Source organism: Streptomyces sp. NPDC048254, from assembly GCF_043201895.1.
Classification (GTDB): domain Bacteria; phylum Actinomycetota; class Actinomycetes; order Streptomycetales; family Streptomycetaceae; genus Streptomyces.
Window position 1 is genome coordinate 285,375 of record NZ_JBICZJ010000011.1, and the last position, 84,030, is coordinate 369,404.

The 84,030-nt window shown below is 71.7% G+C and carries 78 protein-coding genes and 2 riboswitches (1 of these 80 cut by a window edge); of the genes, 52 read left to right on the forward strand and 26 right to left on the reverse strand.

Annotated elements, in window-relative coordinates; all coding sequences use genetic code 11:
- The 3 genes from trpD to ACGFZQ_RS30165 all read left to right on the forward strand — a co-directional run.
- On the forward strand, positions 1-271 hold the 3' portion of the coding sequence (gene trpD / locus ACGFZQ_RS30155; RefSeq protein ID WP_393842989.1) for an anthranilate phosphoribosyltransferase. 794 nt of this gene lie to the left of the window's left edge; only the last 271 of its 1,065 coding nucleotides appear in the window; its start codon lies off the left edge, out of view; the stop codon is at positions 269-271.
- A 99-nt stretch (positions 272-370) separates the two neighbouring features.
- Positions 371-487: riboswitch (SAM riboswitch) on the forward strand.
- A gap of 144 nt (positions 488-631) precedes the next feature.
- The gene (locus ACGFZQ_RS30160; RefSeq protein WP_393842990.1) at positions 632-2,020 is read left to right on the forward strand and encodes an aminotransferase class V-fold PLP-dependent enzyme; all 1,389 of its coding nucleotides are present in this window, start codon (positions 632-634) and stop codon (positions 2,018-2,020) included.
- Positions 2,021-2,088: 68 nt separating this feature from the next.
- Positions 2,089-4,236, forward strand: coding sequence for a PQQ-binding-like beta-propeller repeat protein (locus ACGFZQ_RS30165; RefSeq protein WP_393842991.1), 2,148 nt, complete (start codon positions 2,089-2,091; stop codon positions 4,234-4,236).
- On the opposite strand, the gene ACGFZQ_RS30170 is transcribed toward ACGFZQ_RS30165, so the two are convergent.
- Both ACGFZQ_RS30170 and ACGFZQ_RS30175 read right to left on the reverse strand, forming a co-directional pair.
- The gene (locus ACGFZQ_RS30170; RefSeq protein WP_024882613.1) at positions 4,237-4,518 is read right to left on the reverse strand and encodes an Lrp/AsnC family transcriptional regulator; all 282 of its coding nucleotides are present in this window, start codon (positions 4,516-4,518) and stop codon (positions 4,237-4,239) included. It abuts the gene before it with no gap.
- Positions 4,515-5,258, reverse strand: a complete 744-nt coding sequence (locus tag ACGFZQ_RS30175; RefSeq protein ID WP_351732339.1) for a rhomboid family intramembrane serine protease — start codon at positions 5,256-5,258, stop codon at positions 4,515-4,517. The genes ACGFZQ_RS30170 and ACGFZQ_RS30175 overlap by 4 nt, the downstream gene beginning before the upstream one ends.
- Before the next feature lie 152 nt (positions 5,259-5,410).
- On the opposite strand from ACGFZQ_RS30175, the gene ACGFZQ_RS30180 reads away from it, so the two are divergent.
- From ACGFZQ_RS30180 to ACGFZQ_RS30200, 5 genes are all read left to right on the forward strand, one after another.
- On the forward strand, positions 5,411-5,650 hold the full coding sequence (locus tag ACGFZQ_RS30180) for a hypothetical protein (RefSeq protein ID WP_266954405.1): 240 nt from the start codon (positions 5,411-5,413) through the stop codon (positions 5,648-5,650).
- A gap of 40 nt (positions 5,651-5,690) precedes the next feature.
- Positions 5,691-7,034 carry an NYN domain-containing protein gene (locus ACGFZQ_RS30185; protein ID WP_351732343.1) on the forward strand — a complete coding sequence of 448 codons (1,344 nt, stop codon included), beginning with the start codon at positions 5,691-5,693 and terminating at the stop codon, positions 7,032-7,034.
- 210 nt (positions 7,035-7,244) lie between these two features.
- Positions 7,245-8,279, forward strand: coding sequence for an NlpC/P60 family protein (locus ACGFZQ_RS30190; RefSeq protein WP_351732346.1), 1,035 nt, complete (start codon positions 7,245-7,247; stop codon positions 8,277-8,279).
- A 434-nt stretch (positions 8,280-8,713) separates the two neighbouring features.
- Positions 8,714-9,730, forward strand: a complete 1,017-nt coding sequence (locus ACGFZQ_RS30195) for an NlpC/P60 family protein (RefSeq protein WP_393842992.1) — start codon at positions 8,714-8,716, stop codon at positions 9,728-9,730.
- A 30-nt stretch (positions 9,731-9,760) separates the two neighbouring features.
- Complete coding sequence (locus tag ACGFZQ_RS30200; protein WP_393842993.1) at positions 9,761-10,957, forward strand: hypothetical protein; 1,197 nt, start codon at positions 9,761-9,763, stop codon at positions 10,955-10,957.
- Between the two features lie 12 nt (positions 10,958-10,969).
- Here ACGFZQ_RS30200 and ACGFZQ_RS30205 read toward each other — a convergent pair whose 3' ends face one another.
- Positions 10,970-12,205, reverse strand: coding sequence for a glycosyltransferase 87 family protein (locus tag ACGFZQ_RS30205; protein WP_393842994.1), 1,236 nt, complete (start codon positions 12,203-12,205; stop codon positions 10,970-10,972).
- A 111-nt stretch (positions 12,206-12,316) separates the two neighbouring features.
- On the opposite strand from ACGFZQ_RS30205, the gene ACGFZQ_RS30210 reads away from it, so the two are divergent.
- Positions 12,317-13,459, forward strand: a complete 1,143-nt coding sequence (locus ACGFZQ_RS30210; protein WP_393842995.1) for a glycosyltransferase family 4 protein — start codon at positions 12,317-12,319, stop codon at positions 13,457-13,459.
- 211 nt (positions 13,460-13,670) lie between these two features.
- A complete protein-coding gene (locus tag ACGFZQ_RS30215; protein WP_393843039.1) occupies positions 13,671-15,254 on the forward strand; it encodes a GMC oxidoreductase in 1,584 nt (527 codons plus the stop codon).
- Between the two features lie 4 nt (positions 15,255-15,258).
- On the opposite strand, the gene ACGFZQ_RS30220 is transcribed toward ACGFZQ_RS30215, so the two are convergent.
- Positions 15,259-17,055 (reverse strand): AMP-dependent synthetase/ligase, encoded by a 1,797-nt coding sequence (locus tag ACGFZQ_RS30220; protein ID WP_393842996.1) that lies wholly within the window; start codon positions 17,053-17,055, stop codon positions 15,259-15,261.
- A 316-nt stretch (positions 17,056-17,371) separates the two neighbouring features.
- Between ACGFZQ_RS30220 and ACGFZQ_RS30225 the strand changes: the two genes are divergently transcribed.
- The 6 genes from ACGFZQ_RS30225 (at position 17,372) to ACGFZQ_RS30250 (ending at position 22,692) form a co-directional block, all read left to right on the forward strand.
- Positions 17,372-18,169, forward strand: a complete 798-nt coding sequence (locus ACGFZQ_RS30225) for a metallophosphoesterase (RefSeq protein WP_351732360.1) — start codon at positions 17,372-17,374, stop codon at positions 18,167-18,169.
- 133 nt (positions 18,170-18,302) lie between these two features.
- The gene (locus ACGFZQ_RS30230; RefSeq protein ID WP_351732362.1) at positions 18,303-18,743 is read left to right on the forward strand and encodes an SRPBCC family protein; all 441 of its coding nucleotides are present in this window, start codon (positions 18,303-18,305) and stop codon (positions 18,741-18,743) included.
- 135 nt (positions 18,744-18,878) lie between these two features.
- Positions 18,879-20,033 (forward strand): ArsA family ATPase, encoded by a 1,155-nt coding sequence (locus ACGFZQ_RS30235; RefSeq protein ID WP_393842997.1) that lies wholly within the window; start codon positions 18,879-18,881, stop codon positions 20,031-20,033.
- 63 nt (positions 20,034-20,096) lie between these two features.
- The gene (locus tag ACGFZQ_RS30240; protein WP_393842998.1) at positions 20,097-20,567 is read left to right on the forward strand and encodes a DUF5304 domain-containing protein; all 471 of its coding nucleotides are present in this window, start codon (positions 20,097-20,099) and stop codon (positions 20,565-20,567) included.
- A gap of 301 nt (positions 20,568-20,868) precedes the next feature.
- Complete coding sequence (locus ACGFZQ_RS30245; protein WP_351732369.1) at positions 20,869-21,822, forward strand: ROK family glucokinase; 954 nt, start codon at positions 20,869-20,871, stop codon at positions 21,820-21,822.
- 120 nt (positions 21,823-21,942) lie between these two features.
- On the forward strand, positions 21,943-22,692 hold the full coding sequence (locus ACGFZQ_RS30250; protein ID WP_393842999.1) for an endonuclease/exonuclease/phosphatase family protein: 750 nt from the start codon (positions 21,943-21,945) through the stop codon (positions 22,690-22,692).
- A 4-nt stretch (positions 22,693-22,696) separates the two neighbouring features.
- Here ACGFZQ_RS30250 and ACGFZQ_RS30255 read toward each other — a convergent pair whose 3' ends face one another.
- From ACGFZQ_RS30255 to ACGFZQ_RS30270, 4 genes are all read right to left on the reverse strand, one after another.
- The gene (locus ACGFZQ_RS30255) at positions 22,697-23,701 is read right to left on the reverse strand and encodes a CU044_5270 family protein (RefSeq protein ID WP_393843000.1); all 1,005 of its coding nucleotides are present in this window, start codon (positions 23,699-23,701) and stop codon (positions 22,697-22,699) included.
- Positions 23,694-24,317: an RNA polymerase sigma factor gene (locus tag ACGFZQ_RS30260; RefSeq protein WP_382541316.1), complete on the reverse strand. Its 624-nt coding sequence runs from the start codon at positions 24,315-24,317 to the stop codon at positions 23,694-23,696. Before ACGFZQ_RS30260 ends, ACGFZQ_RS30255 begins: the two co-directional genes overlap by 8 nt.
- 171 nt (positions 24,318-24,488) lie before the next feature.
- Positions 24,489-25,052, reverse strand: a complete 564-nt coding sequence (locus ACGFZQ_RS30265; protein ID WP_393843001.1) for a hypothetical protein — start codon at positions 25,050-25,052, stop codon at positions 24,489-24,491.
- A complete protein-coding gene (locus ACGFZQ_RS30270; RefSeq protein WP_393843002.1) occupies positions 25,045-25,824 on the reverse strand; it encodes an alpha/beta hydrolase in 780 nt (259 codons plus the stop codon). Before ACGFZQ_RS30270 ends, ACGFZQ_RS30265 begins: the two co-directional genes overlap by 8 nt.
- A 180-nt stretch (positions 25,825-26,004) precedes the next feature.
- Between ACGFZQ_RS30270 and ACGFZQ_RS30275 the strand changes: the two genes are divergently transcribed.
- From ACGFZQ_RS30275 to ACGFZQ_RS30290, 4 genes are all read left to right on the forward strand, one after another.
- Positions 26,005-26,727 carry a lysophospholipid acyltransferase family protein gene (locus ACGFZQ_RS30275; protein ID WP_351732383.1) on the forward strand — a complete coding sequence of 241 codons (723 nt, stop codon included), beginning with the start codon at positions 26,005-26,007 and terminating at the stop codon, positions 26,725-26,727.
- Between the two features lie 79 nt (positions 26,728-26,806).
- The gene (gene macS / locus ACGFZQ_RS30280) at positions 26,807-28,021 is read left to right on the forward strand and encodes a MacS family sensor histidine kinase (protein ID WP_351732386.1); all 1,215 of its coding nucleotides are present in this window, start codon (positions 26,807-26,809) and stop codon (positions 28,019-28,021) included.
- An 11-nt stretch (positions 28,022-28,032) separates the two neighbouring features.
- Positions 28,033-28,692 carry a response regulator gene (locus tag ACGFZQ_RS30285; protein WP_382541439.1) on the forward strand — a complete coding sequence of 220 codons (660 nt, stop codon included), beginning with the start codon at positions 28,033-28,035 and terminating at the stop codon, positions 28,690-28,692.
- A gap of 135 nt (positions 28,693-28,827) precedes the next feature.
- The gene (locus ACGFZQ_RS30290; RefSeq protein WP_393843003.1) at positions 28,828-29,856 is read left to right on the forward strand and encodes a 6-phosphofructokinase; all 1,029 of its coding nucleotides are present in this window, start codon (positions 28,828-28,830) and stop codon (positions 29,854-29,856) included.
- A gap of 62 nt (positions 29,857-29,918) precedes the next feature.
- On the opposite strand, the gene ACGFZQ_RS30295 is transcribed toward ACGFZQ_RS30290, so the two are convergent.
- Both ACGFZQ_RS30295 and ACGFZQ_RS30300 read right to left on the reverse strand, forming a co-directional pair.
- A complete protein-coding gene (locus ACGFZQ_RS30295) occupies positions 29,919-31,799 on the reverse strand; it encodes an anthranilate synthase family protein (RefSeq protein ID WP_393843004.1) in 1,881 nt (626 codons plus the stop codon).
- Positions 31,800-31,896: 97 nt separating this feature from the next.
- The gene (locus tag ACGFZQ_RS30300) at positions 31,897-31,959 is read right to left on the reverse strand and encodes a trp operon leader peptide (protein ID WP_351733318.1); all 63 of its coding nucleotides are present in this window, start codon (positions 31,957-31,959) and stop codon (positions 31,897-31,899) included.
- Positions 31,960-32,058: 99 nt separating this feature from the next.
- Between ACGFZQ_RS30300 and ACGFZQ_RS30305 the strand changes: the two genes are divergently transcribed.
- The gene (locus ACGFZQ_RS30305; RefSeq protein ID WP_351732399.1) at positions 32,059-33,411 is read left to right on the forward strand and encodes a class II 3-deoxy-7-phosphoheptulonate synthase; all 1,353 of its coding nucleotides are present in this window, start codon (positions 32,059-32,061) and stop codon (positions 33,409-33,411) included.
- Positions 33,412-33,559: 148 nt separating this feature from the next.
- A complete protein-coding gene (locus ACGFZQ_RS30310) occupies positions 33,560-33,793 on the forward strand; it encodes a bacterioferritin-associated ferredoxin (RefSeq protein ID WP_393843005.1) in 234 nt (77 codons plus the stop codon).
- Position 33,794: 1 nt separating this feature from the next.
- Here the strand turns inward: ACGFZQ_RS30310 and bfr are convergent, their stop codons facing one another.
- Positions 33,795-34,277, reverse strand: a complete 483-nt coding sequence (gene bfr, locus ACGFZQ_RS30315) for a bacterioferritin (protein ID WP_351695347.1) — start codon at positions 34,275-34,277, stop codon at positions 33,795-33,797.
- 199 nt (positions 34,278-34,476) lie between these two features.
- Between bfr and ACGFZQ_RS30320 the strand changes: the two genes are divergently transcribed.
- The gene (locus tag ACGFZQ_RS30320; RefSeq protein WP_351732407.1) at positions 34,477-35,109 is read left to right on the forward strand and encodes a sulfite oxidase-like oxidoreductase; all 633 of its coding nucleotides are present in this window, start codon (positions 34,477-34,479) and stop codon (positions 35,107-35,109) included.
- Positions 35,110-35,113: 4 nt separating this feature from the next.
- Here ACGFZQ_RS30320 and ACGFZQ_RS30325 read toward each other — a convergent pair whose 3' ends face one another.
- Positions 35,114-35,659: a DUF4396 domain-containing protein gene (locus ACGFZQ_RS30325; RefSeq protein WP_393843006.1), complete on the reverse strand. Its 546-nt coding sequence runs from the start codon at positions 35,657-35,659 to the stop codon at positions 35,114-35,116.
- A gap of 265 nt (positions 35,660-35,924) precedes the next feature.
- On the opposite strand from ACGFZQ_RS30325, the gene ACGFZQ_RS30330 reads away from it, so the two are divergent.
- From ACGFZQ_RS30330 to ACGFZQ_RS30350, 5 genes are all read left to right on the forward strand, one after another.
- Positions 35,925-36,593 (forward strand): Crp/Fnr family transcriptional regulator, encoded by a 669-nt coding sequence (locus tag ACGFZQ_RS30330; RefSeq protein ID WP_393843007.1) that lies wholly within the window; start codon positions 35,925-35,927, stop codon positions 36,591-36,593.
- A gap of 111 nt (positions 36,594-36,704) precedes the next feature.
- Positions 36,705-37,499 carry a hypothetical protein gene (locus ACGFZQ_RS30335; protein WP_393843008.1) on the forward strand — a complete coding sequence of 265 codons (795 nt, stop codon included), beginning with the start codon at positions 36,705-36,707 and terminating at the stop codon, positions 37,497-37,499.
- Positions 37,496-39,709 carry a hypothetical protein gene (locus ACGFZQ_RS30340; RefSeq protein WP_351732412.1) on the forward strand — a complete coding sequence of 738 codons (2,214 nt, stop codon included), beginning with the start codon at positions 37,496-37,498 and terminating at the stop codon, positions 39,707-39,709. Before ACGFZQ_RS30335 ends, ACGFZQ_RS30340 begins: the two co-directional genes overlap by 4 nt.
- Positions 39,706-40,794 carry a hypothetical protein gene (locus tag ACGFZQ_RS30345; protein WP_393843009.1) on the forward strand — a complete coding sequence of 363 codons (1,089 nt, stop codon included), beginning with the start codon at positions 39,706-39,708 and terminating at the stop codon, positions 40,792-40,794. Before ACGFZQ_RS30340 ends, ACGFZQ_RS30345 begins: the two co-directional genes overlap by 4 nt.
- On the forward strand, positions 40,791-41,288 hold the full coding sequence (locus ACGFZQ_RS30350; protein ID WP_393843010.1) for a Pycsar system effector family protein: 498 nt from the start codon (positions 40,791-40,793) through the stop codon (positions 41,286-41,288). Before ACGFZQ_RS30345 ends, ACGFZQ_RS30350 begins: the two co-directional genes overlap by 4 nt.
- A gap of 10 nt (positions 41,289-41,298) precedes the next feature.
- Here the strand turns inward: ACGFZQ_RS30350 and ACGFZQ_RS30355 are convergent, their stop codons facing one another.
- The 5 genes from ACGFZQ_RS30355 to thiO form a co-directional block, all read right to left on the reverse strand.
- Positions 41,299-42,186: a deoxyribonuclease IV gene (locus tag ACGFZQ_RS30355; protein WP_393843011.1), complete on the reverse strand. Its 888-nt coding sequence runs from the start codon at positions 42,184-42,186 to the stop codon at positions 41,299-41,301.
- A gap of 34 nt (positions 42,187-42,220) precedes the next feature.
- Positions 42,221-44,146 carry a Stk1 family PASTA domain-containing Ser/Thr kinase gene (pknB, locus tag ACGFZQ_RS30360; protein WP_393843012.1) on the reverse strand — a complete coding sequence of 642 codons (1,926 nt, stop codon included), beginning with the start codon at positions 44,144-44,146 and terminating at the stop codon, positions 42,221-42,223.
- A gap of 120 nt (positions 44,147-44,266) precedes the next feature.
- Positions 44,267-45,061, reverse strand: coding sequence for a thiazole synthase (locus tag ACGFZQ_RS30365; RefSeq protein ID WP_393843013.1), 795 nt, complete (start codon positions 45,059-45,061; stop codon positions 44,267-44,269).
- 3 nt (positions 45,062-45,064) lie between these two features.
- Positions 45,065-45,265, reverse strand: coding sequence for a sulfur carrier protein ThiS (gene thiS / locus ACGFZQ_RS30370; RefSeq protein WP_382541376.1), 201 nt, complete (start codon positions 45,263-45,265; stop codon positions 45,065-45,067).
- Positions 45,262-46,431, reverse strand: a complete 1,170-nt coding sequence (gene thiO / locus ACGFZQ_RS30375) for a glycine oxidase ThiO (RefSeq protein WP_351732429.1) — start codon at positions 46,429-46,431, stop codon at positions 45,262-45,264. Before thiO ends, thiS begins: the two co-directional genes overlap by 4 nt.
- Positions 46,429-46,540: riboswitch (TPP riboswitch) on the reverse strand. It overlaps the preceding gene by 3 nt.
- A 129-nt stretch (positions 46,541-46,669) precedes the next feature.
- Between thiO and ACGFZQ_RS30380 the strand changes: the two genes are divergently transcribed.
- The 5 genes from ACGFZQ_RS30380 (at position 46,670) to ACGFZQ_RS30400 (ending at position 51,215) form a co-directional block, all read left to right on the forward strand.
- Positions 46,670-47,908: an FAD-dependent oxidoreductase gene (locus ACGFZQ_RS30380; protein WP_351732431.1), complete on the forward strand. Its 1,239-nt coding sequence runs from the start codon at positions 46,670-46,672 to the stop codon at positions 47,906-47,908.
- A 133-nt stretch (positions 47,909-48,041) separates the two neighbouring features.
- Positions 48,042-48,407 carry an Rv2175c family DNA-binding protein gene (locus ACGFZQ_RS30385; RefSeq protein ID WP_351695318.1) on the forward strand — a complete coding sequence of 122 codons (366 nt, stop codon included), beginning with the start codon at positions 48,042-48,044 and terminating at the stop codon, positions 48,405-48,407.
- A 34-nt stretch (positions 48,408-48,441) separates the two neighbouring features.
- Complete coding sequence (gene thiE / locus ACGFZQ_RS30390; RefSeq protein WP_393843014.1) at positions 48,442-49,089, forward strand: thiamine phosphate synthase; 648 nt, start codon at positions 48,442-48,444, stop codon at positions 49,087-49,089.
- Positions 49,090-49,245: 156 nt separating this feature from the next.
- On the forward strand, positions 49,246-50,169 hold the full coding sequence (metF, locus tag ACGFZQ_RS30395) for a methylenetetrahydrofolate reductase [NAD(P)H] (protein ID WP_393843015.1): 924 nt from the start codon (positions 49,246-49,248) through the stop codon (positions 50,167-50,169).
- 56 nt (positions 50,170-50,225) lie between these two features.
- Complete coding sequence (locus ACGFZQ_RS30400; protein WP_393843016.1) at positions 50,226-51,215, forward strand: hypothetical protein; 990 nt, start codon at positions 50,226-50,228, stop codon at positions 51,213-51,215.
- 31 nt (positions 51,216-51,246) lie between these two features.
- On the opposite strand, the gene ACGFZQ_RS30405 is transcribed toward ACGFZQ_RS30400, so the two are convergent.
- From ACGFZQ_RS30405 to ACGFZQ_RS30425, 5 genes are all read right to left on the reverse strand, one after another.
- The gene (locus tag ACGFZQ_RS30405; protein WP_393843017.1) at positions 51,247-52,761 is read right to left on the reverse strand and encodes a phytoene desaturase family protein; all 1,515 of its coding nucleotides are present in this window, start codon (positions 52,759-52,761) and stop codon (positions 51,247-51,249) included.
- 47 nt (positions 52,762-52,808) lie between these two features.
- Positions 52,809-53,423, reverse strand: coding sequence for a DUF4126 domain-containing protein (locus ACGFZQ_RS30410; RefSeq protein WP_393843018.1), 615 nt, complete (start codon positions 53,421-53,423; stop codon positions 52,809-52,811).
- Between the two features lie 453 nt (positions 53,424-53,876).
- A complete protein-coding gene (locus tag ACGFZQ_RS30415; protein WP_351732446.1) occupies positions 53,877-54,503 on the reverse strand; it encodes a helix-turn-helix domain-containing protein in 627 nt (208 codons plus the stop codon).
- Positions 54,504-54,565: 62 nt separating this feature from the next.
- Positions 54,566-56,650 (reverse strand): YhgE/Pip family protein, encoded by a 2,085-nt coding sequence (locus tag ACGFZQ_RS30420; protein ID WP_393843019.1) that lies wholly within the window; start codon positions 56,648-56,650, stop codon positions 54,566-54,568.
- Complete coding sequence (locus ACGFZQ_RS30425; protein WP_393843020.1) at positions 56,622-57,392, reverse strand: ATP-binding cassette domain-containing protein; 771 nt, start codon at positions 57,390-57,392, stop codon at positions 56,622-56,624. Before ACGFZQ_RS30425 ends, ACGFZQ_RS30420 begins: the two co-directional genes overlap by 29 nt.
- 195 nt (positions 57,393-57,587) lie before the next feature.
- On the opposite strand from ACGFZQ_RS30425, the gene ACGFZQ_RS30430 reads away from it, so the two are divergent.
- From ACGFZQ_RS30430 to ACGFZQ_RS30440, 3 genes are all read left to right on the forward strand, one after another.
- Entirely contained in the window at positions 57,588-58,151 is a 564-nt protein-coding gene (locus ACGFZQ_RS30430; RefSeq protein WP_382541413.1) for an SAV_6107 family HEPN domain-containing protein, read from the forward strand.
- 150 nt (positions 58,152-58,301) lie between these two features.
- Entirely contained in the window at positions 58,302-59,072 is a 771-nt protein-coding gene (locus ACGFZQ_RS30435; RefSeq protein WP_351732456.1) for a methyltransferase, read from the forward strand.
- Between the two features lie 277 nt (positions 59,073-59,349).
- The gene (locus tag ACGFZQ_RS30440; RefSeq protein ID WP_351695295.1) at positions 59,350-59,739 is read left to right on the forward strand and encodes a DUF3040 domain-containing protein; all 390 of its coding nucleotides are present in this window, start codon (positions 59,350-59,352) and stop codon (positions 59,737-59,739) included.
- Positions 59,740-59,837: 98 nt separating this feature from the next.
- On the opposite strand, the gene ACGFZQ_RS30445 is transcribed toward ACGFZQ_RS30440, so the two are convergent.
- The 4 genes from ACGFZQ_RS30445 to ACGFZQ_RS30460 all read right to left on the reverse strand — a co-directional run bounded on the left by ACGFZQ_RS30445 (position 59,838) and on the right by ACGFZQ_RS30460 (position 65,483).
- The gene (locus tag ACGFZQ_RS30445; RefSeq protein WP_393843021.1) at positions 59,838-62,222 is read right to left on the reverse strand and encodes a DUF3488 and DUF4129 domain-containing transglutaminase family protein; all 2,385 of its coding nucleotides are present in this window, start codon (positions 62,220-62,222) and stop codon (positions 59,838-59,840) included.
- On the reverse strand, positions 62,222-63,568 hold the full coding sequence (locus ACGFZQ_RS30450; protein ID WP_351732462.1) for a DUF58 domain-containing protein: 1,347 nt from the start codon (positions 63,566-63,568) through the stop codon (positions 62,222-62,224). Before ACGFZQ_RS30450 ends, ACGFZQ_RS30445 begins: the two co-directional genes overlap by 1 nt.
- Positions 63,568-64,608, reverse strand: coding sequence for a MoxR family ATPase (locus tag ACGFZQ_RS30455; protein WP_351732464.1), 1,041 nt, complete (start codon positions 64,606-64,608; stop codon positions 63,568-63,570). Before ACGFZQ_RS30455 ends, ACGFZQ_RS30450 begins: the two co-directional genes overlap by 1 nt.
- A gap of 263 nt (positions 64,609-64,871) precedes the next feature.
- Positions 64,872-65,483, reverse strand: a complete 612-nt coding sequence (locus tag ACGFZQ_RS30460; RefSeq protein ID WP_393843022.1) for a beta-class carbonic anhydrase — start codon at positions 65,481-65,483, stop codon at positions 64,872-64,874.
- Positions 65,484-65,780: 297 nt separating this feature from the next.
- On the opposite strand from ACGFZQ_RS30460, the gene rsmH reads away from it, so the two are divergent.
- The 16 genes from rsmH (at position 65,781) to ACGFZQ_RS30540 (ending at position 83,706) form a co-directional block, all read left to right on the forward strand.
- Positions 65,781-66,785, forward strand: a complete 1,005-nt coding sequence (gene rsmH / locus ACGFZQ_RS30465) for a 16S rRNA (cytosine(1402)-N(4))-methyltransferase RsmH (protein WP_351732470.1) — start codon at positions 65,781-65,783, stop codon at positions 66,783-66,785.
- A gap of 42 nt (positions 66,786-66,827) precedes the next feature.
- On the forward strand, positions 66,828-67,355 hold the full coding sequence (locus tag ACGFZQ_RS30470; RefSeq protein WP_393843023.1) for a hypothetical protein: 528 nt from the start codon (positions 66,828-66,830) through the stop codon (positions 67,353-67,355).
- 203 nt (positions 67,356-67,558) lie between these two features.
- Positions 67,559-69,346, forward strand: a complete 1,788-nt coding sequence (locus tag ACGFZQ_RS30475; RefSeq protein ID WP_393843024.1) for a peptidoglycan D,D-transpeptidase FtsI family protein — start codon at positions 67,559-67,561, stop codon at positions 69,344-69,346.
- Positions 69,347-69,388: 42 nt separating this feature from the next.
- The gene (locus tag ACGFZQ_RS30480) at positions 69,389-71,053 is read left to right on the forward strand and encodes a UDP-N-acetylmuramoyl-L-alanyl-D-glutamate--2,6-diaminopimelate ligase (protein WP_393843025.1); all 1,665 of its coding nucleotides are present in this window, start codon (positions 69,389-69,391) and stop codon (positions 71,051-71,053) included.
- 4 nt (positions 71,054-71,057) lie between these two features.
- Positions 71,058-72,485, forward strand: coding sequence for a UDP-N-acetylmuramoyl-tripeptide--D-alanyl-D-alanine ligase (gene murF / locus ACGFZQ_RS30485; RefSeq protein WP_351732478.1), 1,428 nt, complete (start codon positions 71,058-71,060; stop codon positions 72,483-72,485).
- Positions 72,482-73,555: a phospho-N-acetylmuramoyl-pentapeptide-transferase gene (gene mraY, locus ACGFZQ_RS30490; RefSeq protein WP_351695275.1), complete on the forward strand. Its 1,074-nt coding sequence runs from the start codon at positions 72,482-72,484 to the stop codon at positions 73,553-73,555. The genes murF and mraY overlap by 4 nt, the downstream gene beginning before the upstream one ends.
- Entirely contained in the window at positions 73,537-74,964 is a 1,428-nt protein-coding gene (murD, locus tag ACGFZQ_RS30495) for a UDP-N-acetylmuramoyl-L-alanine--D-glutamate ligase (RefSeq protein WP_351732481.1), read from the forward strand. Before mraY ends, murD begins: the two co-directional genes overlap by 19 nt.
- A gap of 66 nt (positions 74,965-75,030) precedes the next feature.
- Positions 75,031-76,386 (forward strand): putative lipid II flippase FtsW, encoded by a 1,356-nt coding sequence (gene ftsW / locus ACGFZQ_RS30500; RefSeq protein WP_351732484.1) that lies wholly within the window; start codon positions 75,031-75,033, stop codon positions 76,384-76,386.
- 6 nt (positions 76,387-76,392) lie between these two features.
- Complete coding sequence (gene murG, locus ACGFZQ_RS30505) at positions 76,393-77,481, forward strand: undecaprenyldiphospho-muramoylpentapeptide beta-N-acetylglucosaminyltransferase (protein ID WP_351732486.1); 1,089 nt, start codon at positions 76,393-76,395, stop codon at positions 77,479-77,481.
- A 28-nt stretch (positions 77,482-77,509) separates the two neighbouring features.
- Positions 77,510-78,304 (forward strand): cell division protein FtsQ/DivIB, encoded by a 795-nt coding sequence (locus ACGFZQ_RS30510; RefSeq protein WP_393843040.1) that lies wholly within the window; start codon positions 77,510-77,512, stop codon positions 78,302-78,304.
- 277 nt (positions 78,305-78,581) lie between these two features.
- On the forward strand, positions 78,582-79,787 hold the full coding sequence (gene ftsZ / locus ACGFZQ_RS30515) for a cell division protein FtsZ (protein ID WP_351732489.1): 1,206 nt from the start codon (positions 78,582-78,584) through the stop codon (positions 79,785-79,787).
- 10 nt (positions 79,788-79,797) lie between these two features.
- On the forward strand, positions 79,798-80,526 hold the full coding sequence (gene pgeF, locus ACGFZQ_RS30520) for a peptidoglycan editing factor PgeF (RefSeq protein ID WP_351732491.1): 729 nt from the start codon (positions 79,798-79,800) through the stop codon (positions 80,524-80,526).
- A 6-nt stretch (positions 80,527-80,532) separates the two neighbouring features.
- Positions 80,533-81,252 carry a YggS family pyridoxal phosphate-dependent enzyme gene (locus ACGFZQ_RS30525; RefSeq protein WP_393843026.1) on the forward strand — a complete coding sequence of 240 codons (720 nt, stop codon included), beginning with the start codon at positions 80,533-80,535 and terminating at the stop codon, positions 81,250-81,252.
- Between the two features lie 126 nt (positions 81,253-81,378).
- Positions 81,379-82,020 (forward strand): cell division protein SepF, encoded by a 642-nt coding sequence (locus ACGFZQ_RS30530; RefSeq protein ID WP_382546918.1) that lies wholly within the window; start codon positions 81,379-81,381, stop codon positions 82,018-82,020.
- A gap of 50 nt (positions 82,021-82,070) precedes the next feature.
- A complete protein-coding gene (locus ACGFZQ_RS30535) occupies positions 82,071-82,355 on the forward strand; it encodes a YggT family protein (RefSeq protein WP_351695260.1) in 285 nt (94 codons plus the stop codon).
- 55 nt (positions 82,356-82,410) lie between these two features.
- Positions 82,411-83,706, forward strand: a complete 1,296-nt coding sequence (locus tag ACGFZQ_RS30540; protein ID WP_351732498.1) for a DivIVA domain-containing protein — start codon at positions 82,411-82,413, stop codon at positions 83,704-83,706.
- The last annotated feature ends 324 nt before the right edge of the window (positions 83,707-84,030 follow it).

Below are 84,030 nucleotides of genomic sequence, written 5' to 3' on the forward strand. Positions count from 1 at the left end.
CGTCGGCATCGAGCTGGTCCCGGTGGAGGCGCTGCGCGGCGGCGACCCGTCGTACAACGCGGAGGTCGCCCGCCGGCTCCTGGACGGCGAGACGGGCCCGGTCCGCGACGCGGTCCTGCTGAACTCGGCGGCGGCGCTGGTGGCCCTGGACCCGGGCACCGGAACGCTGGCCGAGCAGATCCGGGCCGGCATGGACAGGGCGGCGGAGTCGATCGACTCGGGCGCGGCCAAGCGGGTGCTGGAGCGCTGGGCGGCGGCGACCAACCGGTAGGCGCCGAGCGGGAAGAGCACGTGGCGCCGGCGCCCTCGTCAGTCCGTCATCCGGACAGAAGTTGCGCGCCGGCGATCACTTCATCTACGTTCTCAGTCAGGTCATGAGTGACAGTCATGAGGCCCCGGCCGACTGTCCGGCAACCCTCCGTCCGTGGCGGGGTGCCCCGGGTGAAGACCAGGCCGTAGGCAGTGAGGTCTGCGGCAAGCGCGGATCCCTCACGCTCTTCTGAAAGAGCACAGCCCAGGGATCCTGGTCATCGAGGGAGTCTCCCGTGAGCAAGCGAATGCGCTAGGGCGTCGAGCCCCACTTCCGCGCACCCCTTTTCACTTTCTTCTTTCCTCTCACGGGAGTTCCGCCATGTCCGTCTCCACCGCTGCCTCCGCCCAGCCCGTTTGCAGCAACATTCCGGGGCCGCTGCCCGTTCTGGGGCGGGATGTCACCGTCCCGCTCGTCACCGGCGGCGAGGTCTCCTACGCCGCCCTCGACTACGCGGCCAGCGCCCCCGCGCTCCAGCGGGTCTGGGACGACGTGGCGGCCTACGCGCCCTACTACGGCAGCGTCCACCGCGGTGCCGGCTACCTCTCCCAGCTGTCGACCGACCTCTTCGAGAACGCCCGGAAGACCGTCGCCGAGTTCCTCGACTGCCGCCCCGACGACCAGCTGGTCTTCACCCGCTCCACGACGGACTCCCTGAACCTCCTGGCCCGCGCCCTGCCCGCCGACTGCCAGGTCTTCGTCTTCGAGACCGAGCACCACGCCTCCCTGCTGCCCTGGCAGGACGCCCGGGTCACCTACCTCAACGCCCCGCGCACCCCGCGGCAGGCGGTGGCGACCCTGGAGCGCGCCCTGGCCGACCGCACTGTGTCCATTGAAGGGGGCTACGGGCCGGCCCTGGTCTGCGTCACCGGCGCCTCGAACGTCACCGGCGAACTGTGGCCGGTCCGCGAGCTGGCCGCCGCCGCGCACGCGCACGGCGCCCGGATCGTCCTGGACGCGGCCCAGCTGGCCCCCCACCACCCGGTCTCCGTCCGTGACCTCGACGTCGACTGGGTCGCCTTCTCCGGCCACAAGCTGTACGCCCCCTTCGGCTCCGGCGTCCTCGCGGGCCGCGCCGACTGGCTCCAGGCCGCCGAGCCCTACCTCGCGGGCGGCGGCGCCAGCCGCAGGGTCACCCGGCGCGAGGACGGGGGAGTGGCCGTGGAGTGGCACGAGAGCGCCGCGCGGCACGAGGCCGGGTCGCCCAACGTCATCGGCGCCTACTCCATCGCGTCGGCCTGCAAGGCCCTCACCGAGGCCGGCTTCGACACGCTGGTCGCCCGCGAGCAGCACCTCATCGAGGAGGTGCGGGCGGGGTTGGCCGAGGTTCCCGAGGTCCGGATCCTCTCCCTCTTCGGCGACGACGCCCCCCGCGTCGGAGTGATCAGCTTCGTGGTGGACGGCTGGAACAGCTCCCACTTCGCCGCGGCCCTCTCGGCCGAGTACGGCATCGGCGTCCGCGACGGCCTCTTCTGCGCCCACCCGCTGGTCAGGACCCTGCTGGGCTCCGACCCCCAGACCCAGGGCGAATGCGGGGCGCCCGATGCGGCACCGGGCGAGAAGTCCCTGAACGCGATCCGGGTGAGCTTCGGCGCGGGGACGCCGGACGAGCATGTGGAGCGGTTCGTGAACGCCGTCAAGGAGCTGGTCCGGGATGGCGCGAAGTGGAACTACCGTACGGAGGACGGCCGTTGCGTACCGGCCGTCTGACGGACTGACGTCCAGCCGCGCGTATACGCTTCCTTCGGCAGCTGTACGGAGGGCAGGGGGAGCACGGGGTGGAGGAGCTGCGCGAGACGGACCCTCGGACCATCGGTCCCTACGAGGTCCGGGGCAGACTCGGATCCGGCGGCATGGGCGAGGTGTATCTCGCCGAGGCGCGCGGTGGTCTGCGGCTCGCCGTGAAAGTGGTGCGCGCCGAACACGCGGAGGACCGCACCTTCAGGGCCCGGTTCCGGCACGAGGTGCGGGCCGCGCAGACCGTCGGCGGCGCGGGGACGTACACCGCCCGCGTCGTGGACGCGGACACCGGGGCCGTACGGCCGTGGATGGCCACCGAGTACGTGGACGGGCCGAACCTGCGGGACGCGATCCTCGACGGCGGCCCCCTGGCCGGCGACGCGGTACGGCTGCTGGCGGCCGCGCTGGGCGAGGCGCTGGCCGCGATCCACGCCAAGGGGCTGGTGCACCGGGACCTCAAGCCCTCCAACATCCTGCTGGCGCCGGACGGCCCCCGGGTCATCGACTTCGGGATCGTCCGGGCCCTGGAAGGGACGGCCCTGACCCGGACCGGGGTGATCGTCGGGTCGGTCGGCTATGTCTCGCCCGAGCAGATCCGCAACGGCGCCCACGTGGGACCGGCCAGTGACGTCTTCTCGCTGGGCGCGGTCCTCGCGTACGCGGCGGGCGGACGGGAACCTTTCGGCGAGGGGCAGGACTCGGTCGTCCTGCTGCGGATCCTGACCGGGGACGTCGACCTGTCCGTCGTACCGAAGGACCATCTGGAGCTCGTGGAGTCCTGTCTGCGCGACGACCCCGGGGCGCGGCCGACGCCCGCGGACGTGGTCGCGGCGGTGGGGCATACCGGGCGTTCCCTCCGCGCAGGCCTCGGGGCGGGGTGGTACGCCGGCCGCGCCACGGCGGAATCGGGGACCGCGGACGGCGATGAGCGCTGGGTGCCGGAACACGGGTCGGGGGAGCGGGACAGCCGCGTCGAGTACGTGGCGCCCGCGACGGTCACGGACCTGCCCGTGACCTCGCCGGCTGCCGCCCCGGCCTCCCGGCGGCGGCTGCTGGCGGCTCTGACGGGCGGTGCGGCGGTCGTGGCGGGCGGCGGCGTCGGCGGGTGGCTGTGGCTGCGGGACTCCTCGGCGGGCCCGGGTCCGGCGGTGCGGGAGGGGCGGACCGGCACGGTCTCGTCGTCGGCGACCCAGGTGGGGTGGCAGTACCCGGTCCAGGGGCTCGGCGGACAGCGCGGCCCGTGTGCGGCGGTGTCGGCCGACGGGAACCTGGTGTACGTCGGCGGGGCGGACGGCTCGCTGCACGCGGTGGCGCCGAACGGCCGTCCCGTCTGGAGCACCGCGCTGGGCGGCCCGGTCATGCCCCCGCTCGCCACCGCCGACGGCGTGTACTGCCTGCTGTACGACAACGGGGAGGGCTCCACGAAGCTCTGCGCGCTCGGCCGGGGCGGCCGGGTGCGCTGGACCAGGCCGGTCGCCGGGAACAGCCAGGTCCCGGTGGCCGCGGGCGACCTGGTCCTGGTGTCCTACGGCCCCACGGACGCGGGCGGGGTGCGCGCGTACACCCCCGACGGCGGCGTCGCCTGGAGCACACCGACCGGGCCGGCGCCCACCAGCGAGCCCATGGTCGCGGACGGGGTGGTCTACGTCGGCACGTTCGGGGATCAGGTGCGGGCCCTGGACGCGAAGAGCGGGAAGCGGCTCTGGGCGACGGCGGCCGGCAGTGACACCGGCCGCCCGGCGCTGATCGGGGACGTCCTGGTGGTCGGGTCGGGCGGTGAGCAGATGCTGCACGGCATCAGCCGGACGGGCAAGGCGCTCTGGCACAAGTCCGGCAACGAGCTGCCGAGCGGCGGCCGCTACTTCACGAGCGTGTCGTTCGGCGGCCTGGCGGTCACCGCGAGCAGTTGGGAGCTGCTCGCCCTGGACCCCGCCGACGGATCGAAGGCGTGGGACCTCATGCTCACCGGCGAGGGCACCCAGTACAGCGATCCCACGGTCGCGGGCGACACCCTCTACGTACGCCAGGGCTCGACGCTCTTCGGCGTGAACCGCAAGGGCGGGCGCACCTGGCGCAAGCGCGTCGAGGGCGGGGCGTCGACAGGGACGCAGAGCCCGGTCGCCCACGACGGCCGGATCTACGTCGCGACCGCCGACGGCATCACCGTCCTCGCCCTCAAGGCCTGACTAGCTGTCCAGGCCGATCGCGAACGCCGCCTCCAGGTCGTGCTGGGAGTACGTGCGGAACGCGACGTGCGTGTCCGTGCCCTCCACGCCCTGGATCTTGCTGATCCGCCCCGGGATCACCTCGGCCAGGTCCTCGTGCTCCCGCACCCGGACCATGGCGATCAGGTCATACGTACCGGTGACGGAGAAGACCTCGCTGACGCTGTCCAGCGCGGCGATCTGTTCCGCGATCTCGGGGATCCGGTCCACGCTGGTCTTGATGAGGACGATCGCGGTGATCACGGCTGGTTCTCTCCCTCGGGAGCCGGAGCTGGGGCGGCCTTCACTTTAGTCCCACGGCCGTACCGCACCCACGCGTAGCCGAGGCCGAGTCCGAAGCCGACCAGATGGGCGAGGTAGGCCACGCCGGGGCCGGAGGGGGCCTGGCCCAGGGCGAGCCACTGCAGGGCCGCCCAGAAGGGGAGCACCACCCAGGCCGGGAACCGGAGCGGAAGGAAGAAGAGGAACGGCAGAAGACTGGTCACGCGGGCGCTGGGGAACAGGTACAGGAACGCTCCGAGGACCGCCGAGATCGCCCCGGACGCCCCCACCAGCGACTGCTGGGACGTGGCGTTGGCGGCCGCGTAGCCGAGCAGTGCGAGGTAGCCGCAGCCGATGTAGAAGAGGGTGAACTCCACGCGGCCCATCCGCTCCTCGGTCATCGCCCCGAAGACGAAGAGGAAGAGCATGTTGCCGAGCAGGTGCACCCAGCTGCCGTGGATGAACAGCGCCGTGGCCGGGGTGAGCGCCTCCCGCGCCGGACCGTCGAACAGGTCGGCGGGAACCACCCCCCAGTGCCGGAAGTACGCGCGCTGGGCGGCCGCCAGGGCGTCCCCGGTGCCGTAGGACGGGGTGAAGCCGGACGCCGGGCCGAGCACGAAGATCAGGCAGCACACGGCGATCAGGGTGTACGTCATGGGCGCCGAGGTGCTCCGCAGGCTCCGCAGGGTCCGGACGGCCTTCGGGTTCCAGTTGCCGATCATGGACATAGAGCATGGCGTAACGGGATGTACCGGTGCAGATCGCCTCGCCGCCGCGGACAGGGCGGCGTCGAGTACTCGCCAGGCCGTAGGGTAACGAGCCACACGCGTCGGGACGGCGCGTCACGGACACTAGAAGGAAGCGAACAGCCACGATGACGGTTCCCCTGCCGACCGCCACGACGCGGTGGCGCTGCACCCTCTGCGGCAACCTCACGCGCTTCGACGTGACCCGCTCGTCGAAGGTCGTGGAGTACGTGCACCTCGACCTGGCCGGTGAGCCCAAGGTCGAGGAGCGCGAGGTGGTCAATGAGACCATCGAGTCGGTGCGCTGCCGCTGGTGCAACGCGGTGGACCAGGTGGAGCTCGTGGACAGGCCGGGCGCCGACTCCTGAGACCGGGAGGCGGCCGCGCACAGGTGATGGGGTGTGACGGATGGTGGAGACCACAGGCGGGGGGCCGGGCGACGGCACCGCCGAGGTGCTTGACCGTCCGCTGCCCGACGGCGTGCGGCGGCGTGTCGTACAGATCGTGTCGGACGGCTTCGGCGGGCTGACCGTCGCCGAACTGCCCGCCCAGCTGCGGCAGTACGCCCGTTTCGCCCCTAATCGGCGGGCCAAGTTCGCCGGGAACGCCATGGCGACGGCGCTGGAGACGGACACCCTCTTCCGGCAGCGGATCGGGGAGAAGCTCAGAGAGGCCCAGCCGGAACTCGCCGGCGCCCTCGACTCCGGCTCCCCGCCCCCGGCCGCGGACCCGCTCGATGTGGCGGCCGCGGCCTACGTACTGCGCCCCACGGGCTGGGTGAAGCTGGTGGCGGCGGCCGGCGAGGAGGCCCAGCGGGCCGACGCCGAGCGCGCCGACGAGGAGAGCCGGGCCGAGCTGGAGCGGCTGCGCGAGGAGCTGGACCGGGCCAGGGAGCAGACCCGGGCCGAGACGGAGCGGCTGCGCGCCGAGCTGGACTCGGCGAAGAGGGAAGCGGAATCGCTTCACCGCAAGCTGCGCGCGGCCCTCAGTGACGTCAAGCGCGGTGAGGCCGCGCTGCGCAAGATGCAGGGCGAGATGGAGACGGTGCGCACCGAGGGGCAGGCCCAGGTCTCCGCCGCCGAGAGCGAGGGGCGGCGGCTCAAGGCCCGGCTCGGCGAGGTCGAGGCCGCCCTGGAGGCCAGCCGCCGGGCCGCCCGCGAGGGACGCAGCGTCGAGGACATGAGGGTACGGCTGCTGCTCGACACCGTGCTGGACGCGGCCCAGGGCCTGCGCCGCGAACTGGCGTTGCCGCCGGTGTCGGTGCGGCCCGCCGAGACCGTGGATGCGGTCGAACCGGGACGAATGACCCCGAAGGACATCGCGGCCCGGGCGCTCTCCGAGAACGACCCGGCCATTCTCAATCAGCTACTCGCCCTGCCCCAGGCGCACTTGGTCGTCGACGGCTACAACGTGACCAAGACCGGCTATCCGCAGATGCCGCTGGAGAAGCAGCGGCTGCGGCTGCTCGGCCAGCTCTCCCAGCTGGCCGCGCAGACCGGCGCCGAGGTCACCTGTGTCTTCGACGGCGCCGAACTGGCCGCGCCGGTGCTGCTCGCCCCGCCGCGCGGGGTCAGGGTCCTCTTCTCCAAGCCCGGTGTCACCGCGGACGAACTGATCCGCCAGCTGGTGCGCGCCGAGCCGCCGGGCCGGCCGGTGATCGTCGCCTCGACCGACCGCGAGGTCGCCGACGGGGTCGCCAAGGCGGGTGCCCGTCCGGTGGCTTCTGCGATGCTTCTGAAGCGACTGTCCTGAAGGTTCAACGGACATATGCAATGCCCGAATTGACCGAACCGTCACGCAACGTAGCGTCAATCGAGCATTACGGCACGTGAGTTATGTGCAAAGAGTGCGTTGCGTGACCAGTTTTTTCGCTGTTGGGTTTGAACTGATCACAGGGAGGTCACTAGGGTCGGGCCTCGAACCTCCACACGGGTGATCACTCAAACGAAGGAGCCCGTCTCCGTGGCGTCCCATCGTCGACCCAAGCAGCCGAGTCGCGCGCGCGTGACCGTGCTGACCACCGCAGCCGCCGCTGCCGTCGTCCTCAGCGCCAACGCCGCCAACGCGGCGCCCAGCGAGAAGCTGACCAAGGACGAGGTCAAGGCGAAGGTCGACAAGCTCTACGAGGAGGCCGAGCAGGCCACCGAGAAGCTGGACGGAGCCAAGGAGAAGCAGCAGAAGCTGCAGAAGGAGATCTCCACGATCCAGGACAATGTGGCCCGTGGTCAGGAGGATCTCAACAAGCTGCGGGACAGCCTCGGTTCGCTGGCCACCGCGCAGTACCGCTCCGGCGGCATAGACCCGTCGGTCCAGCTCTTCCTCTCGTCCGACCCGGACGACTACCTCGACAAGGCGTCCACGCTCGACCAGTTGAGCGGCCAGCAGGTCGAGGCTCTCAAGAAGATTCAGGACAAACAGCGCGAACTCGCCCAGGAGCGGGCAGAGGCGACGGACAAGCTCAAGGACCTCTCCTCCACCCGCACCGAGCTGGCCAAGCAGAAGAGCGCCGTCCAGTCCAAGCTCGCCGACGCGCAGAAGCTCCTCAACACCCTGACGGCCAAGGAGAAGGCCGCCCTGGACGCCGAGCAGGCCCAGGCCGCCAGCCGCGCCTCCTCCCGCGTGGACCTCGGCAACACCGGCTCCGCCTCCGGCCGGGCCGCCGCCGCCTTCTCCGCCGCCCAGTCCGTGATCGGCTCGCCGTACGTCTACGGCGCCTCCGGCCCGTCCTCCTTCGACTGCTCGGGCCTGACCTCCTGGGCCTACGCCCAGGCCGGCGTCACCATCCCGCGCACCTCCGAGGCCCAGGCCAACGCCGGCACCCGGATCTACAGCCAGAGCGACCTCAAGGTCGGCGACCTGGTGATCTTCTACGGCGACTACCACCACGTCGGCCTCTACGCGGGCAACGGCCAGGTGCTGCACGCCCCGCACACCGGTGCCGTGGTGCGCTACGAGTCGATCGGCAACATGACGTTCGAGTTCGGCGTCCGGATCTGACCCCAGCGGGTTACGGCGACACCCGTACGGCCCAAGATCAACCCGAGGTGGCGCCCGAACGGGCGAATCGCGACAACCGAAGATGACTCCACGCCCCGCCGGTGACCTGCGTCAGCGGCGGGGCGTCGTGTTCGTGTGCCCACAGAGGTCTTTGGCCGTGGACCGGTCGTATGGCTAGCATCGCCGCGTTCGGCGACAGAGTTGTCGGACCTACCGCCGGACGGGCGGGAAGTCACGCCTGCGGAGGTCGCGTAGGACCAGCCCACACGGGTTGGCGGCGGCCTGTGAAACAGGAACCCGTGGTGGCGCCGCTGTGCGGCGCGGACCGGAATCTCCTGCCCTCGGGCGGGGGAGGGCGTCAATGTCTGGCGCGTTTCCCCCTTTACCCGGGGGAGACCGTCGGCGTCCGACAAACGGAAGGAGCGCGGTTTCCTGTGGGGTCTGATCGCCGTCTCGCATCGTCCGGGTTCAACCGGGGCGCCGGTGCCGCCCTCTGTGTGCTGTCGGCCGCGGCAGCCGCGCTCGGCGCCGTACCCGCGAGCGCGGCCCCGCACGGGGGTGACCGCGCCGAGGTGGACCGGCTGTACCGGCAGGCCGAAGAGGCGACCGAGGCCTACAACAAGGCCGACGAGCGGGCCGGCGCGCTGCGCCACGAGGTGAACGACTCCCAGGACCGCATCGCCCGCCAGCAGCTGCGCATCAACGCCATGCGGGAGGCGCTCGGTTCGCTCGCCGGCGCCCAGTACCGCTCCGGCGGCATCGACCCCACCGTCGCCCTGCTGTTCTCCGACGACCCCGAGGAGTACCTCGACCGGGCCTCCCTCCTCGACCGCATCGACGTCCGCCGGGCCGGGCAGCTCAGGGAGCTCCAGGCGGCGATGCGCGAACTCGCCCAGGAGCGCAGCGAGGCCGCCGGGGAACTCACCCAGCTGGAGCGCAGCCGCAAGGCGGTCGCCTCCCACAAGGCCACCGTGGAGAAGAAGCTCGCCAAGGCCCGGCGGCTGCTCAACGCGCTGCCCGCCGCCGACCGCGCCGCCTTCGAGCACGCCTCCCGCGGCGACGACCGCGCCGACCTGCCCGACCTCTCCGGGGTCAGTGCCCCCGACGGCCGCGCCGCCGCCGCGGTGGCCGCCGCCCGCGCCGCCGTCGGCAAGCCGTACGTGTGGGGCGCCAGCGGACCCTCCGGGTTCGACTGCTCGGGCCTGATGCAGTGGTCGTACGCGCAGGCCGGGATCCATCTGCCGCGCACCTCGCAGGAGCAGCGGCACGCCGGCCACCAGGTCCCGCTCTCCCAGGCGCAACCCGGTGACCTGGTCGTCTACCGCTCCGACGCCAGCCATGTGGGGATGTACGTCGGCAACGGACAGGTCATCCACGCCCCCTACCCGGGCGCCCCGGTCCGCTACGACCCGGTCGGGATGATGCCCATCTCCTCCATCACCCGGCCCTGACTTTCGGGCCCCGACCCGTACGATCGGAAAGTGGCTGGTGGCAGGCGGGCGTGGCGCTCAGGAGCGGCGGGGCTGTGTCTGCTGCTCCTGCCGCTGACGGGATGCGGTGGCGGGCAGGCGGCGACCGGGTCGGCGATGGCCGAGGTGCAGCAGGTCCTGGACCGGCGCGCGGCCGCCGTCCTCGGCCATGACGAGAGGGCCTACGCCGAGACCGGTACCCGGAGCTCGTACGCCGACCTGCGGGCCGTACCGCTCGCGGACTGGAGCTACCGGCTGACCGCCCTGCACCCCGACGGCGCCGAGGCCACCGCCGACGCCCAGCTCCGCTACCGCATCCAGGGCTACGACAAGGCCCCCGTCACCACCGACCGCACCCTGACCCTCAGCCGCACCGCCGACGGCCACTGGTACGTCGCCGCCGACAAGCCCGCCGGGAAGTCGGGGCAGCAGCTCTGGGACCAGGGCACGGTGACGGCCGTCAAGGGCGCGCACAGCCTGGTTCTCGGCGTCGGCCAGTCCCGGGACACCCTGCGGGACTACGCCGGTCTCGCCGACACCGCCGTCCCCGAGGTCTCCAAGGCCTGGGGCACGGACTGGACCCAGCGGGTGGTCCTGGTCGTACCCCAGTCGCTGAACGGCATGGCGGGCCTGCTGGGCGCCCCCGCCTCCAACTACCGGGGCATCGCCGCCGTCACCACCGGCGAGGCGGGGGGTTCCGGCCAGGCCCCGGCGGACCGGGTCATCCTCAACCCGGATGCGTACGCGGTCCTCGGCTCGGTCGGCAAGCAGGTGGTCCTCACCCATGAGACGACCCATGTCGCCACCCGCGCGCACACCTCGGCCGCCACCCCGCTCTGGCTCTCCGAGGGGTACGCCGACTGGATCGGCTATCTCGACAGCGGCCGCACCCCCACCGAGGCCGCACCCGAGCTGGCCCGCGCCGTGCGGGACGGGGACCTCCCCGAGGACCTCCCGGAGGACAAGGACTTCGGCTTCACCGACGACCCCACCAAGCTGGCCGAGGCCTACGAGGGCGGCTGGCTGGCCTGCCGGATGATCGCCGCCCACTGGGGCGAGGAGCGGCTCGGCGCCTTCTACCGGGCCGTCGGCGCCCACCAGGGCCGTACGGGCGCCGTCGAGGACGCGCTGCGGAAGGAACTCGGCACCACCCTGCCGGACTTCACCGCCCGCTGGCGGGACTACCTGACGGGTCGGCTCGGCGGCTGAGCCGGCCCGCGCTCAGGAGGGGGCCGAGGTCTCCTTCGTGCGGGTGGCCCGAGCGGGCAGCGGAGCGGGCGGGGCCCCCGGCACCGTGGAGCGCCACAGCTGGCGGGCCGCCGTGACCGTCGCCGCGACCAGCAGGCCGTTGCGCAGGAGCAGCAGGGTGATGCCGTACCAGTCGCTCACCACGATGTGCGAGAAGCCGACCGGGAACTCCAGGACCGTCACGAAGGCGGCCAGGAGGACCAGGACCGCCGGCAGGGTCATCCGGCCGGCCCGGAAGCAGAGGCAGACGGCGGCCAGGCCCACCAGCCACACCATGTACTGCGGGCTGATCACCCGGCTGGTGACCGTGAACATCAGGACGGCCGTGAAGGCGGCGTCCGCGAGCGTGTGGGACCGGAAGCGGGCCGCGCACAGCCGCCACAGCAGCAACCAGCCGAAGGCGCACGCGGTCAGCACCAGGGCCGCCGCGCTCACCGCCTTCACCCGCGGGCCGAGGAATTCGATCGAGCCGTAGTTGAGCAGCACCTCGCCCTGCCAGCCGTAGTGCCGGGCGACGTGCAGGACCAGCGCGCCCAGCGACTCCACCTCGGTGCCCCGGTCCCGCTGGAAGGTCAGGAAGGCGAACGCGCCGGGCATGGCCACCGCGAACAGCACCCCGACCACGCCGGCCGTGACCGCCGCCGACGCCCAGGCCCGCCGCCGCACCGCACCCACAAGCAGCAGCGCCGGCCACACCTTGACCATCGCGCCGAAGCCGGCCAGCGCGCCCATCAGCCGGGGGTGCCGGGCCCCGGCGAGCAGCCCGGCGACGGCGACCGCGGTGACCATCAGGTCGTAGCGGGAGTAGACGGTCGGGCCGAGGAGCGGCACGCCGAGCACCCAGATCCAGGCGCCACGCAGGGTGCGGCCGGGGCGCAGGCCCGTGTAGAGGAGGAGGGCGAGCACCACCAGGTCGGCCAGGAAAGCCAGCACGAAGAAGGCGGTCGGGTAGTCCAGGAAGGGCAGCAGCCCGGGGGCGAGGATCGCCAGGGCGGCCGCGGGCGGGTACTGCCAGGTGACGTCGTCCAGCGGGAACGTTCCGTGCCGGAGGACCTCGTACCACCCCTGGTAGATCACCGACACGTCGCTCGTGACGTCGGCGCCCGGGAACACGAACACCTTCAGCACGAACAGCAGCAGCACCAGCCGGGTGGCACCCCAGACGACCAGCAGCAACGCCAGGGCACGCCTCTCGCCCGTCCTGTCCACCTGAGCCCCTGTCCGCCGACCTGCCTGGGAGTGCGCCACATGATCTCCCGACGCCCTGTGCGACGGCCATGAAGCACGGCCGAACACACTGTGCGGGTAGGGTCGGCCGCGATGCACAAGACCCTCATCGTGACGAACGACTTCCCGCCCCGGCCGGGCGGCATCCAGGCCTTTCTGCACAACATGGCCCTGCGGCTGGACCCGGAGCGGCTCGTGGTCTACGCGTCCACGTGGAAGCGGGGCCGGGAGGGCGTCGAGGCCACCGCCGCCTTCGACGCGGAGCAGCCCTTCACCGTCGTACGCGACCGTACGACGATGCTGCTGCCCACGCCGGGGGCGACCCGGACCGCGGTCGGGCTGCTCCGGGAGCACGGGTGCGCGTCGGTGTGGTTCGGGGCGGCGGCTCCGCTCGGGTTGATGGCGCCCGCGCTGCGGAAGGCCGGGGCACAGCGGCTGGTCGCCACGACCCACGGGCACGAGGCCGGCTGGGCGCAGCTGCCCGCCGCCCGGCAGCTGCTCGGGCGGATCGGGGACGCGACCGACACGATCACCTATCTCGGCGAGTACACGCGGTCCCGGATCGCGACCGCGCTGAGCGCCGGGGCGGCCGGGCGGATGGTGCAGCTGCCGCCGGGGGTGGACGAGAAGACGTTCCATCCCGGGTCCGGGGGCGCGGAGGTGCGGGCGCGGCTGGGGCTGAGCGAGCGGCCGGTGGTCGTGTGCGTCTCGCGGCTGGTGCCGCGCAAGGGCCAGGACACGCTGATCCTCGCGATGCCGCTGATCCTGGCCGCCCAGCCGGACGCGGTCCTGCTGATCGTCGGCGGCGGCCCCTACGAGAAGGAGCTGCGGCGGCTGGTCCGGGAGACGGGGGTCGAGGCGTCGGTGCGGTTCACGGGGGCCGTGCCGTGGTCCGAGCTGCCCGCGCACTACGGCGCGGGTGACGTCTTCGCGATGCCCTGCCGGACCCGGCGGGGCGGGCTGGACGTGGAGGGGCTCGGGATCGTGTACCTGGAGGCCTCGGCGACGGGCCTGCCGGTGGTGGCCGGGGATTCGGGCGGTGCCCCGGACGCGGTCCTTGACGGGGAGACCGGGTGGGTGGTGCGGGGCGGCTCGGTGGAGGAGGCAGCCGAGCGGATCGTCGTGCTGCTGGGGGACGCGGAGCTGCGGCGGCGGATGGGGGAGCGGGGGCGATTGTGGGTCGAGGAGCGGTGGCGGTGGGATCTCCTTGCGGAGAGGTTGAAGGCGTTGCTGTAGAGGGGTGGGTCGCGTTTCGTCTGCGGGTGCGTTCTGGCTGGTCGCGCCCACGCGGCGGCAGCCGCATATCAAATACAGCCCCGCGCCCCCTTTGGGGCGCGTTGTCACTAAGCCCGTCGCAGGCCTAGGCGGAACCGGAAAATCCGCACATGCTGCGCGCATGACAGCAAAACTGATGCAGCGTCAGGTGACTAGACGTCACATCCTGGGCATGATCGCCCTCCAGACCGCCGCCGCGGCCGGTCTCACCCGTGTCGGGCTCCAGTCGGCGCAGGCCGCCGAGGAGGCGGCAGCCGTCGACAACGCGCCCGCGATCGTGGTCGGTTCCGGGTACGGCGGGGCCGTGGCCGCGCTCCGGCTCGGGCAGGCCGGCGTGCGGACCCTGATGATCGAGATGGGCCGGCTGTGGAACACGGCCGGCTCCGACGGCAAGATCTTCTGTTCCACCGCCGCCCCGGACAAGAGATCCATGTGGTTCAAGTCCCGCACGGAGGCCCCGCTCGCCAGCTTCCTCTGGCTGGACGTCGTCAACAAGGACATCACCCCCTATCCGGGCGTCCTGGACCGGGTGCACTACGACAACATGTCCGTGTACGTCGGGCGCGGTGTGGGCGGGGGCTCGCTGGTCAACGGGGGCATGGCGGTCACCCCGCTCCAGTCGTACTTCACCGAGCAGTTCCCGACCGTGGACGCGAGCGCGATGTACAACACGTACTACCCGCGCGCCCGTTCCATGCTCGGCGTCAACACCGTCGACGCCACCTGGTTCGAGGCGACCGAGTGGTACCAGTTCACCCGGACCTCCAGGAAGGCCGCCGCCAACACCGGCCTCAAGACCACCTTCGTACCCAACGTCTACGACTTCGGGTACATGCAGAAGGAAGCCGCCGGCACCGCCACCAAGTCCGCGCTCGCGCAGGAGGTCATCTACGGCAACAACTACGGCAAGAAGAGCCTCGACAAGACCTACCTCGCCGCCGCCCTCGGCACCGGCAACCTCACCATCCACACCATGGAGAAGGTGAGGTCCATCAGCCGGGCGAGTGACGGGAGCTGGCTGCTCGGCGTCGACCGGATCGACGTGACCGGGGCCGTCGTGGAGAGCAAGCAGTACAGCTGTACCTACCTGTTCCTCGGCGGCGGGAGCCTCGGGACCACCGAACTGCTCGTACGGGCCCGGGACACCGGGGCGCTGCCCGCGCTCAACTCCAGTGTCGGCGCCGGGTGGAGCACCAACGGCAACACCATGCTCGGGCGCGCCAACCACATCTGGGACACCACCGGCGCCAACCAGGCGACCATGCCGGTGATGGGCATCGACGACTGGGCCAACACCGACAACCCGGTCTTCGCGGAGATCGCCCCGCTGCCCATCGGGTTCGAGACCTGGGTGAGCCTCTACCTGGCGATCACCAAGAACCCGCAACGGGCCTCGTTCACCTACGACTCCGCGAGCGACGGGGTGAAGCTGGGCTGGACCGCGGCCCAGAGCGCGGTCTCGGTCGCCATGGCCAAGAAGCTGTTCGACCGGATCAACTCGGCCAACGCGACGATCTACCGGTACGACCTGTTCGGGTCGGGCAGCAAGGTGTTCGCGGACGACTTCTGCTACCACCCGCTGGGCGGCTGTGTGCTGGGCAGGGCGACCGACGACTACGGGAGGGTGAAGGGGTACTCGAAGCTGTACGTCACGGACGGCTCCCTGGTGCCCGGGAACATCGGCGTGAACCCGTTCGTGACCATCACCGCGCTCGCCGAGCGGACGATGGAACGGGTTCTCGCCGAGGACATGTGAGCCGCTACTTGGCGTAGATGGCCTCGATCTCGCCCGCGTAGTCCTTCGCCACCACATTGCGCTTGAGCTTCAGGGACGGCGTCAGGTGGCCCGACTCCTCCGAGAACTGGGAGGACAGAATGCGGAACTTCCGCACCGATTCCGCCTTCGACACCGCGGCGTTGCCGTCGTCGACAGCGTCCTGGATCGCCGCGATCAGATCCGGGTCGTCACGCAGCGACGCCGCGGTGGAGCCCGCCGGCTTGCCGTGGTCGGCCGCCCAGCGGCCCAGGAACTCGTCGTCGATGGTGACCAGCGCGCCCACGAACGGCCGCCCGTCGCCGACCACCATGCACTCCGCGACCAGCGCGTGCGCCCGGATGCGGTCCTCGATCACGGCCGGGGCGACGTTCTTGCCGCCCGCGGTGACGATGATCTCCTTCTTGCGGCCGGTGATCCTGAGGTAGCCGTCCTCGTCCAGGGTGCCGATGTCGCCGGTGTGGAACCAGCCGTCGGCCAGCGCCTCGGCGGTCGCGCCGGGGTTGTTCCAGTACTCCCGGAACAGGTGCTCGCCGTGCAGCAGCACCTCGCCGTCGTCCGCGATCCGGATCACCGAGCCGGGCAGCGGCTGGCCGACCGTGCCGATCTTCTGCCGGTCCCAGGGGTTGAACGCGGTCGCGGCACAGGACTCGGTCAGGCCGTAGCCCTCCAGGACCGTGAAGCCGATACCGCGGAAGAAGTGGCCCAGGCGCTCGCCCAGGGGGGCGCCGCCGGAGATGGCGTACTCGCCCCGGCCGCCGAGCACCGCGCGCAGCTTGCTGTAGACGAGCTTGTCGAAGGTCTTGTGTTTGATCTTCAGGCCGAGGGGCGCGCCCGACGGCGTGTCCAGCGCCTTGCTGTACGCGATCGCGGTGTCCGCGGCCTTGTCGAAGATCTTGCCCTTGCCGTCCGCCTGCGCCTTGGCGCGCGCCGAGTTGTAGACCTTCTCGAAGACCCGCGGGACGCCGAGGACCAGCGTCGGCCGGAACGCGGCCAGTTCGTCGGTGAGGTTCTTGATGTCCGGGACGCAGCCCAGCTTGATCGGCGCCATCATCGGGGCGATCTGCACGAGCCGGCCGAAGACGTGGGCGAGCGGGAGGAAGAGGAGGACGCTGCACTCGCCGGTGCGGAACAGCGGGCGCAGGCGCTCCACGATGTTGCCGCACTCGGCGAAGAAGTTGCGGTGGGTGAGGACACAGCCCTTGGGGCGGCCCGTCGTCCCCGAGGTGTAGACGATGGTCGCCGGGTCGTCCGCCTTCGCCTGCGAGCTGCGCTCCTCGACGGTCGCGTCCGTGACGCCCTGGCCGAGCCGGCCCAGCTCCTCCAGGCCGCCGGCCTCGATCTGCCAGACGTGCTTGAGGGCCGGCAGCGCCTCGCGCACCGACTCGACGGTGGCCGCGTGGGTGTCGAGTTCGACGATGCAGGCGGTCACGCCGGAGTCGCCGAGGATCCACTGCACCTGCTCCGGCGAGCTGGTCTCGTACACCGGCACGGTGACCGCGCCGGCGCACCAGATCGCGAAGTCGAGGAGCGTCCACTCGTAGCGGGTGCGGGACATCAGGCCGACCCGGTCGCCCGGCTGGACGCCGGAGGCGATCAGACCCTTGGCGGCCGCGTGCACCTCGGTCAGGAAGGTGGTGGCGGTCACGTCCTGCCAGACACCTCCGACCTTCCGGGCCATGACGGCGACATCCGGATGCTGCGCGGCGTTTCTGCGGACGATGTCGGTCAGATTGCCGTCCGCGGGGACCTCGTACAAAGCCGGAAGGCTGAACTCGCGCAAGACTGCTGCTCCTCATAGGGCGCCGACGCCACGACGTTGTGCGATGCGACGGTTCGGTCCAAGGCTCGGGCAGGTACTCAGGGCTTCGCCACGGGCCGGAAGATCCGTTGGTTGAATTCCTGAGCACGACTGGACTGCCCGGACGTTACCCGCCGGTATGGCTTCTTCGACAGGGGGTCCCGGCGAGATGTTCGCTGCGTCACACAGGTTGGTGTTCCTTCGCGTACGGTAGTCCACGGCCTTAGTGACTGACCAGTAACCGCAGGTCCGGCCACCGCCTGTTCACGTTTGCCGCACAGGCCTACGCTTGATCACCATGGCAGCCACACCCTCCGGCAACCGAACGACCCGCGTCCACGTGGTCAGCGACGTGCACGGCAACGCCCGTGACCTGGCCAGTGCCGCTGACGGCGCGGACGCCCTGATCTGCCTCGGCGACCTGGTCCTCTTCCTCGACTACGCCGACCACTCGCGCGGCATCTTCCCCGACCTGTTCGGCGTCGAGAACGCCGACCGCCTCGTCGAACTCCGCACCGCCCGCCGCTTCGAGGAGGCCCGGGAGCTGGGGGCCCGGCTGTGGGCCGGGATCGGCATGGACCGGGCGACCGCCATCGAGAAGGCGGTGCGCAAGCAGTACGCCGAGATGTTCGCGGCGTTCCCGACCCCGACGTACGCCACCTACGGCAACGTCGACATACCGCCGCTCTGGCCGGAGTACGCCGGACCGGGCACCACGATCCTCGACGGGCAGCGGGTGGAGATCGGCGGCCGGGTCTTCGGCTTCGTGGGCGGCGGGCTGCGGACGCCGATGCGCACCCCCTACGAGGTCTCCGACGAGGAGTACGCGGCGAAGATCGAGGCGCTCGGCGAGGTCGACGTGCTGTGCACGCACATTCCGCCGGAGGTGCCGGAGTTGGTGTACGACACGGTGGCGCGCCGTTTCGAACGGGGCAGCCGGGCGCTGCTGGATGCCATCCGGCGCACCAGGCCGCGTTACTCGCTCTTCGGACATGTCCACCAGCCGTTGGTGAAGCGGATGCGGATCGGGGCCACCGAGTGCGTGAACGTCGGGCACTTCGCCGGTACCGGGCGGCCCTGGGCGCTGGAATGGTGACGACTGCCCCGGACGGGGTGAACTCGCCTGGTCGGACGCGCGGTAGCCTTCACGCTGCACACGCGTGCGCACGCTCGCGCACGGAGACCCCTTGTACCGGTCTCACCGGCCCGCATCTGGAGGAGCCACGGCGATGGCGGAACACACCAGCTCGAGCATCACGATCGAGGCGGCCCCGGCCGACGTCATGGCGGTGATCGCCGACTTCGCCCGCTACCCGGACTGGACCGGTGAGGTGAAGGAGGCGGAGGTGCTGAAGACCGACGCGAAGGGCCGGGCCGAGCAGGTCCGTCTCGTCATGGACGCGGGTGCGATCAAGGACGACCAGACGCTGGGGTACACGTGGACCGGTGACAACGAGGTGTCCTGGACGCTGGTGAAGTCCCAGATGCTGCGGTCGCTGGACGGGTCCTACCTGCTGAAGCCGGCGGGGGCGGGGGCGACCGAGGTCACCTACTCGCTGACGGTGGACGTGAAGATCCCGATGCTCGGGATGATCAAGCGCAAGGCGGAGAAGGTCATCATCGACCGGGCGCTGGCGGGGTTGAAGAAGCGGGTGGAGGCGGGCGCGTAGTCGTTCGGCTGCGGGCAGTCGTGCCTCTGGGGCGGCAGGGGTGGGCGCGGCGGCACCCTGCCAACGCCGGTAAGTGACACCCCCTCGGCACCGGCCACCTTCAAGCGAGGCCCGCGTCAGTTACGGTTCACCCCCATGCGCACCATCCTGATCACCGGACCAGGCGGCAGTGGCCGTACGGCCGTCGCCGCGGCCACCGCTCTGCGCGCCGCGGGCGAGGGCACCCCGACCCTCGTGCTCGGCGCCGACCGCACGGACACCCTCGGTGCGGCCCTGGGCACGGCGACAGGACCGGCGCCGACCCAGGTCACCCCCACCCTCACCGCCTGGCGCCCCGACGCGGCCGCCCGGTTCCGCGAGGACCTCACCGAGTTCCAGACCCGCGCCGCGGGCGTCCTCGACCTGCTGGGCGCCTCCCGCCTGGACGCCGAGGAGCTCACCCCCCTGCCCGGCGCCGAGGAGCTGTCCCTCCTGCGCGCCCTGCGCGACGCCGCCCTCTCCGAGCGGTACGAGCTGCTCGTCGTGGACCTCCCGCCCGCCCCGCACGCCCTCGACCTGCTCGCCCTCCCCGAGGAGCTGCGCCGCTACCTGCGCCGCCTGCTCCCGCCCGAGCGGCAGGCGGCCCGCGCCCTGCGCCCGGTCCTCGGCCGGCTCGCCGGCGTCCCCATGCCCGCCGACTGGCTCTACGAGACGGCCGACCGCTGGGACGTCGAGCTGGCCGCCGTGGAGGCCGTCCTCGCCGACCGCCACACCGCCGTACGCCTGGTCGCCGAGCCCGGCCCGGCCGGCGCCGACGCGGTCCGTACCGCCCGCCTCGGCCTCGCCCTGCGCGGCCTGCGCACCGAGGCTCTCGTCGCCAACCGCGTGCTGCCCGAGGACACCCCCCTGCACGGTCTCGTCGCCCAGCAGCGCAAGGCCCTCGCCGACTGGGCGGAGACGTTCGACGTCACCGCCGTGCCCCACCTCGGGCACGACCCGCGCGGCGCCGAGGACCTCGCCGCGCTCGCCGTGCCCGGCGTCAACACCGCGCGCGCACCGGTCGAGTGGCCCGTCGCCGACCGGATCGAGGAGGACGGCGTCCTCGTCTGGCACATCCCGCTGCCCGGCGCGATACGGGACGGCCTCGACCTCGTCCGGCGCGGCGACGAACTCGTGATCACCGTCGGCGGTTTCCGCCGGATCGTCGCACTGCCGTCGGCCCTGCGCCGCTGCACCGTCGCCGGGGCCGCGCTGCGCGACGGCGAGCTGCGGATGCGCTTCACGCCGGACCCGGATCTGTGGCCGCGCTGACGGTGAATCCGGTACGCCCGTTCGGGTAACGTCGTAGAGACGAACCGTAGTCAGGAGTCCGTCATGAGCGAAGAGCGCCCCACAGCCGACGCCTCCGAGGCCGCGGAGGCGCCCGACGAGGTACGCGCGACCGACGCCGACGCCTGGGCCACGGCCTGTGCCGAGGACCTGGCGGCGGAGAAGGTCCGTCGCCGCGCCCAGTACGGCCCGCCCCCGGGGTCGGCCGCCGAGGAACTGCGCAAGCTCGTCGACGCCGTCGCCGACAAGCTCTCCGGCATCCAGACCCCGCTCCTCGGGGCGGTCGCCGGGCCTGCCGCCCAGCAGGTGGTCCGGCAGGTCGTGCAGCAGGCGAAGAACGCGGTCGAGCCCGTCATAGAGCGCAACCCGGACGTCTTCGACCACCTGGCCGCGGCCGGCGGCGAACTCCTCGCCGCCTACCGCTCCGCGGTCCAGACCCAGGAGACCCGCTGGACCTCCGGCAGCCACGACAAGGGCGACGACCCCGGCCCCGGCGAACGCATCGACCTCGACTGACAGCCCCCTGAAGGCCCTGCCATCGGGTTCCCGCCTGCCCGGCGGGGCCTGGCACGCACTCCCCCAGAGGGGGACCCCCAGCGGCGTCGTCGTCGGTCGCCGACGTCCCCCAGCCTTCGGCCGGGGGTGCCCCCACCGCGTCGTCCGCCGCGGCAGCGGCTGATCGGCTACGCCTCCTCCGCCTTGCAGTTGCACGCACCAGGCCCCGCCGGGCCCGCCCTGCGGGCGGACGACGGGAACCCGATGGCAGGGCCTCGGGTACGGTTGGCCGTAGCGGGGCTCGACCGAAACTGAGGGATTCATGGGACTCACCATCGGCGTCGACATCGGCGGCACGAAGATCGCGGCCGGCGTGGTCGATGAGGAAGGCAACATCCTCTCGACCCACAAGGTGCCGACCCCGGGCACGCCCGAGGGCATCGTGGACGCCATCGCCTCCGCCGTAGAGGGTGCGCGCGCCGGGCACGAGATCGTCGGCGTGGGCATCGGTGCCGCCGGTTACGTCAACCGGCAGCGCTCCACGGTCTACTTCGCGCCCAACATCGACTGGCGCCAGGAGCCGTTGAAGGAGAAGGTCGAGGCCCGCGTCGGCCTCCCCGTGGTCGTGGAGAACGACGCCAACGCCGCCGCCTGGGGCGAGTACAGGTTCGGCGCCGGCAAGGGCCACCGCAACGTCATCTGCATCACGCTCGGCACCGGCCTCGGCGGCGGCATCATCATCGGCAACAAGCTGCGCCGCGGGCACTTCGGCGTCGCCGCCGAGTTCGGTCACATCCGCATGGTCCCGGACGGGCTGCTGTGCGGCTGCGGCTCGCAGGGCTGCTGGGAGCAGTACGCCTCCGGCCGCGCCCTCGTCCGCTACGCCACGCAGCGCGCCAACGCCACCCCCGAGAACGCCGAGATCCTGCTCGGCCTCGGTGACGGCACCCCCGAGGGCATCGAGGGCAAGCACATCTCCATGGCCGCCCGCCAGGGCGACCCGGTCGCCGTCGACTCCTACCGCGAGCTCGCCCGCTGGGCCGGCGCCGGCCTCGCCGACCTGGCCTCCCTCTTCGACCCCTCCGCCTTCATCGTCGGCGGCGGCCTCTCCGACGAGGGCGAACTGGTCCTGGACCCGATCCGCAAGTCCTACAAGCGCTGGCTGGTAGGCGGCAACTGGCGCCCGGTCGCCGAGGTCATCGCCGCCCAGCTGGGCAACGAGGCCGGATTGGTCGGAGCCGCCGACCTGGCACGGGAGCCCGACCCGATCATGTAATCGCCGCCCACTGGGCCCACCTTCTTTTCAGGGGCGCGAGGAACTGCGCGACCAGCCACACACAACCGGCAGTCGCCCACCCACCTCGCGCCCCCACCCAGTGGGCGTAGATTGATCCACATGGCGCCGCTCCCCAACTCCCACACAGAGCCCGACGGTTCCGCCGTCATCCGCGTCCTCAGCTACAACATCCGCTCCATGCGGGACGACACCCAGGCCCTGGCCCGTGTCATCAAGGCCTGCGCCCCCGACCTGGTCCTGGTGCAGGAAGCGCCCCGGTTCTTCCGCTGGCGCAAGAAGCTCGCCCGCCTGGCCGCCGCCTCCGACCTGGTGATCCTCACCGGCGGAGCGACCGCGGCCGGTCCGGCCGTCCTCTGCGACCTCCGCGCCACCGTGGAGCGCACCGAGGACGTCCTCCTGCCCCTCACCCCCGGCCTGCACCGCCGCGGCTTCGCGACCGCCGTCGTCCGGTTCGGCGGCGTCCGCCTCGGCGTCACCAGCTTCCACCTCAGCCTCCAGCAGGAGGAGCGCTTCGAGCAGGGCGGCATGCTCCTGGACCGGGTGGCCGGCATGGGCGTGGAGCACGCCATCGCCGGCGGCGACCTCAACGACCGCCCCGACGGCCGCACCTTCCGCCGCCTGGCCGACGCCTTCCAGGACTGCCGTACCACCGCACCCTGGGGCGGCGAGTTCACCTCCGGGTCCACCGACCCCCGTCAGCGCATCGACGCGATCTTCGCGACGAAGGGCATCGAGGTGCTCGGCTGCGGCGTGCCGACCGGCCTGCCCGGCGTCACCGACGCGGATCTGAGGGCGGCCACCGACCATCTCCCGGTCCTGGCCGCCCTCAGGGTCCCCGCCGTCTCCTAGCCGGCTAGGGCCGCTGCTTCACCTTGTCCACGACGGCCCAGCTGTCGAGATACGAGAGCTGGGTGTACGTCTTCATGGCCGCGCCGTCGCCCGAGGTGCGCACGTCGCGGAAGCCGAGGAACTCGTACGTCACGGGGTCGAAGACGAAGTAGCCGCCGAAGCCCACCGAGCCCTTCGGGAGCGTCGGGTCGTCATACGTGATGGCCACCCCGGTGCGTCCCTTCGCGTCCTTCTGGCCCGGCACGACCCTCACCCCCGGCACCATGCCGAGCGCCTCGTACGCCGCGGGCCGCAGTCCCTCCGGCTCCACCGGGACCAGCTTCAGCAGCCCGGCGAGGCTGAAGTGGACCTGCGACCAGTCCTCGTCGGTGAGGTCGTCGAGCGAGGTCTTCCGGCCGCCGAACTCGTTCGTGATCGACAGGATCAGCTGCTTGGGGTCGGTCGGCAGCTTCCGCAGCCTGCCCCAGTCCTGCGGCGGCCAGACGCTCTCGCCCTTCTGCAGCGGCGGCGACCACCAGCCCTTGCCGATCTCCATCGTCCAGCCCCGCTGGGAGCCGTCCACCGAGCGCCAGTTCTCGTCGGTGTAGCTCCTCGTGGCACCGGTCTTCTGGTTGGTCTCCTTGATGATCTCCTTGGTGTAGATGAACTGGTCGTCGCGCGGGCTGACCGTCCGCTCGTGCTTGCGCTCGTACGCGGCGGCCCCCTTGAGCACCGTCTGCGCGCTCACGTTCCGCATCGCGGGCGCACTGGTCGCCGGCGGCTCCGCCGTGCGGTGCGTGCGGGTACCGTCGTCGTCCCGTACGGCGACCAGGACGCCGGCGGCGACCGCGGCGGCCAGTCCGGCCGTCAGGGCGACGCGCAGGACGGGGCGGCGCTGCCGCACCCGCGGGGCGGGGCCGGCCATCGCCGCGCGCAGACGGGTTCGCGCCCGCTGCCTGGTCTCGTCGTCGAGCGGGGGAGCCCCCATGTCGAAGTCCCTCAGTTCGCGCAGTTCGTCGATGTCACGCACGGGCGTCCGCCTCCCGGAAAGCCGTCGGATCGGTTCCGCCCAGTGCCTCGCGCAGTCTGCCGCGAGCCCGGTGCAGTCGTGATCTGATGGTGCCGACCGGCACCCCGAGCGCCTCGGCGGCTTCCTCGTAGTCGAGGTCCGCCCACGCCACCAGCAGCACGACATCGCGATGCCGGGCGGACAACCCGCCCAGCGCGGCCGCCAGCTCCCGGCGCACCCCCGTGGCACCGGCCCTGGCGACCGCGCGGTCCGCGACCGGTTCCTCGTGCACCACCGGCTCCGGCAGCCGGGACAGCGCCCTGAACCGGCGTGCCTCGGCCCGGCGGTGCCGGCCCACGAGGTTGGTCGCGATGCCGAACAGCCACGGACGGGCGTCGGCACGAGCGGGGTCGTACGTGTGGCGTCGCTGGAAGGCGGTGATGAAGGTCTCCGCCATCAGGTCTTCCGCCGCCTCCGGACCCAGCCGCCGGGCCGCGTAACGGTGCACGGCGTCGGCGTACCGGTCGAAGAGCACGGCGAACTGCTCCGGCTCCTCCCGGGACCGCGCGATCACCCGGGCGTCGCTGTCCTCGCGATCCTCGTCGCGGGTGCCGGTGCCCGGTGGTCCTACGGTCATCGGGGCTCCTTTCCGTTCGTTCGCACGCCTCGAAGGCTCGGGCTTGGCGGTTCACCTCTCCTTCGCCGGTCGGCCGATCCGAGTTCCCTTTTCGGCGCACGGGGCGTACCCGGAAACGCGAGGGCCCGTCCGGAGCGACTCCGGACGGGCCCTCGGGCGGAAGCGGATCGGTCAGACGACGGCTCCCCGCCCCGGGTCGCCGTCCTCGTCGTCATCGGTCTTCATCCGGGTCACCAGCGTGACGAAACCGCCGAGGAACCCGCCGATCCCCGCCGTCGCCAGATACCAGGTCATGTCCCAGCCGAGCAGCACCGCGAGCAGCAGCAGGATCGGCCCGCCCACCACGCCCAGCCAGGCGAACCTGGCGGTCGTGTCGGCGGCCGGCAGCGGCGGCGGCTCGGGCGGCACGAAGTGCCCCTCGTCGTCATCGTCGAAGTCGTCCTCGGACGGCTCCGGCGCCGTGTAGTCACGCGGGCCCACTCCGGGCGCGAAGGAGACGGAGCTGCCCAGGGGCTGCGCAGGCCGCTGCTCCTCGGGCGCCCCGGGTTCGGCGGTGTCCTCTTCCGCGGGCGGCAGCGCGAGGTCCTCGACCGGCTTGTACGGCTTCGCGCCCGGCGGGTCCGGCGGCTCCTCGCCGTACCCCGCGACGATCGCGGCCCAGGCGGCCGCCTCGTCGAAGGGCACCCCTTTCTCGTCCGGCTCGCGGTCCTCGCGGTCGGAGTCGTGCTCAGCCAACTGCGGCCGTCCCTTCCTTGCCGACACTGGGTGCGAGCCGGCCGATGAAGGCGAGGCTCCCCTCGAAGATCCGGTCCGCATCGTGGTCCAACGTCGCCACGTGGTAACTCTGTTCCAGCACTACCTCCGTTACGTCCGTGGAGGACACCCGGCTCAGGATCCGGGCCGAATCGACCGCCGGAACCACATGGTCCTGGGTGCTGCGCAGGAGCAGCAGCGGCTGTGTCACCTGCGGAAGCTCGCCGTCCACCTGGCGGAAGAAGTTCCGCAGCGAGTGCGCGGCATGCAGCGGCACCCGGTCGTATCCCACCTCCGCGGCACCCGGCTTGGCGATGTCACTGGCGATGCCCCTGGTCGTGCGCACCAGGTGCCGGGCCACCGGAAGGGCGTACGCCGAGAGGCCGTGCACCTTGTTCGCCGGGTTGACGATCACCACGCCGTCCACACCCGTCCCGTTCCTGGCGGCCAGTCTGAGCGCAAGGGCGCCGCCCATGGACAGGCCCGCCACGAACACCTGCGAGCAGCGTTCGCGCAGCAGGCGCAGCTCGCGGTCCACCTCCGCGTACCAGTCCTGCCAGCCGGTGACCTGCATGTCCTCCCAGCGGGTGCCGTGCCCGGGCAGCAGGGGCAGGGCCACGGTCAGGCCGTGTGCCGCGTGGTGCTCCGCCCAGGGGCGCAGCGACTGGGGCGAGCCGGTGAAACCGTGGCAGAGCAGGACACCGACCTCCCCGCCGTCATGGCGGTACGGCTCGGCTCCGGGGAGAACCGGCACCTTCGGTCTCCAATTCATGAGAGGGGGCAGGAACTGAGAGAGGCCCGAACGACGACTTCGGATGTCCTTCACCGTACGCGACCGCACTGACACCGACCAGGGTCGTCGGGGCCATTCCCGGAGCTGCGGGTTAAGGTCTCATCGACGGAAACGGGAGGCACTCGGTTGTTGTACGGCGCGATGAAGGTCGCTATCGGGGGACCGCTGAAGGTCGCCTTCAGGCCCTGGGTGGAGGGTCTGGAGAACGTCCCGGCCGAGGGCCCGGCGATCCTGGCGAGTAACCACCTGTCCTTCTCTGACTCGTTCTTCCTGCCCGCGGTGCTGGACCGCAAGGTCACCTTCATCGCGAAGGCCGAGTACTTCACCACGCCCGGCGTGAAGGGCCGCCTCACGGCCGCCTTCTTCAAGGGCGTCGGCCAGCTCCCGGTGGACCGCTCCGGCGGGCGCGGCGCCGGCGAGGCGGCGGTGCGCAGCGGCATGGACGTGCTGGAGCGCGGCGAGCTGTTCGGCATCTACCCGGAGGGCACCCGCTCGCCCGACGGCCGCCTCTACCGGGGCAAGCCCGGCGGCCTCGCGCGCGTGGCGCTGGCGACGGGCGCCCCGGTCGTCCCGGTCGCCATGATCGACACGGAGAAGATCCAGCCGCCGGGGCAGGTGATGCCCAAGCTGATGCGTCCGGGCATCCGGATCGGCAAGCCGCTGGACTTCAGCCGTTACCAGGGCATGGAGCACGACCGGTTCGTGCTGCGCGCGGTGACCGACGAGGTCATGTACGAGATCATGAAGCTCTCCGGCCAGGAGTACGTCGACATCTACGCGACCGCCGCCAAACGGCGGATCGCGGAGGCCGCCAAGGCCGAGAAGGAGGCGGCGAAGGCCGAGAAGAAGGCCGTCGAGTCCTAGACCGGCGGCACGGGGGAGGACTGCGGGACTGCGGGACTGCGGGACTGCGGGACTGCGGGACTGGGGGGGACTGGGGGAGATGACAAAGCGGGAACGCGTCATACGGATGTCGGTAGAGCAGCCTCTGTGGCGTGCCCTGACCGGCTACCGCCTGCTGACCCTGCTGTACGCGATCGGCCTGTTCGCGTTCGCCTACGACGAGTACGACCGCCCGGGTGTCGCCCTCGCCTACTACGCCGTCCTGGCCGTCTGGACGCTGGCGACCCTGCCCCGCGTCCAGAACGCGGCCGCCTGCACCAAGCGCTTCCTCGCCGTCGACCTCGCGATCGCGCTCACCGGCATCGTGCTGACCCCCTGGGTGGTCACCCAGGGCCATATCGACCGCGGTGGCCCGACCCTGCCGTCGATATGGACCGCCGGCTCGGTCCTGGCCTACGCCCTCAAGGGCGGCTGGCGCTGGGCCGCGTTCGCCTCCACGCCGGTCGCCGCCGCCAACCTGGTCGAGCGCGGCCACCCGGCTCGCGACACCGTCCACAACGTGATCCTGGTCTGGGTCGCCTCCATCGCCATCGGGTACGTCGTCGAGGTGGCCCGCGCCTCCGAGCGCACCCTCGCCCGCGCCCTGGAGATCGAGGCGGCGACCCGGGAGCGGGAGCGGCTCGCCCGGGACATCCACGACAGCGTGCTCCAGGTGCTGGCGATGGTGCAGCGCCGGGGCGCGGTCCTCGGCGGCGAGGCGGGCGAACTGGGCCGGATGGCGGGGGAGCAGGAGGTGGCGCTGCGCACCCTGGTCTCCGGCGGTCTGGTGCCGCTCTCGCGGGCCTCCGAGGACGCGGCCGAAGGGGCGCTCGTCCGTCTCGTCGAGGAGCCGGACGACTCCGGTCCCGTCGACCTGCGCACGCTGCTCGCGCCATACGCCGGAGCCCGGGTGAGCCTGGCCGAGCCCGGTGCGCCGGTGGAGCTGCCGCCGGGTGCGGCGCGCGAGCTGGCCGCGGCCGTCGGTGCCGCCCTGGACAACGTGCGCAGTCACGCGGGGGCCGGGGCGCGGGCCTGGATCCTGGTCGAGGACGAGCCCGACGAGATCGTGGTGTCCGTACGGGACGACGGCCCCGGTATCCCGGAGGGCCGGCTCGCCCAGGCCGAGGGGGAGGGGCGGCTCGGGGTGGCCCAGTCCATCCGGGGGCGGCTGCGCGACCTCGGCGGCAGCGCCGAGCTGTTCTCGACTCCCGGGCAGGGCACGGAAGTAGAGCTGAAGGTACCGAAGGTCTCCCTGGGGAAGGCGGAGCGGCGATGAGCATCAGGGTCATGGTGGTCGACGACCACCCCATGTGGCGCGACGCGGTCGCCCGGGATCTGGCCGAGTCCGGGTTCGAGGTGGTCGCCACCGCCGGGGACGGCGAGCAGGCGGTGCGCCGCGCCAGGGCCGCCGCGCCCGACGTCCTCGTCCTGGACCTCAACCTGCCCGCCAAGCCGGGCGTCCAGGTCTGCAAGGAACTCGTCGGCCACAACCCGGCGTTGCGCGTGCTGGTGCTCTCGGCGAGCGGGGAGCACGCCGACGTGCTGGAGGCGGTGAAGTCCGGCGCGACCGGCTACCTCCTGAAGTCGGCCTCGACCGAGGAACTGCTGGACGCGGTCCGCCGTACCGCGGTCGGCGACCCGGTGTTCACGCCGGGCCTGGCCGGCCTGGTGCTCGGCGAGTACCGCCGGCTGGCCTCCGAGCCGGCGCCCGCATCGGACGCCGGCGGGTCCGACGCGCCCCGGCTCACCGACCGCGAGACCGAGGTGCTGCGGCTGGTCGCCAAGGGCCTGAGCTACAAGCAGATCGCCGAACGCCTGGTCATCTCGCACCGCACGGTCCAGAACCACGTCCAGAACACCCTCGGCAAGCTCCAGCTGCACAACAGGGTGGAGCTGGTCCGGTACGCGATCGAGCGCGGTCTCGACGACGGCCCGGAAGGCGACTGATCTGATCTTCGCGGCCCGAACGTAAACCAACCGCCCGACAATTCACCGGAATTGCCCTTCCGCGCCCATCCCTGTGTGACCTGGATCACCACTAGCGTGAGCCCCACCAGGCAACCGCGGCGAAGGGACATTTCCATGCGGGTCGGAGTACTGACCGGAGGCGGCGACTGCCCCGGGCTCAACGCCGTCATCCGGGGCATCGTCCGCAAGGGCGTACAGGAGTACGGCTATGACTTCGTCGGCTTCCGGGACGGCTGGCGCGGCCCCCTCGAAGGCGACACCGTCCGCCTCGACATCCCCGCCGTCCGCGGCATCCTGCCCCGCGGCGGCACCATCCTCGGCTCCTCGCGGACCAATCCGCTGAAGCAGGAGAACGGCATCCGCCGGATCAAGGACAACCTCGCCAAGCTGGAGGTCGAGGCGCTCATCGCGATCGGCGGCGAGGACACCCTCGGCGTCGCCGCCCGCCTCACCGACGAGTACGGCGTGCCCGTCGTCGGCGTACCGAAGACCATCGACAACGACCTGTCCGCCACCGACTACACCTTCGGCTTCGACACCGCGGTGGGCATCGCCACCGAGGCCATCGACCGGCTGCACACCACCGCCGAGTCCCACATGCGGGTCCTGGTCTGCGAGGTGATGGGCCGGCACGCCGGCTGGATCGCCATCCACTCCGGCCTCGCCGGCGGCGCCAACGTCATCCTCATCCCCGAGCAGCGCTTCGACGTCGACCAGGTGTGCGCCTGGGTCACCTCCCGCTTCAAGGCGTCGTACGCCCCGATCGTGGTCGTCGCCGAGGGCGCCATGCCGAAGGACGGCGAGATGGTCCTCAAGGACGGGTCGCTGGACTCCTTCGGGCACGTCCGGCTCTCCGGGGTCGGCGAGTGGCTGGCCAAGGAGATCGAGAAGCGCACCGGCAAGGAGGCCAGGACCACCGTCCTCGGGCACATCCAGCGCGGCGGCACGCCCAGCGCCTTCGACCGCTGGCTGGCCACCCGCTTCGGCCTGCACGCCATCGACGCCGTCCGCGACGGCGACTTCGGCAAGATGGTCGCGCTGCGCGGCACCGACATCGTCCGGGTGCCGATCGCGGAGGCCACGGCCAAGCTGAAGACCGTCGACCCGAAGCTGTACGAAGAGGTCGGCGTGTTCTTCGGCTGAGCCCTGGTCCGGGCGGGCTCCCACCCCGACAGGGCCGGACCCGCCCGGAAGGGCCTCCCGGACTACCGGGCCGGCCGCCCCTCGGGGAACGTGCCGGTGCCGCACAGCTGACCGATCAGCTCCCGCACCACGGCCGCGCCGTTCAGGGAGAGGACCGACTCGGGGTGGAACTGCACCCCGCCGAACCCTGGCCCTCGTACGGCGTGCACCTCGCCGTTGTCCGCCCGGCTCACCTCGACCCCGTGCGCCGCCAGCTCCCGAGCCGCGTCCTCGTCGCAGCGGGCCACGAAGCTGTTGTAGAAACCGACGGTCTCCGGGCGCCCGAACAGGTCCACGACCGTCTGCGCCCCCTGGTACGGCACCTCCTTCCGTACGATCTCCAGGCCCAGCTCGGCCGCGATCAGCTCGTGCCCCAGACAGACGCCCAGCACCCCGTGCCGGTGCTCCCGGAGCACGGCCGCCGTCAGCTCCCGCAGAAACCGCATCTTCGGATCGTCCAGGTCGGACGGGTCACCGGGCCCGGGGCCGAGCACCACCGGCCCCTCGTGCGCGAGCACCGCCGCCCGCAGCCCCGGCTCGTCGTAGCGCCGGACGGTCACGTCGAGCCCGGCCGCCCGCAGCACGTGCGCGAGCATCGCCGTGAACGTGTCCTCGGCGTCCACCACCAGCGCGTGCCCGGCCAGCTCCCCGGTCCGCTCCTGCATCCGCAGCCAGAACGGCGCCAGCGCGGCCCGGCGCCCGTCCAGCGCGGCCCGCACCCGGGGGTCGTCGGCCAGCCGGGGCCGCGCTCCCTCCGCACGCGGCCGTGCCGGTCGTACCCCGAGGGCCGCGAGGACCCCCGCCGCCTTCGCGTGCGTCTCCGCGACCTCGCCCGCCGGGTCCGAGCCGCGCACCAGCGTGGCGCCGACCGGGACCCGCAGCCCACCGTCCGCGTCGATGTCCGCGGTGCGGATCAGGATGGGGGAGTCCAGGGTCTGGGCGCCGCCGGAATCACGCCCCAGCAGGGCCAGCGCCCCCGCGTAGTAGCCGCGCCCACCGACCTCGTGGCGCTCGATCACCCGGCAGGCGTTCTGCACCGGCGAGCCCGTCACCGTCGCCGCGAACATGGTCTCCTTCAGGACCTCCCGCACGTCCAGCGAGGACCGGCCGCGCAGCTCGTACTCGGTGTGCGCGAGGTGGGCCATCTCCTTGAGCCGGGGGCCGACCACCACGCCCCCCATGTCGCCCACCGTGCACATCATCTTGAGCTCCTCGTCGACGACCATCGACAGCTCCTCGATCTCCTTGCCGTCGGCGAGGAAGCCGAGCAGATGCTCCGGGGTGGGCCCCTCGGCCGGATAGCGGTACGTCCCGCTGATCGGGTTCATGACCACCGTGCCGCCGGACATCCGGACGTGCACCTCCGGACTGGCGCCGACCAGCGTCCGGTCCCCGGTGTGCACCACGAACGTCCAGTACGCGCCCCGCTCGCCCTCCAGGAGCCGCCGGAACAGCGCGAGCGCGTCGGCCCGGCCGAAGCCCGGGATCCGGCCCTGGTACGTCCGCCGGATCACGAAGTTCGCGCCCTCGCCCCGGCCGATCTCCTCGCGCAGTACCCGGCCGACGATCCGCGCGTACTCCTCGTCGTCGACGTCGAAGCCCCCGTCCTCGACCCGCACCGCGTGCGCGGGCAGCTGCGCCAGGGCGTCCGCCAGGGGCAGGGTGTGGGTCTCCTCGGGGGTGAGGACCAGCAGGGGCGTGCCGTCGTCGCGGACGTCGAAGCCGCGCTCGCGGATCTGCCGGAACGGGACCAGGGCGAGCCCCTCCTCGGGCAGGCCGGTCAGCCGGTCACAGGTGGTGACCGGGCCGAGCAGCACCTCCACCGTGCTCTCGTCGTGGCCGGGAGTACGGCGGCGGAGCAGGGCGAACGGGCGCTCGTCGTGGAGCAGCTGAGTCAGGTCCATGGTCCTCTGCGATCCCTTGCAGGTGGGAGAGGAGCGGCCCCGGAAACGCCGAAGGCCGCCCTCTGGGCGGCCTTCGCGAAGTCTTGCGTACGCGCAGTCAGTGGGCCGCCGGAGAAGCGGTCCACCACCAGTTCTGGTTCGAAAGCGCGAACATGCGCATACCGTAGCGCACCCCACCCTCCGTCCACAGGACAATCACCCCGTCTCACCAGTCGAGCCAGGGAAAAAACAGTCGACACGACCCCGTAATGTTTACGGGGTGACAGCGAACGCTAAGACCGGCCCGAGCGCCGGCAACACCTGGCGAGACCTGCCCGCGGCGCAGCAGCCCGAGTACCCCGACCCCGAGGCTCTGCGCACGGTCGTCGCGGAGCTGGAGTCGTATCCGCCGCTCGTCTTCGCGGGCGAGTGCGACCAGCTGCGCGCCCGGATGGCGGCCGTCGCCAAGGGAGAGGCGTTCCTCCTCCAGGGCGGCGACTGTGCCGAGGCCTTCGACGCGGTGTCGGCCGACCAGATCCGCAACAAGCTCAAGACCCTCCTCCAGATGGGCGCCGTGCTGACGTACGCCGCGTCCGTCCCGGTGGTGAAGGTGGGCCGGATCGCCGGCCAGTACTCCAAGCCGCGCTCCAAGCCGACCGAGACCCGTGACGGGGTGACGCTGCCGACCTACCGGGGCGACTCCGTCAACGGCTTCGCCTTCGACGAGGCCTCCCGGGTCCCGGACCCCGAGCGGCTGAAGCGGATGTACAACGCGTCCGCCTCCACGCTGAACCTGGTGCGTGCCTTCACCACCGGCGGCTACGCGGACCTGCGCCAGGTGCACGCCTGGAACCAGGACTTCGTGAAGTCCTCCCCGTCCGGCCAGCGCTACGAGCAGCTCGCCCGCGAGATCGACAACGCGCTGAACTTCATGCGGGCCTGCGGTGCGGAGCCCGAGGAGTTCAAGACGGTCGAGTTCTTCTCCTCGCACGAGGCGCTGCTGCTGGACTACGAGTCCGCCCTGACCAGGGTCGACTCCCGCACCGGCAAGCTGTACGACGTCTCGGCGCACATGGTGTGGATCGGTGAGCGCACCCGGCAGCTGGACGGGGCGCACATCGAGTTCGCCGCGAAGATCCGCAACCCGATCGGTCTCAAGCTCGGCCCGACGACCACGGCCGAGGAGGCGCTGAAGTACATCGACCGCCTCGACCCGGACCGCGAGCCCGGCCGGCTGACCTTCGTCGTCCGGATGGGCGCGGACAAGGTCCGCGACAAGCTTCCCGAACTGGTCGAGAAGGTCACCGCCTCGGGCGCCACCGTCGCCTGGGTGACCGACCCGATGCACGGCAACACCTTCGAGGCGGCCTCCGGGCACAAGACGCGCCGCTTCGACGACGTGCTCGACGAGGTCAAGGGCTTCTTCGAGGTCCACAAGACCCTCGGCACCCACCCCGGCGGCATCCATGTCGAGCTCACCGGTGACGACGTCACCGAGTGCGTGGGCGGCGGCGACGAGATCTTCGTCGACGACCTGCACCAGCGCTACGAGACGGCCTGCGACCCGCGTCTGAACCGCAGCCAGTCCCTGGACCTGGCGTTCCTCGTCGCGGAGATGTACCGCGACCAGTAGGCGGCCTCATAGGGGGTGGGGCGCGGATCACATGCGATCCGGGCCCCGCCCCACTTTTGCGCTCGCCGGCTGATGGGTAAGGTTAGGTTTGCCTCACCGATCAATCGGGACGGCACCACTGATCGATCCCGGCGGGAGGTGAATCCGCGTGTACGTCTGCAGCTGTTTCGGGGTGACCGAAGCGCAGGTCAAGAAGCACGCGGAGGACGGTGCCTGCACCCCTCGCCAGATAGCGTCCGCCTGCAAGGCGGGCACGGACTGCGGTTCGTGCGTCCGTCGCATCCAGGCGATCCTCGGCCGGGGCGCCTGCCCCCGCCGCGAGCTGGCCGATCAGGGCCGCCCCGTGCTCTCCGGACTCGAAGCGCTCGACGAAGCCGCCTGACTCAGCTGCTCTCGGGCTGCTCGATGATCTGCGAGATGTAGAGCGCCTCGCCGAGCTTCTCCACCAGGTCGAGCTGGGTGTCGAGGTAGTCGATGTGGTGCTCCTCGTCCTCCAGGATGGACTCGAAGATGTTCGCGGACGTGATGTCGCCCTTCTCGCGCATCACCTTGATCCCGCGCTTGAGGCGGTCGATGGCCTCCACCTCGACCTGCTTGTCCGCCTCGAACATCTCCTTGACGGTCTGCCCCACCCGCACGTGGAAGAGCCGCTGGTAGTTGGGCAGCCCCTCCAGGAACAGAATCCGGTCGGTGAGCGTCTCGGCGTGCTTCATCTCGTCGAACGACTCGTGCCGGGTGTACTTCGCGAGCTTGTACCAGCCGAAGTTCTCCTGCATCTTCGCGTGCAGGAAGTACTGGTTGATCGCAGTGAGCTCACCCGTGAGCTGCTCGTTGAGGAATTCGATGACCTCGGGGTCGCCCTGCATCGCAGAGGCTCCTTCCGCATGGGTTACGTGGGGGACGCACTGGGTGTGTGCGGCGCATGATTGCACCGGCATAGAAGATCGTCCAGTAAGTGCGTACTTAGTAAGTAAGGGCGTGCTTGGCACCAGTTGACCGATTTGGTGATTTTTGGGCCGGTCGCATGGTCGGGTGCACCACCCGTGGTCTGTCAGGATGGAAGGCATGGGTCATCCGGTGGAGCGTGCGTCGAGAGAAGCCGCGGAGTCCGGGCTTCCACCGGGACAGCGACTGCAGCGCGGCTGGCCGGTCACCCACTACGGCCCGGTGCCCAAGTTCCGACCCGAGCGCTGGGAGTTCAGGGTCTTCGGCGCCACCGCCGACGCGGGCCCGCACACCTGGAACCACGAGCAGTTCACCGCCCTGCCCTACGCCACCGTGGTCGCCGATCTGCACTGCGTGACGAAGTTCAGCATGCTCGGTGCCGAGTGGGGCGGGATCCCGGCGTCGACCCTCCTGGAGCTCGCTCCGCCCGCCCCCGATGTCACCCATGTGATGGTGTGGGCGGAGTACGGCTTCAGCTCCAACCTGCGCCTCACGGACTTCGCCACCGAGCGCACGATCTTCGCCACTCACAAGGACGGCGAACTCCTCACCGCCGAGCACGGCTTCCCGGTGCGCCTGGTCGTCCCCCAGCTGTACGCCTGGAAGGGTCCCAAGTGGGTCCGCGGCATCGAGTACATGACCGCCGACCGCCGCGGCTTCTGGGAGGAGCGCGGCTACCACAACCTCGGCGACCCCTGGAAGGAGCAGCGCTACTCCTACCAGGAGGGTCCGGGGGACGGTCCCGAGCTCTGAGCTCTCAGTGGTGGTACTGGTGCACCACCGCGTGCCCCTTGCCCCGGCCGATCGTCCACTTGTTGACCGGGGTCGTCACCACGAACGCGATCACCAGCGAGACGGCCAGCGAGATCCAGAACAGCGCGTCGCCCAGCTGGGCGTCCATCGCGGCCGGCCAGACCAGGATCGTGCCGTTGTCGATCAGTTCCATCACGGCGATCGAGAGGGTGTCCGCCGCCAGCGCCACCCGCAGCGCGGTGCGCAGGTCGACGCCCGCCCTCAGTACCCCGCGCATGGTGAGCGAGTAGCCGAAGAAGAACGCCAGCACGATCGCCAGCAGCGTGGTCGGCAGGTTCCCCCACCCGAAGGCCGTGCCGACGACCATGCCGAGCACCTCGCCGATGGCGCAGCCGGTGAGGCAGTGCAGGGTCGCCTGGACGGCCATGGCCCAGGAGGCGCCGGCGGGGCCGTGTGTGCCGTGCGGCCCGTGTGCTTCGTGGTGCGCGTGGGGCTGTTCGGTGGATGCGTGCTGTCCGTGGTGCTCGTGAAGGGCGTGATCGTGGTCCATGGCTGATCCCCGGTGTCAGGTGCGGATCCTTCTTGAGGCACTGACATGTATACCCCCCTGGGGTATTCCCGTGAAGGGTTCGGGCTCGTTCCGGTAACGGGCGGCACATTCCGTGCCCAGAGCGCTACGCTGAGATCCTTGCCTGGCGGGAGACGCGCCGGGCGGAGACGGATCCAAGGGGCCCTTGGGGTTCCGCTTGTGGTCCGGTTCGGGGGCGAGCGGTCGGGGGACGACGGTGGGGCTGTTCGGAGAGCGGCATACCTTCATGGGCGGGCTCGGTCCGGGGGACCGGGAAGCACTGGCGGGAATCGGCACCCGGCACGAGTACCCGCCGTACGACACGGTCGTCACGGAAGGCGACCGGACCACGTTCGCGGTGGTCCTGCTCAACGGCTGGTGCACGGTGTGGACGCCCACCGAACGCGGCGGCCGGCTGATCCTGGCCCTGAGGCGGGCCGGTGAGGTCGTCGGCGACATGGCGGCGCTCGACGGCCGCCCGCGCAGCGCCTCGGTGAGCACCCTGGGCCCGGTCACCGGCCTGGTCATACCCGGCGAACGGTTCCGGCGGTTTCTGGCCGCCCGGCCGCACGCCAACGCGCTGATGACGGTCCAGCTCACCGAGCGGCTGCGCAGCGCGGACCACGAGCGCCGGGCGCTGGCCTCCATGACCGTGCTCCAGCGGCTCGCCGAGCGCCTGGTCGAACTCGCGGACCGCACCGGCCTGCGGGAGAACGAGGCCGTGACCATACGGCTGCCCCTCGCCCAGCACGAGCTGGCCGCCTCTGTGGGCTCCACCCGCGAGGCGGTCGCCAAGGCCCTGCGCCTGTTACGCGAACAGGGCCTGGTCCGCACCGGCCCCGGCACGCTGGCCGTCGCCGACCTGGACCCGCTCCGCCTGCTCGCCGCCGGACAACCACACGGCACGGAGACCTGACAAGCACCGAGTCCCGCGCTGTGTAAACGGCTACAGCGGCGACCGGCCGGCTCCGCGAGCATCGCACCGGAGGCGCCGGTGGCCCGGCGGGACGGCAGGGAGGAGAAAACGATGGAGGGGGAAGCCGCGTACGGCTTCATCGTCAATGTGGACGCGCAGGGCTCGGGCCTGCTGTCCGACACCGAGAAACCCGAGATGCGGCGCAGACTCTACGACGTCACGGGCACCGCCTTCGAACAGGCCGGCATCCGCCCGCCGCGGCTCTACCAGGAAGACCGCGGCGACGGCATCCTCGGCGTACTGGCGCCCGACGTGCCGCCCGTCCGGGTCCTCGGGGAATGGGTGGAGCACCTCCACCAGAACCTCCGGGAGAGCAACCGGCACCTCAGGAAACCGCTGCGGCTGCGCGTCGGCCTGCACATCGGCCGGGTCACGGCCGACGCCCACGGCCGCTCCGGACGCGCCGTCGACCTCGCCTGCCGGCTGGCCGACTGCGGTGTCGCGAAGGCGATCCTCAAGGCCGCGGACGGCGCGCCATTGGTGGTCGCCGCCTCCGACCGGGTGCACGAGGACTTCATCCTGCCCGGCGGGCGCTGGGTGGACCCCCAGCACTACCGCCGGCACGACGTGGACCTCAAGGAGGGCCGCACCACCGCCTGGTTCATGGTCCCCGGCCGCTCCCAGCCGCCCGAGCCGCCCGAAGAGCAGCGGCCGGACTCGACGGACGGGCCGGACGACTCGGGCGGGCCGGAGGACTCGGGCGGGCCGTCGGGTGGCAACCCGCCGCAGCCGCCGGCACCCACGGACACCGGGGACCGTGTCGTCCAGACCGTCACCCAGACCGGGCCCGGCAAGATCGTGGTCGGCGGCACCATCGACACCATCAACATCGGTGGTGACCAGTGAACGCGCAGAACCCCCCGCCACCCCAGGGCGGCCCGAAACCCCAGCCGCAGCAACCGCAGCCGCAGCAGAAGGCCGAGCCGGACAAGCCGCCCGGCGCCGAGTCCGGCGGCGCACCCGAGCCGGAGAAGGCCGACGTCATCGGCGGCTCCGCCGCCAACCCGCTCGGTGAGGAGGCCCTGCCCGGCGCCGCGGCCGCCGCCTCCCGGATCTACCGCTCCGCCGTGAACCAGCACGGATCCGGCACCCTCATCAGCTCCGGATCCGTCGGCACCATGAACTTCTACGGCCGGCAGACGCAGGCCGCGGAACGCCTGCTGGCCGGCCCGCTCCCGGAGGACGAACTGCGCAGGCTGCGCCGGGTCTTCCAGGAACCGGCGGACTACGGCGACTACCGCGAGCAACTGTGCGGCGGCCGCCTCCTGGTGCTGTACGGCCAGCCCGGCACCGGCCGCGCCTACACCGCCCTGTCCCTGCTCGACGACCTCACCCGCGGCCAGGTCTCGCGGCTCGACCCGCGCACCGACCTGGACCGGCTGGACGACGACCAGATCCACGACGGCCACGGCTACGCCCTGGAACCCAGCGCCACCGGACTGCCGGACGAGACCGGTCTCGACCGGCTCTGCGAACTGCTCGGCAGGAAGGAGGCGTACGCCGTCCTGCTGGCCACCCCCGAACCCGGTGACGTCCTCTCCCGCGGCGGCCGCTACTACCGCGTCCACACCCCGGCCGCCCAGACCGCCGTACTCGAAGGCCATCTCGCCCTCGAACTGGAGGCCTCGGGCCCCGAGCTGTACGAGCGGGCCCGGGCGACCGCCCTCGACCCGGACGTCCTGGAGGCGCGCGGACTCGACGAGTTACGGCCGGCGGAGGCCGCGCACTTCGCGAGGCTCCTCGCCCGGCACACCAGGGACGAGCTCACCCACGACGGACTCCTCGCCGAGTGCCGGAAGTTCGCCGAGAGCCAGGCCGCCGAATGGTTCGCCGGCGGGATCCGCTCCGAGACCCCCGAGCGGCTGCGGGACGCGGCCTACCGGATCGCGGTCGCCGTACTGGAGGGCGCCTCGCTCAGCGCCGTCGCCGAGGCCGCCGAGGTGCTCGCCTGGGAACTGGCCGTCACCGTCGACCCGGAGGCCACCCCCGGCCGGCCGCTGTTCAGCGACGGCGTCGACGCCCGGCTGGTCTCCGCCCGCGCGGTCGCCGAACTCGGCACCGAGGAGGTCGGCACCGAGGAAGTACCGGTCCGGACCGTCCGGTTCGGCGGCGAGGCCCTCGCCCCGGCCGTCCTCGGCCATCTGTGGCAGCACCGGCACAACGCGCGCGGACCCGTGCTGCGCTGGCTGGCCGGACTCTGCGAGGACACCCGTCCCCAGGTCTGGGTACGGGCCGCGGTGGCGGCCGGCCAGCTGTGCCGCCTCGACCTCTCGCACACCGTGCACGAACTGGTCCAGCCCATGGCCCAGTCCGAGCGGGCCCGCCGCCGGCTCTTCGCCGCGACCGTGCTCGACGTCGGCGTGCGCTCCCCGGAGGTCGGCGCCGCCGTCCGCGCCCTGGCCGGCTCCTGGGCCCGGTACGGCGACGAGCAGCTGCGCTGGACCGCCGGAGCCGTGCTCGGCCGGGGCCGGGCCACGGACACCGTCCGCGAGTCGCTCGACCTGATCGGCGGGATCGGTGTCTGGGACGAGGGCAAGCTGCGGGCCGACGCGGCCGTGCAGGTCGCCCACTTCGCCGGCGCCCACCCCGAGGCCCAGACCCTGCGCCGGATCCGCGCCTGGCTCTCCGACGAACGCCGGACCCAGCAGGACCTCGGCCTGCAGAGCACGGTCTATCTCGCCGCCGTCCCCGTCGTCGACCTCTGGAACCAGCACGAGGACCTGGAGGGTTACGGCGACTGGCCGCTGATGCTGGCCCTGGCCGCCGTCCGGCCCGCCCTCGCCGCGGAACTCGCCGGGCTCCTGTGGACCGCGCTCCAGACCCCACGGTCGTACGAGGCGGCCATCGAGACCCTCTCCGACTGGCTGCGCGACTCGGCCGACCAGCCCTGGGCCGACCGGCTGGAGCGGTTCCTGCCGCTCCTCGTGCACACCCACGACGACCGCAACCGGCTGCTCGGCCTGATCAAGGAACTGACCGAAGACCCCGACCAACCACTGAACGATCAGCAGGTCCGCCGCCTGTGGGGCGCGGTCCAGGGAGCGAGTACACCATGACGCACAACCAGTGGGGGCAGCCGTGGCCGCCCCAGGACGAGGAGTTCGTTCTTCCGCACGACCTCAGAGGCCCCTTCGTCCGCGAGTTCGCCCCACAGACCACCTACCGGCACCGCAACAGCCAGGTGGCCTCGGTGCTCTACTACAAGAACGGCGGGCACAGCGTCATCACCGTCCGCGGTGCCGAGCACCACAACAAGCCGCTGATGGGCAAGCCCACCTCGGTGTGCTGGATCGCCCGCGGCCAGCACCAGGTCTCCTTCCAGCTGGAGCTGCCCACCTTCGGCGACCGCTCCCGGTTCCGGGCGGGCGCGGACGTCAACTGGGAGGTGCACGACTTCTACCAGGCCGCCGAGAAGCGCGTGGTCGACGTCGAGCGCATGCTGCGCCCCTCGCTGGAGGCCCGGCTGCGCGGACTCAGCCGCCGCTACAGCCTGGACTCGGCCCAGCAGGTCGACGAGGCGATCCAGGACGAGCTGGCCAGCGGCCGGTGGGGCGACTTCGGGGCCGACCTCGGCCTCGCCACCCAGGTGTTCGTCCGTATCGACCTCGGCCAGGCGGCCGCCGACTACCAGGCGCAGATGGTCGCGGTGGAGAAGGGCGGCGTGGTCCAGGAGGCCATGGACAACGTCAACAAGGCGCGGATCGCCTCCAACATGGACGACGCGCAGAAGCTGATCACGGCCGGCGAGACCGTCCAGTACGCCCACATGATCGCCTCGGACCCGAGCCGGGCGCACGAGATCCTCGGCGTGCTCCAGCAGCAGGCCCGCGAACAGCGCCAGGGCGCCCTGGACTATCTGACCAACCTGATCAACCAGGGCGTGGTGCAGCGCCACCAGATCGACGACCAGGTCCAGGCCCTCATCGACTTCAGCCGCACGGTCTCCACCGGGGTCTTCCCGAACGGCCTGCCGCAGGCCCCGACCTCGCTGCCGATACCGCCGATGCCGCCCGCGCCGCCGCTGCTCCCGGCCGACGCGCCGCCGCCGGTCCCGCCCGCGCCGCCGGTACCCCCGGTGGACACCATCCCCGGAGAGGGCACGGGGGTGGAGGACGACTCCAGCCCCGAGGCGCGCCGATGACCTCAGCCGACCCCGACCCCGACGCCGCCGCGCACTATGTCGCCGAACGGCTGCTGCTGACCGTGCGCGAGGACCTGGGCAGGGCGGACGTGAAGGCGTCCGTCCTGCTGTCCGGCGCCGTGGCGGTACCCGCCCTGGTCCTCGGGCGCGGGCTGCCGCCCGGCGTCTCCGGGCCCGCCGTGGTGTTCCTCGCGGCGGGCGCGGCGCTGTGGGCGGCGGGCACCCTGCTGCTGCTCGCGGTGATCGTGCCCCGTACCCGTACGTTCCGCTCGGCACCGGGCCCGACCTTCTACGCCGACGCGCTCACCGTCACCGACCAGGAGGCGCTGCGCCGCGCCGCCGCCGAGGTCGGCGCGGACCGGGTGGGCTGGCTGCTCACCCAGTTCCAGGACGTCAGCGTCATCCTCTCGGCGAAGTACCGCTGGCTGCGCCGGTCGATGGCGCTGCTCGGGGCGGGACTGCTGCTGGCGGGGGTGCCGCTGGCGGTCGGCTGACCAGGAGTGGTCAGCCGTCGCGCAGCCGCTTGAGGCGCTCGACGTCCGCCGCGTGCCCCTCCTTGCCGCCGGGCGTCTCGATGACCAGCGGTACGCCTTCGGTCGCCGGGTGGGTCATCAGCGCACGGAACGGATCCTCGCCGATGTGCCCGGCGCCGATGTTCTCGTGGCGGTCCTTGTGCGCGCCGGCGACATCCTTGGAGTCGTTGGCGTGGATCAGCTTCAGCCGCCCCTCGCCGACGGTGTCCACCAGCAGGTCCAGCGTCTGGTGCATCCCGCTCGGCCCGGTCAGGTCGTGCCCGGCGGCGAAGATGTGGCAGGTGTCCAGGCAGACGCCCAGCTTCGGATGGGCGTCCAGCGCCTCGAAGTACGGCCCGAAGTCCCAGGTCCGCGAGCAGAGCGAGGCGCCCTGCCCGGCGGTGGACTCCAGGAGCAGGAACGGGTCGTCGTCATGGGTCAGCTCGTCCAGCAGCGGCAGCAGATGCGCCCGTACCTGCTTCAGCGCCACGTCCCGGGCCCGCCCGCCGGTCGCGCTCCCGGTGTGCACGACCACCCCGAGCGCCCCGATCTCCCGGCCGCGCCGCAGCGAGTGCCGCAGCGACTCCACCGACTTCTCCACGGTCGCCTCGGTGTGCGAGCCGAAGTTGATCAGGTACGGGGCGTGTACGTACGCCGGGACCGACTCCTCCGCACAGGCCGCCCGGAACGCCTCGTCCTGCTTCGGGTTGCCCTCCGGGGTGGCCCAGCCGCGCGGGTTGGCGACGAAGACCTGCACGGTCTCGGCCTTCAGCTCACGGGCGTACGACAGCCCCACGGAGTGCAGGCCGCCGGCCACCGGGACATGACCGCCGACCGGGTTTCTGGCGGGACCTGGGGGAGGGGACGGGTGGCTCTTCACCCGTCAAGGGTGTCACGCCGCGGGCGGGCCCCGGTCACCGGATGGTGATCGTGATCGTCGACCCCTTGGGCGCCTGCTCCCCGGCGTCCACCGACTGCCGCTTCACGGTGTCGCCGAACAGCCCGAGCAGCCCGCGGTCCTCCTTGACCTGGAAGCCGGACTGCTCCAGGAGCTTGGTCGCGTCGTCGACCGTGGCCCCGACCACGCTCGGCACCTCGACCATCTCCGGGCCCTTGGACAGCGTCAGCGTCACCGTGTCGCCCTCGGCGGCCTGCGCGTCGCCCACCGGGGTCTGCCGGGCGACCTGCCCCTGGTCGTACTCGGAGGTGACCTCGGTGGCCGACACGGTCACCTTCAGCCCGGCCTCCTGAAGCTCCTGCCGGGCGTCGTCCAGGTCGTCACCGGTGACATCCGGGACGTCCACCGGCGAACCCTTGCTGACGACGAGCGCGATCGCCGTCCCCGCGTGCCGCTCGGTCCCGGCGCCCGGATCGGTGGAGATGACCGACCCCTTGGGCACGTCGTCGCTGAACTCCCGCGTCACCATGCCCGGTTCGAGCCCGTCGGCCTTCAGCAGCGCCCTGGCCCGCGCCTGCGTCCGGCCCTGCACGTCCGGCACCTTCACCGTCTCCGGGCCGTCCGAGATGGTGAGCGTCACCGAGTCGTTGCTGCGGATGCGCTTGCCGGCCGCCGGGTCGGTGCTGATCACCGTGCCCCGCCTGACCGTGTCGCTGTAGGCGTGCTCGACCTTCTTGATGTCGAGCCCGGCCTCCTTCAGCCGCGCGGTGGCCTGTGCCTCGGTCTTCGACAGCAGCGGCGGGACCTTGGTGAACTGCCCGGAGTTGATGTACCAGATCCCGGTGCCGGCACCGAAGAGGACCAGTACCGCGATGACGAGTGTGACCAGCCCGCGCCGGGACCGGCGGCGGGCCCCGTGCCGCCGCTCCGGCACCGGCGGCGCCTCGAACCGGCTGGTCATCACGACCCTGTCGTCCGGTTCGTTGACGGGCAGCGGCCGGGGCACCGCCAGCGACCGCGGAATGACGCTGGTCCGGTCCCCGGCTATGTCGTGCGCCTCGGCGAGCGCCTGCGGCGGTACGGCGTCCAGCTGCTCGTCACGGAGGGCGGCCCGCGCCTCCCGCACCAGGGCCAGCAGCGCGACGGCGTCGTAGGGCCGGACCTCGGGACTGCGGGCGGTGCCGCGGGCGACCAGCTCGTCCAGCTCGTGGGCCAGCCCGGGCACGGCGGCGGACGGCGGCGGCACGTCCTCGTGGAGATGCTTGTAGAGGATCACCGCGGGCGAGTCCGAGTCGTGCGGCTTCTCCCCGGTGAGCATCTCGTAGAGCACGACACCGCACGCGTACACGTCGACGCGGGGATCGGCGGCCCCGCTCTCGACCTGCTCGGGCGCGAGGTACGCCACGGTCCCCAGGACGGCGCCGGTCGTGTTGGTGACGCTGCCCACCGACCGCACGAGCCCGAAGTCGGCGACCTTGACCCGGCCGTCGTCCCCTATCAACACGTTCTCGGGCTTCATGTCCCGGTGCACGAACCCGGCGCGGTGCGCGGCGCCCAGCGCGGCCAGCACCGGCTCCAGAATGTCCAGCGCGGCCCGCGGCTGCAGCGCGCCGCGCTCGCGCAGCACGTCACGCAGGGTGCACCCGGCGACGTACTCCATCGCGAGGTACACGTACGGCCCGTCGGTCCCCTGGTCGAAGACCTGGACGACATTGGGGTGGGCCAACCGGGCGACCGACTTGGCCTCCCGGATGAATCTCTCGACGAAGGACCCGTCGGCGGCGAGCGCCGGATGCATCACTTTCAGCGCGAGCACCCGGTCCAGCCGGACGTCCAGGGCCCGGTAGACCGTGGCCATCCCGCCGACGGCGATCCGCGCGTCGACGCGATAACGGCCGTCGAGCACCTGCCCGACGAGGGGGTCCTGAAGCGTCGTATCCACCCCGAGAGTGTACGAGCCCCGGCTGAAACCCCCACAGGTGAGACAGATTTCCCCACCGACTTGCAGCGCACCTGTGACGCAGCGCGCCCCTCCACGCGCCCCGAGAGACCGGATCGGCGGTCAGAAGGCGGGGCGCTCGGGGTCCAGGGCGGCCAGGCCCTCCGTGGGGGACGACGGCTCGGCGAAGTGGCGGAAGGGGATCCGGCCGGCCAGCCGGGCCAGCCGTCCCGCCTCCACCCCGGCCCGCATGGCGAACGCCATCCGCTCGGGATCCCGCGCTCGCGTCACGGCGGACGCCAGCATCACCCCCGCGCACCCCAGCTCCATCGCCAGCGCCACGTCGGACGCCGTACCGGCCCCCGCGTCCAGAATCACCGGCACGCGCGCGTGCTCGACGATCAGCCGGAAGTTGTGCGGGTTGCGGATCCCGAGCCCGGATCCGATGGGCGACCCGAGCGGCATCACCGCGGCGCACCCGACGTCCTCCAGCTTCCGCGCCAGCACGGGATCGTCGTTGGTGTACGGCAGCACCGTGAACCCGTCGTCGACCAGCGTCTCCGCCGCGTCGAGCAGCTCGATCGGATCCGGCAGCAGCGTCCGCTCGTCGGCGATGACCTCCAGCTTGACCAGCGAGGTGCCCAGCGCCTCCCGGGCCAGCCGGGCCGTCAGCACGGCCTCCCCGGCGGTGAAGCACCCCGCGGTGTTCGGCAGCACCCGGATCCCCAGCCGTTCGAGGACCGACAGCACGGACCCCCGTACCCCCGGATCCACCCGCCGCATCGCGACCGTCGTCAGCTCGGTCCCGGACGCGACCAGCGCCCGCTCCAGCACCTCCAGGCTGGGCGCACCCCCGGTCCCCATGATCAGCCGGGACGAGAAGGCCGTACCCCCGAGCACGAACGGATCGTCGGCCATGGCTCAGCCTCCCTGTACGGCGGTCAGGACTTCCACGCGGTCACCCTCGGCGAGCGCCGTACCCGGCCACTCCCCGCGCGGTACGACGGTCTCGTTGACCGCCGCGGCCACCCCGGACGGCGCGGCCGTGAGGGACCTCACGAGCGTGTCGAGAGCGGTGCCCGGGGTGATCTCCCGGCGCTCCCCGTTGACGGAGATGTTCATGCGGTCTGCTCCAGGAGTGCGCCGGGGACGGGGCCGAAACGCTTCGGCGTGAACGGACGGGCCTCTTCCGGCAGCTCACCGCCGGTCAGCAGCTCCGCCATCACGTCTCCCGTGACCGGCGTGAGCAGCACCCCGTTGCGGTGGTGACCGGTGGCCAGCAGCAGTCCGTCGAGGCGGGTCGGCCCGAGCAGCGGCGCGTTGTCGGGGGAGCCGGGGCGCAGCCCGGCCCGGGTCTCGGTCAGCGGCAGCTCGGTGATGCCGGGCACCAGCTCGTGCGCGTCGCGCAGCAGCTCGTACACGCCGCCCGCGGTGACCGTCGTGTCCCAGCCCAGCTCCTCGCTGGTCGCCCCGACGACCAGCTCGCCGTTCTCCCGGGGCACCAGGTAGAGATGGCCGCCGCGCACCACGGCCCGTACCGTCCGGCTGAGGAACGGCGCGTACCGCGCGGGCACGGTCAGCCGCAGCACCTGCCCCTTCACGGGCCGCACCGGCGGCAGTACCTCGTCCGGCACCCCCGCCAGCCGCCCGCTCAGGCTCCCCGCGGCGAGCACGACCCGGTCCGCGCCCAGCGGGTCGCCCGCGCGCGTGACGACACCGGCGGCCCGCTCCCGTACCACCTCCAGACGCTCGGCCCAGTCGCGGTGGAAGACCACCCCGGCCCGCTCGCACGCGGCCACCAGGGCGGCCGCCAGCCGGCGCGGGTCGATCTGGTGGTCGCCGTCGACCCGCAGCCCGCCGCGTACGCCCGGCGCGAGCATCGGCTCCAGGCGCCGGCAGTCTCGCCCGGACAGCCACTCGGAGTCCAGCCCCGACTGCCGCTGGAGGGCGTGCAGCTCGCGCAGATGCGCGCGGTCGTCGGCGTCCAGCGCGACCGCGAGCGTGCCGCAGCGCCGGTAGCCGAGGTCGTGGCCGGTCAGCTCGGTGAGCTCGGCGGCGAAGTCGGGATAGCGGCGGGCGGAGGCCAGGTTGAGCCCCAGCAGGGTCTGCTCGCCGTAGTGCAGTTCGGTGACCGCGGCCAGCATTCCCGCCGCGACCTGCGCGGCTCCGCCGCCTGGCTCCGGGTCGACCACGGCGGTGGCGAGCCCGCGCTGCGCGGACCGCCAGGCCGTGACCAGGCCGATGATGCCGCCCCCGATGACGAGGACGTCGGACGTATGTGCGGACATGGGCGTCCAGCCCCTCCCTTCGCCGGCATGACCCGGATCAGGTTCGTACGGTCGGAGGCCGCCAGCCTCCCTCTCAGCCCAGTGCGCCCGGGCTCCCGCGTGTGCTTACCGGCCACCCTAGACCGCGGGGCTCCGCCCTCGTAAGACGGCCTGCGCCGGCGGTGTGGAGCAGGTCACTCAGCACGCCCCCTGACTGACTCTTTGTCAGTTGTCTATCGTTCTTGTCTATGGTGATCACGTGAGCGAGCAGACGCAGCGACAGAGCACGTCACAGACGCGGCGCGTGGTGGTCGTGGGCGCGGGCATGGCCGGGGTGCAGACCGCCGTGGCCCTGCGTGAGCAGGGGTTCACCGGGACCGTCACCCTGATCGGCGCCGAGCCGCACCAGCCGTACGACCGGCCGCCGCTCTCCAAGGCGGTGCTGCTCGGCAAGGCGGAGGGCTCCGCCTTCGAGGTCGACTTCGAGGCGCTCGGCATCGAGCTGGCGCTCGGCCGCGAGGCCCTCGGCGTGCGCCCCGCCGACCGTGAGCTGGACACCGAGGCCGGACCGGTGCCGTACGACGTCCTGGTCCTCGCCACCGGCGCCGAGCCGATCGCGCTGCCCGGCACCGAGGGCGTGCCCGGCGTCCACCTGCTGCGCACCCTGGACGACGCCGAGCGGCTGCGGCCCGTACTCGCCCGGCAGCACGACATCGTGGTGGTCGGCGCGGGCTGGATCGGCGCCGAGTTCACCACCGCGGCCCGGGAGGCCGGCTGCGCGGTGACCGTCGTGGAGGCCGCCGACCGCCCGCTCGCGGGAGCGCTCCCGGCCGAGGTGGCCGCGCCGATGACCGCCTGGTACGCCGACAGCGGCGCCGAACTGCGCACGCACGCGCGCGTGGCGCGTGTCGAACCCGGCGCGGTGGTGCTCGACGACGGCTCGCGGCTGCCCGCGGGCGCGGTCGTGGTCGGCATCGGCGCCCGCCCCGCCACCGCCTGGCTGGCCGGCTCCGGCATCGACCTGGGCGCGCACGGGGAGGTGCTCGCCGACGACCGGCTGCGCACCGGCGTCCCGGACGTCTACGCGGTCGGCGACTGCGCGTCCTTCCCGTCCGGCCGCTACGGCGAGCGCCTCCTGGTCCACCACTGGGACAACGCCCTCCAGGGCCCGCGCACGGTCGCCGCCAACATCCTCGGCGAGTCCGACGCGGTCTACGACCCCGTGCCGTACTTCTGGTCGGAGCAGTTCGGCCGCTTCGTGCAGTACGCCGGCCACCACGCCGTCGCCGACCGCATGGTCTGGCGCGGTGAGCCGACGGGCCCGGCCTGGAGCGTCTGCTGGCTTCGCGAGGACCGCCTGGTCGCTCTGCTGGCGGTAGGCCGCCCACGAGACCTGGCCCAGGGCCGCCGCCTGATCGAGGCAGACGCCCGAATGGACGCCGAGGCCCTGTCCGACCCCGCCCGCCCCTTGAAGAACGCGACCGCAGCGCCCCTTTAGTGGCACGGGGCGGTGACATGTGCGGGTCCCCCGCATGGGCGAGACCAGCCACGAGGAACCCGCACCCGACCACCCACCCGTCCCGGCGCTTCCCTCTCGCGGCCCACCCGGCGGAACGCCTACCCTTGCTTCCGTGACCGAGATTGACGCAAAGATCGATGTTCTCGTCCCCGCCTGGCTCACCGTCCCCGACATCGCAGAGATGCTGGACGTCGAGGTGACGCGCGTGCGGCAGCTGGTCAAGGAGGGCCAGCTCATCGCCGTCCGCCGTGGTGAGAACCGCGCGCTGCACATCCCCGCCGCCTTCATCGACGGGGACAAGGTCGTCAAGGGCCTGTCCGGAACCTTGACGCTCCTGCGGGACGACGGCTTCACGGACGAAGAGATGCTGGAGTGGCTCTTCACGCCCGACGCCAGCCTGCCCGGCACCCCCGCGCAGGCCCTGAGCGAGAATCGCGGTACGGAGGTGAAGCGCCGCGCCCAGGCGCTCGCCGTCTGAGGCAGCCAGTACCGACACAACGGGGGACACACCGATGACCGACACCGCCCGCGCCCAGCTGGCCGACGCCCGGCTGTACCTCTGCACGGACGCCCGCAAGGAGCGGGGCGACCTCGCCGGGTTCCTGGACGCGGTCCTGGCGGGCGGTGTCGACATCGTGCAGCTGCGCGACAAGGGCATGGAGGCCGGCGAGGAGCTGGAGCACCTCGCCGTGTTCGCCGACGCCTGCGCCCGGCACGGCAAGCTGCTCGCGGTCAACGACCGCGCGGACGTGGCCCACGCGGCCGGTGCCGACGTGCTCCACCTCGGCCAGGACGACCTGCCGGTCCCGGCCGCCCGCGCGATCCTCGGCCCGGACGTCCTGATCGGCCGCTCCACGCACGCCGACTCCGAGGCCGCCGCGGCCGCCGTCCAGGACGGAGTGGACTACTTCTGCACCGGCCCCTGCTGGCCCACCCCCACCAAGCCCGGCCGCCCCGCTCCCGGCCTCGGCCTGGTGCGGTACACCGCCGCCCTGGGCACGGACCGCCCCTGGTTCGCCATCGGCGGCATCGACCTGGGCAACCTCGACCAGGTGCTGGACGCGGGCGCCCGCCGGGTGGTCGTGGTCCGCGCGCTCACCGAGGCCGACGACCCGGGCGCCGCGGCGGCCGAGTTCGCGAAGCGGCTGCGGTCGGCGTAGCCCCTCGGCCCCTCGGCCCCTCGGCCGCTCAGGCCGGCGCGGCTCGGTGACGGGACCGTCCGGAAACTTGTCCAGTATCCGGACGCAGGGCCGACAATCCGGGCAAATCCCCCGAGTGCGGTTGGGTGTCCGTCCGCCCCTGGCTAACCTGCGAGTATGGCCCTCGGAACCGCATCCACCAGGACTGACCGCGCACGCACCGTGCGTGACATGCTCGCCTCCGGCAAGACCACGTACTCGTTCGAGTTCTCGGCGCCGAAAACCCCCAAGGGCGAGCGGAACCTGTGGAGCGCACTCCGGCGGGTCGAGGCGGTCGCCCCCGACTTCGTCTCCGTGACCTACGGCGCCGGCGGCTCCACCCGCGCGGGCACCGTCAAGGAGACCCAGCAGATCGTCGCCGACACCACGCTCACCCCGGTCGCCCACCTCACCGCGGTCGACCACTCCCTGGCCGAACTGCGCAACATCATCGGCCAGTACGCGGACGCCGGGATCCGCAACATGCTCGCGGTGCGCGGCGACCCGCCCGGCGACCCGATGGGGGAGTGGGTGGCGCACCCGCGGGGCCTGACCTACGCGGCCGAACTCGTCCGGCTCATCAAGGAGTCCGGTGACTTCTGCGTGGGCGTGGCCGCCTTCCCGGAGATGCACCCGCGCTCCAGCGACTGGGACACCGACGTCCGGCACTTCGTCGACAAGTGCCGCGCGGGTGCCGACTACGCCATCACGCAGATGTTCTTCCAGCCCGAGTCGTACCTTCGCCTTCGCGACCGGGTCGGCGCGGCCGGCTGCGAGACTCCGGTGATTCCGGAAATCCTGCCCGTCACCAGTGTGAAGATGCTGGAACGGTTGCCCAAACTCAGCAACGCGACCTTCCCGGACGCCCTGAAAGAGCGGATCCTCACAGCCAAAGACGATCCGGCGGCGGTACGCTCCATCGGTATCGAGTTCGCCACGGAGTTCTGCGCACGGCTGCTGGCCGAGGGCGTCCCCGGACTGCACTTCATCACGCTCAACAGCTCCACGGCGACGCTGGAAATCCACGAGAACCTGGGCCTGCACCATCCCCCGCGGGCCTAGACCGGCCGCACCGGAGTACGACACACTGCGTAGCGGTCACTGGGAGAGGGGCGTACATGGGCTGGACGGTCCTCTACGTAGCGTTCGGCATCGTCGCGCTGTGGTTGCTGGGCGAGGTACTGCTGCAGTACAAGGCGCGGCTGCGCTGGCGGCTGCTCGCCTTCGTCGGCTTCCTCGGAGTCGTGTTCGGTGTCCTGATCCCGTCGGTGATCGTCATCGGAGTGGGCGCGATCGCGTTCGCGGTCGGCCAGACCTACGTCACGCTGTCGTTCCGCCGTGGCTTCGAGGCCGGCTGGGCCGTCAAGCGCCCCGGCGCGGACGGTGAGGGCGGCCTGACCAAGCGCCGCCGCGGCGAGCCGGACGAGGACCCGGGTCTGGAGGCCACCGACCCGGACGCGGCCGACGCCGCCTACGCCGACCAGCAGGCGGCCTACGCCACGGGCAGTACCCCGCGCTACGGCCGCGACGACGAGTACGAACGCGACGACGTCTTCTCCCCGGCCCGCGCCGCCGAGCCGACCGCCGCCGAGGCCACGGCGGTGTACGAGCCGCAGCCGATGCCCGACGACACCGGCTCCTACGGCATATACAACGAGTCCGGCTACGCCACCACCGGCGACCCCGCCTACGCGACCGCCGGCCAGGACCAGGCGTACGCCACCCAGGGCACCGACCAGAACTACGCCTACGACTACTCCGGCTACGGCCAGCAGCAGTACGGCTACGACGCCAACGGCCAGCAGCAGTACGCCAACTACTCCGACCCGTACATCGGCAACCAGACCTACGGCGGCGCCGGGTACGACCAGTCCTACGGCACCCAGCAGTACGACCAGCAGGGCTACGCCCAGGACCAGTACGGCAACGCCGGTTACGGCGAGACCCCGGCGGGCGGTGTCTGGGTCCCGCAGCAGCGTGCCGACGAGACCTACGGCGGCGAACTCCCGCAGGAGCAGCCGTACTACCAGGGCGACGGGCAGGGCCAGCAGCAGGGCCAGCAGCAGGGCCAGCACGGCGCCGGGTACGACGAGCAGTACCGTTTCTGAAGCAGCTGTTCCGTGACGCGCGGGCCGCGTCTCACTGCGAGCCGCGGAACTCCGGTCCCTCCACGATCAGCCCGGCCACCAGCGCACCCGACATGCCGGCGTGCGGCAGCCCGCCGCCGGGGTGCGACCAGCCGCCGACCCGGTACAGGCCCGGCAGCCGGGTGGTGTTGGCCGGGTGCAGGAAACGGCCCTGGCCGGCGGCGAGGGCGGGAGCCGAGATCTCCCCGAACCCCCCGGTCTCCGTGACCTGTTCCGGCAGCCGCGTCTCGTGCCAGATCAGGCGCTCCCGCAGCCCCGGGACGGCGGCCTCGGCGGCTTCCAGGAGGAAGTCCGTACACACCCGGGCCATGTCGGCCCGCTCCCAGCCGGCATCGGCCGACAGCACCGCCGACAGCACCACGGACTCGTGGTCGTCGTCCGGTCTGAGTGCCGGGTCGTCGGGGCGCAGCACCGTCACGGTGGGGCGCACCGGACGGTCGCCGCCGGGCGAGGCCAGCAGGTCCAGCTCGGTCTCGCCGTCCGGGGCGTGCACGATCGTGCGGTGCGCGGCACCGGCCTCGGGCCCGCCACGCAGCGCGAGCAGCACGGTGAAGCGGCCCGGGCGCGCCGCCTTCGTGTCGGCCCGCACATCGTCCTCGGCGTCCAGGTGGCACCCCGTCAGTCGCGTGAGGGCGTCGAGCCGCACCGGATCCACTCCGGCCACCACATGGTCCGCGTCGATCACACTGCCCCCAGCAAGCTCCACCCCCGCCGCCCGGCCGTCCTTCGCCAGCACCGCGGTGACCTCGGTGCCGAAGACGAACTCGACTCTCCGCCGCACACACCGCTCGTACACCGCCCGCGCCAACTCCCGTATGCCGCCGCGCACATACCAGGTGCCGAAGGCGTGCTCCAGGTACGGCAGCACGGCCGCGCTCGCCGGAGTGTCACGGGGGTTGAGGCCGTAGGCGAGCGCGTGGCTGTTCAGGAGGGCGGCGAGGCGCTCGTCGCGCAGCTCCCAGGCACCGATCTCGGCGAGGGTGCCGGCCCGGCGGGTGCGCAGGAGCTTCTTGTGCGGCACGGACGGATACGGCTCGCGCTCGGCCAGCACCCGCCAGTTCGGCCACAGCGGCTCCTCCAGGAGCGGGCGCCGGGTGCGGTCCCAGGTCTCCCGGGCCCGCACCAGGAAGTCGCCCCAGCGCTGTCCGGCGCCCGCCCCGAGGGACTCGTCGAGGGCGGTGACGACACCCGCGCGGGACGCGTTCGGCAGCGCGACCTCGGTGCCGTCCGCGAAGACGTGCCGGGCCGACGGGTCGACCTGGACCAGCTCGACCAGGTCCTCCAGCGGCTCCTTGCCGGTCTTGACGAACAGGTCGCGGTAGACGGCGGGCAGCGGCAGCAGGCCGGCGCCGGTGTCGAAGGCGAACCCGTCGCGCTCGAACCGGCGCACCCCGCCGCCGTACGTCTCCGTACGCTCGTACACCGTCACCCGGTGGCCCGCGACGGCCAGCCGGGCGGCCGCCGCCATGGCGCCCATCCCGGCGCCGATCACCGCAATCCGTCCCATGCCCGCGACTTTATCGACCGCCACTGACACCCCGGCCCGGCGGCCCGTCAGTCCGGTGGTCTGCCCACCTGCGTCGCGACCCGGCGTTCCTCCCGGCGCTGGGCGCGGCGGCGCCAGAAGCGGCGGATCCGGGAGATCAGGAACACCAGCACGATCAGACCGGTGGCCAGCAGCACCGCCGCGATGATCGCCGCCGCCAGCGGGTGGAACATCGCGAACGACACGATCGCGCCGACCCCGAGATCCTCGGCGAAACTCAGCACGATGTTGCTGAACGGCTCCGGCGAGGTGTTGACCGCCATCCGGGTCCCGGCCTTGACCGTGTGGCTGGCCAGCGCCGTCGAACCCCCGATCAGCCCGGCCGCCACGTCCGAGAGGGAGCCGCTGTGCCCGGCGAGCAGCGCCCCGACCCAGGCGCCCGCCACCGGGCGGACCACCGTGTGCACCGAGTCCCACACCGAGTCGACGTACGGGATCTTGTCGGCGACCGCCTCGCACAGGAACAGCACGCCCGCGATGATCAGCACCTCGGGGCGTTGCAGCGTCTCGGGGACGTCGTCGCTCAGGCCCGTCGCGCCGAAGAAGCCGAGCAGCAGCACCACCGCGTACGCGTTGATTCCGCTGGCCCAGCCGCTGGTGAAGACCAAGGGGAGTACCGACACGGAGGCGATCGTAACCAGTCGGCGACCGCGCGTCCTGGGCCTGAGCGCGCAGAGCTGAGTACACGTACCTAGGGAGTGAGTTGAGTACGCGCGCGGATGGGCCGCGACCTGCGTGAACGAGAGAGTGGAGACACGGAAAGGGGCGACCGGCCCGGCACCGCCGACACGGGGCGGCGGAACGGCGCCGGCGCCCTTGCCCGCTCCTTCCGCCGATCCGTCGGCGGAAGCGAGACACGGGGGGAACACGGGGGAAGGGGCCCCGGGGGAACGACGGGAAACCGGGGGAAACACGGGGGTACAGGGAAGGCGCCGGTCCGACGGCGGCCCGCGGGGGACGCGGCCGCCACGGGCCGGCGCCTTCCCTGTCTCCACGCGCGCGTGCCGCGCTTTGCTGTGCCCACGCGCGCGTGCGGCTTTCTCGCGGCCACGCGCGCGTGCCGGTCCCGGAAGGGCTCAGCCCTTTCCGCTCACCCGCCCCTGCAACAGCCGGGACAGGGCCGAGTGGACGTCGTCCAGGGAGCGCTCCGGCTGGAAGGACTTCCAGTCCAGCGCGGCCACCAGCACCATGCCGACCAGCGCGGCCGCCGTCAGCTGGATGTCGATCTCGTCACTGAACTCGCCGTTCTCGACGCCCTCGCGCAGCACGCCCTCGACGACCGCGACCGCCTGCTGCCGGACCACCATCAGCGTCGACTGCCAGGCCCGGTTGGTGCGCCACAGCTCGGCCACGTAGAGCTGGGTGAAGGCCGGGTAGCGGTCGATGAAGACCAGGCCCGCCCGGACCATCGCGTCCAGGGCGTCGACCCGGCTGCCGCCCTCCCGCGCGGTCCGCTCGGCGGCCTCCTTCAAGGAGGCGGTGAGCAGGCCCACACCGTGCCGCAGCAGCTCCTCGAAGAGGACCGACTTGCTCGCGAAGTTGTAGTAGACCGTGCCCTTCGCGACCCCGGCACGCTCGGCGATCTCGTCCACGGTGGTGGCGGAGAAGCCCTGCTCGGCGATGAGGGTGACGGCCGCCTCGTAGAGCTTCTGCCGGGTGGCTTCACGGCGCGAGCTGCCGCCCGTGGTGCTGCTGCTTTCCATGGTCCTGATTCTCACAGGAGCGGCGGCCCCCGCGGGAACCGGAGGGGCCGTCATGGATCTCCTCACAGGCTCAGCTCGGGGTGCAGCCGGTCCAGCGTCCACACCTGGCGGCGCCGGGCCGACAGGGCGGTGAGCGCGAGTGCGCCCGCGGTGAACGCCGTCAGCACGGCGCAGGCCTGCCACACCGGTCCCAGTCCGCCGCCGGTGATCAGCCGCCGCAGCGCCGCCACGATGTAGCTCATCGGCAGGAACGGGTGGATCGCGTTGAAGAAGCCCGGGCTGGTCTGCACGGGATAGGTGCCGCCCGCCGACGTCAGCTGGAGCATCAGCAGCGCCAGCACCAGGATCCGGCCGGCCGCCCCGAAGCGCGCGTTCAGCCACTGCACGATCGCCGCGAAGCACGCCGTCACCAGGAACAGGAACCCGACCGTCCCGGCCGCGCGGGCCATCTCCAGACCGATCGCCCAGTGCAGGACGGCCATCAGGGCGACCGTCTGCAGCACCCCGACCGCGACCACCGGCAGCCAGCCCGCCAGCGCGATCCGCCAGGCCGCGGAACCGGCCGCCAGGGCACGCCGGTTGAGCGGCTGGATCAGCATGTAGGCCACCATCGCGCCGACCCACAGGGAGAGCGGGATGAAGTACGGGGCGAACCCGGTGCCGTAGTTGGGCGCCTTGTGCAGGTCCTGCGAGGCGAGCCGGACCGGGTCGGCCATCACCTCGGTGCGCCGGTCGCGGTCGTTCTTGCCGTAGTCGGGGATCCGGGCGGCGCCGTCGTGCAGACCGCCGGCGAGCTTGCCGGAGCCGTCGACGAGCTTGTACATCCCGCCGTTGAGGTCGTAGGCGCCGGTCTTGAGCTTGCCGACGCCCGTGTCCAGGCCGGTCGCGCCGGTCAGGGCCGTGCCGAGGCCGGTGTGCAGCTTCCCGGCACCCGCGGCGACCCGGGCCGCGCCGTCGTTCAGCTTGTTGATCTTCTTGACGGCGTCGGCGACGTCCTCGGACAGGTGCGGGGCCCGGTCGGCGAGAGCCTGGGCCTGCCGCTGGAGGGTGCCGAGGTTGGCGTCGAGCGTCTTCAGGTCGCCGTGCTGGTCCGCGATGAGCGTGTCGAGGTCGTCGGCGACGGCGGCCACGTCGTCGGCCGCGTCCCTGGCCTTCTTCAGGTCGGGGCAGACCGGGTCGGTCAGCAACTCGGCGGAGCAGCGCGCCCGGTAGACGTCGTCCAGCGTCCCGGCGGCCGTGTGCGCGGTCTTCGCGGCCGCGGGGGCCGCCTTCACCAGGACGCCCAGGTTGTCGCGGACGGTCCCGGCCGAGTCGGCGACCAGCCGCGCCGTGTCGCCGATGGTCTTCTCGTTGTCCTCCAGATACGGGCCGACCTTGCCGTAGACCCCGTTGACCTGGTCCGCGAGGGACTGGGTGCCGTCCGCGACCTGCCGGGAACCGTCCTCGAGCGTCCCCGCGCCCGCGTCCAGCTTCTTGATCCCCTTGGCGAGCTTGCCGCTGCCGGTCTTGGCGTCCTTCAGCCCCTCCGCGAGGTCCTTCGAGCCCTTCTCGGCCTTCCCGATGCCACCGGTGAGCGTGTCGGCGCCCTCGGCGGCCTTCACGGTCTGCCCGTGGATGTCGGCGAACGAGATGAAGATGCGGTCCAGGAAGGACCGGGACGCCTTGGCGGACGCGGCCGAGCGCACCTCGTTGAAGACCGTGCGGGAGATCTGGCCGACGATGTAGTTGTTCGCGTCGTTCGTACGCACCTGGAGCGCGCCGGTCTCCGGGGAGTCGCCCGCGCTGGAGGCGACGCGCGAGCTGAAGTCGGCGGGCATGGTCAGCGACAGGTAGTAGGTGCCGTTCTCGACGCCCCGGCGCGCTGCGGCCGCGCTCACCTGGTGCCACTCGAACGTCCTGCTGTCCTCCAGGCCGTCCACGATGTCGTCGCCCGCGGTGATCTTCCGGCCGCTCGCGCTCGCCCCCTTGTCGTCGTTCACGAGCGCCACCGGGATGCGGTCCAGCCGGCCGTACGGATCCCAGAACGACCACAGATAGAGCGCGCCGTACAGCAGCGGCAGCACCAGCAGGGCCACCAGGGCCGCGCGGGGCAGCCTCCCCCGTCCGAAGCGCCTGAGCTCAAGCGCGGCCAGTCGCGGTGAGCGCATCGCCGGCCTCCTCCCCGGTTCCGGTGCCTTCGGGCATCCCGGTCTCCTCTTCCCGAGCGGTCCCGGTGCGTACCACGACAGCCCCCTCCAGGGCCTCCCCGCACACCGCCACCACGGTCGTCCCGGCCGCGGCGATCGACGCCAACAGCGCCCGCACCTCGGTCCGTTCGGCCGCCGACAGCTTCAGGTCCGCGTCGTCCACGGCCAGCAGCCGCGGCTTCCCGACCAGCGCCAGCGCCACGGACAGCCGCAGCGCCTCGATCCGCTCCAGATCCCGTACGGCGGTCCGGGCGCCCTTCGGCAGCGCCTTCAGGTCGAGCCCGGCGGCGGCCAGGGCGTCGTCGGTCAACTGCCGTGCCTGCGCGCCCTTCTCGGCCCCGGGCCGCAGCAGGGCGCGCAGCGACTCGCCGAACCGGCGCTGGAGCAGGGCCCGTTCCCGCAGGTGCTCGCCCACGGTCAGGGCGGGTTCGAGGTCGGTGACCCCGGCGACGTTGGCCACCGCGCTGATCCGGCGCACGGCCGCCGACTGCTTGGGCAGCCGGGCCTCGCCCACGGCCGCGTTGCCCTCGGTGGCCCTCATCCGCCCGGTGAGGGCCAGCAGCAGACAGGTGCGGCCGGAGCCGGACGGCCCCTCCACCGCGATCAGCGCGCCGGGCCCGGCGTCCAGGGAGATCTCCCGGAACGCCCAGCCGCGCGGGCCCTTGAGCCCGAGCCGCTCGGCCGTGACAGGTACGCCGTGCACAGGTCCCCCCTGGCTTCCGAAGTGGTGTCCGCATCGGCACTGTTTTTGAACTGACTGGTCAGTGCAAAAACTAACCCGAACCTGCGATCGAAGCAAAACCGCAGGTCAGAACGGATTGTCAGTGCCATACCTCACGATGGGCACATACGGCACCCCGTGTGAGGGAGCCGTCACCCAGACGACGGGAGGTTCGTCATGGCCAACTCCTCAGCGGCCGCCGCCCACCGGCGCCGCGCCACCGGCCCTGCCCCCTCACTGACCGGCCCGGCGAGCGACGTGCACCCCGTGCTCCGCCGGGCCACGGCCCCGCCCGCCGCCCTCGACCTGCTCACCCAGGCCCGCGCCACCCTCGACGAGGCCGAACTCCTCGACACCCCCAACGAGCGCTATGCGACCGCCCATCTGGCCGCCCTGCGCACCGCGGCCGCCGTGCTCGCCGCCCGCGCCCGCCCCGAGACCTCGCCCCGGCGCCGGGCCCGCATCCGCAGCGCCTGGGAGGTGCTCCCCGAGGTCGCGCCCGAGCTCACCGAGTGGAGCGCCCTGTTCGCCTCCGGCGCCCGCCGCCGCGCCCGCGCCGAGGCGGGCATCCAGGGCGCGGCCGGCCGCCGTGACGCCGACGACCTGATACGGGACGTGGAGATGTTCCTCCGCATAGTCGAGCGGATGCTCGTCCTCCAGCCGGTGCTGCCGCAGCCCCGCCGACAGGACGGGGAGCAGCCGGACGGCGTCCCGGAGAGAGGGTTGCCCGACGCGGGATGACCGGGCGGGCAGCGGAGGCGAGAGGGCGGCGGCGGAGGCAATAGGGTGGAGAGCGCCTGAAGCCTTCCTTCCTCCCGCGCCCCGGGCCGGGGAGGCACCGAGTTCGCGCCGCCGGGCAACAGGCGGTGCCGCGCCGAGGAGTCAACTGCCGTGCCGGACCCCACACGACCCCGCGCTTCTCTCCGTACCGCCGTGGTCTGGGAGGTCCTCCAGGACGCCCTCGACCGCCGGGTCAAGGCCACCGGCCGGGACGCGCTGGACGTCCTGGACACCGGCGGCGGCAGCGGCAACTTCGCCGTGCCCCTCGCCCGTCTCGGCCACCGTGTCACCGTGGTCGACCCCAGCCCGAACGCGCTGTTCGCACTTGAGCGCCGCGCCGCCGAGGCCGGTGTCGCCGACCGGGTCAAGGGCGTCCAGGGCGACGTCCTCGGCCTGTTCGACGTGGTCGAGCGCGGCAGCCACGACGTGGTGCTCTGCCACGGCGTCCTGGAGTACGTCGACGACCCGGCCGAGGGCGTGCGCAACACGGTGGCCGCGCTGCGCTCCGAGGGTGTCCTCAGCCTGCTCGCCGCCGGGCTCGGCGGGGCCGTGGTCGCGCGGGCCCTCGCCGGGCACTTCAAGGAGGCCCGGCAGGCCCTCGACGACCCCGACGGCCGCTGGGGCAGCGGCGACCCCATGCCGCGCCGCTTCACCGCCGAGCAGCTCACCGGCCTGGTCGAGGCCGCGGGCCTGGCCGTCGCCGCCGTGCACGGCGTGCGGGTCTTCGCCGACCTGGTACCCGGCGTCCTGGTGGACACCGAGCCCGGCGCTCTCGACGCCCTGCTGAAGCTGGAGGCCGCCGCGGCCGAGCTCCCGGCCTTCCAGGCCCTCGCCACCCAGCTTCATGTGCTCGGCGAGACTCCGGGTGCGGCCGGGGCCTGAGAATCTCCTGAGACGAGCCCGCTGATCAGGGGCTCGGCAGCGGATGGAGTACGCCACAGGCCCCCCGATCGAGGGGTTTGCGCCGTATGATCGAGGGAGACCGCTCGGCATGACGGGACGGCCGCTGGGGAATGGAAGCCTCAGCGAGCCGGAACGGCCATGGCGGATTCCGGTTGGCCAATTGGCCTAGAGGGGCGGGTTTCACGGGGGCGATTCCCTGCCTATCCTGTAGGGACCCCCCGGGTCGCCCTGGCGACTGCACGATGAGGAGGACGCCGTGCCGCTCTCGGAGCACGAGCAGCGAATGCTTGAGCAGATGGAGCGAGCGCTGTACGCCGAAGACCCCAAGTTCGCGACAGCGCTTGAGGGAAGCGGGCTGCGGACGTACACCCGGCGACGGGTCTACCAGGCGGCCGCGGGCTTCCTCGTGGGTATCGCGCTCCTCATGGCCGGAATGGTCGCACAGCAGATCTGGGTCAGCGTGGTGGGCTTCCTCGTCATGCTGGGCTGCGCGGTCCTTGCCGTCACCGGCTGGCGCAAGGCTCCCAAGCCCGGCGAACAGCCCGCGGGGGGCCCGCAGGCCCGCCGCCAGGGCCGGCCGAAGCGCTCGATGATGGACCGCATCGAGGAGCGCTGGCAGCGCCGCCGCGACGAACAGGGCCACTGACTTCGCCGCTTCCAGCACGACTGAGCTTCAGGCACGACCGAGGGGTGACCACCCAGTGGGTGGTCACCCCTCAGTCACGTCCCCTCAGTCACGTCCCCTCAGCCCTGCTGCCCCGACGGCTTCCGCAGCGTCGGCCGGTAGGCCGCCACCCGCTCCCGCAGCCGTGCCCACCCGGCCGACGTCGCCCACAGCACGCGCACGGCCGACCTCGGCAGGAACAGCGCCCTGAAGTGGGTGGGGCCACTCGCCGGGCCGTCCAGTCCGACCGCCACCCGGCGGACGTCGTCCGCGATCCCCGGCGTCAGCCGCGACCGCGGCGCGTACAGCACCTGCTCGACCGCGTCCGCGACCCGGTGTGCCGAAGCAGCCGCCGCCGGGTCGAGACGGCCCAGGCGGACGATCCGGGCGGCCGTCCCGCGCGGGGTCTGTGACTCGTCCGGCAGGATGCCGAAGTCCCATGCCGTGTCGATCAGTTCCTGCCAGACCGCCAGAGTGTGCGCCGCGATGCCCTCCTCGGTCCGCGCATACGAACCGAGCCGCTTCGCGCGTACCCGCTGCCGCCACAGCATCGGTGACAGCAGCGACGCCACTACGGCGACACCGCCGAGCGCTCCCAGCAGCCACTGCCACGACGGCCCGCCTCCGCCGCCGTCCGCCACCGCACCCGCCGCCGACGGGCTCGAGCAGGCGTCCTGCTTGCGCAGCCGGCCCGTGCAGCTCTCACTCGCCGAGGCCGACGCCGACGGCGCCGCCGAGGCGCCCGTGGAGGGCACGGCCTGGTCCGGCACCGAGGAGCCGGGGGTGTCCGAGACGGTGTACGACGGCGTCGTGCCCCGGGTCGGGGTCGGCTCGAACCGGGTCCAGCCCACGCCCTCGAAGTACAGCTCCGGCCAGGCGTGTGCGTCCTTCAGACCCACCGAGACCGTGCCGTCGGCCTGCGGGGTGCCGGGCGCGAAGCCCACCGCGACCCGGGCCGGGATGCCCAGCGTCCGGGCCATCGCGGCCATCGCGAAGGAGAAGTGCACGCAGAAGCCGCGCTTCTGCTTCAGGAAGTTCGCGATCGCGCCCTCGCCCCGGCCGACCTGCACCTGGGTGTCGTACTGGAAGCCGCCGTTCACCGCGAAGTAGTCCTGGAGCTTGACCGCCTCCTCGTAGTGGTTCGTCGAGCCCGCGGTGACCTCCTGGGCCGTCCGCGCCACCACCGACGGCAGCGAGGAGGGCACCTTGGTGTACTCCTTCTTCATGGCGGCCGTCGGCTCCGGCGCCGCGGCCAGCTGCTCCGCCGTCGGCCGCACGTCCAGGCTGGTGACCTGGTAGGTCTCACCGCGCGTGTTCTGCCCGTGGTCACCGACCAGCGTCATCCCGACGGGTTCGTAGCGCCAGGTGCCGGCGATCTTCACGCCGCTCGGCGGGTACGGCATCGGCAGCCAGTCCTGGGCGTACCAGTCGGCGGCCGAGATCGTGGTCCGCACCGTCGCCCGCTTGATGTCGCCGCCCAGGCCGGCCGGGGTCGGGAAGGTGTCCGGGACGCCGGTGATGTGCCGCTGGGCCGGCTTCCAGGTGGTGCCGTCGAAGTCGTCCAGGGAGACGATCCGCAGATACAGGTCGGAGACGTCGGCGGTGCTGGTCCGTACGGAGAGCACCTGACGGTCCTCGTCCACGTTGAGGCTGTCCCGCAGCGACACCAGGGGGTTGACCGCGGAGATCGTGCCGCCGTTCCCGTTGCCCACGCCGACGCCGTTCCCGGTGCCGTCCAGCAGGCCGCCCTGGATCGAGGGCATCACGAACGGCACGAACAGGGCCACGCTCAGCACGGCGAAGCCGATCCGGCGACCGGTGCGCACCGGGGCAACCACGCCGCTCTCCTGGCCGCCCGGGGCGCGCGAGACCCCGCCGAACACCCGGCCCCACTGCGAGAGCCGGTCCCGGCCCTCGGCGAGCAGGAGCAGCAGATAGCCGGCCGCCGCCACCAGGAACCAGAACCAGTCGGTCGACTCGTCGGACAGACCCGCCGCCACCGAGTACAGCGCGAGCAGCGGCAGTCCGGCCGGGGCCGCGCTGCGAAAGGTCACCGCGAGGGTGTCCACGATCAGCCCGATGATCAGCACCCCGCCGATCAGCATCAGCCGGATGCCGTCCGACAGCGGCGCGGGTATCGCATACCGGCTGACGTCCTCGGAGCCCTGCTGGAGCAGGTCGGCGAAGTACCGGAAGGTGTCCGGGCCGGGGATCAGCCCGGCGACGGCGTGGCCCCGGGCGAAGAGCAGGGTCAGCATCAGCAACGTGACCAGGGCCTGCGCGGCCACGGTCAGCGGCCGGGCCAGCGGCACCCGGCGCGCGGCCGCGCCCACCCCGGTCTGGATCGCCACCAGGAAGGCCGCCTCGAACAGCCAGGTCTTCGGGGAGACCAGGGGCAGCAGGGCACAGGACGCCATCAGCGTCGCCGCCGCCGCGGTCAGGGCCAGCCGGGCCCGGCCGCTCATCACCGGGCCTCCCCGCCCGCCGCGGCCACCGAGAGGCGCTCCCGGTCGGCCTGCTGCCACAGTTCGGCGAGCGGGGCGCCGCGCGGCACGCCGACCGCCGTCCAGCCGGACTCGCGCAGCATCCGCAGCCCCTCCTCGTGGGCGTTGCCCGGCGCGGGCACGTCGGTGGGCTCCCGCACCCAGGTGCCCGGGTCCAGGACGAAGGCGACGGCACCGCCGCTGCGCTGGCGCATCTTCGTGGCGATCGCCGCCTGTTCCTCGTCGAGGTCGCCCAGGAAGGCCACCAGCAGCCCCTCGTTCCCGCCGCGCAGCACGTCGTAGGCCCGGGACAGGCCGGCGCCGTCCGAGTGGTCGATCACGGCCAGGGTGTCCATCAGCAGCCCGGCCGCGTCCGCCGAATCCTGGCCGGAGCCCGCGAAACCGTCGGCGCCCTCACCGGGCACCGCGCTGCCGGTGTCCGTCAACAGCCGGACCGAGTAGCCCCGTTCGAGCATGTGGACCAGGACCGAGGCGGCGCCGGAGACCGCCCATTCGAACGCCGAGTCGGGGCCCGCTCCTTCGTAGGCGATGCCCCGGGTGTCAAGGAGCACCGTGCAGCGGGCGCGCTGCGGCTGCTCCTCGCGGCGCACCATCAACTCGCCGTAGCGGGCGGTGGAGCGCCAGTGCACCCGGCGCAGGTCGTCGCCGTACCGGTAGCCGCGCGGGATCACGTCGTCCTCGCCGGCCAGGGCCAGGGAGCGCTGCCGCCCGTCGCCGTACCCCTTCGCCTCGCCGCCGAGCCGGATCGGCGACAGCGGCTCCACGCGCGGGATGACGGTCAGGGTGTCGAACGTCGAGAAGGACCGGGTCAGTTCGCACATCCCGAACGGGTCGGTCAGGCGCAGTTGGAGCGGGCCCAGCGGATAGCGGCCGCGCAGGTCCGAGCGGACCCGGTAGGAGACCTCCCGGCGGCCGCCCGGCTCGACCCGGTCCAGGACGAAGCGCGGGCGCGGGCCGAGGACGTAGGGCACCCGGTCCTGGAGCATCAGCAGGCCGGTGGGCAGCCGCGAGACGTTGTCCATGCGCAGATGGACCCGGGCCTCGCTGCCGGCCGGCACCCGCGAGGGGGAGAGCCGGCGGCTGCCGGCCACCCGGTAGCGGGTGCGGTAGAGCACGGCCGCGCAGATCAGCGGCAGCACGGCGAGCAGCAGCCCGACCCGGCGCAGATCGCTCTGGCCGAGTACGTACGCGCAGATCACCGCCGCGATGCCGGCCGCCAGGAAGGAGCGGCCGCGGGTGGTCAGCCCGGCCAGGGCCGTGCGGACGCCGCCCGACTCCTCGCGGTCGGCCTCCGCCGGGGCGCTCATCACAGACTCCGCGGGGGCTGCTGGGGATACGCCGGCACGCCCTGGCCCAGACCGCCGAAGCCGCTCTGCTGCCGGGCGGCCGCGGGTACCGGGGTCTGCTGCAGGATCTCCTGGACGACCTGCTCCGCGGTGCGCCGGTTGAGCTGGGCCTGGGCGGTGGGCAGCAGCCGGTGGGCCAGCACCGCCACGGCGAGCGCCTGCACGTCGTCCGGCAGCGCGTACTCCCGGCCGCTCAGGGCGGCGGACGCCTTCGCCGCGCGCAGCAGATGCAGCGTCGCGCGCGGGGAGGCGCCGAGTCTGAGGTCGGGGTGGGTGCGGGTGGCGGAGACCAGGTCCACCGCGTACCGCCGGACCGTCTCGGCGACATGGACGCCCCGCACGGTCTCGACGAGCTTCACGATGTCGTGCGCGTGCGCCACCGGCTGGAGGTCCTCCAGGGGGCTCGCCCCGCCGTGGATGTCGAGCATCTGCAACTCGGCCTCCACGCTGGGGTAGCCGACCGAGACGCGGGCCATGAAGCGGTCGCGCTGGGCCTCCGGCAGCGGGTAGGTGCCCTCCATCTCGACCGGGTTCTGGGTGGCCACCACCATGAAGGGGCTGGGCAGTTCATAGGTCTGCCCGTCGATGGTGACCTGCCGTTCCTCCATCGACTCCAGCAGCGCGGACTGGGTCTTGGGCGAGGCGCGGTTGATCTCGTCGCCGATCACGATCTGGGCGAAGATGGCGCCCGGTTTGAACTCGAAGTCCCGGCGCTGCTGGTCCCAGATGGACACGCCGGTGATGTCCGACGGCAGCAGGTCGGGCGTGAACTGGATGCGTCGCACCGAACAGTCGATGGACCGCGCCAGCGCCTTCGCCAGCATCGTCTTGCCCACGCCGGGGACGTCCTCGATCAGAAGATGTCCCTCGGCCAGCAGCACGGTCAGCGAAAGCCGTACGACCTCGGGCTTGCCCTCGATCACACCCTCCACGGAACTGCGGACCCGCTCCACAGTGGCGGTCAGATCAGTGAGGCTCGCTCGATCGTCATAGGTCGTCACCCGGCCCTCCTCGGCCCTACATTGCCCGGGCCGGCGCTCTGTCAGCGGAACCGGCCCACCCCGAAACACGGACACCACGCGTGAATAGTTCCGCGCGACGTCTCACACCGCATTCTTGCTGCCGTTACCGATTCGTGTCACTCGCCTGTGGACAACTGCCCGCACTATGTCGGTCTTACGGCCTTTCGACCGTGTATTCGACAGGGTCCTGACAGGGTACGGCGGCGGTTTTCGGGGCGGGCGGTCCGTCGGAGCCGGTCGGCTCAGGCCGGGTCGACCTCGCGCAGCAGGCCGGTGCGGACGTCGAAGACGAAGCCGCGTACGTCGTCGGTGTGGAGCAGGAACGGCGAGGTGCGCACCCGCTGCATGGACTGCCGTACGTCCTGGTCGACGTCCCGGAAGGACTCCACCGCCCAGGCCGGGCGCTGGCCGACCTCCATCTCCAGCTCGGTGCGGAAGTCCTCGGTGAGGGCTTCCAGGCCGCAGCCGGTGTGGTGGATGAGGACCACGCTGCGGGTGCCGAGCTTGCGCTGGCTGATGGTGAGGGAGCGGATCACGTCGTCGGTGACCACACCGCCGGCGTTGCGGATGGTGTGACAGTCGCCGAGGTGCAGGCCGAGCGCCTTGTGCAGGTCGATACGGGCGTCCATACAGGACACCACGGCCACGTGCAGCACGGGCCGGGCGTCCATACCGGGGTCTGTGAAGGCGGCTGCGTACGTACGGTTGGCGTCGACCAGGCGGTCCGTCACGGTGCCGCCGTCGGTTATGGCGCCTTCAGGTCCAGTGGGAACTGCTGCGGAAGTCGTCATAGACACGACGGTACTGGTCACGGGCGGTCGGAGCCTGCTGTGAGAGGGCACAAAGAACGTCATCGTGGCTTGTTGTGAGCTAACCCACACGGAGGGCAAACCAGGGCCGTGCGGGTGATTCCTTTCCAATCGCGGCCCCCGCCGCCATGCCGTACGCGCCGCGCAGGCCGGTTGATTGACCGGGCGACACGGTGGACTAAAGTGACGCGAAGCGGGAGGCGAGGCTCTCCCCGCTGGTGAAATCCCCTGGAGACCCCGGCACGGCGCCCGGACCGTCTCCCCACGTGCGCGGCGCGCGTACCGAGCGGGCGGGGACCCGGCGGTGCGTATCTCCCGCGCGGACCTGAGAGGCCCCCAAGAATGCAAGGGCGCGAAGCGCTTCCGAACAAGGGCGGTGGCGGGCGACCGGAGGGCGAGAGCCGACACGTCCCGGTGATGCTCCAGCGGTGCCTGGACCTGCTGGCACCCGCTCTGGAGGCGCCGGGCAGCGTGGTCGTCGACTGCACCCTCGGCCTCGGCGGCCACAGCGAGGCGTTGCTGACCCGCTTCCCCGAGGCCCGTCTGGTCGCCCTGGACCGTGACAAGGAGGCGCTGCGCCTGTCCGGCGAACGCCTCGCCCCCTTCGGTGACCGCGCCACCCTGGTGCACGCCGTGTACGACGAACTGCCCGGGGTACTCGAACGCCTCGGCATCGCGCGCGTGCAGGGCGTGTTGTTCGACCTCGGTGTCTCCTCCATGCAGCTCGACGAGGCGGGCCGCGGCTTCGCCTACGCCCAGGACGCACCCTTGGACATGCGCATGGACCAGACGACCGGCATCAGCGCCGCCGAGGTCCTCAACACCTACCCGCCCGGCGACCTCGTGCGCGTCCTGTTCGCGTACGGCGAGGAGAAGCAGGCCAAGCGGATCGTCTCGGCGATCGTCCGGGAACGCGAGAAGGAGCCGTTCAGCAACAGCGCCCGGCTCGTCGAGCTGATCCGGGACTCCCTGCCGCAGGCCGCCAAGCGCACCGGCGGCAACCCGGCCAAGCGCACCTTCCAGGCGCTGCGCATCGAGGTCAACGGCGAACTGGCCGTCCTGGAAAGGGCGATCCCGGCCGCGGTGAAGGCCCTCGCGGTCGGCGGCCGGATCGCCGTACTGTCGTACCACTCGCTCGAAGACCGCCTCGTCAAGCAGGTGTTCGCGGCCGGGGCCGCCACCACCGCGCCACCCGGGCTGCCGGTCGTGCCCGAGCAGTACCAGCCCCGGCTCAAGCTGCTCACGCGCGGTGCCGAACTTCCCACCGAGGAAGAGGTCGCCGAGAACCGCCGGGCCGCCCCCGCGCGTCTTCGAGGGGCCCAGCGCATCAGGGAGTCCATCGAATGAGCGGCGTGAGCACGCGGGGTTTCCGGACCCACCGGAGGACACGTGAGTAGGAAACCCGAGCTGAAAGGGCGGGCCGCCCGGCTCGCCCGGCTCTTTCCGGTCGGCCGGGCCAACCAGGCCGCCCGCACCCCGTTCGTCCTGCTGGTCGTCCTGCTGCTCGGCGGCGGCCTGATCGGCCTGCTGGTGCTGAACTCGGCGCTCAGCGAGGGCTCGTTCAAACTCGACGACCTGCAGAAGCAGACCAAGAACCTCACCGACGAGGAACAGGCCCTGCAGCGGGACATCGACGCCTACTCCGCCCCCGACGCCCTCCAGCGCCGGGCCAGTGAGCTCGGCATGGTCCCCGGCGGCGACCCGGTCTTCCTCGGCTCCGACGGCACCGTCAAGGGCGTGCCCAGCCCCGCCGCTCTGCGGGGGCCCACCCAGCCGCCCGCCCCCGAGGCCATCGGCACGCCGTCCGTCTCCGCTCCGGTGACCCCACCGACAGCCACGCCGGTCACCACACCGGTGACGGCCCCGACGCCGGCACTCACGCCCGTGACGACCCCGACCACGACCCCCGGCAGGTGACGGAAGTGCCAGACACTTCTGGAGAAAGGCAATCGCCGCGCCGCCGCGTGCCCGGCCCCGCCAGGCCGCCCCGCCCCCGGGAGCCCCGGGGCGCGGTCCGGCGCGGGCCCGGCCCCGGCGCCCGCCCGGTCCGCCGCCCGGGCGGGTCGCGCCCCCCGGCCCAGCCCCCCCTGAGGCTCGGCAGCCCCCGCCCCCGGCTGCGCATGGTCGGCTTCGCCCTGACCCTGGTGCTGCTGATCTTCGTCGGACGGCTGCTCCAGGTGCAGGCCGTCGACGCCAGCGCGTACGCGGCCAAGGCCGAACAGAACCGGTACGTCGTGCACACCCTGGCCGCCGAGCGCGGCGGGATCACCGACCGCAACGGCGTGGCGCTGGCGATCAGCGAGGACGCGTACGACATCACCGCCGACCCCACGATGTTCACCAGCAAGCAGCTCAAGGTCGGCGACGGACCCGAACAGGCCGCCGCGCTGCTCGCCCCGATCCTCGGCAAGAGCCAGGCGGACCTCGTCAAACTGCTGCGGCCCGAGAACAGGGAACTGCGCTACGTCCGGCTCGCCACCCGGCAGACCCCGCAGGTCTGGAAGCAGATCAAGGACCTGAAGACCGCGCTCACCAACAAGGCCGACACCGGCAGCGGCACCGTCAACGTGCTCGCCGGTGTCTTCGCCGACCCCAGCAGCCAGCGCGTGTACCCGAACGGCGACCTGGCCGCCGGGATACTGGGCTGGGTCAACGCCGACGGCAAGGGCGGCGGCGGTATCGAGCAGCAGCTCGACAAGCAGCTGACCGGCAAGGACGGCAAGATCCGCTACGCCCAGTCCGGCGGCCGTGAGGTGCCCACCGCGGGCTCCACGGAGACCCCGGCCGTCCCTGGCGCGGACGTCGAGCTGACCATCGACCGGGACATCCAGTGGGCCGCGCAGAACGCCATCACCGAGCAGGTCGAGAAGTCCAAGGCGGATCGCGGCTACGTGGTCGTCCAGGACACCAGGACCGGGCAGATCCTGGCGATGGCCAACTCGCCCGGCTTCGACCCGAACGACCTGTCGACGGCCGACGCCGCCGCGATGGGCAACGCGGCCCTCCAGGACGCCTACGAGCCCGGCTCCACCGCCAAGGTGATGTCGATGGCGGCCGTCCTGGAGGAGAACGCGGCCACCCCGCTCACCCATGTGGTGGTGCCCAACCGGCTGCACCGCGGCGACCGGCTCTTCAAGGACGACATCGACCACGCGACCTGGTACCTCACGCTCAACGGCGTGCTCGCCAAGTCCAGCAACATCGGCACCATCCTCGCCACCGGCCAGCTCGGCAAGACCCAGGAGCAGGCCAACCAGGTCCTCTACTCGTATCTGCGCAAGTTCGGCATCGGCGGCTACACCGGGCTGGGCTTCCCCGGCGAGACCCGGGGCATTCTGGCCGCCCCGGCCAAGTGGTCGACCTCGCAGCAGTTCACGATCCCTTTCGGCCAGGGTTTCTCCATCAACGCCATGCAGGCGGCCTCCGTCTACTCGACCATCGCCAACGGCGGAGTCCGGGTCGAGCCCTCCCTGGTGCGCGGGTCCAAGGGCGCCGACGGCCGCTTCACCCCGGCCGCGCAGCCCAAGAAGTCGCGCGTGGTCAGTGCGAAGACGGCCAAGACCCTTGCCGAGATGCTGGAGTCCGTCGTGGACGACGAGCAGGGCACCGGCGCCAAGGCCGCCATCCCCGGCTACAACGTCGCGGGCAAGACCGGCACCGCCAACCGAGTGGATCCGGCCACCGGCAGATACCGCGGCTACACCTCGTCGTTCGCCGGGTTCGCGCCCGCGGACAACCCCCGCATCACCGTCTACTGCGCCATCCAGAACGCCACCGCCGGCAGCTACTTCGGCGGCCAGATCTGCGGCCCGATCTACAAGCAGGTGATGGAGTTCGCCCTCAAGACCCTGCAGATCCCGCCGACCGGCGCCAAGGCGGCGAAGCTGCCCGTCGACTACAAGCCCTGATCAGCGCCCCAGTTTTCCGGAAAGACCACCAGGAACGAGCCCGTGACAACGATCACCCCCGATCCCGGGAACCACCGGGCGCCGAGCCCCTCACTTCGCTCCGGAGCGGGTGCGCCCGGTACGCTCACCGCCGTGCCACACGCTGATCAGTCCCAAACCACCCAGAAGGGCGCTTCCGTGACATATCCGGGGCCGCCCAGGCCGGTTCAGGTCTCCGCCACACCCCTCGCGGAGCTCGCCGATCAGCTGGGTGCCGCCGTCCCGGACACCGCGGACAACGCGGTGGAGGTCACGGGCATCACCCATGACTCGCGCGCGGTCCGCCCCGGCGACGTGTACGCCGCCCTGCCGGGTGCCCGGCTGCACGGCGCCGACTTCGTCGCCCAGGCCGCCGGCCTCGGCGCGGTCGCCGTGCTGACCGACCCGGCGGGCGCCGAACGCGCCGCCGCGACCGGCCTGCCGGTCCTGGTCGTCGACGACCCGCGCGCGCGGATGGGGGAACTCGCGGCCACCATCTACGGTCACCCGGGCCGCGACCTGCTCCAGATCGGCATCACCGGCACCTCCGGCAAGACCACCACGGCCTACCTGGTCGAGGGCGGCCTGAAGAGCACGCGCAGCACGGGACTCATCGGCACCGTCGAGATGCGCATCGGCGACGAGCGCATCAAGTCCGAGCGCACCACCCCCGAGGCCACCGACCTCCAGGCCCTGTTCGCCGTCATGCGCGAGCGCGGCGTCGAGGCCGTCGCCATGGAGGTCTCCAGCCACGCCCTGGTCCTCGGCCGGGTCGACGGCTGCGTCTTCGACATCGCCGTCTTCACCAACCTCAGCCCGGAACACATGGAGTTCCACTCCGACATGGAGGACTACTTCCGGGCCAAGGCGCGGCTCTTCACCCCGGAACGCAGCAAACGGGGGGTGGTCAACGTCGACGACGAGTACGGCCGCAGACTCGCCCGCGAGGCCGGCGTCCCGGTCGTCACCTACTCCGCCGAAGGCCACCCCGACGCCGACTGGCGGGCCGCGGACGTCCATATCGGCCCGATGGACTCGACGTTCACCGTCGTCGGGCCCGGGGACGTCCGGATCGCCGCCAAGTCGCCGCTGCCGGGCCCCTTCAACGTGGCCAACACCCTCGCCGCGATCGTCGCCCTGGCCGCCGCGGGCCTCGACCCGCAGACGGCCGCCGACGGCATCGCCGCCGTCCCGGGTGTCCCGGGCCGCCTGGAGCGCGTGGACGCCGGACAGCCCTACCTCGCGGTCGTCGACTACGCCCACAAGACGGACGCCGTCGAATCGGTCCTCAAGGCCCTGCGCAAGGTCACCAAGGGCCGGCTGCACATCGTCCTCGGCTGCGGCGGCGACCGCGACATGACCAAGCGGGCGCCGATGGGCGCCGCCGCGGCCCGGCTCGCCGACACGGCCGTACTGACCTCCGACAACCCCCGCTCCGAGGACCCGCTCGCCATCCTCGCGGCCATGCTCGAAGGCGCCGCCACGGTGCCCGCCCACGAGCGCGGCGAGGTGCTCCTCTTCGAGGAGCGGGCCGCCGCGATCGCCGCGGCCGTCGCCCGCGCCCACCCCGGCGACACCGTGCTGGTCGCCGGCAAGGGCCATGAGCAGGGCCAGGACATCGCCGGCGTGGTTCGTCCCTTCGACGACCGCCAGGTGCTTCGCGAAGCTATCCAGAAGACCCAGGGATGAACTTGTGATCGCCCTCTCCCTCGCCGAGATCGCAGCAGTCGTCGGCGGGCAGACGCACGACATACCGGATCCGTCCGTCCAGGTCACCGGGGAGGTCGTCCGGGACTCCCGTGAGGCGGGCCCCGGCAGCCTGTTCGCCGCCTTCGTGGGCGAGCGCGTGGACGGCCACGACTTCGCGGCCCAGGTCGTCGGACAGGGCGCGGTCGCCGTGCTGGCGTCCCGCCCCGTCGGCGTGCCCGCGATCGTCGTGGACGACGTCCAGACCGCCCTCGGCGCCCTCGCCCGCCATGTCGTACGACGGCTCGGCGCGACCCTCGTGGCCCTCACCGGCTCGGCCGGCAAGACCAGTACCAAGGACCTCATCGCCCAGGTGCTGCGCACCAAGGCACCCACCGTGTTCACGCCCGGCTCGTTCAACAACGAGATCGGGCTGCCGCTGACCGCCCTGTCCGCCACCGAGGAGACGAAGTTCCTGGTGCTGGAGATGGGCGCCCGCGGCATCGGCCACATCCGCTACCTGACGGATCTGACGCCCCCGAGGATCGGCCTGGTCCTCAACGTCGGCACCGCCCACATCGGCGAGTTCGGCGGCCGTGAGCAGATCGCCCAGGCGAAGGGCGAGTTGGTGGAGGCCCTGCCCCCGGCCGAGGACGGCGGCACCGCGATCCTCAACGCGGACGACCCCCTGGTGCGGGCCATGGCATCCCGTACCAAGGCGAAGGTGGTCCTTTTCGGAGAGTCGGCCGAAGCGGACGTACGCGCCGAGAACGTACGACTCACGGACACGGGACAGCCCGCGTTCAGCCTTCACACACCCTCCGGTGCAAGCGATGTGACCATGCGCCTGTACGGTGAGCACCACGTGTCGAACGCGCTCGCCGCGGCCGCCGTCGCCCATGAGCTGGGCATGTCCGCGGAAGAGATCGCCACCGCGCTCTCCGAGGCTGGCTCCCTCTCCCGCTGGCGTATGGAGGTCACCGAGCGCCCGGACGGCGTGACCATCGTCAACGACGCCTACAACGCCAACCCCGAGTCCATGCGAGCCGCCCTGCGCGCGCTCGCGGCCATGGGCACAGCCGCACAGGCAAAGGGGGGACGCACGTGGGCGGTGCTCGGCAAGATGGCCGAGCTCGGGGACGAGGCGCTCGCCGAGCACGACGCGGTCGGACGGCTCGCCGTCCGGCTCAATGTCGGCAAGCTCGTCGCGGTCGGGGGACTGGAAGCCTCCTGGCTGCAACTGGGCGCATATAACGAGGGTTCGTGGGGTGAGGAGTCGGTGCACGTGTCCGACGCACAGGCGGCGGTCGACCTGTTGCGCAGCGAGTTGCGCCCGGGGGACGTCGTCCTCGTGAAGGCGTCACGGTCGGTGGGTCTGGAGAGCGTTGCCCAGGCGCTCCTCCAGAGCGGTGCCGAGGGTGTTGATGCCCGATGATGAAGCAGATCCTCTTCTCGGGCGTCATCGGTCTCTTCCTGACCTTGGTCGGCACCCCGCTGCTGATCAAGCTCCTCGCCCGCAAGGGCTACGGCCAGTACATCCGTGACGACGGCCCGCGCGAGCACGCCAGCAAGCGCGGTACGCCGACGATGGGCGGTATCGCCTTCATCCTGTCGACGGTCGCCGCCTACTTCCTGTCCAAGGTGATCACCGGCTACGCCCCGACCTACTCGGGCCTGCTGGTGCTCGGCCTGATGTGCGGGATGGGCCTGGTCGGCTTCCTGGACGACTACATCAAGATCGTCAAGCGGCGCTCGCTGGGTCTGCGGGCCAAGGCGAAGATGGCCGGCCAGCTGATCGTCGGCATCTCCTTCGCGGTGCTCTCGCTGCAGTTCCCGGATGCCATCGGCAACACCCCGGCGTCCACCAAGCTGTCCTTCATCACGGACTTCGGCTGGACCATCGGCCCGGTGCTGTTCGTGGTCTGGGCGCTGTTCATGATCCTCGCGATGTCCAACGGCGTGAACCTGACGGACGGTCTGGACGGTCTCGCCACCGGCGCCTCCGTGCTCGTCTTCGGCGCCTACACGTTCATCGGCGTCTGGCAGTTCCAGGAGTCCTGCGCCAACGCGATGACCCTGACCAACCCCAACGCCTGCTACACGGTCCGCGATCCGCTGGACCTCGCGGTCATCGCCTCCGCGCTGATGGGTTCCTGCCTGGGCTTCCTGTGGTGGAACACCTCGCCGGCCAAGATCTTCATGGGCGACACCGGTTCGCTCGCGCTCGGCGGTGTCCTCACCGGCCTCGCGATCCTGTCCCGCACGGAACTCCTCGTGGCCCTCATGGGCGGCCTGTTCGTCCTCATCACCATGTCGGTCGTCATCCAGGTCGGCTCTTTCCGGCTCACCGGCAGGCGCGTCTTCCGGATGGCGCCACTCCAGCACCACTTCGAACTCAAGGGCTGGTCCGAAGTCCTGGTGGTGGTCCGCTTCTGGATCATCCAAGGTATCTGTGTGATTGTCGGACTTGGGCTCTTCTATGCAGGATGGGCAGCGCAAAAGTGACCGACTGGCAGGGCAGGCACGTCACCGTCGCCGGGCTCGGCGTCTCCGGTGTCCCGGCGGCCAAGGTGCTGCACGCGCGGGGCGCGATCGTCACGGTCGTCAACGACGGCGACGACGCACGCGCGCGTGAGCAGGCCGCCGAACTGGAGGCGCTGGGCGTCACGGTACGGCTCGGTGACGGCGCGACCCTGCCGGAGGGCACGGAGCTGATCGTCACCGCGCCCGGCTGGAAGCCGGACAAGCCGCTGTTCCAGGCGGCACGTGAAGCCGGTGTCGACATCTGGGGCGACGTGGAGCTCGCCTGGCGGCTGCGGGGCCGGGACGGCAAAAAGGCCGCGCCCTGGCTCGCCGTCACGGGCACCAACGGCAAGACCACCACCGTCCAGATGCTGGCGTCGATCCTGAAGGCCGCGGGGCTGCGCACGGCGGCCGTCGGCAACATCGGCGTCTCGCTGCTCGACGCGGTCCTCGGCGACGAGGAGTACGACGTCCTGGCCGTCGAGCTGTCCAGCTATCAGCTGCACTGGGCGCCCTCCCTGCGCGCCCACTCGGCGGTCGTGCTCAACCTCGCCCCCGACCACCTCGACTGGCACGGCTCCATGGAGGCGTACGCCGCCGACAAGGGCCGCATCTACGAGGGCAACCGGGTCGCCTGCGTCTACAACGTCGCCGACAAGCTCACCGAGGAGCTGGTGCGGCAGGCCGACGTCGAGGAGGGCTGCCGGGCCATCGGCTTCACCCTCGGCACTCCGGGGCCGTCCCAACTCGGTGTCGTGGACGGCATCCTGGTCGACCGCGCCTTCGTCGAGAACCGGCAGCAGAACGCCCAGGAGCTGGCCGAGGTCTCCGACGTCAACCCGCCCGCCCCGCACAACATCGCCAATGCCCTTGCCGCGGCGGCCCTCGCGCGCGCCTTCGGGGTGCCCGCCACGGCCGTACGGGACGGGCTGCGGAACTTCACCCCGGACGCCCACCGCATCGCGCACGTGGCCGACGTGGACGGGGTCGCGTACATCGACGACTCCAAGGCGACCAACACGCACGCGGCGGAAGCCTCGTTGGCGTCATATGAACCGATCGTATGGATTGCGGGCGGTCTGGCGAAGGGGGCGACCTTCGACGAACTGGTCGCCAAGTCGGCAAAGCGACTTCGCGGCGTGGTGCTGATCGGCGCCGATCGCGCCCTCATCCGGGACGCCCTGGCGCGACACGCGCCGGAAGTACCCGTCGTCGACCTCGACCGGACCGACACTGGGGCGATGCTCGCGGCGGTCCAGGAGGCGCGGCGACTCGCTGTCGCCGGAGACACGGTGCTGCTTGCCCCCGCCTGTGCCTCCATGGACATGTTCGCCAACTACAACAAGCGCGGTGACGCGTTCGCTCAGGCTGTTCGCGAACTCGGCGCCTGACCCGGCCGCCTGCCGGGCGACCTTGGGAGGGACGCGTGGGACGGTCGACGTTCAGCGGAGGCGTTGATGCCAGGTAGCCGCACCGGCCGACCGCCCGTACAGCGAGCAGTCCGCAGGCCCGCCGCCGCCCGTACGCCGCGGGACAACCCGCTGCGGCGGCTGCACACGCGCCTGCACCGGGCCTGGGACCGGCCGCTGACCGCGTACTACCTGATCCTCGGCGGCAGTCTGCTGATCATCGTGCTGGGCCTGGTGATGGTCTACTCGGCCTCCCAGATCACTGCGCTGCAGATGTCGCTGCCGGGTTCGTTCTTCTTCCGCAAACAGTTCCTGGCCGCCTGCATCGGGGGCGTGCTGCTGTTCGTGGCGTCCCGCATGCCGGTGAAACTGCACCGGGCGCTCGCCTATCCGATCCTCGCCGGTGCCGTCTTCCTGATGGCCCTGGTACAGATTCCCGGGATAGGGATGTCGGTCAACGGCAACCAGAACTGGATCTCCCTCGGCGGCTCCTTCCAGATCCAGCCCAGCGAGTTCGGCAAGCTCGCCCTGGTGCTGTGGGGCGCCGACCTGATGGCGCGCAAACAGGAGAAGCGGCTGCTGACCCAGTGGAAGCACATGCTGGTGCCGCTGGTCCCGGTCAGCTTCCTGCTGCTCGGGCTGATCATGCTCGGCGGCGACATGGGTACGGCGATCATCCTGACCGCGATCCTCTTCGGCCTGCTGTGGCTGGCGGGGGCGCCGACCCGGCTGTTCGCCGGGGTGCTGTCGATCGCCGGCCTGCTCGGTGTGATCCTCATCAAGACCAGCCCCAACCGGATGGCCCGGCTCGCCTGCATCGGCGCCACCGAGCCCAAGACCGGCGTCGCCGACTGCTGGCAGGCGGTTCATGGCATTTACGCCCTGGCCTCCGGCGGACTCTTCGGCTCCGGACTCGGTGCGAGTGTGGAAAAATGGGGCCAACTGCCCGAAGCCCATACCGACTTCATCTTCGCCGTCACCGGTGAGGAACTGGGCCTGGCGGGGACGCTGTCGGTACTGGCCCTCTTCGCGGCTCTAGGCTATGCGGGTATCCGCGTGGCCGGACGCACGGAGGACCCCTTCGTGAGGTATGCCGCGGGAGGCGTGACCACCTGGATCACCGCCCAGGCAGTGATCAACATCGGTGCGGTGCTCGGCCTGCTGCCGATCGCCGGCGTCCCCCTCCCGCTGTTCTCCTACGGAGGCTCCGCCCTGTTGCCGACCATGTTCGCCATCGGGTTGCTGATCGCCTTCGCGCGCGACGAGCCCGCTGCGCGGGCGGCGCTTGCGGCGCGGCAACCTCGCTTTGGTAGAAAGCGGGGAGCTGGGAGTCCTCGGGGCCCTCGGAGATGGAACACGATGCGACGGCGCGCCCCGGTGGCGCGCTCGTCCGGAGAGCGGTGAATTTCGGTGCATGTCGTACTCGCTGGTGGGGGGACCGCCGGCCACATCGAGCCCGCGCTCGCCCTCGCGGACGCCCTGCGCAGGCAGGACCCCACCGTGGGGATCACGGCCCTGGGCACGGAGCGCGGCCTGGAGACCAAGCTGGTACCCGAGCGCGGCTACGAGCTCGCCCTGATCCCGGCGGTGCCGCTGCCCCGCAAGCCCACCCCCGAACTGATCACCGTCCCGGGCCGGCTGCGCGGCACCATCAAGGCGGCCGAGCAGATCCTGGAGCGCACCAAGGCGGACTGCGTCGTCGGCTTCGGCGGCTATGTCGCCCTGCCCGGCTACCTCGCCGCCAAGCGCCTCGGCGTGCCGATCGTGATCCACGAGGCCAACGCCCGCCCCGGCCTCGCCAACAAGATCGGCTCCCGGTACGCCGCCCGGGTCGCGGTCTCCACCCCGGACAGCAAGCTGCGTGACGCCCGCTACATCGGCATCCCGCTGCGCCGCTCCATCTCCGTCCTGGACCGCGCCGCCGTCCGCCCCGAGGCCCGGCACCGCTTCGGTCTCGACCCCAACCTGCCCACGCTGCTGGTCTCCGGCGGCTCCCAGGGCGCCCGCCGCCTCAACGAGGTCATCCAGCAGGTCGCCCCCTGGCTCCAGCAGGCCGGCATCCAGATCCTGCACGCGGTCGGCCCGAAGAACGAACTGCCGCAGGTGCACCAGATGCCGGGGATGCCCCCGTACATCCCGGTAAGTTACCTGGACCGGATGGACCTCGCGTACGCCGCGGCCGACATGATGCTCTGCCGAGCGGGCGCGATGACCGTCGCCGAACTCTCCGCCGTCGGGCTCCCGGCCGCCTATGTCCCGCTGCCCATCGGCAACGGCGAACAGCGGCTGAACGCCCAGCCGGTGGTCAAGGCCGGCGGCGGTCTGCTGGTCGACGACGCGGAACTCACCCCGGAGTGGGTGCAGCAGAACGTCCTGCCCGTGCTCGCCGACCCACACCGGCTGTACGAGATGTCCCGCGCGGCAAGCGAGTTCGGCCGCCGGGACGCCGACGACCTGCTCGTCGGGATGGTGTACGAGGCGATCGCCTCAAGCCGTTAGGCCGTATGACGAAAGGCAAGTGAGCAGCGTGGCCGGACCGACCACCGCCGAGCGCGGTGAACGCCAGCAGGAGTCGTCCGGCCCGCCGCCCGCCCGGCGATGGAGGAATCGCCGCTTTCGTACGATCGTCATTCTGGTTCTGGTGGTTGTGCTCCTGGGATCCGGCTCCGTCTGGCTGCTGTACGGGTCCTCGTGGCTGCGCCTTCGGCATGTCTCCGTCTCCGGTACGGTCGTTCTGACGCCGGAGCAGGTGCGGGAGGCGGCCGACGTCCCCGTCGGCGCGCCGCTGATTTCCGTCGACACGGACGGCATCGAGGCCCGACTGCGCCGGAAACTGCCCCGAATTGACGAGATTGACGTCGTCCGTTCCTGGCCCCATGGAATCGGGCTGAAAGTGACCGAGCGCACTCCGGTTCTGCTCATCGAAAAGGGCGGAAAGTTCACCGAAGTGGACAAGGAAGGCGTCCGATTCGCGACAGTTTCGCAGGCGCCGAAAGGCGCTCCGGCGCTGGAATTGAGTCTGTCCCGGTCGGGTTCGGCCACCGCGAGCCTGCGCCGTTTCGGCACCGACCGGCTGGTGCGGGAAGCCGTGGATGTCGCGGGTGACATTCCGGCCGCAGTCCGCCGGGACACCCGGACCCTCAAGGTCCGTTCCTACGACGACATCACGCTGGAGTTGGGCGGCGGCCGCACCGTCGAGTGGGGCAGCGCCGAGAACGGTGCCGCCAAGGCACGCACGCTCACCGCTCTCATGAAAGCCGCTTCCGGTGCGCGGCACTTCGACGTAAGTGTTCCCACCGCCCCTGCGTCATCGGCGAGTTGACGCACATCTGCGCAGGCCAGCACCCTGGTTGGGCACTGCTACGGCTGATCACATAGGGTGAAAAGAAAAACGGGAGGTTCGGCGTGTTCGTTGAACGCGCGCCACTTGTCGACTTAGTGTCCTGTTCAGAAGACTCCAGGGAACAGACACACTGGTAACCCTAAACTTCAGGGTTAGGGTTCGGGTCGGCGCTACGGACCGTCCCAATCGGCATCTGCCGTCCCACGCGGGCATCGCATGGCGGCGGCAACGTAATTCGAGGCGAGAGGCCTTCGACGTGGCAGCACCGCAGAACTACCTCGCAGTCATCAAGGTCATCGGTGTCGGCGGCGGTGGTGTCAATGCCATCAACCGGATGATCGAGGTCGGTCTCAAGGGCGTCGAGTTCATCGCCATCAACACCGACGCACAGGCGCTGTTGATGAGCGACGCCGACGTCAAGCTCGACGTCGGCCGTGAACTCACCCGGGGACTCGGCGCCGGCGCCAACCCGGCCGTCGGCCGCAAGGCCGCCGAGGACCACCGCGAGGAGATCGAGGAGGTCCTCAAGGGGGCCGACATGGTCTTCGTGACGGCCGGCGAAGGCGGCGGCACCGGCACCGGCGGCGCCCCCGTCGTGGCCAACATCGCCCGCTCGCTGGGCGCCCTCACCATCGGCGTGGTCACCCGCCCCTTCACCTTCGAGGGCCGGCGCCGCGCCAACCAGGCCGAGGACGGCATCGCGGAACTCCGCGAAGAGGTCGACACCCTCATCGTCATCCCCAACGACAGGCTGCTCTCCATCTCGGACCGCCAGGTCTCGGTCCTCGACGCGTTCAAGTCGGCCGACCAGGTCCTGCTCTCCGGTGTCCAGGGCATCACCGACCTCATCACCACGCCCGGCCTGATCAACCTCGACTTCGCCGACGTCAAGTCCGTCATGTCCGAGGCCGGTTCGGCCCTCATGGGCATCGGCTCGGCCCGCGGCGACGACCGCGCGGTGGCCGCCGCCGAGATGGCGATCTCCTCGCCGCTCCTGGAGGCCTCCATCGACGGCGCCAGGGGCGTCCTGCTCTCCATCTCCGGCGGCTCCGACCTCGGCCTGTTCGAGATCAACGAGGCCGCCCAGCTGGTCAGCGAGGCCGCCCACCCCGAGGCCAACATCATCTTCGGCGCGGTCATCGACGACGCCCTCGGCGACGAGGTCCGCGTCACGGTCATTGCGGCCGGCTTCGACGGGGGCCAGCCCCCGGCCCGCCGGGACACCGTGCTGGGCTCGTCCTCGTCCTCGGCGTCCTCGGCCCGCCGCGAGGAGCCCGCTCCGGCCCGGCAGTCCGAGTCCCGCCCGTCCTTCGGCTCGCTCGGCAGCGTGACCCCGAAGGAGGAGCCGGAGCCGGCACCCGAGCCGGTGGCCGACATCCCGGTCGCCCCACCGGTCCCGCCGTCGCGTTCCTACACGGACAGCGCGGCCGAGGAACTGGACGTACCGGACTTCCTCAAGTGATCCTTCAGTCGTGATAGGACAGCGCGAAACCGTGAGCGGCGCGCACTTCGCTTTCACCGACAGGTGGGGCGGGGTGAGCGCCGCTCCGTACGAGCAGCTCAACCTGGGCGGGGCAGTCGGCGACGACCCCGACGTGGTGCGGACCAATCGGGAACTCGCCGCCAAGTCGCTCGGCCTGGACCCCGGCCGGGTGGTCTGGATGAACCAGGTGCACGGCAACCTCGTCGCCGAGGTCGAGGGGCCCTGGACCACCCGGCAGACTCCGCCGGTCGACGGACTGGTGACCGCGACCCGGGGGCTCGCCCTCGCCGTGCTGACCGCCGACTGCGTGCCGGTCCTGCTGGCCGACCCGGTGGCCGGAGTGGTAGCCGCCGCCCACGCCGGACGGCCGGGCATGGTGAAGGGGATCGTGCCGGCCGCGATCGACGCCATGGAGTCGCTCGGCGCCGACCCGGCCCGGATCGTCGCCCGTACCGGGCCCGCCGTCTGCGGACGGTGCTACGAGGTGCCGGAGGCGATGCGCGCCGAAGTGGCCGAGGTCGAGCCGACGGCGCACGCCGAGACCAGCTGGGGCACTCCGGCGGTCGACGTGAGCGCCGGTGTGCACGCGCAGCTCGCACGCGCCGGGGTGCTCGACCGGGCGCAGTCGCCGGTGTGCACGCTGGAGTCGGGCGATCACTTCTCGTACCGTCGCGACCGCACCACCGGGCGGCTCGCGGGCTATGTGTGGCTGGACTGATGGGACATGACGGACCGTAAGACCGAACTCGCCGGAAACCTGGCGAAAGTGGAAGAGCGCATCGCCGCCGCCTGTGCGGCGGCCGGGCGCAAGCGGGAGGAGGTGACCCTGATCGTGGTCACCAAGACCTACCCGGCGAGCGACGTACGGATCCTGTCGGGACTCGGCGTGCGCCATGTCGCCGAGAACCGGGACCAGGACGCAGCTCCCAAAGCTGCCGAATGCGCCGATCTGCCCCTTACTTGGCACTTTGTTGGCCAGTTGCAGACCAACAAAGTGCGATCCGTGGTGGGTTACGCGGATATCGTCCAGTCCGTCGATCGTTCCAAGCTCGTCGGGGCGCTGTCCAGGGAGGCGGTGCGGGCCGGGCGTGAGGTGGGGTGTCTGCTCCAGGTCGCGCTCGACGCGGGCGCGAGCGGAAGGGGTGAGCGCGGCGGCGTGGCGCCGGGCGGAATCGAAGAGTTGGCCGACCTCGTCGCCGCGGCGCCGGGGCTGCGGCTCGGCGGGCTGATGACCGTCGCACCGCTCACCGGGGAGTACGCGGGGCGCCAACAGGCGGCGTTCGAGCGGTTGATGGATTTGTCGACCGACCTGCGCCGAGCCCATCCGGCTGCGAACATGGTCTCCGCAGGGATGAGTGCGGACCTTGAGGAAGCCGTGGCCGCCGGGGCGACACATGTGCGCGTCGGCACTGCGGTACTCGGCGTCCGCCCCAGGCTCGGGTAACGTCGCCAAGAAGTCGGACCACAGCAGAAAATATGGTCAATGCGGCCCAATACGGGCACAACGGCCACGTGGATCGCGGGACTTGGCAGTCGTCACCGATCCACCACAGAGCGGAGGACTCAGAGCATGGCCGGCGCGATGCGCAAGATGGCGGTCTACCTCGGCCTCGTGGAGGACGATGGGTACGACGGCCGCGGATTCGACCCCGACGACGACTTCGAGCCCGAACTGGACCCGGAGCCCGAACGGGACCACCGACGGCATGAGCCGTCGCACCAGTCCCACAGTGCACACCAGTCCCAAAGGGACGATTCGGTACGAGTGGTACAGCCGTCGGCACCGCGCGAACCGGTGTCGCATTCCGCTTCGCTAGCCGCGGAATCGGGACGCCCGGCGCGTATCGCCCCCGTGGCGTCCATCACACAAGAACGCGCAAGCCTGGAGAAGAACGCACCGGTGATCATGCCCAAGGTCGTGTCGGAACGAGAGCCTTACCGGATCACCACGCTTCACCCCCGGACCTACAACGAGGCCCGTACCATCGGGGAACACTTCCGTGAGGGCACCCCGGTGATCATGAATCTGACTGAGATGGATGACACAGACGCGAAGCGACTTGTCGACTTTGCGGCTGGTTTGGTGTTTGGTCTTCACGGCAGCATCGAGCGGGTGACGCAGAAGGTGTTCCTGTTGTCGCCTGCTAACGTCGATGTCACGGCGGAGGACAAGGCCCGCATCGCAGAGGGCGGGTTCTTCAACCAGAGCTGAGACGCAACACCGGTACAAGGCACGGGACAGGGGAGAGGGAAGCACGGATCATGAGCGTGTTCCTGGATGTGATTCGCATCGCGCTGATGTGCTTCCTCATCGTGCTGCTCTTCCGGTTGGTCATGGACTATGTGTTCCAGTTCGCCCGCTCATGGCAACCCGGCAAGGCGATGGTGGTCGTACTTGAGGCCACCTACACTGTCACCGATCCACCGCTCAAGCTTCTGCGGCGGGTCATCCCGCCGCTGCGTCTCGGGGGCGTGGCGCTCGACCTGTCCTTCTTCGTACTGATGATCATCGTTTACATCCTGATCGCGATCGTTGGTCGGCTGTGATGAGCGATGTGACCTACCGTCTTGCCGATGCCGACGACTACGTTGAGGTGAAGAGATGCCGTTGACCCCCGAGGACGTGCGGAACAAGCAGTTCACGACCGTCCGCCTCCGAGAAGGCTATGACGAGGACGAGGTCGATGCCTTCCTCGATGAGGTCGAAGCCGAACTGACGCGCCTGCTGCGCGAGAACGAGGACCTGCGCGCCAAGCTCGCCGCGGCCACGCGCGCGGCTGCCCAGAACCAGCAGAACATGCGCAAGCCTCCGGAGCCGCAGGACCAGCAGGGCGGTATGCAGCAGGGCGGTATGCCTCAGGGCGGCATGCCTCAGCAGGGTGGTATGCCGCAGCAGGGCGGCATGCCTCAGCAGGGCATGCGAGGCCCCGGCGCTCCGGTGCCCGCCGGCATATCGGGCCCGCCGCAGCAGCAGATGGGTGGCCCCATGGGTGGGCCCCCGCAGCTGCCGAGCGGCGCCCCGCAGCTGCCGGCCGGTCCCAGTGGCCAGGGCGGTCCGCAGGGTCCTGGGCCGATGGGTCAGGGTCCGATGGGCCAGGGTGGTCCGATGGGTCAGGGCCCCATGGGTCAGGGTCCGATGGGCCAGGGTGGTCCGATGGGTCAGGGCCCCATGGGTCAGGGTCCGATGGGCCAGGGCATGGGCCAGGGCCCGATGGGCGGCCAGCCCCCCATGCAGCAGCAGATGGGTGGCCCGATGGGCGGCCCCATGGGCGGTCCGATGGGCGGCCCCGGTCAGGGCCCCGGTGGCGACAGCGCCGCCCGAGTCCTCTCGCTGGCCCAGCAGACCGCCGACCAGGCGATCGCCGAGGCCCGCTCCGAGGCCAACAAGATCGTCGGCGAGGCCCGCAGCCGCGCCGAGGGTCTGGAGCGTGACGCCCGTGCCAAGGCGGACGCGCTGGAGCGGGACGCGCAGGAGAAGCACCGCGTCGCCATGGGCTCCCTGGAGTCCGCGCGCGCCACGCTGGAGCGCAAGGTCGAGGACCTGCGCGGCTTCGAGCGCGAGTACCGCACGCGTCTGAAGTCGTACCTGGAGTCGCAGCTGCGTCAGCTGGAGACCCAGGCCGACGACTCCCTGGCGCCGCCGCGCACCCCGGCCACGGCCTCCCTCCCGCCGTCCCCGGCGCCTTCCATGGCCCCGGCAGGCGCGAGCGCCCCGTCCTACGGCGGCAACCAGCCCATGGGCGGTCCGTCCCCCGCTCCGCCGTCCTACGGCGGCCAGCAGCAGATGACGCCGGCGATGACCCAGCCGATGGCACCGGTACGCCCGCAGGGCCCGTCCCCGATGGGCCAGGCGCCGTCCCCGATGCGCGGCTTCCTCATCGACGAGGACGACAACTGACGGCGGGCGCGTAGCGCGCCGTAGGCATCGGCAGAGCACCACAGGGCGGGGCCCCGGACATGTGTCCGGGGCCCCGCCCTGTTTATGCGCGTTGCGCGGCCTTACCCGGGGGGCGCGGGAATGGCGCACGCTCAGGGCGCCGCCCCGCAGGTGTGCCTGAAGGGGCGCGGGGAACCGCGCACGGCGACTGCCCCCGCCCGCGCCTATGAGAAAGGGCCCGATCCCACTGCTTCCGTTCTAGTGGTTGTCGCAACACCCCAGTTCAGGGGATGCGATGGACTTCGAGATTCGGAAGGTACGGAGCCCTCAGGGCCGCAAGAAGCT

Coding starts and splice junctions, on each gene's coding strand:
- ACGFZQ_RS30225 (WP_351732360.1), top strand. CDS start 17,372: ATGGCAGCCACACCCTCCGGCAACCGAACGACCCGCGTCCACGTGGTC.
- ACGFZQ_RS30335 (WP_393843008.1), top strand. CDS start 36,705: ATGGAGGGGGAAGCCGCGTACGGCTTCATCGTCAATGTGGACGCGCAG.
- macS (WP_351732386.1), top strand. CDS start 26,807: ATGACAAAGCGGGAACGCGTCATACGGATGTCGGTAGAGCAGCCTCTG.
- thiO (WP_351732429.1), bottom strand. CDS start 46,431: ATGTCCGCACATACGTCCGACGTCCTCGTCATCGGGGGCGGCATCATC.
- ACGFZQ_RS30415 (WP_351732446.1), bottom strand. CDS start 54,503: ATGGAAAGCAGCAGCACCACGGGCGGCAGCTCGCGCCGTGAAGCCACC.
- thiE (WP_393843014.1), top strand. CDS start 48,442: ATGACCGACACCGCCCGCGCCCAGCTGGCCGACGCCCGGCTGTACCTC.
- ftsW (WP_351732484.1), top strand. CDS start 75,031: ATGCCAGGTAGCCGCACCGGCCGACCGCCCGTACAGCGAGCAGTCCGC.
- metF (WP_393843015.1), top strand. CDS start 49,246: ATGGCCCTCGGAACCGCATCCACCAGGACTGACCGCGCACGCACCGTG.
- ACGFZQ_RS30290 (WP_393843003.1), top strand. CDS start 28,828: ATGCGGGTCGGAGTACTGACCGGAGGCGGCGACTGCCCCGGGCTCAAC.
- ACGFZQ_RS30235 (WP_393842997.1), top strand. CDS start 18,879: ATGCGCACCATCCTGATCACCGGACCAGGCGGCAGTGGCCGTACGGCC.
- ACGFZQ_RS30230 (WP_351732362.1), top strand. CDS start 18,303: ATGGCGGAACACACCAGCTCGAGCATCACGATCGAGGCGGCCCCGGCC.
- ACGFZQ_RS30320 (WP_351732407.1), top strand. CDS start 34,477: ATGGGTCATCCGGTGGAGCGTGCGTCGAGAGAAGCCGCGGAGTCCGGG.
- ACGFZQ_RS30245 (WP_351732369.1), top strand. CDS start 20,869: ATGGGACTCACCATCGGCGTCGACATCGGCGGCACGAAGATCGCGGCC.
- ACGFZQ_RS30160 (WP_393842990.1), top strand. CDS start 632: ATGTCCGTCTCCACCGCTGCCTCCGCCCAGCCCGTTTGCAGCAACATT.
- ACGFZQ_RS30260 (WP_382541316.1), bottom strand. CDS start 24,317: ATGACCGTAGGACCACCGGGCACCGGCACCCGCGACGAGGATCGCGAG.
- murD (WP_351732481.1), top strand. CDS start 73,537: ATGGGCAGCGCAAAAGTGACCGACTGGCAGGGCAGGCACGTCACCGTC.
- mraY (WP_351695275.1), top strand. CDS start 72,482: ATGATGAAGCAGATCCTCTTCTCGGGCGTCATCGGTCTCTTCCTGACC.
- ACGFZQ_RS30460 (WP_393843022.1), bottom strand. CDS start 65,483: ATGACGTTCTTTGTGCCCTCTCACAGCAGGCTCCGACCGCCCGTGACC.
- ACGFZQ_RS30475 (WP_393843024.1), top strand. CDS start 67,559: ATGGTCGGCTTCGCCCTGACCCTGGTGCTGCTGATCTTCGTCGGACGG.
- ACGFZQ_RS30530 (WP_382546918.1), top strand. CDS start 81,379: ATGGCCGGCGCGATGCGCAAGATGGCGGTCTACCTCGGCCTCGTGGAG.
- thiS (WP_382541376.1), bottom strand. CDS start 45,265: ATGAACATCTCCGTCAACGGGGAGCGCCGGGAGATCACCCCGGGCACC.
- ACGFZQ_RS30450 (WP_351732462.1), bottom strand. CDS start 63,568: ATGAGCGCCCCGGCGGAGGCCGACCGCGAGGAGTCGGGCGGCGTCCGC.
- ACGFZQ_RS30345 (WP_393843009.1), top strand. CDS start 39,706: ATGACGCACAACCAGTGGGGGCAGCCGTGGCCGCCCCAGGACGAGGAG.
- ACGFZQ_RS30175 (WP_351732339.1), bottom strand. CDS start 5,258: ATGATCGGCAACTGGAACCCGAAGGCCGTCCGGACCCTGCGGAGCCTG.
- ACGFZQ_RS30210 (WP_393842995.1), top strand. CDS start 12,317: ATGCACAAGACCCTCATCGTGACGAACGACTTCCCGCCCCGGCCGGGC.
- ACGFZQ_RS30295 (WP_393843004.1), bottom strand. CDS start 31,799: ATGGACCTGACTCAGCTGCTCCACGACGAGCGCCCGTTCGCCCTGCTC.
- ACGFZQ_RS30525 (WP_393843026.1), top strand. CDS start 80,533: ATGACGGACCGTAAGACCGAACTCGCCGGAAACCTGGCGAAAGTGGAA.
- ACGFZQ_RS30350 (WP_393843010.1), top strand. CDS start 40,791: ATGACCTCAGCCGACCCCGACCCCGACGCCGCCGCGCACTATGTCGCC.
- ACGFZQ_RS30445 (WP_393843021.1), bottom strand. CDS start 62,222: ATGAGCGGCCGGGCCCGGCTGGCCCTGACCGCGGCGGCGGCGACGCTG.
- ACGFZQ_RS30240 (WP_393842998.1), top strand. CDS start 20,097: ATGAGCGAAGAGCGCCCCACAGCCGACGCCTCCGAGGCCGCGGAGGCG.
- ACGFZQ_RS30180 (WP_266954405.1), top strand. CDS start 5,411: ATGACGGTTCCCCTGCCGACCGCCACGACGCGGTGGCGCTGCACCCTC.
- rsmH (WP_351732470.1), top strand. CDS start 65,781: ATGCAAGGGCGCGAAGCGCTTCCGAACAAGGGCGGTGGCGGGCGACCG.
- ACGFZQ_RS30430 (WP_382541413.1), top strand. CDS start 57,588: ATGGCCAACTCCTCAGCGGCCGCCGCCCACCGGCGCCGCGCCACCGGC.
- ACGFZQ_RS30215 (WP_393843039.1), top strand. CDS start 13,671: ATGATCGCCCTCCAGACCGCCGCCGCGGCCGGTCTCACCCGTGTCGGG.
- ACGFZQ_RS30325 (WP_393843006.1), bottom strand. CDS start 35,659: ATGGACCACGATCACGCCCTTCACGAGCACCACGGACAGCACGCATCC.
- ACGFZQ_RS30250 (WP_393842999.1), top strand. CDS start 21,943: ATGGCGCCGCTCCCCAACTCCCACACAGAGCCCGACGGTTCCGCCGTC.
- ACGFZQ_RS30405 (WP_393843017.1), bottom strand. CDS start 52,761: ATGGGACGGATTGCGGTGATCGGCGCCGGGATGGGCGCCATGGCGGCG.
- ACGFZQ_RS30185 (WP_351732343.1), top strand. CDS start 5,691: ATGGTGGAGACCACAGGCGGGGGGCCGGGCGACGGCACCGCCGAGGTG.
- ACGFZQ_RS30285 (WP_382541439.1), top strand. CDS start 28,033: ATGGTGGTCGACGACCACCCCATGTGGCGCGACGCGGTCGCCCGGGAT.
- bfr (WP_351695347.1), bottom strand. CDS start 34,277: ATGCAGGGCGACCCCGAGGTCATCGAATTCCTCAACGAGCAGCTCACG.
- ACGFZQ_RS30400 (WP_393843016.1), top strand. CDS start 50,226: ATGGGCTGGACGGTCCTCTACGTAGCGTTCGGCATCGTCGCGCTGTGG.
- ACGFZQ_RS30540 (WP_351732498.1), top strand. CDS start 82,411: ATGCCGTTGACCCCCGAGGACGTGCGGAACAAGCAGTTCACGACCGTC.
- ACGFZQ_RS30365 (WP_393843013.1), bottom strand. CDS start 45,061: ATGGCCGACGATCCGTTCGTGCTCGGGGGTACGGCCTTCTCGTCCCGG.
- ACGFZQ_RS30420 (WP_393843019.1), bottom strand. CDS start 56,650: ATGCGCTCACCGCGACTGGCCGCGCTTGAGCTCAGGCGCTTCGGACGG.
- ACGFZQ_RS30535 (WP_351695260.1), top strand. CDS start 82,071: ATGAGCGTGTTCCTGGATGTGATTCGCATCGCGCTGATGTGCTTCCTC.
- ACGFZQ_RS30275 (WP_351732383.1), top strand. CDS start 26,005: ATGAAGGTCGCTATCGGGGGACCGCTGAAGGTCGCCTTCAGGCCCTGG.
- ACGFZQ_RS30330 (WP_393843007.1), top strand. CDS start 35,925: ATGGGCGGGCTCGGTCCGGGGGACCGGGAAGCACTGGCGGGAATCGGC.